Source organism: Falsiroseomonas sp. E2-1-a4, assembly GCF_051433165.1.
GTDB lineage: Bacteria > Pseudomonadota > Alphaproteobacteria > Acetobacterales > Acetobacteraceae > Falsiroseomonas.
Map to the genome: position 1 here is coordinate 168,669 of NZ_JBHMFS010000002.1, position 109,614 is coordinate 278,282.

The 109,614-nt window shown below is 69.0% G+C and carries 112 protein-coding genes, 3 tRNA genes and 1 riboswitch (2 of these 116 running past the window's edge); of the genes, 73 read left to right on the forward strand and 42 right to left on the reverse strand.

The annotated features are described in order from the left end of the window. From ACFHNC_RS03540 to ACFHNC_RS03655, 24 genes are all read left to right on the forward strand, one after another. Positions 1-247, forward strand: partial view of a xanthine dehydrogenase family protein molybdopterin-binding subunit gene (locus tag ACFHNC_RS03540; RefSeq protein ID WP_437167830.1) — the final stretch only. The gene continues 2,129 nt to the left of window position 1, outside the view; 247 of the gene's 2,376 nt are visible here — the last part of the coding sequence; the start codon falls outside the window, past its left edge; it ends in the stop codon at positions 245-247. A gap of 20 nt (positions 248-267) precedes the next feature. Continuing rightward, on the forward strand, positions 268-1,335 hold the full coding sequence (locus tag ACFHNC_RS03545) for a C4-dicarboxylate TRAP transporter substrate-binding protein (protein WP_437167831.1): 1,068 nt from the start codon (positions 268-270) through the stop codon (positions 1,333-1,335). Between the two features lie 66 nt (positions 1,336-1,401). Continuing rightward, on the forward strand, positions 1,402-1,956 hold the full coding sequence (locus ACFHNC_RS03550; protein WP_437167832.1) for a TRAP transporter small permease subunit: 555 nt from the start codon (positions 1,402-1,404) through the stop codon (positions 1,954-1,956). Next, positions 1,953-3,263: a TRAP transporter large permease gene (locus ACFHNC_RS03555; protein ID WP_437167833.1), complete on the forward strand. Its 1,311-nt coding sequence runs from the start codon at positions 1,953-1,955 to the stop codon at positions 3,261-3,263. The genes ACFHNC_RS03550 and ACFHNC_RS03555 overlap by 4 nt, the downstream gene beginning before the upstream one ends. A gap of 187 nt (positions 3,264-3,450) precedes the next feature. Further along, complete coding sequence (locus ACFHNC_RS03560; RefSeq protein ID WP_437167834.1) at positions 3,451-4,227, forward strand: ABC transporter ATP-binding protein; 777 nt, start codon at positions 3,451-3,453, stop codon at positions 4,225-4,227. Then, positions 4,220-4,924: an ABC transporter ATP-binding protein gene (locus tag ACFHNC_RS03565; RefSeq protein WP_437167835.1), complete on the forward strand. Its 705-nt coding sequence runs from the start codon at positions 4,220-4,222 to the stop codon at positions 4,922-4,924. The genes ACFHNC_RS03560 and ACFHNC_RS03565 overlap by 8 nt, the downstream gene beginning before the upstream one ends. A gap of 40 nt (positions 4,925-4,964) precedes the next feature. Next, on the forward strand, positions 4,965-6,209 hold the full coding sequence (locus ACFHNC_RS03570) for an ABC transporter substrate-binding protein (protein WP_437167836.1): 1,245 nt from the start codon (positions 4,965-4,967) through the stop codon (positions 6,207-6,209). Between the two features lie 87 nt (positions 6,210-6,296). Further along, the gene (locus ACFHNC_RS03575) at positions 6,297-7,184 is read left to right on the forward strand and encodes a branched-chain amino acid ABC transporter permease (protein ID WP_437167837.1); all 888 of its coding nucleotides are present in this window, start codon (positions 6,297-6,299) and stop codon (positions 7,182-7,184) included. A gap of 3 nt (positions 7,185-7,187) precedes the next feature. Continuing rightward, on the forward strand, positions 7,188-8,177 hold the full coding sequence (locus ACFHNC_RS03580) for a branched-chain amino acid ABC transporter permease (protein WP_437167838.1): 990 nt from the start codon (positions 7,188-7,190) through the stop codon (positions 8,175-8,177). A gap of 261 nt (positions 8,178-8,438) precedes the next feature. Further along, positions 8,439-9,134, forward strand: a complete 696-nt coding sequence (locus tag ACFHNC_RS03585) for a DUF1028 domain-containing protein (protein WP_437167839.1) — start codon at positions 8,439-8,441, stop codon at positions 9,132-9,134. Then, the gene (locus tag ACFHNC_RS03590) at positions 9,131-10,114 is read left to right on the forward strand and encodes an ABC transporter ATP-binding protein (RefSeq protein WP_437167840.1); all 984 of its coding nucleotides are present in this window, start codon (positions 9,131-9,133) and stop codon (positions 10,112-10,114) included. The genes ACFHNC_RS03585 and ACFHNC_RS03590 overlap by 4 nt, the downstream gene beginning before the upstream one ends. Further along, positions 10,114-11,169, forward strand: coding sequence for an ABC transporter ATP-binding protein (locus tag ACFHNC_RS03595; RefSeq protein WP_437167841.1), 1,056 nt, complete (start codon positions 10,114-10,116; stop codon positions 11,167-11,169). Before ACFHNC_RS03590 ends, ACFHNC_RS03595 begins: the two co-directional genes overlap by 1 nt. Beyond that, complete coding sequence (locus tag ACFHNC_RS03600; protein WP_437167842.1) at positions 11,166-12,683, forward strand: ABC transporter substrate-binding protein; 1,518 nt, start codon at positions 11,166-11,168, stop codon at positions 12,681-12,683. Before ACFHNC_RS03595 ends, ACFHNC_RS03600 begins: the two co-directional genes overlap by 4 nt. Before the next feature lie 132 nt (positions 12,684-12,815). Continuing rightward, entirely contained in the window at positions 12,816-13,763 is a 948-nt protein-coding gene (locus tag ACFHNC_RS03605; protein ID WP_437167843.1) for an ABC transporter permease, read from the forward strand. After that, the gene (locus ACFHNC_RS03610) at positions 13,760-14,641 is read left to right on the forward strand and encodes an ABC transporter permease (RefSeq protein ID WP_437167844.1); all 882 of its coding nucleotides are present in this window, start codon (positions 13,760-13,762) and stop codon (positions 14,639-14,641) included. The genes ACFHNC_RS03605 and ACFHNC_RS03610 overlap by 4 nt, the downstream gene beginning before the upstream one ends. Positions 14,642-14,852: 211 nt before the next feature. Further along, on the forward strand, positions 14,853-15,635 hold the full coding sequence (locus ACFHNC_RS03615) for a hypothetical protein (RefSeq protein ID WP_437167845.1): 783 nt from the start codon (positions 14,853-14,855) through the stop codon (positions 15,633-15,635). Next, entirely contained in the window at positions 15,632-16,819 is a 1,188-nt protein-coding gene (locus tag ACFHNC_RS03620) for a toxic anion resistance protein (RefSeq protein ID WP_437167846.1), read from the forward strand. The genes ACFHNC_RS03615 and ACFHNC_RS03620 overlap by 4 nt, the downstream gene beginning before the upstream one ends. A gap of 296 nt (positions 16,820-17,115) precedes the next feature. Then, positions 17,116-18,006 carry a hypothetical protein gene (locus ACFHNC_RS03625; RefSeq protein ID WP_437167847.1) on the forward strand — a complete coding sequence of 297 codons (891 nt, stop codon included), beginning with the start codon at positions 17,116-17,118 and terminating at the stop codon, positions 18,004-18,006. Between the two features lie 635 nt (positions 18,007-18,641). Beyond that, positions 18,642-19,613, forward strand: a complete 972-nt coding sequence (locus tag ACFHNC_RS03630; RefSeq protein WP_437167848.1) for a tripartite tricarboxylate transporter substrate-binding protein — start codon at positions 18,642-18,644, stop codon at positions 19,611-19,613. Between the two features lie 64 nt (positions 19,614-19,677). Then, positions 19,678-20,745, forward strand: a complete 1,068-nt coding sequence (locus tag ACFHNC_RS03635; protein WP_437167849.1) for an alcohol dehydrogenase — start codon at positions 19,678-19,680, stop codon at positions 20,743-20,745. A gap of 103 nt (positions 20,746-20,848) precedes the next feature. Further along, complete coding sequence (locus ACFHNC_RS03640) at positions 20,849-22,165, forward strand: cytochrome P450 (protein ID WP_437167850.1); 1,317 nt, start codon at positions 20,849-20,851, stop codon at positions 22,163-22,165. Continuing rightward, a complete protein-coding gene (locus tag ACFHNC_RS03645; RefSeq protein WP_437167851.1) occupies positions 22,162-23,127 on the forward strand; it encodes a lysophospholipid acyltransferase family protein in 966 nt (321 codons plus the stop codon). Before ACFHNC_RS03640 ends, ACFHNC_RS03645 begins: the two co-directional genes overlap by 4 nt. 75 nt (positions 23,128-23,202) lie before the next feature. Beyond that, positions 23,203-24,921 carry a dihydroxy-acid dehydratase gene (gene ilvD / locus ACFHNC_RS03650; protein ID WP_437167852.1) on the forward strand — a complete coding sequence of 573 codons (1,719 nt, stop codon included), beginning with the start codon at positions 23,203-23,205 and terminating at the stop codon, positions 24,919-24,921. Between the two features lie 212 nt (positions 24,922-25,133). Continuing rightward, entirely contained in the window at positions 25,134-25,478 is a 345-nt protein-coding gene (locus ACFHNC_RS03655) for a hypothetical protein (protein WP_437167853.1), read from the forward strand. A gap of 3 nt (positions 25,479-25,481) precedes the next feature. On the opposite strand, the gene xth is transcribed toward ACFHNC_RS03655, so the two are convergent. The 3 genes from xth to ACFHNC_RS03670 all read right to left on the reverse strand — a co-directional run bounded on the left by xth (position 25,482) and on the right by ACFHNC_RS03670 (position 28,595). After that, a complete protein-coding gene (gene xth, locus ACFHNC_RS03660; protein WP_437167972.1) occupies positions 25,482-26,255 on the reverse strand; it encodes an exodeoxyribonuclease III in 774 nt (257 codons plus the stop codon). A 22-nt stretch (positions 26,256-26,277) separates the two neighbouring features. After that, a complete protein-coding gene (locus ACFHNC_RS03665; protein ID WP_437167854.1) occupies positions 26,278-27,876 on the reverse strand; it encodes an ATP-binding protein in 1,599 nt (532 codons plus the stop codon). Between the two features lie 374 nt (positions 27,877-28,250). After that, a complete protein-coding gene (locus ACFHNC_RS03670; protein WP_437167855.1) occupies positions 28,251-28,595 on the reverse strand; it encodes a HesB/IscA family protein in 345 nt (114 codons plus the stop codon). A 91-nt stretch (positions 28,596-28,686) separates the two neighbouring features. Here ACFHNC_RS03670 and ACFHNC_RS03675 point away from each other — a divergent pair, with 91 nt between their 5' ends. The 11 genes from ACFHNC_RS03675 (at position 28,687) to serS (ending at position 39,439) form a co-directional block, all read left to right on the forward strand. Beyond that, positions 28,687-29,856, forward strand: coding sequence for a deoxyguanosinetriphosphate triphosphohydrolase (locus ACFHNC_RS03675; protein WP_437167856.1), 1,170 nt, complete (start codon positions 28,687-28,689; stop codon positions 29,854-29,856). 31 nt (positions 29,857-29,887) lie between these two features. Then, a complete protein-coding gene (gene argS, locus ACFHNC_RS03680; protein ID WP_437167857.1) occupies positions 29,888-31,663 on the forward strand; it encodes an arginine--tRNA ligase in 1,776 nt (591 codons plus the stop codon). Beyond that, complete coding sequence (locus ACFHNC_RS03685) at positions 31,660-32,397, forward strand: SPOR domain-containing protein (RefSeq protein ID WP_437167858.1); 738 nt, start codon at positions 31,660-31,662, stop codon at positions 32,395-32,397. Before argS ends, ACFHNC_RS03685 begins: the two co-directional genes overlap by 4 nt. 7 nt (positions 32,398-32,404) lie before the next feature. Further along, entirely contained in the window at positions 32,405-33,436 is a 1,032-nt protein-coding gene (gene nagZ / locus ACFHNC_RS03690; protein ID WP_437167859.1) for a beta-N-acetylhexosaminidase, read from the forward strand. Further along, positions 33,433-34,131: a site-2 protease family protein gene (locus ACFHNC_RS03695; RefSeq protein ID WP_437167860.1), complete on the forward strand. Its 699-nt coding sequence runs from the start codon at positions 33,433-33,435 to the stop codon at positions 34,129-34,131. The genes nagZ and ACFHNC_RS03695 overlap by 4 nt, the downstream gene beginning before the upstream one ends. Further along, positions 34,128-34,898: a segregation and condensation protein A gene (locus ACFHNC_RS03700; RefSeq protein ID WP_437167861.1), complete on the forward strand. Its 771-nt coding sequence runs from the start codon at positions 34,128-34,130 to the stop codon at positions 34,896-34,898. The genes ACFHNC_RS03695 and ACFHNC_RS03700 overlap by 4 nt, the downstream gene beginning before the upstream one ends. After that, positions 34,882-35,490 (forward strand): SMC-Scp complex subunit ScpB, encoded by a 609-nt coding sequence (scpB, locus tag ACFHNC_RS03705; RefSeq protein WP_437167862.1) that lies wholly within the window; start codon positions 34,882-34,884, stop codon positions 35,488-35,490. Before ACFHNC_RS03700 ends, scpB begins: the two co-directional genes overlap by 17 nt. Next, a complete protein-coding gene (locus tag ACFHNC_RS03710; protein WP_437167863.1) occupies positions 35,487-36,554 on the forward strand; it encodes an ABC transporter ATP-binding protein in 1,068 nt (355 codons plus the stop codon). The genes scpB and ACFHNC_RS03710 overlap by 4 nt, the downstream gene beginning before the upstream one ends. A 159-nt stretch (positions 36,555-36,713) precedes the next feature. Beyond that, the gene (tatB, locus tag ACFHNC_RS03715) at positions 36,714-37,262 is read left to right on the forward strand and encodes a Sec-independent protein translocase protein TatB (protein WP_437167864.1); all 549 of its coding nucleotides are present in this window, start codon (positions 36,714-36,716) and stop codon (positions 37,260-37,262) included. An 18-nt stretch (positions 37,263-37,280) separates the two neighbouring features. Next, positions 37,281-38,072, forward strand: coding sequence for a twin-arginine translocase subunit TatC (tatC, locus tag ACFHNC_RS03720; protein ID WP_437167865.1), 792 nt, complete (start codon positions 37,281-37,283; stop codon positions 38,070-38,072). Positions 38,073-38,149: 77 nt separating this feature from the next. Next, positions 38,150-39,439, forward strand: a complete 1,290-nt coding sequence (gene serS / locus ACFHNC_RS03725; protein ID WP_437167866.1) for a serine--tRNA ligase — start codon at positions 38,150-38,152, stop codon at positions 39,437-39,439. On the opposite strand, the gene ACFHNC_RS03730 is transcribed toward serS, so the two are convergent. Together ACFHNC_RS03730 and ACFHNC_RS03735 are read right to left on the reverse strand one after the other, a co-directional pair. Continuing rightward, positions 39,429-41,558: a hypothetical protein gene (locus ACFHNC_RS03730; RefSeq protein ID WP_437167867.1), complete on the reverse strand. Its 2,130-nt coding sequence runs from the start codon at positions 41,556-41,558 to the stop codon at positions 39,429-39,431. The genes serS and ACFHNC_RS03730 overlap by 11 nt on opposite strands. Before the next feature lie 285 nt (positions 41,559-41,843). Further along, entirely contained in the window at positions 41,844-42,710 is an 867-nt protein-coding gene (locus ACFHNC_RS03735; protein WP_437167868.1) for an ATP-binding protein, read from the reverse strand. 110 nt (positions 42,711-42,820) lie between these two features. Between ACFHNC_RS03735 and yajC the strand changes: the two genes are divergently transcribed. After that, the gene (gene yajC, locus ACFHNC_RS03740) at positions 42,821-43,159 is read left to right on the forward strand and encodes a preprotein translocase subunit YajC (RefSeq protein ID WP_437167869.1); all 339 of its coding nucleotides are present in this window, start codon (positions 42,821-42,823) and stop codon (positions 43,157-43,159) included. Positions 43,160-43,225: 66 nt separating this feature from the next. On the opposite strand, the gene ACFHNC_RS03745 is transcribed toward yajC, so the two are convergent. Further along, positions 43,226-43,864 (reverse strand): superoxide dismutase, encoded by a 639-nt coding sequence (locus ACFHNC_RS03745; protein ID WP_437167870.1) that lies wholly within the window; start codon positions 43,862-43,864, stop codon positions 43,226-43,228. 144 nt (positions 43,865-44,008) lie between these two features. On the opposite strand from ACFHNC_RS03745, the gene ACFHNC_RS03750 reads away from it, so the two are divergent. Beyond that, positions 44,009-44,830 carry a phytoene/squalene synthase family protein gene (locus ACFHNC_RS03750; protein ID WP_437167871.1) on the forward strand — a complete coding sequence of 274 codons (822 nt, stop codon included), beginning with the start codon at positions 44,009-44,011 and terminating at the stop codon, positions 44,828-44,830. A gap of 49 nt (positions 44,831-44,879) precedes the next feature. Beyond that, complete coding sequence (locus ACFHNC_RS03755; RefSeq protein ID WP_437167872.1) at positions 44,880-45,686, forward strand: hypothetical protein; 807 nt, start codon at positions 44,880-44,882, stop codon at positions 45,684-45,686. Here the strand turns inward: ACFHNC_RS03755 and uvrA are convergent, their stop codons facing one another. Then, positions 45,687-48,563 (reverse strand): excinuclease ABC subunit UvrA, encoded by a 2,877-nt coding sequence (gene uvrA / locus ACFHNC_RS03760; protein ID WP_437167873.1) that lies wholly within the window; start codon positions 48,561-48,563, stop codon positions 45,687-45,689. It abuts the gene before it with no gap. A gap of 197 nt (positions 48,564-48,760) precedes the next feature. Between uvrA and ssb the strand changes: the two genes are divergently transcribed. Both ssb and ACFHNC_RS03770 read left to right on the forward strand, forming a co-directional pair. Further along, positions 48,761-49,324 carry a single-stranded DNA-binding protein gene (ssb, locus tag ACFHNC_RS03765; RefSeq protein WP_437167874.1) on the forward strand — a complete coding sequence of 188 codons (564 nt, stop codon included), beginning with the start codon at positions 48,761-48,763 and terminating at the stop codon, positions 49,322-49,324. A gap of 73 nt (positions 49,325-49,397) precedes the next feature. Next, positions 49,398-50,291, forward strand: a complete 894-nt coding sequence (locus ACFHNC_RS03770) for a metal-dependent hydrolase (RefSeq protein ID WP_437167875.1) — start codon at positions 49,398-49,400, stop codon at positions 50,289-50,291. 9 nt (positions 50,292-50,300) lie between these two features. Here ACFHNC_RS03770 and ACFHNC_RS03775 read toward each other — a convergent pair whose 3' ends face one another. Then, on the reverse strand, positions 50,301-51,164 hold the full coding sequence (locus ACFHNC_RS03775) for a class I SAM-dependent methyltransferase (protein ID WP_437167876.1): 864 nt from the start codon (positions 51,162-51,164) through the stop codon (positions 50,301-50,303). Positions 51,165-51,464: 300 nt separating this feature from the next. Here ACFHNC_RS03775 and gyrA point away from each other — a divergent pair, with 300 nt between their 5' ends. The 6 genes from gyrA to ACFHNC_RS03805 all read left to right on the forward strand — a co-directional run bounded on the left by gyrA (position 51,465) and on the right by ACFHNC_RS03805 (position 56,958). Continuing rightward, the gene (gene gyrA / locus ACFHNC_RS03780; RefSeq protein WP_437167973.1) at positions 51,465-54,221 is read left to right on the forward strand and encodes a DNA gyrase subunit A; all 2,757 of its coding nucleotides are present in this window, start codon (positions 51,465-51,467) and stop codon (positions 54,219-54,221) included. Then, positions 54,211-54,735, forward strand: a complete 525-nt coding sequence (gene coaD / locus ACFHNC_RS03785; RefSeq protein ID WP_437167877.1) for a pantetheine-phosphate adenylyltransferase — start codon at positions 54,211-54,213, stop codon at positions 54,733-54,735. The genes gyrA and coaD overlap by 11 nt, the downstream gene beginning before the upstream one ends. Continuing rightward, positions 54,732-55,325: a peptidylprolyl isomerase gene (locus ACFHNC_RS03790; RefSeq protein WP_437167878.1), complete on the forward strand. Its 594-nt coding sequence runs from the start codon at positions 54,732-54,734 to the stop codon at positions 55,323-55,325. Before coaD ends, ACFHNC_RS03790 begins: the two co-directional genes overlap by 4 nt. 41 nt (positions 55,326-55,366) lie before the next feature. Then, entirely contained in the window at positions 55,367-55,909 is a 543-nt protein-coding gene (locus ACFHNC_RS03795; RefSeq protein WP_437167879.1) for a peptidylprolyl isomerase, read from the forward strand. Between the two features lie 41 nt (positions 55,910-55,950). Then, positions 55,951-56,026 (forward strand) — tRNA-Lys (locus tag ACFHNC_RS03800). 146 nt (positions 56,027-56,172) lie between these two features. After that, positions 56,173-56,958, forward strand: a complete 786-nt coding sequence (locus ACFHNC_RS03805) for an alpha/beta fold hydrolase (RefSeq protein ID WP_437167880.1) — start codon at positions 56,173-56,175, stop codon at positions 56,956-56,958. Here ACFHNC_RS03805 and ACFHNC_RS03810 read toward each other — a convergent pair. The 7 genes from ACFHNC_RS03810 to ACFHNC_RS03840 form a co-directional block, all read right to left on the reverse strand. Beyond that, entirely contained in the window at positions 56,903-57,652 is a 750-nt protein-coding gene (locus tag ACFHNC_RS03810; protein ID WP_437167881.1) for a phosphatase PAP2 family protein, read from the reverse strand. The genes ACFHNC_RS03805 and ACFHNC_RS03810 overlap by 56 nt on opposite strands. Positions 57,653-57,775: 123 nt before the next feature. Then, positions 57,776-57,949 (reverse strand): DUF1328 family protein, encoded by a 174-nt coding sequence (locus tag ACFHNC_RS03815; protein WP_437167882.1) that lies wholly within the window; start codon positions 57,947-57,949, stop codon positions 57,776-57,778. Positions 57,950-58,035: 86 nt separating this feature from the next. Beyond that, positions 58,036-58,590: a peptidoglycan-binding domain-containing protein gene (locus ACFHNC_RS03820; protein ID WP_437167883.1), complete on the reverse strand. Its 555-nt coding sequence runs from the start codon at positions 58,588-58,590 to the stop codon at positions 58,036-58,038. 70 nt (positions 58,591-58,660) lie between these two features. Further along, positions 58,661-59,173, reverse strand: coding sequence for a hypothetical protein (locus ACFHNC_RS03825; RefSeq protein ID WP_437167884.1), 513 nt, complete (start codon positions 59,171-59,173; stop codon positions 58,661-58,663). Between the two features lie 51 nt (positions 59,174-59,224). Then, positions 59,225-60,043 carry a MurR/RpiR family transcriptional regulator gene (locus ACFHNC_RS03830; RefSeq protein WP_437167885.1) on the reverse strand — a complete coding sequence of 273 codons (819 nt, stop codon included), beginning with the start codon at positions 60,041-60,043 and terminating at the stop codon, positions 59,225-59,227. An 81-nt stretch (positions 60,044-60,124) separates the two neighbouring features. After that, positions 60,125-60,418 carry a hypothetical protein gene (locus ACFHNC_RS03835; protein ID WP_437167886.1) on the reverse strand — a complete coding sequence of 98 codons (294 nt, stop codon included), beginning with the start codon at positions 60,416-60,418 and terminating at the stop codon, positions 60,125-60,127. 84 nt (positions 60,419-60,502) lie between these two features. Continuing rightward, positions 60,503-60,925 (reverse strand): DUF3429 domain-containing protein, encoded by a 423-nt coding sequence (locus tag ACFHNC_RS03840; protein WP_437167887.1) that lies wholly within the window; start codon positions 60,923-60,925, stop codon positions 60,503-60,505. A 138-nt stretch (positions 60,926-61,063) separates the two neighbouring features. On the opposite strand from ACFHNC_RS03840, the gene ACFHNC_RS03845 reads away from it, so the two are divergent. Next, positions 61,064-62,365: a hemolysin family protein gene (locus tag ACFHNC_RS03845; protein WP_437167888.1), complete on the forward strand. Its 1,302-nt coding sequence runs from the start codon at positions 61,064-61,066 to the stop codon at positions 62,363-62,365. 177 nt (positions 62,366-62,542) lie between these two features. On the opposite strand, the gene gpt is transcribed toward ACFHNC_RS03845, so the two are convergent. Together gpt and ACFHNC_RS03855 are read right to left on the reverse strand one after the other, a co-directional pair. Further along, positions 62,543-63,031 carry a xanthine phosphoribosyltransferase gene (gene gpt / locus ACFHNC_RS03850; protein ID WP_437167889.1) on the reverse strand — a complete coding sequence of 163 codons (489 nt, stop codon included), beginning with the start codon at positions 63,029-63,031 and terminating at the stop codon, positions 62,543-62,545. 69 nt (positions 63,032-63,100) lie between these two features. Then, positions 63,101-63,439 (reverse strand): tRNA-binding protein, encoded by a 339-nt coding sequence (locus ACFHNC_RS03855; RefSeq protein WP_437167890.1) that lies wholly within the window; start codon positions 63,437-63,439, stop codon positions 63,101-63,103. A 113-nt stretch (positions 63,440-63,552) separates the two neighbouring features. On the opposite strand from ACFHNC_RS03855, the gene ACFHNC_RS03860 reads away from it, so the two are divergent. The 3 genes from ACFHNC_RS03860 to ACFHNC_RS03870 all read left to right on the forward strand — a co-directional run bounded on the left by ACFHNC_RS03860 (position 63,553) and on the right by ACFHNC_RS03870 (position 67,632). Then, on the forward strand, positions 63,553-64,314 hold the full coding sequence (locus ACFHNC_RS03860; RefSeq protein ID WP_437167891.1) for an SDR family NAD(P)-dependent oxidoreductase: 762 nt from the start codon (positions 63,553-63,555) through the stop codon (positions 64,312-64,314). A gap of 87 nt (positions 64,315-64,401) precedes the next feature. Next, the gene (gene ggt, locus ACFHNC_RS03865; RefSeq protein ID WP_437167892.1) at positions 64,402-66,009 is read left to right on the forward strand and encodes a gamma-glutamyltransferase; all 1,608 of its coding nucleotides are present in this window, start codon (positions 64,402-64,404) and stop codon (positions 66,007-66,009) included. 126 nt (positions 66,010-66,135) lie between these two features. Next, positions 66,136-67,632: an amidase gene (locus ACFHNC_RS03870; RefSeq protein WP_437167893.1), complete on the forward strand. Its 1,497-nt coding sequence runs from the start codon at positions 66,136-66,138 to the stop codon at positions 67,630-67,632. Between the two features lie 4 nt (positions 67,633-67,636). Here the strand turns inward: ACFHNC_RS03870 and ACFHNC_RS03875 are convergent, their stop codons facing one another. Both ACFHNC_RS03875 and ACFHNC_RS03880 read right to left on the reverse strand, forming a co-directional pair. Next, positions 67,637-67,918: a hypothetical protein gene (locus tag ACFHNC_RS03875; RefSeq protein ID WP_437167894.1), complete on the reverse strand. Its 282-nt coding sequence runs from the start codon at positions 67,916-67,918 to the stop codon at positions 67,637-67,639. A gap of 150 nt (positions 67,919-68,068) precedes the next feature. Next, positions 68,069-68,419 (reverse strand): Lrp/AsnC ligand binding domain-containing protein, encoded by a 351-nt coding sequence (locus ACFHNC_RS03880; RefSeq protein WP_437167895.1) that lies wholly within the window; start codon positions 68,417-68,419, stop codon positions 68,069-68,071. A 185-nt stretch (positions 68,420-68,604) separates the two neighbouring features. On the opposite strand from ACFHNC_RS03880, the gene ACFHNC_RS03885 reads away from it, so the two are divergent. The 3 genes from ACFHNC_RS03885 (at position 68,605) to ACFHNC_RS03895 (ending at position 74,707) form a co-directional block, all read left to right on the forward strand. Continuing rightward, entirely contained in the window at positions 68,605-69,720 is a 1,116-nt protein-coding gene (locus ACFHNC_RS03885) for an efflux RND transporter periplasmic adaptor subunit (RefSeq protein WP_437167896.1), read from the forward strand. 40 nt (positions 69,721-69,760) lie between these two features. Beyond that, positions 69,761-72,922: an efflux RND transporter permease subunit gene (locus ACFHNC_RS03890; protein ID WP_437167897.1), complete on the forward strand. Its 3,162-nt coding sequence runs from the start codon at positions 69,761-69,763 to the stop codon at positions 72,920-72,922. An 87-nt stretch (positions 72,923-73,009) separates the two neighbouring features. Next, on the forward strand, positions 73,010-74,707 hold the full coding sequence (locus ACFHNC_RS03895; protein WP_437167898.1) for a thiamine pyrophosphate-dependent enzyme: 1,698 nt from the start codon (positions 73,010-73,012) through the stop codon (positions 74,705-74,707). A 21-nt stretch (positions 74,708-74,728) separates the two neighbouring features. Here ACFHNC_RS03895 and ACFHNC_RS03900 read toward each other — a convergent pair whose 3' ends face one another. The 3 genes from ACFHNC_RS03900 to ACFHNC_RS03910 form a co-directional block, all read right to left on the reverse strand. Further along, complete coding sequence (locus tag ACFHNC_RS03900) at positions 74,729-75,697, reverse strand: Bug family tripartite tricarboxylate transporter substrate binding protein (protein WP_437167899.1); 969 nt, start codon at positions 75,695-75,697, stop codon at positions 74,729-74,731. 117 nt (positions 75,698-75,814) lie between these two features. Then, positions 75,815-76,810, reverse strand: coding sequence for a hypothetical protein (locus ACFHNC_RS03905; protein ID WP_437167900.1), 996 nt, complete (start codon positions 76,808-76,810; stop codon positions 75,815-75,817). 59 nt (positions 76,811-76,869) lie between these two features. Next, positions 76,870-78,657 carry a gamma-glutamyltransferase family protein gene (locus ACFHNC_RS03910; RefSeq protein ID WP_437167901.1) on the reverse strand — a complete coding sequence of 596 codons (1,788 nt, stop codon included), beginning with the start codon at positions 78,655-78,657 and terminating at the stop codon, positions 76,870-76,872. A 133-nt stretch (positions 78,658-78,790) separates the two neighbouring features. Between ACFHNC_RS03910 and phnN the strand changes: the two genes are divergently transcribed. Further along, a complete protein-coding gene (gene phnN / locus ACFHNC_RS03915; RefSeq protein WP_437167902.1) occupies positions 78,791-79,321 on the forward strand; it encodes a phosphonate metabolism protein/1,5-bisphosphokinase (PRPP-forming) PhnN in 531 nt (176 codons plus the stop codon). On the opposite strand, the gene ACFHNC_RS03920 is transcribed toward phnN, so the two are convergent. The 8 genes from ACFHNC_RS03920 to phnG are packed head-to-tail and all read right to left on the reverse strand — an operon-like array spanning position 79,260 to position 85,499. After that, the gene (locus tag ACFHNC_RS03920; protein ID WP_437167903.1) at positions 79,260-79,931 is read right to left on the reverse strand and encodes a DUF1045 domain-containing protein; all 672 of its coding nucleotides are present in this window, start codon (positions 79,929-79,931) and stop codon (positions 79,260-79,262) included. The genes phnN and ACFHNC_RS03920 overlap by 62 nt on opposite strands. Continuing rightward, on the reverse strand, positions 79,931-81,070 hold the full coding sequence (locus ACFHNC_RS03925; protein WP_437167904.1) for an alpha-D-ribose 1-methylphosphonate 5-triphosphate diphosphatase: 1,140 nt from the start codon (positions 81,068-81,070) through the stop codon (positions 79,931-79,933). Before ACFHNC_RS03925 ends, ACFHNC_RS03920 begins: the two co-directional genes overlap by 1 nt. Further along, on the reverse strand, positions 81,067-81,765 hold the full coding sequence (gene phnL / locus ACFHNC_RS03930; RefSeq protein ID WP_437167905.1) for a phosphonate C-P lyase system protein PhnL: 699 nt from the start codon (positions 81,763-81,765) through the stop codon (positions 81,067-81,069). Before phnL ends, ACFHNC_RS03925 begins: the two co-directional genes overlap by 4 nt. Beyond that, positions 81,762-82,520, reverse strand: coding sequence for a phosphonate C-P lyase system protein PhnK (gene phnK, locus ACFHNC_RS03935; RefSeq protein WP_437167906.1), 759 nt, complete (start codon positions 82,518-82,520; stop codon positions 81,762-81,764). The genes phnL and phnK overlap by 4 nt, the downstream gene beginning before the upstream one ends. Next, on the reverse strand, positions 82,517-83,359 hold the full coding sequence (locus ACFHNC_RS03940; RefSeq protein ID WP_437167907.1) for an alpha-D-ribose 1-methylphosphonate 5-phosphate C-P-lyase PhnJ: 843 nt from the start codon (positions 83,357-83,359) through the stop codon (positions 82,517-82,519). The genes phnK and ACFHNC_RS03940 overlap by 4 nt, the downstream gene beginning before the upstream one ends. Then, complete coding sequence (locus tag ACFHNC_RS03945) at positions 83,356-84,441, reverse strand: carbon-phosphorus lyase complex subunit PhnI (RefSeq protein ID WP_437167908.1); 1,086 nt, start codon at positions 84,439-84,441, stop codon at positions 83,356-83,358. The genes ACFHNC_RS03940 and ACFHNC_RS03945 overlap by 4 nt, the downstream gene beginning before the upstream one ends. 3 nt (positions 84,442-84,444) lie before the next feature. Further along, on the reverse strand, positions 84,445-85,035 hold the full coding sequence (phnH, locus tag ACFHNC_RS03950) for a phosphonate C-P lyase system protein PhnH (protein WP_437167909.1): 591 nt from the start codon (positions 85,033-85,035) through the stop codon (positions 84,445-84,447). Then, positions 85,032-85,499, reverse strand: a complete 468-nt coding sequence (gene phnG, locus ACFHNC_RS03955) for a phosphonate C-P lyase system protein PhnG (RefSeq protein WP_437167910.1) — start codon at positions 85,497-85,499, stop codon at positions 85,032-85,034. The genes phnH and phnG overlap by 4 nt, the downstream gene beginning before the upstream one ends. Before the next feature lie 127 nt (positions 85,500-85,626). Here phnG and phnF point away from each other — a divergent pair, with 127 nt between their 5' ends. Together phnF and ACFHNC_RS03965 are read left to right on the forward strand one after the other, a co-directional pair. After that, entirely contained in the window at positions 85,627-86,406 is a 780-nt protein-coding gene (phnF, locus tag ACFHNC_RS03960) for a phosphonate metabolism transcriptional regulator PhnF (protein ID WP_437167911.1), read from the forward strand. A gap of 2 nt (positions 86,407-86,408) precedes the next feature. After that, a complete protein-coding gene (locus tag ACFHNC_RS03965; RefSeq protein WP_437167912.1) occupies positions 86,409-87,548 on the forward strand; it encodes an alpha-D-ribose 1-methylphosphonate 5-triphosphate diphosphatase in 1,140 nt (379 codons plus the stop codon). A 15-nt stretch (positions 87,549-87,563) separates the two neighbouring features. Here ACFHNC_RS03965 and ACFHNC_RS03970 read toward each other — a convergent pair whose 3' ends face one another. Then, positions 87,564-88,493, reverse strand: a complete 930-nt coding sequence (locus ACFHNC_RS03970) for an NAD(P)/FAD-dependent oxidoreductase (RefSeq protein ID WP_437167913.1) — start codon at positions 88,491-88,493, stop codon at positions 87,564-87,566. Between the two features lie 151 nt (positions 88,494-88,644). On the opposite strand from ACFHNC_RS03970, the gene ACFHNC_RS03975 reads away from it, so the two are divergent. Further along, positions 88,645-89,598, forward strand: a complete 954-nt coding sequence (locus ACFHNC_RS03975; protein WP_437167914.1) for an OmpA family protein — start codon at positions 88,645-88,647, stop codon at positions 89,596-89,598. Positions 89,599-89,608: 10 nt separating this feature from the next. Here ACFHNC_RS03975 and ACFHNC_RS03980 read toward each other — a convergent pair whose 3' ends face one another. Genes ACFHNC_RS03980 through ACFHNC_RS03995 form a run of 4 tightly spaced genes read right to left on the reverse strand, consistent with a single transcriptional unit; the run spans position 89,609 to position 92,506 of the window. Further along, the gene (locus tag ACFHNC_RS03980; protein WP_437167915.1) at positions 89,609-90,085 is read right to left on the reverse strand and encodes a YaiI/YqxD family protein; all 477 of its coding nucleotides are present in this window, start codon (positions 90,083-90,085) and stop codon (positions 89,609-89,611) included. Next, positions 90,082-91,044 (reverse strand): ABC transporter substrate-binding protein, encoded by a 963-nt coding sequence (locus ACFHNC_RS03985; protein ID WP_437167916.1) that lies wholly within the window; start codon positions 91,042-91,044, stop codon positions 90,082-90,084. Before ACFHNC_RS03985 ends, ACFHNC_RS03980 begins: the two co-directional genes overlap by 4 nt. Continuing rightward, a complete protein-coding gene (locus ACFHNC_RS03990; protein ID WP_437167917.1) occupies positions 91,041-91,799 on the reverse strand; it encodes an ABC transporter permease in 759 nt (252 codons plus the stop codon). Before ACFHNC_RS03990 ends, ACFHNC_RS03985 begins: the two co-directional genes overlap by 4 nt. Beyond that, complete coding sequence (locus tag ACFHNC_RS03995) at positions 91,796-92,506, reverse strand: ABC transporter ATP-binding protein (RefSeq protein WP_437167918.1); 711 nt, start codon at positions 92,504-92,506, stop codon at positions 91,796-91,798. Before ACFHNC_RS03995 ends, ACFHNC_RS03990 begins: the two co-directional genes overlap by 4 nt. Before the next feature lie 26 nt (positions 92,507-92,532). After that, positions 92,533-92,640: riboswitch (TPP riboswitch) on the reverse strand. Positions 92,641-92,827: 187 nt separating this feature from the next. Between ACFHNC_RS03995 and ACFHNC_RS04000 the strand changes: the two genes are divergently transcribed. The 7 genes from ACFHNC_RS04000 to ACFHNC_RS04030 all read left to right on the forward strand — a co-directional run bounded on the left by ACFHNC_RS04000 (position 92,828) and on the right by ACFHNC_RS04030 (position 98,548). Further along, positions 92,828-93,385: a manganese efflux pump MntP gene (locus tag ACFHNC_RS04000; protein WP_437167919.1), complete on the forward strand. Its 558-nt coding sequence runs from the start codon at positions 92,828-92,830 to the stop codon at positions 93,383-93,385. Positions 93,386-93,411: 26 nt separating this feature from the next. Further along, entirely contained in the window at positions 93,412-94,548 is a 1,137-nt protein-coding gene (locus ACFHNC_RS04005) for an acetoin utilization protein AcuC (protein WP_437167920.1), read from the forward strand. After that, positions 94,545-95,027, forward strand: coding sequence for a DUF192 domain-containing protein (locus tag ACFHNC_RS04010; RefSeq protein ID WP_437167921.1), 483 nt, complete (start codon positions 94,545-94,547; stop codon positions 95,025-95,027). The genes ACFHNC_RS04005 and ACFHNC_RS04010 overlap by 4 nt, the downstream gene beginning before the upstream one ends. Before the next feature lie 57 nt (positions 95,028-95,084). Further along, positions 95,085-95,158 (forward strand) — tRNA-Pro (locus ACFHNC_RS04015). Between the two features lie 77 nt (positions 95,159-95,235). Further along, positions 95,236-96,432, forward strand: coding sequence for an amidohydrolase (locus ACFHNC_RS04020; RefSeq protein WP_437167922.1), 1,197 nt, complete (start codon positions 95,236-95,238; stop codon positions 96,430-96,432). A gap of 108 nt (positions 96,433-96,540) precedes the next feature. Next, positions 96,541-97,533 (forward strand): D-2-hydroxyacid dehydrogenase, encoded by a 993-nt coding sequence (locus tag ACFHNC_RS04025; RefSeq protein ID WP_437167923.1) that lies wholly within the window; start codon positions 96,541-96,543, stop codon positions 97,531-97,533. A 34-nt stretch (positions 97,534-97,567) separates the two neighbouring features. Next, positions 97,568-98,548: a Bug family tripartite tricarboxylate transporter substrate binding protein gene (locus ACFHNC_RS04030; RefSeq protein WP_437167924.1), complete on the forward strand. Its 981-nt coding sequence runs from the start codon at positions 97,568-97,570 to the stop codon at positions 98,546-98,548. A gap of 10 nt (positions 98,549-98,558) precedes the next feature. Here the strand turns inward: ACFHNC_RS04030 and ACFHNC_RS04035 are convergent, their stop codons facing one another. The 3 genes from ACFHNC_RS04035 to ACFHNC_RS04045 are packed head-to-tail and all read right to left on the reverse strand — an operon-like array spanning position 98,559 to position 100,610. Next, positions 98,559-99,128 carry a peroxidase-related enzyme gene (locus tag ACFHNC_RS04035; RefSeq protein ID WP_437167925.1) on the reverse strand — a complete coding sequence of 190 codons (570 nt, stop codon included), beginning with the start codon at positions 99,126-99,128 and terminating at the stop codon, positions 98,559-98,561. Then, the gene (locus tag ACFHNC_RS04040) at positions 99,125-99,589 is read right to left on the reverse strand and encodes a CMD domain-containing protein (RefSeq protein ID WP_437167926.1); all 465 of its coding nucleotides are present in this window, start codon (positions 99,587-99,589) and stop codon (positions 99,125-99,127) included. Before ACFHNC_RS04040 ends, ACFHNC_RS04035 begins: the two co-directional genes overlap by 4 nt. Positions 99,590-99,605: 16 nt before the next feature. Then, a complete protein-coding gene (locus ACFHNC_RS04045; RefSeq protein ID WP_437167927.1) occupies positions 99,606-100,610 on the reverse strand; it encodes a Bug family tripartite tricarboxylate transporter substrate binding protein in 1,005 nt (334 codons plus the stop codon). Positions 100,611-100,727: 117 nt separating this feature from the next. Here ACFHNC_RS04045 and ACFHNC_RS04050 point away from each other — a divergent pair, with 117 nt between their 5' ends. Continuing rightward, positions 100,728-101,714 carry a nitrile hydratase subunit alpha gene (locus tag ACFHNC_RS04050; RefSeq protein WP_437167928.1) on the forward strand — a complete coding sequence of 329 codons (987 nt, stop codon included), beginning with the start codon at positions 100,728-100,730 and terminating at the stop codon, positions 101,712-101,714. Here ACFHNC_RS04050 and ACFHNC_RS04055 read toward each other — a convergent pair whose 3' ends face one another. The 3 genes from ACFHNC_RS04055 to ACFHNC_RS04065 form a co-directional block, all read right to left on the reverse strand. Then, positions 101,715-102,416: an isochorismatase family protein gene (locus tag ACFHNC_RS04055; RefSeq protein WP_437167929.1), complete on the reverse strand. Its 702-nt coding sequence runs from the start codon at positions 102,414-102,416 to the stop codon at positions 101,715-101,717. Positions 102,417-102,477: 61 nt separating this feature from the next. Beyond that, positions 102,478-102,792 carry a quaternary ammonium compound efflux SMR transporter SugE gene (gene sugE, locus ACFHNC_RS04060; RefSeq protein WP_437167930.1) on the reverse strand — a complete coding sequence of 105 codons (315 nt, stop codon included), beginning with the start codon at positions 102,790-102,792 and terminating at the stop codon, positions 102,478-102,480. A 27-nt stretch (positions 102,793-102,819) separates the two neighbouring features. Then, positions 102,820-103,713: a hypothetical protein gene (locus ACFHNC_RS04065; protein WP_437167931.1), complete on the reverse strand. Its 894-nt coding sequence runs from the start codon at positions 103,711-103,713 to the stop codon at positions 102,820-102,822. Positions 103,714-103,864: 151 nt separating this feature from the next. On the opposite strand from ACFHNC_RS04065, the gene ACFHNC_RS04070 reads away from it, so the two are divergent. Beyond that, entirely contained in the window at positions 103,865-104,191 is a 327-nt protein-coding gene (locus tag ACFHNC_RS04070; RefSeq protein WP_437167932.1) for an NADH dehydrogenase ubiquinone Fe-S protein 4, read from the forward strand. A gap of 10 nt (positions 104,192-104,201) precedes the next feature. Beyond that, positions 104,202-104,278: transfer RNA gene (locus tag ACFHNC_RS04075), tRNA-Arg, on the forward strand. Between the two features lie 18 nt (positions 104,279-104,296). On the opposite strand, the gene ACFHNC_RS04080 is transcribed toward ACFHNC_RS04075, so the two are convergent. Continuing rightward, positions 104,297-104,494, reverse strand: a complete 198-nt coding sequence (locus tag ACFHNC_RS04080; RefSeq protein WP_437167933.1) for a hypothetical protein — start codon at positions 104,492-104,494, stop codon at positions 104,297-104,299. A gap of 462 nt (positions 104,495-104,956) precedes the next feature. Between ACFHNC_RS04080 and ACFHNC_RS04085 the strand changes: the two genes are divergently transcribed. The 6 genes from ACFHNC_RS04085 to ACFHNC_RS04110 form a co-directional block, all read left to right on the forward strand. Next, positions 104,957-105,310, forward strand: a complete 354-nt coding sequence (locus tag ACFHNC_RS04085; RefSeq protein ID WP_437167934.1) for an H-NS histone family protein — start codon at positions 104,957-104,959, stop codon at positions 105,308-105,310. Positions 105,311-105,591: 281 nt separating this feature from the next. After that, on the forward strand, positions 105,592-106,224 hold the full coding sequence (locus ACFHNC_RS04090; RefSeq protein WP_437167935.1) for a peroxiredoxin: 633 nt from the start codon (positions 105,592-105,594) through the stop codon (positions 106,222-106,224). Positions 106,225-106,229: 5 nt separating this feature from the next. Further along, positions 106,230-107,231 carry a cysteine synthase A gene (locus ACFHNC_RS04095; RefSeq protein WP_437167936.1) on the forward strand — a complete coding sequence of 334 codons (1,002 nt, stop codon included), beginning with the start codon at positions 106,230-106,232 and terminating at the stop codon, positions 107,229-107,231. Between the two features lie 6 nt (positions 107,232-107,237). After that, the gene (cysE, locus tag ACFHNC_RS04100) at positions 107,238-107,924 is read left to right on the forward strand and encodes a serine O-acetyltransferase (protein ID WP_437167937.1); all 687 of its coding nucleotides are present in this window, start codon (positions 107,238-107,240) and stop codon (positions 107,922-107,924) included. A 68-nt stretch (positions 107,925-107,992) separates the two neighbouring features. After that, positions 107,993-108,790, forward strand: a complete 798-nt coding sequence (locus ACFHNC_RS04105) for an enoyl-CoA hydratase/isomerase family protein (RefSeq protein ID WP_437167938.1) — start codon at positions 107,993-107,995, stop codon at positions 108,788-108,790. A gap of 13 nt (positions 108,791-108,803) precedes the next feature. Next, positions 108,804-109,614, forward strand: the 5' portion of a protein-coding gene (locus tag ACFHNC_RS04110) for an acetyl-CoA acetyltransferase (RefSeq protein WP_437167939.1). It continues 368 nt past the right edge of the window; only the first 811 of its 1,179 coding nucleotides appear in the window; it begins with the start codon at positions 108,804-108,806; its stop codon lies off the right edge, out of view.

The window sequence follows — 109,614 nt, forward strand, 5'->3', positions numbered from 1 at the left end:
GACCGGCTCGCTCGCCGATTACCTGCTGCCGATGTCGGGCGAGATGCCGGATATCGCGGTGGCGCATGTCGAGACACCGACCAAGGAATCTGCCCTCGGCGCCAAGGGCGCGGGGGAGGCGGGGACCGCCGGCGCACCGGCCGCCGTGCAGAACGCCATCAACGATGCGCTGCGCCCCTTCGGCGCACGCGTCTTCGCCCAGCCTTTTACGCCGGCGCGAATCCTCACGGCGCTCGGCAAGATCTGAACGACAGGGAGAGAACGAACATGAAGAACTTCACGCGCCGGGCGCTGCTCGGCACCGCCGCCGCCGCCCCCTTGGCAGCGCCGAACGTGCTGGCGGCGCAGACACAAATCAACATCACCATCGCCGCCAGCCACCCCACCACCATCGCCTGGATCTGGGCGATGCAGCAGGCGCTGATGCCGGCGGTGAACCAGGCGCTGGACAGCACCCGCTTCCGCATCCGCTGGCGCGAGGCGTTCGGCGGCACGCTGTACCGCTTCACCGAAACCCGCAACGCGGTGAAGGACGGCATCACCGATATCGGCTTCGTCGGCACGCTATGGGAAGGCAGCGCCATGCCGCTGCAAAACGTGACCTACTTCACGCCCTTCGCCACGGATAACCTGCGCCTGCAGGTCGATGTGATGGAGAAGATGCACGCCGAAATGCCGGAGATGCTGAAAGCCTGGACCGACAACAACATGGTCTATCTCGGCACCTGCGGCACCGAGACCTATGATCTGTGGTCCACCTTCCCGGTCCGCACGGTGGACGACCTCCGCAACCGCAAGATCAGCGCGCCCGGCGTCTCCGCCACCTGGCTTGGCGGCACCGGTGCGGTGCCGGTGAATGGCGCGCTGACCACCTACTACACGGATATCCAGACCGGCGTCAGCGAGGGCGCGCTGTCCTTTCCCTCCGGCATCTTCCCGGTGCGGGTGCATGAGGTGGCGAAGTACATCACGCGGGTGAATGTGGGCTGCATGTATGTCGGCGGCATCGGCATGAACCGGCAGACTTTCGGGCGGCTGGACCCGGTGGTGCAGGCGGCCTTCCGCACCGGCGGCAAAGCCTACACGGCGGCGCTGACCAACCGTGTGCTGGAGACGAGCGACGCCAACCTGCGGCAGATGGCGGCGGCTGGGGCGGAGGTTTCGACCTTCCCCGCCGCGGAGCGGCAGCGGTGGGTCGACGGCTTGCCGGATATCGCGGGCGACTGGGCGCGCACGAACGAGGGTCGCGGCCAGCCGGCGAAGAAGGTGCTGGCCGCCTATATGGACGGGTTGCGCGCCGGGGGTGCCACGCCGGGGCGCGCCTGGACGGCCTGACCTCACCCCACTCACCCAACCCTCTCCCCCCGCTTGGGGGAGAGGGCCTTACACGGGACATGCCGCATGGCGGAACTGGATAGCGTCAGCGATGCGGCGCAGGAGGAAGCGGCGCGGCCGCCGAAGGATGCCTTCGGCCTGATGCTGTGGCTGCTGAACAGCCTCGGCACGCTGATGATCGCCGCGATGATGGTGCTGATCGTGACCGATGTGGTGGGCCGGTCCTTCTTCAACGCGCCGCTGAATGGCGTGGCGGAGATCTCCGCCAAGCTGATCGTCGCCATCGTCTTCCTGCAATTGCCGGCGGCAATCCATTGGCAGCGCATGACGCGGGCGGACATGTTCCTCAATCGCCTGGCCGTGCGCAGCCCGCGTGCGGCGCAGGTGGCGGAGGCGGTATTCGCCGGCATCGGTGTTTTCGTCTTCATCGTGATCTTCCGCGCGACGCTGCCGCAGTTCCTCGATAGCTGGGAGCAGGCCGAGTTCTTCGGCGTGCAGGGCGTCTGGACGCTGCCGACCTGGCCGATCCGCCTTTCCATCCTGGTGGGCTGCGCCGGCGCGGCGCTGGCTAGCCTGGTGCAGGTGGCGCGCGGCCTGTGGCGCGCGGGGCGCCCTGCATGATCGAGATCGAGATTGGCCTTGCGCTCATTGCCATCATGGCGGGCCTGGTGCTGGCCGGCGTGCCGATCGGCATCGGCCTGGTATTCCTGTCCTTCATTGGCATCGGCCTGATCCGGGAGAATTGGGACCTTGCCGGGCGGCTGCTGGCGCTGGCTTCCTATGCTGCGATCTCGGACTACCTGTTCGCGACGATTCCACTTTTCGTGTTGATGGGGCTGCTGGTTTCCGTCAGCGATGTGGGAAAGGACACTTTCGAGGTCGCGCAGCATTTGCTGCGGAAGCTGCGCGGGGGGTTGGGAATGGCCACCGTGCTGGCCAATGCGGTGTTCGGTGCCGTCACGGGAATCTCCATTGCCTCGGCGGCGGTGTTCACCAAGGTCGCGGTGCCGCAGATGATGCGCTTCGGCTACACGCCGCGCTTTGCGGTGGGCTGCGTCGCGGGCAGTTCGATCCTGGGCATGCTGATCCCGCCCTCCCTGCTGCTGATCATCTATGGCGTGCTGGCGGAGGTCTCGATCGGGCGGCTGTTCCTGGCGGGCATCATCCCAGGCCTGGTGATGGCGGCGGGCTTCATGCTGATGATCTGGCTGATGGCGACCTTCCGGCCGGATTGGGTGCAACCCGTCGCCGCCCAGGTGGCGCCGCCGCCGGAGGAAACCGCGGGCAGCCTGCTCGCGAAATCCCTGCCCATCACCACGCTGATCGCGCTGGTCCTGGGTGGGTTGTACAGCGGCTATTTCACGCCGACCGAGGCGGGCGCGGTGGGCGCTTTCGGCGCGCTGGTCATCGCGCTGGTACGGCGCCGGCTGAACCTGCAGAAATTCTGGCGCATCCTTGTGGAGACCGGCTTTGTCTCCGTCGGCATCCTGTTCCTGCTGATCGCAGCCAGCATGTATTCGCGCATGCTGACCATGGCCGGCATCCCGGCCTCCATCGCGGATCTGATCCAGGCGATGGGGCTCGGCGTCTACGGCTTCCTGTTCATCTACATCCTGTTCGTGCTGCTGCTCGGCATGATCGTGGACAGTTCTTCCATCCTGCTGATCGTCACCCCGATCGCAGCGCCCATCGCCATGGCCTTCAACCTGGACCTGATCCATTTCGGCATCATCACCGTCATCGCGGTGGAGGTGGGGCTGCTGACGCCGCCCTTTGGCATAGGTGCCTTCGCGGTGAAGGCGACGCTGAATGACAAGCGCATCGGGTTGGAGACGATCTTCGCCGGCTGCATCCCCTTCATCGGGGTGATGCTGGTGGTGCTGGCGCTGATCGTGGCCGTGCCGGGTCTGACGCTGATGTTCAACTAGCCCGCTGGCGTGCCAGCGGCATGCCGCTGAAAGGTTGAGCTTCCTATCAGGTGATGCCGTTCCATCACTTGCGTCTTGCCCGGACTGCCTGCACAAATGTCGGAGAAGCGCATCGGCCATGCGCTGGGGGCGGAACACCGCCCCGACCATGCCGATGCCATAACAAGACAATTGGGGGCGTCCACGAGTGGTCGATACGATCCTCGAGACCGAGGGGCTGACGAAGGAATTCCGTGGCTTTGCCGCGGTCAGCGATGTGCGCCTTCAGGTGGCGCGCGGCAGCATCCATGGCCTGATCGGCCCCAACGGGGCCGGCAAGACCACATGCTTCAACCTGCTGACGAAGTTCCTGCCACCAACCCGCGGCTCCATCCGCTACGACGGCCGCGACATCACCGGCATGAAGTCGGCGGAGGTCGCGCGGCTTGGCCTGGTGCGGTCCTTCCAGATCTCGGCTGTGTTCCCGAACCTGACGGTTCTTGAGAATGTGCGACTGGCGCTGCAGCGCCAGCGCGGCGGGTCCTTCGACTTCTGGCGCGGGGAAGGCCTGCTGCGCCAGTATGACGACCGGGCCATGGAATTGCTGGCGGATGTCGGGCTCACCGAATACGCCCGTTTCTCCGCCGGCCAGCTTCCCTATGGTCGCAAGCGCGCGCTGGAGATCGCAACGACCCTGGCGCTCGACCCCGTGATGATGCTGCTGGACGAACCAACCGCCGGCATGACGCATGAGGACGTAGACCGCATCGTCACCCTGGTGAAGCGCGTCGCCGTCGGGCGCACCGTGCTGCTGGTGGAGCATAACCTGAAGGTGGTGGAAGGGCTGTGCGACACCATCACGGTGCTGACCCGCGGTCGCGTGCTGGCGCAGGGGGATTACGCCACCGTCTCCCGCAACCCGGAAGTCCAGGCCGCCTATCTCGGCACCGATCCCGGCATTTCCGGAGGTAGCCAACATGCCTGAGCCAATGCTGCAAATCCGCGACCTCGAGGCCTGGTACGGCGAAAGCCATGTGCTGCACGGCGTCTCGCTGGATATCCATCCGGGGGAGGTGGTGACGCTGCTGGGCCGGAATGGAGCCGGCAAGACCTCCACCCTGCGCTCCATGATGGGGCTGGTCGGGCGCCGCTCCGGCAGCATCAAGTTCGAGGGGCAGGAGACCATCGCCCTGCGCTCCGACCTGATCGCCCGCGCCGGCATCGCCTATTGCCCCGAGGAGCGCGGCATTTTCGCGAGCCTCGACGTCACCGAAAATCTCATGCTGCCGCCCGTCATCGCGCCGGGCGGGCTGGGGCTGGATGAGATCTACACGCTGTTCCCGAACCTGAAGGAACGCGCCCGCAGCCCCGGGACGAAACTCTCGGGCGGCGAACAGCAGATGCTGGCGATTGCCCGCATCCTGCGCACCGGCGCGCGACTGCTGCTGCTGGACGAGCCTTCCGAAGGCCTGGCCCCCGTCATCGTGCAGCAGATCGGCGCCATGATCCGGGAGATCAAGCAGCGCGGCTTCACCGTGCTGCTGGTGGAGCAGAATTTCCGCTTCGCCCAGACGGTGGCGGACCGGCACTATGTGATGGAGCATGGCCGCGTCGTGGACATGGTGCCGAACGAACAACTCGCCTCCAGCCTCGATCGGCTGCACGAATACCTGGGCGTCTGAAAGCCCGGCCACGACCAAACATTCTTGGGAGAATTCGAACATGAGCCTCAATCGCCGCACGCTGCTCGCCGGTGCCGCCGCCCTTCCGGCCCTCGGTGGGCTGCCCTTCCGCAGCGCACGCGCCCAGGCCGCCAACACCATCCGCATCGGGGTGCTGAACGACCAGTCCGGCACCTATCGCGACCTCTCCGGCCCGGGTTCCACCCAGGCAGTGCAGCTTGCGGTGCAGGAATCCGGCATCACCCAGCGCGGCGTCACCGTGGAAGTGGTGCAGGCCGACCACCAGAACCGCCCGGATGTCGGCTCCACCGTGGTCCGCCAGTGGATCGACCGCGACGGCATCGATGTGGTGGTGGATGTCCCCACCTCATCCGTCGCGCTGGCCACCAACACGCTGGTGCGTGAGAAGAACAAGGTCTTCCTGAATTCCGGCGCCGCGACGTCCGACCTCACGGGCGCGCAGTGCTCGCCGAACACGGTGCATTGGACCTACGACACCTACATGCTGGCCAATTCCACCGGCGGCGCCATGGTGCGGGCCGGCGGCAAGTCCTGGTTCTTCATCACCGCGGACTACGCCTTCGGCCATGCGCTGGAGCGTGACACGGGCAATTTCGTCAAGGCGCAGGGTGGCGAGGTTCTGGGTTCTGTCCGCACGCCCTTCCCGGGCACCACGGATTTCTCCTCCTACCTCCAGCAGGCGCAGCGGTCCCGCGCGCAGGTCATCGGCCTGGCCAATGCGGGCGGCGACACCATCAACTCCATCAAGCAGGCGGCCGAATTCCGCATCACCCGCGGTGGCCGCGTGAAGCTGGCGGGGCTGCTGGTGTTCATCACGGACGTCAACTCGCTGGGCCTGGAAGTGGCGCAGGGCCTCGTGCTGTCCGAGACCTTCTATTGGGACCTGAACGACAAGACGCGCGCCTTCACCCAGCGGCTCGGCGCCATGCCGGGCGGCATCAAGCCCTCCATGGTCCAGGCCGGCTGCTATGGCTCCGTCCTGCATTACCTGAAGGCTGCGGGCGACATGGGCGTGGCAGCTGCCAAGGCCTCCGGCACCGAGGCCGTGGCGCGCATGAAGGCGATGCCGACCAGCGACGATGCCTTCGGTGAGGGCACGATCCGCGCTGATGGCCGAAAGATCCACCCCTGCTACCTGTTCGAGGTGAAGGCTCCGTCCGAGAGCAGCGGTGCCTGGGACTACTACAAGCTGCTCGGCACCACCCCCGGCGACCAGGCTTTCCGCCCGCTGGCCAACGGGGGCTGCGCACTGGTTCGCAGCTGAGCACCGCGGCATCCCGGCGGGTCACACCCGCCGGGATGCCGGCCTTTGATTCCACCCCCTGATACCCCCAGGCAAGGCCCGCGCCCGGTGATCGAAAACCTGCTGTTCGAACTCGAGATGGCCGCGCCCCAGGTGATCCTCGGGCTGGTCAATGGCGCCTTCTACGCGCTGCTCTCGCTCGGCCTTGCCATCATCTTCGGCATGCTGAACGTCATCAACTTCGCCCATGGCGCGCAGTTCATGATGGGCGCCTTCGTCGCCTGGATGCTGCTGGCCTGGGCCGGCATCCCGTATTGGGGGGCGCTGGTGCTGGCGCCGCTGATCGTGGGGGCCTTCGGCGTGGTCATCGAAAGAACGATGATCGCGCGATTGTACAAGCTGGACCATCTGTACGGCCTTCTGCTCACCTTCGGCCTGGCGCTGATCATCGAGGGTGTGTTCCGCAACGCCTTCGGTGCATCCGGCCTGCCCTATGCGCCGCCCGATGCCTTCAACGCGCTGAATATCGACATCGACATCATGTTCCTGCCCGGCTACCGGGTGTGGGTGGTCATCGCATCCCTCCTGGTGTGTCTCGCCACCTGGCTGGTGATCGAGAAGACCAAGATCGGCGCCTATCTGCGCGCCGCGACGGAACGGCCGGAACTGGTGCAGGCCTTCGGCATCAACGTGCCGCGGATGATGACGCTGACCTACGGCGCGGGCGTGGCACTCGCGGCGTTTGCCGGCGTGCTGGCGGCGCCGATCTATTCGGTGAACCCGGCGATGGGGGCCAACTTCATCATCACCGTCTTCGCCGTGGTGGTGATCGGCGGCATGGGCTCCATCATGGGCTCCGTCGTCACCGGCTTCGGGCTGGGGTTGATCGAGGGGCTGGCGCGGGTGGTCTACCCCGAAGCTTCCGCCACCGTGGTTTTCGTCATCATGGCGATCGTGCTGCTGACGCGGCCCGCCGGCCTGTTCGGAAGGGGCTGAGACATGGCCGATACCACCACCAGTCTCGGTACGCCCGAGGCGGTGCATGAGGAGGCGGGCTTCCTCGGCTTCACCCGCGCCCAGGCCCTGGCCTTCGGCTTGCTTGTCGCCTTCGTGGTGATCAGCCCGTTCTTCCTTTACCCGGTCTTCCTGATGAAGATCCTGTGCTTCGCGCTGTTCGCCTGCGCCTTCAACCTGCTGATCGGCTATGTCGGCCTGCTGTCCTTCGGCCATGCCGCCTTCTTCGGCATGGGGGGCTACATCACCGCCCATGCCCTGAAGGTCTGGGGGCTGACGCCGGAACTGGCGATCCTGGCCGGCGGGCTTGTCGGCAGCGTCCTGGGGCTGTTCATCGGCTGGCTGGCGATCCGGCGGTCCGGCATTTATTTCGCCATGATCACCCTGGCCATGGCGCAGATGGTGTATTTCTTCAGCCTCCAGGCGCCGTTTACCGGCGGCGAGGACGGCATCCAGCAGGTGCCGCGCGGCAATCTGTTCGGCGTGGTGTCGCTGGATTCCGACTTCACCCTGTATTGGGTGGTGGCCTTCGTCTTCCTGGCCGGCTTCCTGCTGTTCCACCGCGTGGTGCATTCGCCCTTCGGCCAGGTGATGAAGGCGGTGCGGGAGAATGAGCCGCGCGCCACCTCCCTCGGCTACCGCACCGATGACTACAAGCTGATGGCCTTCGTCCTGTCCGCGGCGCTGTCCGGCGTGGCCGGCGGTACCAAGGCGCTTATCTTCGGTATCGCCACGCTGGTCGATGTGAACTGGACCATGTCGGGCGAGGTCGTGCTCATGACGCTGGTCGGCGGGCTTGGCACCGTCTTCGGGCCGGTAGTCGGGGCGGCCGTCATCGTCACCATGCAGAACTACCTGGCGGAGTTCGGCGCCTGGGTCACGGTGATCCAGGGCGTGATCTTCGTGGCCTGCGTGCTGGCCTTCCGGCGCGGCGTGGTGGGTGAGATTGGCAACTGGCTGAAGGTGAAGCTGTAGCGGTCGCTTTCGCCCGATCCTCGGCAAGATTGCGGAGCTGCCGTGGCGCTGGGCGGAGCTGACCTGGCGGGTGGTCTGCGGCCTCACCGACCTTCGTCAGGCCCTGCTCGCCAGGGTGCCGCGGCTTCGGGCAGCCTGAACGGCCGAACTGCCACAGACGGCGGCAGGATGGTCAGGTCCGGGGCAGCGTTGCGTCGCAAACTAGACAAACGGTCCAAAAGTCAGGCTTGCGCCGCCGGATCAGCCTGTCATGAAGCGATGATGACGTGGTCCATTCTTCTGCGCGATCCAACGACCGGTGAATTCGGCGTCGCGGTGGCCAGCCGCTTCCTGGCGGCGGGCGCACTGTGCCCGCGCGTGGAAGGCGGCGTCGGTGCCGCCAGCACCCAGGCGCTGGTGAACCCCTTCCTGGCGCCCGACGCGCTGGCCCGGCTGCGCGCGGGGCAGGGCCCCCGGCAGGCGCTGGCCGAGCTGGTCGCCGCCGATGCCGGCGAGGCGACGCGCCAGGCCCATGTGCTCGCCGCCGATGGCACCAGCGCCCAGCACACGGGCAGTGGCTGCGTCGGCTGGTGCGGACATCTCTCGGCGCCGGATGTGTCAACAGCCGGCAATATGCTGGCGGGTCCCGAAGTGCTGCGCGCGACGCTGGATGCCGCGATGGCCGCCACCGGCCTGCCGATCGCCGAACGCCTGCTGCTGGCGATGGAGGCCGGCGAGGCGACGGGGGGCGACAAGCGCGGCCGCCAATCCGCGGCGATGCAGGTGGCATCGAGCGATCCCTATCCGGATCTCGACCTGCGGGTGGATGACCACCCGGACCCGCTGGCGGAACTGCGCCGGCTGCATGGCGTCTGGCGTGGCTATCTGCGGCATTTCCGGCGGTTCCTGCCGGGGCGGGACCATCCGGGCGTGTTCGACCGCGCGGTGATCCAGGCGGCGATTGCGGAGGCAGAATGAGCACGCCAGTTCTCGACCTCGCCCGCGTCACCGTCGAATTCCCCACCGACCGCGGCAGGCTGCGCCCGGTGGATGGGGTGTCCTTCAGCGTCGAGGCCGGCAGGACGCTGGCCGTGGTAGGCGAAAGTGGCTGCGGCAAATCCGTCACGGCGCTCGCCATCATGGGGCTGCTGCCGCAGGGCGGCGAGGTCGGTGGTGGCATCCGCCTGGGCGGCGAGGAATTGCTGGCGCTGACCCCGGACCAGCGCCGTGCGCGCCGAGGCGGGGAGATGGCCATGGTGTTCCAGGAACCCATGACCAGCCTCAACCCCGCCTTCACCGCCGGCGAGCAGGTGGCGGAGGCGCTGCGCCTGCACCAGGGCTTGGCGCCCGAGGCGGCGTTCGCCAAGGCCATTGAGATGTTCGCCCGCGTCCGCATCCCGGAACCGGAGCGCCGCGCCCGCAGCTACCCGCACCAGCTTTCGGGCGGCATGCGCCAGCGGGTGATGATCGCCATGGCGCTGGCCTGCCGCCCGCGCCTGCTGATCGCGGATGAACCGACCACGGCGCTGGATGTGACGGTGCAGGCGCAGATCTTGGCGCTGATCGACGAGATGAAGCGGGAGACGGGGACGGCGGTGGTGCTGATCACCCACGACCTCGGCGTGGTGCGGGACCATGCGGATGATGTGGTGGTGATGTATGCGGGCCGAATCGCGGAACGCGCCAGGGCGGCGGACCTGTTCGCCAACCCGCAGCACCCCTACACCATCGGGTTGTTGGGCGCCGTGCCGCGGCTGGAAGGCGGCGCCGCGCGGCTCGCCAGCATCGAGGGCACCGTGCCCGACCTGCTGAACCCGCCGCCCGGCTGCCGTTTCGCCCCGCGCTGCCCCTTCGCCATCGCCAAATGCGCGGAACAGCCGCCGCTGGCGGAGGTGACACCCGGCCACGAGGCGGCCTGCTGGCGCGCGCCGCTCGATACGCTGCTGGAGGCCGCGTGATGGAGCCGCTGCTGGAGTTGCGCGACCTCGCCAAAGGCTTTCCCGTGCGCGACGCGCTGGGCCGCCGGCGCGGCGCGGTGCGGGCGGTGGATGGCGTTTCGCTCACCGTGCCGAAGGGCAGCGTGCTGGCCATCGTCGGCGAAAGCGGCTGCGGCAAATCCACGCTCGGCCGCCTGGCGCTCAGGCTCATCGAGGCAGATGCGGGACAGATCCTGTTCGAGGGCGAGGATTTGCGCGGCCTGTCCGCCCGCGCGCTGCGGGCGCGGCGGCGGGACATGCAGCTTATCTTCCAGGACCCTTTTGCCAGCCTCGACCCGCGCATGACGGTCGAACAGGCGGTGGCGGAACCGCTGCGCCTGCATGGGATCGTGCCCCGCGCGCAGGAGCCGCAGCGTGTGGCGGAACTGCTGTCCCGCGTCGGGCTGCGGCCGGAACTCGCGCGGCGCTGGCCGCATGAATTCTCCGGCGGCCAGCGCCAGCGCATCGCCATCGCGCGCGCATTGGCCAGCCAACCGAAGCTGATCATCGGCGATGAGCCGGTCTCGGCGCTGGATGTCTCGGTGCAGGCGCAGGTGGTGAACCTGCTGCAGGACCTGATCCGGGAACTTGGCCTGACCTTCGTGCTGATCAGCCACGACCTCGGCGTGGTGCGTCACATCGCGGACCGCGTGGCGGTGATGTATCTCGGCCGCATCGTCGAGGAAGGCCCCACCGCGCAGGTCTTCGGCGCCCCGCGCCACCCCTATACCCGCGCGCTGCTGGCCGCCGTGCCGGGGCAGGGGCATGCGAATGCGCCGCTGCTGGAGGGCGATATCCCCAGCCCGATCAACCCACCCTCGGGCTGCCGCTTCCGCACCCGCTGCCCTTACGCCCAGGCGCTGTGCGCGGAGCAACTGCCGCCGCTAGAGGGATTGGGCCACGTCGCGGCCTGCCACTTCCAGGACAGCCTGCCGCCCGCGCTCGTGGGCCAGGATGTCGATACCGGCGGCGAAAGACTGCGCCGCCTGCAGGCCTATTTCACAGACCAGACACAAAAAACGGGAGAACTGGCATGATCCGAAAGACCCTCGCCCTCGGGATGGTGGCGCTCGCCGCCACGCTTGGCGCGGCACCGCCCGCCGAGGCGCAGAACCTTCGCATCGCGCTGCGCGAGGACCCGGACATTCTCGACCCGACCCTGTCGCGCACCTATGTCGGCCGCATCGTCTATATGGGTTTCTGCGACAAGCTGTTCGACATCAACGCGCAGCTCCAGCCCGTGCCGCAGCTCGCCACCAGCTTCACCTGGGACGACCCGACCACACTGACCATCAAGCTGCGTGAGGGCGTGCGCTTCCACGACGGCGAGATGATGGATGCGGAGGCGGTGCGCTATTCGCTGAACCGCCACCTGACGCTGCAGGGCAGCTTCCGCCGCTCCGAGATGGGCAATGTCACGGCGATCGAGGTGGTGGACCCGCTGACCGTCCGCATCAAGCTCGGCGCACCCAACGCCGCCTTCCTGGCGACGCTGACGGACCGGGCCGGCATGATTCTGTCGCCCAAGGCCGCCGAGGCAGCCGGTCGCAATTTCGGCAACCGCCCCGTCTGCGCCGGCCCGATGCGCTTCGTGGAGCGGGTGGCGCAGGAGCGCATCGTGCTGGAGCGTTTCCCGGAATACTGGGACGCCGCCAACATCCACTTCAACCGCGTGACCTACCTGCCGATCCCGGACAACACCGTCCGCCTGGCCAATTTGCAATCCGGCGCGGTGGAATTCGGTGAGCGGATGGAGCCGGACGATCTGCGTTCGATCCAGCGCAACCGCAACCTGCGCGGCGTGCCGGTGGAGGAACTGGGCTACCAGGGCATCACCATCAATATCGGCAATGGCGCCCGCGCGAACACGCCCATGGGGCGTGATGCCCGCGTGCGCCAGGCCTTCGAGCTCTCGCTGGACCGCAACGCCATCAACCAGGTGGTCTACGAGGGCATGTACACGCCGACGCGCCAGCCGGTGCCGCCGGCCAGCAGCTTCCATGTCCGCAGCTTCCAGCCGGAAAACCGCGACGTAAACCGCGCCCGCGCCCTGCTGCGCGAAGCCGGCCACACCGCCCCGGTGCCGGTGGAACTGACCGTGCCGAACAACCCGGACCTCCGCCAGGCCGGTGAGGTCATCCAGGCGATGGCGCGTGAGGCGGGCTTCGAGGTGACGTTGCGCGCCTCCGAATTCGCCTCGGCGCTGGCGGGTGCCGTGCGCGGCGAGTTCGAGACCTTCCTGCTGGGCTGGTCCGGCCGCACCGATCCGGACGGCAACATCTACGCCTTCATGCATAGCCGCGGCGGCCAGAATGACGGGCGGTATTCCAACCCGGCGGTGGATGCGCTGCTGGAAGCGGCGCGGACGGAGCAGGACGTGGCCAAGCGCCAGGATATGTACCGCCAGGTGATGGAAACTGCGCTCGGCCAAGACCGCATGCGGATCTATCTGTGGCACCGCAAGAACGTGATGATCCACTCGGCGCGGCTGACCGGCTACCAGCCGATCGCGGATGGGATGGTGCGGCTGCAGGGCATGCGGCTGAACTGAGAGCGGGCAGGGGTGGGGGTGGTGCTTGCCCCCACCCCGACCCTCCCCCGTGAACGGGAGAGGGAGAAGAAGCCCTCCCCCACGCTTGTGGGGGAGGGTTGGGTGGGGGTTCGACCCAGGAGCTGACCGAACATGTGGAATTGGCTTCTGAAACGCCTCGGCCAGGTCATACCGACGCTGGTGATCCTGTCCTTCCTGATATTCGGGTTGCAACAGCTCATGCCCGGCGACCCGGCCATGATCCTGGCCGGCGAGGAACGCGGCGACCCGCAGGTGCTGGCGCAGATCCGCGCTGAACTGCGCCTCGATCAGCCGATCTGGTCGCAATACCTGTATTGGGTCGGCAATGTGCTGCAGGGGGATTTCGGCTTCTCCTGGCGCATCCGCATGCCGGTCTCCGACCTGATCCTGGAGAAGCTGCCGGTCACGGCGCAGTTGGCCTCCATGGCCTTCATCATCGCGGTGCTGATCGGCGTGCCGCTTGGCATCCTGTCCGCGGTGAAGAAGGACACGGGCTGGGATTGGGCGGCGAATGGCATTGCGCTGTTCGGCATTTCGACGCCGAATTTCTGGCTCGGCATCATGATGATCCTGTTCTTCAGCGTGCAGCTCGGCTGGCTGCCGCCCTCAGGCTACGTGCCGCTGTGGGAAGACCCGGTGCAGTCGCTGGCCACCACCATCATGCCGGCCTTCGTGCTCGGCACCGGAGTCGCCTCCGTGCTGATGCGCCATACCCGGGCTGCCATGCTGACGGCGCTGAGCCAGGACTATGTCCGCACGGCGCGCGCCAAGGGGCTGACGGAGCGGGTGGTGGTGTGGAAGCACGCGCTGCGCAACGCGCTGATCCCCGTGGTCACGCTCGGCACCATCGAATTCGGGCGGCTGCTGGCCGGTGCGGTGCTGACCGAGCAGATCTTCACCATCCCCGGCTTCGGCAAGCTGGTAGTGGATGCGGTGTTCAACCGTGACTACCCGGTGGTGCAGGGCGTGGTGCTGGCCACCGCACTGATCTTCGTGGCGCTCAGCCTGCTGGCGGATATCCTGTACATGGCGATCAACCCGCGACTGAGGCAGGCATGAGCGCCTCCACCGCCCCCGTCATCGCGGACCGCGGCGAAAGCCCATGGCGCCGGGCGCTGCGCCGCTTCATCCGCCACCGCCTGGCGCTGGCCGGCTTCATCGTGGTGCTGGCCTTCGTGTTGGTGGCGATTTTTGCCCCCTGGATCGCGCCCTACGACCCGATCGAGACGAGCTGGACCCGCATCCGCCGTCCGCCGTCGGAGCTGTACTGGTTCGGCACCGATGAAAACGGTCGTGATGTCCTGTCCCGCGTCATCTGGGGGGCTCGGGCCTCCCTGATGGCGGGCGTGGTGTCCGTGATCGGCGCGGTGCTGATCGGCGTGCCGCTTGGGCTGCTGGCGGGGCTGGCGGGCGGTTGGGTGGATGCGCTGATCTCCCGCATCGCCGATGCCATGCTGTCCATTCCCTTCCTGATCCTGGCCATCGCGCTCGCCGCCTTCCTCGGCCCGGCGCTGGAGAATGCGATGCTGGCCATCGCCATCACCGCCAGCCCGGTCTTCGTGCGGCTGGCGCGCGGCATGGCGCTGGATGCGAAAAGCACAGATTGGGTGGAGGCCTCGCGGTCGCTCGGCAACCCGCCCTGGCGCACCGCCTTCGTCCATGTCCTGCCCAACATCATCCCGCCGCTGCTGGTGCAGTCCACCCTTTCGATCGCCGAGGCGATCATCGCGGAGGCCTCTTTGAGCTTCCTCGGCCTCGGCCAGCAGCCGCCGCAGCCGAGCTGGGGGTCCATGCTGAACAGCGCCCAGCGGTTCCTGGAGACGGCACCCTGGCTGGCCATCGCGCCGGGTGCGGCCATCTTCCTCGTGGTGCTGGCCTTCAACCTGATGGGTGATGGGCTGCGGGATGCTTTGGATCCCCGCGCCGATAGGCGCTGAAGCTGAAGGCGCCGATAGACGCTGATGGTTACGTGACGTGATGGGCGGCGGCCCTTGATCGCGGGGAGGCACGCGGCGATCTATACTGCGCCATGGCACGCACCCCGAAGATCCTCCTGCCGACCCTGCCGGCGCCCGCGCGGCGCGTTGCCGGCTTCTGGCTGCTGACGCTCAGCCTCTGGCTGGCCAGCGCGCTGGCGCTGTTCCGCTGATGCAGCCGCCCGACCAGAGCCGCCCCTGGCAGAACGACCCCTGGCGCGGCGCCCGCGCCAAGGCGGAAGGCGCCTTCAGCAGCTTTCGCAACGGCACCCGCGGCCTGCTGCTGCCGCTGTTCACCTGGCCACTGCTGATCGACGTGGTGGTGGAGGTGGTGCGCGGCAATACGCGCGGGCTGGTCGCGGCCGGCCTCGGCATCCTGCTGCCGATCCTGGCGGTGCGGGTGCTGCGGCGCGGCCGGCGCGGCGATACCCGGCGCGCGGCGGTGCTGGTGGCGGTCGCCACCGGGCTGGTCGCGCAGATGGGCGCGCAGACCGGCATGCCGATCGCCCTGCTGCTGGCGGCCGGCGCCTGGCTCGGCACCCGCCTGATGTATGACGGCGCGCAGGTCGAGGTGGACCCGCCCGCGCCCCCCGTACCGCCGCCGCCGCCCGGCCCGCTGGATGAGGCGCGGGTTCGCCTGGCGCGGATCAGCGCAGAACCGCGCATGGTCGGCATCGCCCAGGCGATGGATGCGGTGCTGGACGATCTGGACGCGCGGCCGGACCGCCTGCCGCTCGCCCGCCGCTTCCTGACCGTGCATCTGGATGGGCTGGACCGCATCGCCCAGCGCCTGTCCGCCGGCGCCGAGCCGCCGGTCGGCCTGCCGCAACTGCTGACGGATATGGAATCCGCCGCCGATGACCTCCGCACCAAGCTGCGGGCGGAGGAGAGCGTGGCGCTGGATATCCAGGTGAAGGTGCTGGCCGACAGGCTGCGCCAGGAGGGTTACGCATGAGCACGACAAAACCGAACAGCCCGAAGCCCCATGGCGCCGCGAAGCCGGAGGTATTCCTGGAGCCCGCGGCCCCAAACCCCATGGCGACCGCCCAGGCCTCCGCCGAGCGCGACCTGGCGGAGGCCGCGCCCGACCGCGCGGCCGTGCCGGATGCGATGATCGGCGAATTGGCGCAGCAGATCGACCTGTCCGATCCGGGCTCCATCCTGCGCTTTGGCCAGCAGACCCAGACCCAGGCCCAGGCCGCCGCGGATGCCATGCTGGAAGGCGCGCGGAACCAGGAGACGGGGGAGGCGGGGCGGACGCTGGCCTCCCTGTTGCAGACCCTGCGCGGCTTCGACGTGACCAAGCTGGACGAGCGCCCCGGCTTCCTCGCCCGGATGTTCACCAAGGCCGGCGCCGAGGTGAGCGAGATCATCGGCCGCTATGAGACGGTGAAGGGCCAGATCGAAGGCATCGGCGACAAGCTCGATACCCACCGCACCCGGCTGCTCGAAGACGTGGAGCGGCTGGAGCGGCTGTATCAGGCGACGCTGGAGTGGTTCCACGCGCTCGGCACCCATGTGCAGGCCGGCGAGGTGGTGCTGCGGAAGACCGATGGCGAGGCGATCCCCGCCATGGAAGCCGCCGTCGCCAATTCCGCCGACGACCTCGCACCCCAGAAGCTGCGCGACCTGCGCGGCGCGCGGGATGAGCTGGATCGGCGCGTGCACGACCTTCGCCTGACGCGTCAGGTGGCGATGCAGGCACTGCCCTCGATCCGGCTGATCCAGGAAAACGACAAGGCGCTGGCCAGCAAGATCCATTCGGTGCTGGCCAATACCGTGCCGCTGTGGCGCCAGCAGTTGGCCCAGGCACTGGCGATCCACCGGATGCGGGAGGCCGGCCAAGCGGTGAAATCCGCCACCGACCTGACCAACCAGTTGCTGACCGCCAATGCCGAGACGCTGCGCCGCGGCAATCTGGAAGCCCGCACCGAGCTGGAACGCGGCGTGTTCGACCTTGCCGCCGTACAGAAGGCGAATGCCGCGCTGGTCTCGACCATCGAGGACAGCCTGCGCATCGCCGACGAGGCCCGCGGCCAGCGCCTGCGTGCGGCTGAGGAGCTGGAGAAGCTGGAAGGCGATATCCGCCGGGCGCTGAAGGCGGCGAAGCCGCCGCCGCCGGCGCCCCGGCCGGTATGATCCGGCTGCCAGCCGTGGTCAATCGCCGTGCCCTTATGGGTGGCTGGGGGCGCTCCGTCATCTCCCATGTGGCCACACCTAGACGATGGTCGAGCTGCCAGGGCCGGCAAGGAGCGCGGTTTATACCGCGCCCTGGATCCGGGTGCTCGGAGGGCCGGGTGATCATCGTGCTGCGCGGGTGGCAGCGTGCAAGCCGTTTCTGCTGAGCCGAAAGCTGGCCAGCACATTATCCCGTCCACATCGGAAAGCACCTTATCTCGCTCCGGCGTGCGACGATTGGCGTGAGCAGGCCGATCATGATCGGCGGGCAGCGGCGGGGGCAAGGAAATACAGCCTGCCTAAGCCCGGTGCGGTCGCACCGCGACACGCATGAAGTTCACGGCTATCATCCACTCATGTGGAACATTCGCTCGCTACTCGGAAAAGTTGCAGACATTGAGGGTGTTTTGGCGTTTTGGGAGCGGGTGAACGGCTACGCATCTGCAGCCTATCTCGCGCTGGTCGCGCTCGTAGGAGGCTGGTCTTTAGTTGATGTCAGCATATCGGCCGCCGTTACAAATGTGATTGTTTTGCTTGTTGCTGGCGCACTACTTTATTTCCGAATTATAGAAATAAAAGAAAAGAGAAAAAATGGCGGCCTGGGTGTTTCGATAGAAGGTGTTTCTGCCGACGAGCTGCATTCTGCCAACGATGTTGCTGAACGTGTTGTTTTGCTCGAAAACTTTCTAACTAACCAGACAAAAATGTTGGGGGCGATTTTACATATCATCGTTGATGCGACTGAAAAAATTCGCCTAATAGAGATTATAGGCGACGCGCTTCAACGATTGCCATCGAATACACCCCTTAATCCAGATGCATCCCTAGAGAAATTAAATCAAATCTGCGATATCGCCGACATTTTTATGAGCAGTACTAAGGAAGAATTTCGATTAATTCCTTCCCTTGAGGCATTTCAATGGGTCGATGAAAGCGCTGGACACGAGAGCTTTCTTCGCGTTCTTGACATGGTGTCTGTGCCGCTTGAGCACCAGCTACCATTCCGGAATGCCTCAGTCGCGCAAGAAAAAATTCGGATGGCGCAGCAGTTCCTTTTAAAGCAGCGGAAAGCAGCCGATAGCGCGCTGGTGCAGACCCACGGGCGCCTCACAGAAGCTGTGGCCCGCCTGCCGCATCATTCCCGATGACAGCGACCGACTTGGCTTCGGAAGGGCCGGCCGAAGGGCTGATATGCCCAGTGATTACGGCGCGCTAGAGGCTGTGTCGGGCGTCGCCTGAGCTTGGCTCCACGACGCGCCGAGGCCAAAAATGCGGCAGGCAGAAATCGTTCTCGGGATGAAAATCGACTCTTTGCGTTCGCGCCCAATGACGAATTGCTTAGTTGCAGATGATTGGGGGTGCGCAAAATCATGTCATCAATAGCTGATCTGTGCGATATAGCTACGCGCTTTCGGAACGCCATCGAGCAGGCAGACCGCTCTCGCCGGCACATCTGCTTTCACACCTTTCCTCTGGGGGCATGCGGCGCTACCGCTGATCTTCTCGGGGTCTACCTTCGTAGTCTTGGCCACACTGGCTTTTTGGTCACGAACGGCAGGCGGGCGGCGACGAGTGGCAAGGGCAATTCGTCTCACGCGTGGCTTCAGCGCGACAAGTTGGTTGTGGACATTACCGCTGAGCTGTACCAAGCCTACGCGGAGATAGTTCGCCCTTACGGCGCTTCCCCGTCAGACGAAGTGCCTCTAGCTGTGTTCAGCCGCGCTTGCACCGCCGCCGGCGCCCGGGCCTAATGCCCGGCAAGAACCAACAGGGAGGAACCATCATGCCCCAGATCACGCGCCGCGTGCTGCTCACGGCTGCCGCGGCACTCGCCGCGCCGGCCATCCAGGCGCAGCCCGCCTGGCCCTCCGGCACCATCCGCATCGTCCCGCCCTTTCCGGCCGGTGGCAGCACGGATGCGCTTTCGCGGATTCTCCAGCCGCATCTGACGCGGATTCTCGGCGTGAACGTGATCGTGGAGAACCGGCCCGGCGCCTCCGGCTCCCTGGGCACCGGCGCCGTGGCGCGCAGCGCGCCGGATGGCAACACCTGGGTGCTGGTCTTCGACACCCATGCGGTGAACCCGGCGCTGATCCCCAACATGGGCTTCGACACAGAAAAGGACATGACGCCGCTGCTGCTGTTCGGCACCGCGCCGATGGTGCTGACCGCGCATCGTACCCGTCCCTTCAAGACCTTCGCGGAGATGGCGGCGGCGGCGAAGGCGCGGCCGGATACGCTGACCTATGGCAGCATCGGCAATGGGTCACTGGCCCACCTCACCATGGCGCTGGTCGGCAAGGCGGCCGGGCTGCAACTGGTGCATGTGCCCTATCGCGGCGGCGGCCCGCTGGCGCTCGCGGCCCTGGCCGGGGAGGTCGACATGCCCATCGCCACCCGCCCGGCCATCGGTGTACACGTGGACAGCGGCGCGCTGGTGCCGCTGGCCCAGACGGGTGCCACGCGCTCACCTTCCATGCCGGATGTCCCGACCCTGGCGGAAGTCGGCGTGCCGGGCATCGATGCGCGCGCCTTCTGGGGCTTCCTCGGCCCGGCTGGCATCCCGGCCCCGATCAAGCAGCGCATGGAAGCCGCGATCCGGGAGGCGCTGGCGGTGCCGGAAGTGCGCGCGCGCGTCATCGCCCTCGGCATCGACCTGGACCCGAAGGGGGAGGCCGAGTTCGGCCCCTTCCTCTCCGCGCAGATCGCCACCTGGGGCCGGGTGGTGCGGGAGAACAACATTCGCCCCGATTGACGCCCCCGATTGACCGCGACCGCGCCGCCTGTTGCCATGGGGTCCAGCAACCGGGGGAACGGCGATGAAGGCATGGGCAATCGTGGAGGTGGCGCAGCCGTTGCAGGAGATCGACCTGCCGACGCCGGAGCCCGCCGGCCAGCAGGTGCTGCTGGAGGTCACCCATGCCGGCGTCTGCCATTCCGACATCCATGTCTGGGAAGGCGAGTGGGACCTCGGCAGCCGCGGCAAGATGCGGCTGCTGGATCGCGGGGTGAAGCTGCCGCTGGCCATGGGGCATGAGACGGTGGGCCGCGTGGTGAAATGGGGGCCGGAGGCCGAAGGGCAGGGGCTCGAAGTGGGGCAAACCCGCATCGTCTATCCCTGGGTCGGCTGCGGCACCTGCGCCAAGTGCCGGGCGGAGGAGGACAACATGTGCCTCCAGGGCAAGGCGCTCGGCATCTTCCAGAATGGCGGCTACGCCACCCACATCCTGGTGCCGGAACCGCGCCACCTGGTCGACCCCGGCGATATCGACCCGGCGCTGGCCGCCACCTATGCCTGTTCTGGCATCACCGTCTTCTCCGCCATCAACAAGCTGATGCCGATGGCACCGGATGAGCCGATCGTGCTGGTCGGCGCCGGCGGGCTGGGGCTTCAGGCGATCGCGGTGCTGAAGGCGATGGGCCACAAGCGCATCGTCTCCGTCGATCTCAGCGCGGAGAAGCTGGCGGCGGCGCGGGAGGCCGGGGCGAGCGACACGCTGGAAGCGGGCGGGGAGGATACGGTGCAGCGTCTGGTGGCGCTGTGCGGCGGGCCGGTCGAGGCGATCATCGACCTGGTAAATGGCAGCCAGACCGCGCGGATGTGCTTCGATGCGCTGACCAAGGGCGGCAAGCTGATCCAGGTGGGGCTGTTCGGCGGCGAGCTGACCGTACCGCTGCCGCTGATGGCGATGCGGGCGCTGACGGTGCGCGGCAGCTATGTCGGCAGCCCGAAGGAGCTGCGGGAGCTGGTGAAGATCGCCCAGGGCGGCCGCCTGCCGGGCATCCCCATCACGCGGGAGCCGCTGCGTAACGCCGACAGCGCCCTGCAACGCCTGCGTGCCGGCAAGGTGACGGGCCGCATCGTGCTGACGGCGGAGGCTGCATAGGGCGCAAGGGGCATGTAAGCTGCTGGGCATGCTGATCGAACCGGCTGCCCCGCCGCGCCTTTCCCCCTATGTGCCGCCTTATCCGCCGCGCCCGGATAAGGGCTTGCCGCTGCTCCAGATGCTCAAGGTGGCGCGGGAGAACTGGTTGGCGATCTGGGCTAAATCCTCCTTCGAGCGGGATGTCTATGGCAGCCGCCTGTTCCTGCGCGATGTGGTGGTCTGCAACAGCCCGGATTCGGTGCATTACGTCTTCGTCGAGCGGCACGAGAACTTCCAGCGCAAAAGCCCGCAGCACCGCCACGCGCTGATCCCGCTGCTCGGCGATGGGCTGTTCGTCAGCGATGGGCCGCTGTGGCGCGAAAGGCGACGCGTGGTGGCGCCCGTCACCCATGTCTCCCGCCTGCCGGAGCTGGCACCCGCGATCACGGAGGCCGCGGCCGAGCGCCGCGAGCAATGGCACAACCTGCCCCCTGGCCCGGTGGATGTGCTGGCGGAGATGGGCCATCTGACGGCGGAGATCATCTGCCGCACCATCTTCGGTCGCGCCTTGGGCCGCGATGCGGCGGGGGAGGTGGTTGCGGCCTTCGCCGAGTACCAGGCGCAGATCGGCCAGACCGACATCCTGTCCCTGTTCAACCTGCCGGACTGGTTCCCCCGCTTTCGCGGACGCCGCGTGCATGACGCGGCGCGCCGCATCCACAAGGTGGTGGATGGGCTCATCGCCGGCATCCTGGACGGAGAGCAGCAGGGCGAGGCCTCCCTCATCCGCGCCATGTCGGAGGCCAAGGTGCCGGGCACGGACCGCCCGATGGACCGCACCGCCTTCCGCAACGAGGCGATCGTGCTGTTCATGGCCGGGCATGAGACCACCGCCAACACCCTCGCCTGGGCGCTGTTCATGCTGTCCCAGGACCCGGCCAGCGCCGAACGCCTGGCCGAGGAAGTGCAGGGCGCGCTGGGCGACCGCGTGGCCACCCTGGCCGACATGCCCAACCTGCCCTTCACCCGCGCCGTGGTGGAAGAAACGCTGCGCCTCTATCCCCCCGTGCCCCTGCTGTCGCGGGAGGCGCTGGGGCCGGACCGGATCGGCGACCGCCCGGTGCGGAAGGGCACCATCATCCTGGTCTGCCCCTGGCTGCTGCATCGCAAGCCGGGGCTGTGGGACCAACCGGACTCCTTCATCCCGGACCGTTTCCTGCCCGGCGCGCCAAAGCCACCCCGGCACGCCTATATTCCGTTCAGCACCGGCCCGCGCATCTGCACCGGCCAGCATCTGGGCCTGGCCGAGGCCACCATCTGCCTCGCCGCGCTGGCGGGCAGCTTTCGCCTGACGCTGGAGCCGGGGGTTCAGGTGATGCCGGTGGCGCGCCTGACCCTGCGCCCGGGCGAGACCCTGCCGATGCGCCTGACCCCTCGGTGACGGACCACCTCTACCCGTCGCCCCCCTGGCGCTGGTCCGCGCGCCGGGACCTGCTGCGCCACTGGCTGCGCGACCCGGTGCAGGGCCTGGCCGATTGGCTGCCGCACCAGGCGCTGCGCCTGCTGCCGACCGACACTGCCTCCGCCTTCGGCGCCCGCATGGGGCTGCGTGCGGGGCGCAAGCGGCAGGTTGGCTCCGACCGCGTCCGCGCCTTGCTGCGCCAACTGCGGCCGGAGGCGACGCCGGCGGAGGTGGAGGCGCTCCTGGCCGCGCATTGGGCGCATATCGGCCGCTGCTTCAGCGAATTCGCCGCGCTGTCGCGCTTCCGCGCCGAGGGCCGCATCGAGATCGTGGGCGGCGACCAACTTCTCGCGCTGCGCGATTCCGGGCGCCCGCTGATCATTGCCGGCCTGCATGTGGGCTACTGGGAGGTGGTGCATGCGGGCCTCGCCCAGCTCGGCATTCCCTTCCACGCCATCTACCAGCGCCTGCCCAACCGTTTTCGCATGCGGATCGCGGACAAGGCCCGCGGCCGCAGCCGCAGCGTGGCCGGCCCACATGCCGCGGTGGCGGTGGCGCCAACCCTCGGCGCAGTGTTCGAGGCGCATCGCGTGCTGGAAAGCCGCGAGGCCGCGCTGCTGTACTACGTGGACGAGTATTGGGAGGGGCGGGTCCACGCCCCCGCCCTCGGCCGGCCCTTGAAGATGGATGGCAACATCATGCGCGCGGTCCGCCTGGCCTCGGCCACCGGCGCGGCCATCGTCCCCGCCTATGCGCTGCGGCTGGGGGAGGCGGCGCGGTTCCGGCTGCATGTCCTGCCCGAAGTGCCGGTCGGCCCGCCGGGGCGCGGCCGCAAGGCGGTGCTGGAGGATATCGCGGCGCTGGATGCGGTGGTGGAGCAGGTGGTGCGCGCCCATCCCGAGCAGTGGTTCATGGCGCACGTCTTCCAGCCGGATCGGTAGGGCCGCCCAACACGCCCCTGGCCGCCGGCCGCATCCTGTGGCACCCCATTACAAACCGTTAGGGAACGACGCACCATGACCAAATGGGACAAGTCCAAGCTGCCGAGCCGCCACACCACGGTGGGGCCGGAGCGTGCGCCGCATCGCAGCTACTACTACGCCATGGGCCTGACGCAGGAGGAGATCAACCAGCCCTTCGTCGGCGTCGCCACCTGCTGGAACGAGGCCGCGCCCTGCAACATCGCGCTGTCCCGCCAGGCGCAGTCCGTGAAGATCGGCGTGAAGGAATCCGGCGCGACGCCGCGGGAGTTCACCACCATCACGGTGACGGACGGCATCGCCATGGGCCACCAGTCCATGAAGTCCTCGCTGGCATCGCGCGACGTCATCGCCGATTCCATCGAGCTGACCATGCGCGGCCATTGCTATGATGCGCTCGTGGGTGTTGCCGGGTGTGATAAATCCCTGCCGGGCGTGATGATGGCGATGGTGCGGCTCAATGTGCCATCGGTGTTCATGTATGGCGGCTCGATCCGCCCGGGCCGCTTCCAGGGCCGCGACGTGACGGTGGTGGATGTGTTCGAGGCGGTGGGCCAGCACGCCGCCGGCAACATGTCCGACGCCGATCTGCTCGATCTGGAACAGCATGCCTGCCCGGGCGCGGGTGCCTGTGGCGGCCAGTTCACCGCCAACACCATGGCCTGCATCAGCGAGGTCATCGGCCTGGCCATTCCGGGTTCCGCCGGTGCGCCCGCGCCCGACGAATCGCGCGATTTCTACGCCGTGCAATCGGGCCGTGCCGTGGTGGACCTGCTGCGAAAGAATCTGCGGCCGCGGGACATCGTGACGCGGGATGCGCTGTTCAACGCGGCCGCCATCGTCGGCGCCACCGGCGGGTCCACCAATGCCGTGCTGCATCTGCCGGCGATCGCGCATGAATGCGGCATCAAGTTCGACCTGCATGACGTGGCGGAGATCATGCGCGCCACGCCCCATATCGCGGACCTCAAGCCCGGCGGGCGCTATGTGGCGCAGGATGTGTTTCACATCGGCGGCGTGCCGGTGATCATCAAGGCGCTGCTCGATGGCGGTTATCTGCGCGGCGACGCCATCACCGTCACCGGCAAGTCCCTGGCGGAGAACCACCGGGAGGTGATCTTCCCGAAGGACCAGGATGTGGTGCGCCCGACCTCCGACCCGATCAGCCCGATCGGCGGCGTCGTCTCCCTCAAGGGCACACTGGCCCCGGAAGGCGCCATCGTGAAGATCGCCGGCATGACCAAGCTGCGCTTCGAAGGCACGGCGCTGTGCTTCGATTGCGAGGAGGATGCCTTCAAGGCGGTGGAGATGCGTGCCTACAAGGCGGGCGACGTCATCATCATCCGCTACGAAGGTCCGAAGGGTGGCCCGGGGATGCGGGAGATGCTGTCCACCACCAGCGCCATCTACGGCCAGGGCATGGGCGACAAGGTGGCCCTCATCACCGATGGCCGCTTCTCCGGCGCCACGCGCGGGTTCTGCATCGGCCATGTCGGGCCGGAAGCGGCCGTCGGCGGGCCGATCGCCCTGCTGAAGAATGGCGACCCCATCGTCATCGATGCCGAGGCCGGCACCATCGACATCATGCTGCCCGAGGCCGAACTGGCGGCCCGCCGTGCCGCCTGGAGCCCGCGCAAGACGCTCTATACCTCGGGCGCGCTGTGGAAATACGCCCAGACGGTGGGCCCCGCAGCGCAGGGCGCGGTAACGCATCCCGGCGCGGCCGAGGAAAGCCACGTCTACGCCGACCAGTAGCGACCCCAAAAGCCTTCTCCCTCCGACAGGGGAGAGGGCCACACCGCCGCGTCCTTTAAGGCGGCTCCGCCGCGTTCTTTAAGGCGGCTCCGCCGCAAACAGCCTCACCTCCGCCGCGATCGCGCCCGAACCGCGACATGGCGCCGGGGTTAACTCCCTATCAAGCGGCGGTCCAATTTTCGAAACCGGGCCGCTGCAGGGGAGCCCCCGCCATGCGCCGCCTCCGTGCCCTGTTCCTGCTGCTGCCGGTGCTGCTGTTCGCGCCCGGCTGCGTCGTTGCCGCCGATGTCACGCCGGTGGGCGGCTACGGCTATGGTTATGGCTACGCCCAGCCGTACTACGCCCCACCGCCGCCGCGCTACTACGCGCCGCGCCAGGTCTACCGGCCCTATTACGCCCCGGCGCCCCGCTACTACGCCCCGCCGCCGCACCATCGTGGTGGCTGGGACCGCGGCTGGGATCGCGGACGCCAGCATGGATACAATCGCGGTCCTGACTGGGGCCGTCATCGGGGCAACGACTGGGGTCACGACCGGGGCCACCGCAACTGGCGCTGAGACTCAGTCCGCCAGGTCCACCACCAGCGGCGTATGGTCCGAGGGCTGTTCTTCCGCCCTCGGCGCGGCATCCACCGAGCAGGCCTCCAGGCGTTCGGCCAATTCGGCACTCAGCAGTGCATGGTCGATCCGCAGCCCGGCATTGCGCTCGAAGGCGGAACCGTAGTCCCAATAGGTATAGATCCGCTCAGGCCCCGGATGCAGCGCGCGCAGCGCGTCGGTCAGGCCGAGATGCTCCAGCGCCCGCCATTCCGCGCGGGTTTCCGGCCGCACAAGTGCATCGGTCGGGGGCAGGGTGCCCTTGGTCAGGTCGTGCTCGGTCGGGCAGACATTGAAGTCGCCCAGGATGGCGAAGGGGATGAAGGCATTGAGCCGCGCCTGCGCCAGGCGCCGCAGCCGTTCCATCCAGGTCAGCTTGTACAGATAGCCCGCATCGCCACCGGAATTGCCATTGGGCAGATAGATGCCGGCCACCTGCATGCCGGCGGCCGCCACCTCGATGTAGCGGGCCTGGATGTCCTCGGCCCCGCCCGGCAGATGCTCCGCCACCACCTTGAAGGGGATGCGGGAGATCACCGCCACGCCATTGCGCCCGCCCGTCTGCCCCAGCGCATGGACCTGGTAGCCGGAGGTGGCGAATTCAGCGGCCGGGAATTCCTCCGTCTTGCATTTCAGCTCCTGGAGGAACAGCAGGTCGGGCTGCTGCCGCGCCAGGAAGCGCAGGATATGCGGCGCCCGCTTGCGGACGGAGTTCACGTTGAAGCTGGCCAGGCGAATCATGCGGCGGACACTGCCCGCTCTAGGCCGGGAACGAAAGGGTGACGCGGGTGCCCTGGCCCGGTGCACTGTCGATCGTCATGCCGCCGCCCAGATTCTCGGCGAATTGCCGTGCCATGGACAGGCCAAGCCCGGTGCCGCGGCCCGGCCCCTTTGTGGTGAAGAAGGGCTCGCCGGCATGGAGCAGAACCTCCGGCGTCATGCCGGTGCCGGTATCCACCACCGTCACACGCAGCCGCGCCGCGCCATCGGCCGCACGGTCGCGCCCCGCGAGCACCCGCACCTCGCCGCCATCGGGCATGGCATCGCGGGCATTGACGATCAGGTTGACCAGCACCGTCTCGAACTCCGCGCGGTCCGCCCGCAGCGGCGGCAGGCCCGGCTCCGCGGCGCAGGTCAGCCGGATGCCGGAGCCGAGCAGGCCGCCTACCATCTCCTCCAGCCGGCCGAAGCTGGCGGCCAGTTCGAAGTGTTCCTCCGCCCGGCCGTCCGGTGCCGAACCCTGGCGGCTGAAATCCAGCATGCGGGCGGCGATTCGTGCGCCGCGCGCCGCCGTGTCTTGCATCAGGGCGGCCAGGTTTCGGACCTTCGCCGGATCCTCCGCCCGCCGGTTAAGCAGGTGGGTCGCGGCGATGACGCTCTGGATCAGGTTGTTCATGTCATGCGCGACGCCGGCGGCGATCTGCCCGAGGGCGGAGGTGCGCGCGGCCTGGGCCAGTTGGATCTCCGCCTCCAGCCGCCGCGCCGCCTCCGCCTGCGCGCGGCTGAGGGCGGCGTATTCGCGCTTCAGGCCGGTTCGCGCCAGTTGGATCAGCGCCAGCAGCAGCGCCGCCACGACCAGGGCGGCGCCGGCGAATCCCAGAGCGCGGCCGGCCCAGATGCCGCGTATCTGGTCCATTTGCAACCCGTAGACGACGGCAATGCCATAGCGTTCCAGCCACCGCGCTGCGACCAGCCACTCGGCGCCGCGCCACGCGGTGGGCTGCGCTTGCTGCGTGGTGCCGATATAAGCCATGGCGACGCGCCCGGTCTGAATCGCCGTGCCGATGACGGTCATCTTGCCCTCATAGGTGGCGGCGCCCTCCACCTCTGCTTCCGGCAGCGCCGGATGCTGCACCAGGATGCGGCCGTCCTGGCGGATGAGCTGCACGGTGTCGGAGGGTGAGTTGACGATGGAGGCGTAGAACCGGGCGAAGGCATCGATGTCCGAGGTTGCCCAGATGACCCCACCATCGGGCATCCCCTCCCGACCACGGCGGGCGTGGCTGATCGGGAACACCAGGCGGCCGCGCACAAGGCCGACGATCGTCTCTCCGACGAACGGCCGCACCGCATCCACCCCGCGGCCCTGATGGGCCAGGAAATAATCGCGGAACGACAGGTCGATGGGTGTGAACGGGAAGGTGCGGCTCGATGCGTGCACCAGATTCCCGGCTGGTGAAACGATGCCGATGGCGCTGGTGCGGGGTGCGCTGTCGCGCAGCCTGGCAATGAAATCGGCGACGTCCGGGCTGCTGGCAATCGCATCCCAGTCGCTGTCCACGATGAAGCGGTTGACGGCGGTCAGATAGGCTTCCTGGCTCTCCAGCGCGCGCAGCGTGTTCTCATGCAGCAGGTCCACGGTATGCGTCAGCTGACTTCTGATCCTGGCTTCCAGGTCCTGCCAACTCAACCAGGCCATGCCCGCGGCAACCAGCAGTGGCAGGACCACCACGGCAACACAGATCGGCCTGAAGGTACCAGGGGTGGTAAGGGCGGGTGGTTTTGGGGCCGGGAGCGGCTGTTCGCGCGCCCGTCCGTTGGCCATAATGCTCGCGCCGTTCGGCTTGCGGGCGGAATCGGACGACACATCAGCAACTGAACCGAAACGAACTCCGGCGGTCATCGTTTGACCTTCGAACCCGTCTGAACGTTAACCCTTCGCAGTTACAGCGTCCAGAGTTCTTGCCGGTGCGACGCTGGGTTGCACATGCAAGGGTGGCAGGCGCCGGCCGGTCAGCCGACGCTGAAGCTCGTGCCACAGCCGCAGGCGCTGACCGCCTGGGGGTTCTTCACCGCGAAATGCGCGCCGATCAGCGCCTCGGTCCAATCCAGCTCGGCGCCGGCCAGTAATTCCATGCTCACCGGGTCGACGAAGACACGGCCGGGGCCATCGGCCACCACCAGATCATCCTCGGCCGGCGCATCCTCCAGGTCGAAGCGGTACTGGAAGCCGGAGCAACCCCCGGCATCCACCGCCAATCGCAGACCGGCGCCGGGCTTGCCCTGGCGGGACGCGATCTCCGCCACCTGGGCGCTGGCGCGGGGGGTGACGCGGAACGGGGCGGTCATGATGTCCATGGTGGGAAGATAGGATGGAAACGCCCGAGGTTCCAGGCTCCTCTGGCCGCAACCCTTCCAGCACGGGCGGGCGGGTGCTAGGCCCGGCGGGATGGATCCGAAGCGCCTGCCAGATGGGCTGGCCCCCTGGGCAGTCCGCACCGAAACCTCCCGCGGGCGGCTGCATGCCGAACCGGGTGGCGGCGCGCGTTCACCCTTCCAGCGCGACCGCGACCGCATCATCCACGCCACCGCCTTCCGGCGCCTGCAGTACAAGACCCAGGTCTTCGTCTATCATGAGGGCGACCATTTCCGGACGCGGCTGACCCACAGCCTGGAAGTGGCGCAGATCGCGCGCTCCATCGCCCGCGAATTGGCGCTGGAGGAAGATCTGGCGGAGGCGCTGGCGCTGGCGCATGACCTGGGCCACCCGCCCTTCGGCCATGGGGGGGAGGATGCGCTGGATGTGATGATGAAGCCCTATGGCGGCTTCGATCACAACGCGCAGTCGCTGAAGGCGGTGACACGGCTGGAAACCCGCTACGCCGGCTTCGACGGGCTGAACCTGACCTGGGAAACGCTGGAGGGCCTGGCCAAGCACAACGGCCCGCTGCGCCGCCCCAGCCCCTACATCATCGAATATGACCGGCTGCACCCGCTGGAGCTCCAAACCCATTCCAGCGCGGAAGCGCAGGTGGCGGCTCTGGCCGATGACATCGCCTACAACAATCACGATCTGGATGACGGCATCCGCGCCCGGCTGTTCACGCTGGAGGAAGCCGCGACCCTGCCCCTGGTGCGCGAAGCCCATGCCGAGGCGCTGAAGGCCAATCCCGACCTGCCAGCAGATCGTGCGGTGTTCGAGGTGGTGCGCCGGGTCATCAATGCCATGGTCAACGACACGGTAACCGAGACCCGCCACCGTATCGCGGCGCTGGGTCCGGGCAGCGCCGCCGATATCCGCGCGCATGACCGGCCGGTGGTGGCGTTCTCGGATGCGATGATGGAGGCGAACAACGAGCTCCGCGCCTTTCTGTTCCAGCGCATGTACCGCCACTGGCGCGTCAACCGCACCACCCAGAAATGCAAGCGGGCGCTGCAATTGCTGTTCACCCTGCTGCATGGCGAGCCGCGCCAGTTGCCGCCCTGGTGGCAGGCCAAGGCCGGTGAGCCCGGCAGCCCCGCCGCCGCCCAGGCGGTCTGCGACTACCTGGCCGGCATGACCGACCGTTTCGCGCTGGAGGAGCATCGGCGCCTGACCGATCCCTCCGTTCCGGGCTAGAAGCCCTCATCGTTTCCGGATTCGCCTTCCCATGACCCCGACCGCCGATTTGTTTGCCACCATGCGCGCCCATGTGGTGGAGGCGCTGACGCAGATCCTGCCGGACCTGCCGCCCGAGGCCTTTGCCCGCGTGCTGGTGGAGCCGCCGAAGGACGTGGCGCATGGCGACATGTCGACCAACGGCGCCATGGTGGTGGCGAAGCTGGCGAAGATGCCGCCGCCGAAGCTGGCGGCCGCGCTGTGCGAGAAGTTGCGGGAGTTGCCCGTGGTGGTGGAGGCGACGCCCGCCGGGCCGGGCTTCGTCAACCTGCGGCTGGATGAGGGGTTCGTGCGCGCCGTGGTGCCGGCGGTGCTGGCGGCCGGGCCTGCCTATGGCGATGGGCCGGCGCGGGAAGGCGGGCCGGTCAATGTGGAATATGTCTCGGCCAACCCGACCGGGCCGATGCATGTCGGCCATTGCCGTGGCGCCGTGGTGGGCGATGCGCTGGCGCTGCTGCTGCGCAAGGCGGGCTATGACGTCACGCGCGAGTATTACGTAAACGACGCGGGCGCCCAGGTGCTGGCGCTCGCCTATGCCACCTACTGGCGCTACCTCCAGGCGCTCGGCACCAGCATGACGGAGGAGGAATACGCCCAGTCGGTGCCGGGTGGGCTGCAATACAAGGGCGAATACCTGGTGCCCGTCGGCGTCGCCCTACGCCAGATCTTCAAGGAAACCCTGGCCGAGACGGGCGCCATGCCGGCCGGCGCCACGCATTGGCTCGATACGGTGCGGGACTTCACGGTGGAAGCCATGATGTCCTCGATCCGCGAGGACCTCGCGGCACTCGGCGTGCAGCACGACGTCTTTATCAGCGAACGCGCCATCGTGGCCGAGGGCTGGCTGGAGAAGGCGGAGGCCACGCTTTCGGCCAAGGACCTGATCTACACCGGCGTGCTGGAGCCGCCGAAGGGCAAGACGCCGGAGGACTGGGAGCCCCGCCCGCAGGTGCTGTTCCGCGCCACCCAGTTCGGCGACGATGTGGACCGCCCGCTGCGGAAGTCCGATGGCTCCGGCACCTATTTTGCGAACGACGTGGCGAATCATCTCGCCAAGATCGATCGCGGTTTCCCGCAGCTGGTGCAGGTGTGGGGCGCCGACCATGGCGGCTATGTGAAGCGCATGCAGGCCGCCGTCGCCGCGCTGTCGGATCGCAAGGTCAGTCTGGACGTGGTGCTGACCCAGATCGTGCATGTGGTGAAGGATGGCGAGCCAGTCCGCATGTCGAAGCGCGCCGGCACCTATGTGACGCTGCGCGACCTGATCGACGAGGTGGGCAAGGACGCCGTCCGCTTCACCATGCTGACGCGCAAGGCCGATGCGCAGATGGAATTCGACCTGAACAAGGTCATCGAGCAGACGCGGGAGAACCCGGTCTTCTACGTGCAATACGCCCATGCCCGCTGCCGCTCCGTCCTGCGCTCCGCCGGCGACCCCGCCCAGGCGGATCTGGCGCAGGTGCCACTCGACCAACTGACGGACCCCGCCGAACTCGCGCTGATCCGCCGCATGGCCGGCTGGCCGCGCACGGTGGAGGCCGCTGCTGCGGCGCGGGAGCCGCACCGAATCGCGTTCTTTCTCCAAGACTTGGCCAGCGACTTTCATGTACTGTGGAACAGGGGGCGTGACGATTCGACGTTGCGCTTCATCCGGGTGGAGGAGCCGGAGGCGACCCAGGCGCGTCTCGCGCTGGTGGCCGCTACTTCGGTGGTCCTGCGCTCAGGCCTCGCGGTGATGGGGGTCGAACCCGTCGAGGAGATGCGATGAGCGACATGATGGTGCCATCCTATCGCGTGCAGCGGGACCCCTCGGGGGTGCCTTGGCGCATGATGGCGGTGGCGGGCGGCATGCTGGCGGTGGTCGCGGTGGGGGCAGGGGGTTACTGGGCCTTCCAGCGCTCCGGCGGTGGCGGTGTGCCGGTTGTGGAAGCCGATCCGCGCCCCTTCAAGGTGCGCCCGGATGATCCGGGCGGGCTGCGCGTGCCCAACCAGAACGCGCTGGTGCTGGAACGGCCGGGCAACCGCCAGTCCGCAGCGCAGACCGGCCGGCCCGCGGGGCTGGTGCCGGAGACGGAAGCCCCGAACCTGGATCTGCTCCGCGCCGCCGTCGCGCCGCCACCGGTGGTGGCGCCTCGGCCCGTGCCGCGTGAGCTGGAGATGCCGGATCCGGCAGCCATCAGCGAAGCCGCGCCCCAGTCGGAAGCGGTGCCACAGACGGCACCAGCGGTCGCACCGGTCCCGCGCGCGGTCGCCACTGGTCGGGTGATGGTGCAGTTGGCCGCGGTGACCAGCGAGGAGGGCGCCCGTTCGGAATTCGACCGCATCGCCCGCCGTGCGCCCGAATTGTTCGAGGGCCGCAGCCCGGTGGTGCAGCGGCTGGAGCGGGACGGGCAATCGCCGCTGTTCCGCCTGCGCACCTCCGGCTTCGCGGACCAGGACAGCGCCCGCCAATTCTGCGAGGCGCTGCGCGCGCGCAACTTCGCCTGCATCCCGGTTCGCTGAGCACAGAATGACCCCCAAGGCCGCCATCATCGGCATCGCCGGCACCACCCTGTCGGCGGAGGAAGCGGCGCTGTTTCGCCGCCACCGCCCCGCAGGCGCCATTCTGTTCCGCCGCAATGTGGAAACCCCGAAACAGGTGGCGGCGCTGACCGCGGCCTTGCGGCAGGAGTTGGGCGCGGAGGCGCCGATCCTGGTCGACCAGGAAGGCGGCCGTGTCGCCCGGCTGCGCCCGCCGCATTGGCCGGAATACCCGGCGGCCGCGCTGTTCGAGGATGCGCCCTCCATGGCGGCGGAGGCGAATGCCACGCTGCTCGGCCTGGAATGCGCCGCGATCGGGCTGGATGTGGTTTGCGCCCCGGTGCTCGACCTGCGCCTTCCCGGCGCGCATGGCATCATCGGCGACCGCGCCTTTTCCGCCCGCCCGGCAGAGGTGGCCCGCCTCGGCGCCGCCTGGGTGCGCGGCCTGCAACAGGCCGGCTGCATCCCGGTGATCAAGCACATCCCCGGCCATGGGCGCGCGGAGGTGGACAGCCACGAATCTCTGCCGCGCGTCACCGCGGACCGCGCCACGCTGGCGGCGGACCTCGAACCCTTCCGGGCGCTGGCCGCGCCGGATGGCGGGGCCGGGCTTTGGGCGATGACGGCGCATATCCTGTATGAAGCGCTGGATGCGGCACGGCCGGCGACCCTTTCGCCCAGCCTGATCCGCGATGTCATCCGCGGCGAGATCGGCTTCGATGGCGTGCTGGTGTCCGATGATCTGGCGATGGGGGCGATGGCGGGACTTTCAGACGACCTGGCCGGCGCCACCATGGCCGCAGGCTGCGACTTGGCATTGCACTGCACCGGCGTGCTGGCGGAAAGCGCCGCGCTGCTGGCGACCTGCCCGGCCCTCTCCGATGACGGCGCACGACGCATGCAGCGCGCCCGCCGCGAGATGCTGGCGGCCCGCCGGGTGGTGGACCCCGACCTGCTGGCGCTGATCCGAGACCGGCTGCTCGCCACCCGATCTTTTATCACCGGGCCCGCCTTCGCGTGATCGCGGACATCACGGCGATCGCGCTCGCCGCCATCTTCGCCATCACCCTGCACGAAGCGGCCCATGGCTATGCGGCCCGCGCCCTGGGCGATGACACCGCCTATCTGCTCGGCCGCGTCAGCCTGAACCCGCTGCGGCATGTGGACCCGGTGGGCACCATCCTGCTGCCCGGAGTCCTACTGGTAACGCAGCTTCTGACCATCGGGCGGGTGGAGGCGATGTTCGGCTGGGCCAAGCCGGTGCCGGTGGATATCTGGCGGCTGTACAGCCCTCGCTGGGGCATGGTGCTGGTGGCGGCCGCCGGGCCGGCCATTAATTTCGTCCTCGCCATCGGCTTCGGCCTCGCGGCGCATCTGGTCACCGTCGCGGGCGGCGTGGTGCCGGATGCGGCGATGGACTGGGTGCTGCACTTCTTCGCGCTGTCGATGCTCTACAACGTGATTCTCGCCTGCTTCAACCTGCTGCCGATCCCGCCGCTGGATGGCGGGCGCATCCTGGTCGGCATCCTGCCGGCGCCGCTGGCCCGTCTGGTCGCCAGTACGGAGCGGTTCGGGCTTCTCATCGTCATCGGGCTGATTTTCCTGGTACCCTACCTGGTGCCTGGATTCGACCCGCTGCGGACGCTTCTGCAGTCGGTGGCGCTGCCGGTGCTCCAGGGCATCTTTGCACTGACCGGCCATGGAGGGGCGCTGTGACCGACCCGGTGCTGCATCTGCGTCTCGATGGCTATGAAGGCCCGCTGGACCTGCTGCTGGATCTGGCGCGGGCGCAGAAACTGGACCTCGCCGGCATCTCCATCGTGGCCCTGGTGGATCAGTACCTGGCCGTGATCGAGCAGGCGCGCGGCATGCGGCTGGAACTGCAGGCCGAATGGCTGGTCATGGCCGCCTGGCTCGCTTGGCTGAAATCCCGCCTGCTGCTGCCGAAGGAGGAAGCGGGGCCGGAGGAAGACCCCGAAGCCCTGGCGCTGCGCCTGACCGATCGGCTGGCGGAGCTGGAGGCAATGCGCGCCGGCGCTGCCTGGCTCGGCCAGCAACCGCAGCTTGGCCGGGACGTGTTCGGCCGTGGCGCGCCGGAAAACCTGAGGGTCGAGGACCGCTCCGGCCTGCGCGCCGACCTCGCCGCGCTGTGCCAGGCCTATGTCGCCGGCCGCCGCCGCGCCATCGCACTGCGCCCCTACCGCCCGAAGCCGCGGCGGTTGTGGAGCGTGCAGGACGCGCTGGCCCGGCTGATCCGGGTGCTGGGCGATTTGCCGAGCTGGGCGGTGCTGCAACGCTTCCTGCCCGAAGCGGGCGACCTGGACACGGTGGAACGCCGCGCCGCGCTGGCCAGCACGCTGATCGCCAGCCTGGAAATGGCGCGCGGCGGCAACCTGGACCTGCGCCAGGACCGCGCCTTCGGACCCATCCTGCTGCGCAAGGCCGAGCGCGCCGAGAAGGCGGATGATGTCCGCGCCGCCTGAGAACGACCTGCCCAAGGCCAGCCCGGAGCCCGCCGTCAGCGCCGCCGCGCTGCGACTGGCGGAGGCGCTGCTGTTTGCCTCCGACCGTCCCGTCGCACCCGCCCGGTTGCAGCCGCTGTTGGCGGAAGGGGAGGATGCGGCCGCGGTCCTGCGCGAACTGGGCCATGCGCTGGAGGGTCGCGGCGTGGTGCTGCTGGAGACCGGCGGCGGCTTCGTGCTGCGCACGGCGCCGGACCTCGCCGCCGCGCTGACCCGGGTGGTGGAGGTGCCGCGCCGCCTGCCGCGCGCGGCGATGGAGGCGCTGTCGGTGATTGCCTGGCACCAGCCTTGCACACGCGCCGAGATCGAGGAAATCCGCGGCGCCAGCCTGGCCCAGGCGACGCTGGAGGCGCTGCTGGACCACGGGCTGGTGGCACCGCGCGGCCATAAGGAAGTGCCGGGCCGCCCGACTCTGTGGGGCACCACGCCGCGCTTCCTGGAACAATTCGGCCTGAAATCCCTGCGCGACCTGCCGCGGCGGGAGGAACTGGTCAGCGGTGAGGCCGTGGCCCCGCTGCAGGCCCCGCAAGCCGGGGATGGGCCGGCCGGGTGAGCATCCGCTTCGAAGGCGTGTCCCACCACTACCCGGAACGCGGGATGGTGCTGCGGGATCTGGATCTGGAGGTCGGGCCGGGGGAGATTCTGTGCCTGCTCGGTCCCTCTGGCTGCGGCAAGACCACGCTGTTGCGCCTCGCCTCGGGGCTGGAGCCGTTGCAGAAGGGGCGGATCACGCTGGACGGGCAACTCATCGCGGAGCCGGGGCGGGAAACCCCGCCGGAGGCGCGCGGAGTCGGCTTCGTCTTCCAGGACTACGCGCTGTTCCCGCATCTGACGGTCGAGGAGAATGTCGCCTTCGGCCTGCGCCAGGTGCCGCGCGGGCAGCGCAAATGGCGGATCATGGATGCGCTGGCGCGTGTCGGGCTGGAAGCCTTCGCCAGCTCCTGGCCGCATATGCTCTCGGGCGGGCAGCAGCAGCGCGTGGCGCTGGCCCGGGCCCTGGCGCCGCGCCCGGCCGTGCTGTTGCTGGATGAGGCCTTCGCCAGCCTGGATGCCCGGCTGCGCGAACAGGTGCGGGACGACACGCTGCATGTGCTGCAGGAAGCCGGCATCGCCACCCTGATCGTGACCCATGATGCGGAGGAGGCGATGTTCATGGCCGACCGCATCGCGCTGATGAATGCCGGGCGAATCGAACAGCTCGGCCCGCCCTCCGCCCTGTATCTCTCACCAATGTCACAATTCGTCGCCACGTTTCTGGGCGAGGTCAACCGCCTGCCGGGCATCATCCGGGACGGGCTGGCGGAGACGCCGATCGGCCCGGTCAAGCCGCGGGAGCCGGCGCCGGCGGCGGAGGGCGGCGCGGTGGAGGTGCTGCTGCGGCCCGAGGGCCTGCGCCTGCTGCCGGCCGATTCGAATCTGGGCACCAGCGCGGAGGTCGAGGCTTGCCGCCTGCTGGGCGCCACCACCCTGGTGCATCTGGCGGTGGCGGACGGGCAGGGCGGGCTGCTGCACCTGCATGCCAGGCTGCCGCCAGGAGTGTGGTTGAGCCGTGGCGACCGCGTGACGGTTGCGGTGGACCCGGAACGGGCCTTCGTATTTCCGCCCGAGGCTCCCTAGATAGAACAGCGGGCGGTCGCGCGCCGGATTGGCTCGGGGTTTTCCGCGCGCCGGATTGGCTAGGGGTTTTCCGCGCGCCGGATTGGCGCGACGCGGCGATCCTGCTAACGGGACTGGCCCGCAGGCCGGCATGCCGCATGGCGTCGGGGATGAGGATTCATGCTGGGTCTCGATTGGACCGAACTCGCGTTGATCGCCGTGGTCGCTGTGGTCATCATTGGCCCCAAGGACCTGCCGGATGCCGTGCGCGGCATCGCCAAGGGCATCCAGAAGCTGCGTCGCATGGCCGGGGAGTTCCAGGGCCAGGTGGATGAGGTGGTGCGCGAGGCGAAGCTGGAAGACGTCCGCAACCAGATCAACGAAATCCGCAGCTTCAACGTGCGGGACATGGTCGAGAAGGAAATCGACAAGGACGGCTCGATCCGCAAAACCTTCACGGAGGACCCGATCGGCAACCCGCTGCGCGACGCATTCTCGCCCTCGGCCGACATGCCGCCGCCGGTGCATGGCGCCGAGGTGACACCGCCGCCCGTTGAGGCGGAGCCCGCAGCCGGCCCGCCGGCACCCGCCTTCGTGCCCCCCGCCTTCGTGCCCCCCGCCTTCATCCCGCCCGGCGCCATCCCACCGCCCGCACCCGTGGCGGCCAGCCAGCCGACGCCGGCCCCCGTTCCTGCATTCGTGCCGCCTTCCGGCACCTCCGCCTCCTGACATACGGATCCCCCCACCGTGCCGCGTGATCCGACCGACGAAATCAACGACAAGCCGATGCCCCTGGTCGAGCACCTCATGGAGCTGCGAACGCGGCTCATGTGGTCGGTCGGCGCCTTCATCATCGCCTTTGCCGTCTGTTACTATTTCTCTCGCCAGATCTACGGTTTTCTCGCCGCCCCGCTGGCGGACATCCTGCAGCAGCAGGGCATGGGCGAGCGCCGAATGATCTTCACGGCGCTGTATGAGGCCTTCTTCACCTACCTGAAGGTCGCCTTCTTCGGTGCCACCTTCTTCAGCTTCCCGATGTGGGCGACGCAGCTTTGGCTGTTCATCGCGCCCGGTCTCTACAGAAGCGAGAAAAGCGCCGTCACCCCCTTCCTGGTGGTGTCGCCCTTCCTGTTCGTGATGGGCGCGGCGCTGGCCTACTACTTCATCTTCCCGATGGCCTGGAGCTTCTTCATCAGCTTCGAAACGCCAGCCGATGCGGGCACGGTGGCCATCCAGCTTGAGGCGAAGGTCAGCGAATACCTCTCGCTGGTCATGCACATGATTCTGGCCTTCGGCATTGCCTTCCAGCTGCCGGTGCTGCTGACGCTGCTGGTCCGCGTCGGCATCCTTTCGGTGGAGGGCCTGCGGAAGGGGCGGCGCTACGCCATCGTCGGCATGTTCGTCGTCGCCGCCATCATCACCCCGCCCGACGTCATCAGCCAGATCGGCCTCGCCGTGCCGATGATCCTGCTCTACGAGATTTCGATCCTGGCCGCTGTCTGGATGGGGCGGAAGAAGAAGGACGCGACGGAGACCTGAGCGCGCCGGGTTCATTGACGGGCCAGTCACTCTGCCTTAGCCGCTGAGCGCCACACCACGCGCTCAGGTCCAGTTCCATGCATGACATCAAGGCGGTTCGCGCCAACCCCGAGGCCTTCGACGCGGCACTCGCCAGGCGGTCCCTGCCGCCGGCGGCGGCGGAAGCGCTGCGCCTGGATGATCTGCGGGTGGAGGCGGTACGGCTGGTGCAGTCCGCGCAGACCACCCGCAACGAACTCTCCCGCCAGATCGGCGCCGCCATGAAGGCCGGCGACACGGCGCTGGCCGAGCGGCTGAAGGCCGAGGTGAAGGCCGCCATGGACGCCGCCGCCGCGGCAACACCGGAGGCACATGAGGCGGCGCGGGACGAGCTTCTGGCCGCCCTGCCGAACCTGCTGGCCGCGGATGTGCCGGAGGGCGCGGATGAATCCGCCAATGTCGTGCTGCACACCCAGGGCAGCCCGCGCGACTACCCCTTCACCCCGCGCCAGCATTTCGAGCTCGGCGAGGCCTTCGGCATGGACTTCGCCACCGCCGCCAAGCTCGCCGGCGCCCGTTTCACCACGCTGCGCGGCCCGCTGGCGCGGCTGGAACGCGCACTGGGCCAGTGGATGCTGAACCTGCATGTGGATGAGCATGGCTACACGGAAGCCAGCGTGCCGCTGCTGGTGAACGACGCCACCATGTACGGCACCGGCCAGTTGCCGAAATTCAAGGAGGATCTTTTCGCCACCACGGATGGCCGCTGGCTGATCCCGACGGCGGAGGTGCCGCTGACCAATTTCGTGCGCGGCGACATCCTGGCCGAAGCGGCGCTGCCGATGCGCCTCGCCGCGCTGTCCCCCTGTTTCCGGTCGGAGGCCGGTTCCGCCGGGCGGGACACGCGCGGCATGCTGCGCCAGCACCAATTCCCGAAGGTGGAGCTGGTCTCCATCACGCTGCCCGGCGAGTCCGAGGCGGAGCATGAACGCATGACGGCCTGCGCCGAGCGGGTGCTGACGGCGCTCGGACTGGTCTGGCGGCGCATCGTGCTGGCCGCGGGCGATACCGGCTTCAGCGCCGCCAAGACCTACGACCTGGAGGTCTGGCTGCCCGGCCAGCAGGCCTGGCGGGAGATTTCCTCCTGCTCGAACTGCCGGGATTTCCAGGCGCGGCGCATGGAGGCGCGGTTCCGGCCCGCGGGCGGCCCGGCGAGCGGCAGGGGCACCGAATTCCTGCACACGCTGAACGGGTCCGGCGTGGCGGTGGGCCGCGCCCTGATCGCGGTGCTGGAGACGCACCAGGGGGAGGATGGCAGCATCACCATCCCCGAGGTGCTGCGCCCCTACATGGGTGGCCAGACGGTGTTGCGCCCCGCTACTGCCTGACAGTCCCGCCCTCCGGCCCCGCCCCCTCGCGCGGCCCGGGCGCCAGCTCGGCGCCGGTGCGGGAAGGCTGCATCTCAAGCGCCTGGCGCTCCCGCGTCAGGCTCACCGCCAGCTGTGCGAGTTCCTGGCGCTGCTGCGTCAGGCGGGCTTCCATGGTTGCGACCTCCGCGCCGAGGTCCTGGCGCCGCCGTTCCATGGCCGCGACCTGGCCCCGCAGAGTCTCCGCCTGGTCGCGCAGCCTCGCCTGTTCCTGGCGCGCACCCTCGGTGCCCTGGGTGATGTCCCGCAGGCGGGTGCCGGCGGCCTCATTGGCGCGGTTCGCCTCGGCGAGCCGGGCCTCGGCCTGGGCCAGCTCTGCCCGGCGGGATTGCAGGTCCTGGCCAGCGGCCTGCGCCTCGGCGCGAGCGGTCTGTAGCCGCTGCTCCTCCGCCGCCGTGCCGGTCCGCAGTTCGGCGAGGCGCCGTTCGGCGGCGCCGACCTCGTTGCGCAATTCGGCGCTGCGGGCTTCCAGGCTGCGAAGCGCCGCGGTCGCCTGCTCCCGCGCCGTGCCCAGCCGGTCGAGCTCGGCCTGCGCCTGCTCCACCTGGCCCCTGCGCTCCGCCAGGGCGGCATCGGCCGCGGCCAGCGAGTCGCGAAGCCCCGCGAGGCGGCGATCCCGCTCGGTGACCGTGGTGTCCAGTTCGGCGGCGCGGGTTTCCAGGGTGCGAACCCGTGCCGTGGTGTCCCGCTCCGCCTGGCTCACCTGGCCCAGCCGCTGCTCGGCCTCCGCCAGGGCAGCGCGGCGCTCGGTCAGGCTGCGCTCCGCCTCCTCCAGCGTGGTGCGCAGGCCGGCCAGGCGGCGATCGGTTTCGCCGGTGACCTGCTGGCGCTCCGTCAGGGCCTGCTGCGCATTGGCGATGCCGGCACGCAGCGCTTCCAGCCGCTGCGCCTCCGCCTGCGCCTGTTCGCGCAGCCCGCCGAGGCGGTCCTGCGTGCGGCTTGCATCCTCGCGCAGCCCCGCGAGGCGCTGGTCCTCCGTCTGGCCTTGCTCGCGCAGCCCGGCCAACCGGCGCTCCGTCTCGCTCCTCTGCTCGCGCAGCCCGGCGAGGCGCTGGTCCTCGGACTGCGCCTGTTCGCGCAGCCCGGCCAGCCGGCGCTCCGCCTCTGCCACCTGCTCACGGAGCCCGGCCAGGCGCTGATCCGTGGAAGCTCCCAGGGTCCGCAGGCCACCAAGGCGCTGCTCCGCCTCCGCCAGCTGGGTCCGCAGGCCGCCCAGTCGCTGGTCTTCCGATTGTGCCTGCTGCGTCAGCCCGGCCAGGCGACGCTCCGTCTCGGCCACCTGGTTACGCAGGCCGGCCAGGCGCTGATCCTCGGTCTGCGCCTGGCCGCGCAGCGTGCCGAGGCGACCCTCGGTCTCCGCCACCTGGCCGCGCAGGCCGGTGAGGCGCTGGTCGGCGGCCTGGCCGCCCTGGCGCAGCTCCGCCACGCGGCGCTCCTCATTCGTAGACTGGCCGCGCAGTTCGGCGAGGCGGCGTTCGGACTGCGCCGCCTGGTCCCGCAATGTAGCGAGCTGGCGCTCCTCGGCGCCGCGGCGCTCACCCAGCGAGGCGAGGCGGCCGTCCTGGGCGGTGGCCTGCTCGCGCAGCTCCGCCAGGCGGCGCTCCGCGGCCTGGGCGTCGCGACGCAAGCTGGCGAGACGCGCTTCGGCGTCGGTCAATGAGGCCTGGGTCTGGGTGGTGGTCTGCTGCAATTCGCCGGAACGGCCCTGGAGGCTGGCAAATTGGCTCTCCTCCTGCGCCAGTTGGGCGCGCAGGCGGCGGGTTTCCTGCTCGGCGGCGGCGCGGCGGCGCTGGGCGTTGCCCAGGGCGCCACCGGCCTCGCGCAGCCGATGCTCCAGGCTGGCCAGGTCGCCGGCGGCGGCACGCTCCTGCGCCAATGTCGCCTCGAGCGCCGAGACACGCTGACGCAGTGTGCCACCCGTCGCCTGGGCGCTGGCCAGCGCTCGCTGGTTCGCGGCAACCTCGGCGCTGCTCTGCACGGAGTAGCCGCAGCCGGCCAGCGGCGCGAGGATCAGCGGCGCGAAGACGTAGGTGGCCGGCTTGCGCCACTTCGAGATCGGCCCGCACGTATTGGACGACATGAGGCACCCCCGCTGCCATGATCGGCCGCCATTCCGCGGCACGCGCCCCCCTGGCGCGGGGGAATGGCAACGCGTCCCGGGCCTCCGGTCAACCTTTTGCATGGGCTAGGACTGTCATTGCCAGGTCACGTTACAGACCGGCCCGAATCGCCCTGCGCCAGGGTTGTTTCACACCGCGTTGGGCGCAAGATTTCCACGCAGGGGTTTCGTCGCCGGCGAACCGATCCGGGGGGCGCCCGCGTGTGAGATCGGGCGGGCAACGAGTCGAATGCAGGCGTTCTGGCCTCAGACCCCCGTCTTCACGCCCAGCCGGCCGGCCATATCCTGCACGAATTGCCAGGCGACGCGGCCGGAGCGCGCGCCGCGTGTCACGCTCCATTCCACGGCCGCCTTCCGCAGATCCTCCGGCGAGACGGGCAGGCCGAAGCTTCCGGCATAGCCCTCGACCATGGCGAAGAAGGTGTCCTGGTCGCAATTGTGGAAGCCGATCCACAGGCCGAAGCGATCGGACAGCGAGACCTTCTCCTCCGTCGCCTCGGAGGGGTTGATGGCGGTGCTGCGCTCATTCTCGATCATGTCGCGCGGCATCAGGTGGCGGCGGTTGCTGGTGGCGTAGAACAGGACATTGGCCGGCCGGCCCTCGATGCCGCCATCGAGTACGGATTTCAGCGCCTTGTAGTCGGCATCCTCCCGTTCGAAGGACAGATCGTCGCAGAACACCAAGCAGCGGCGGTCTCCCCCACGGAGCACGTTCAGCAGATCCGGCAGGGTGCGGACATCCTCGCGCTGGATTTCCACCAAGGCGAGCGAGCCGGGCAGTTCGGCATTGGCGGCCGCATGGGCGGCCTTCACCAGGCTGGACTTGCCCATGCCGCGGGCGCCCCAGAGCATGGCGTTGTTGGCCGGCAGGCCGCGGGCGAAGCGCAGCGTATTCTCCAGGATCAGCGCCTTCTGCCGCGCCACGCCCTGCAGCAGCGTGATCTCCACGGCGGCCACCTTCGACACCGGGTCCAGTCGCGAGGGCGGGCCGGGGTGCCAGACGAAGGCATCGGCCGCCCCGAGATCGGGCCGCGCGGCGGCTGGCGGGGCCAGGCGCTCCAGCGCCTCGGCGATCCGGGTGAGGGTGGGCAGCAGGGCGTTGGGCTCGGACAAGGTGGCGGCATCCGGATCATGTATTGACGGAAAGGGGGCGGAAGCTAGGTTGCGGGCCGATGCCCCGCAAGCCCGGGGCCGACCCCACCAGGAAAGCCGGACCCCAACACATGTTCATTTCGCCCGCCTATGCTCAGGATGCCGGTGGCGGCACCGGCGCTGTCGTCATGCAGCTTCTGCCGCTGATCCTGATCTTCGCCGTCTTCTACTTCCTGCTGATCCGGCCGCAGCAGAAGAAGATGAAGGAACACCGCGCCATGCTCGGCGGTCTGAAGCGCAACGACAAGATCATCACCGGCGGCGGCCTGGTCGGCACCGTGACCAAGGTGCGCGACGACAGCGACGAGGTGGAGGTGGAACTGGCGCCGAATGTCCGCGTCACGGTGCTGCGCGGCACGATCGGCAGCGTGGTGAAGCCGCCGGCGCCGGCGAATGACGTGAAGGCCTGACAAGCCCATGAAAAAGGCGCCGGGGGTTGCCCCCTCGGCGCCTTCTTCATGTCCGGTGGGACGGGTTCAGGCCGTCTGGCCGGTGGTCAGGCCGCCCTTGTCCATCAGGCCGGCGACGACTTCCCAATCGACCAGCTTGTTCAGGAAGTTCTCCAGGTAGTTCGGGCGGACGTTGCGGAAATCCAGGTAGTAGGCGTGTTCCCACACGTCGCAGCCGAGGATCGGCGTGCCTTCGCCGGTCGAGACCGGGTTGGCGCCGTTCGGGGTCTTCGTCACCTTCAGCTTGCCGTCGCTGCCGATGATCAGCCAGGCCCAGCCGCTGCCGAACTGCGTCACGCCGGCCTGCTTGAAGGCGTCCTTGAAGGCCTGGAGGCCGCCGAGGTCGCTGTCGATCTTCGCCGCCAGCTTGCCCGGCAGCTTGTCGCCACCGCCATTCGGCGACATCACCTGCCAGAACAGCGCGTGGTTCCAGTGCTGGCCGGCCTGGTTCAGCACCGGCAGGCCATCGGCGCCGGCCTTGCCGGCGTCCGCCACGATCGTCTCCAGCGTCTTGCCGGCCAGGCCCTTGGACTCGATCAGGCCGTTCAGCGCGGTGACATAGGCGTTGTGGTGCTTGCCGTGGTGAAGCTCCAGCGTCTCCTGGCACATGCCCTGGGCGGCGAGCGCGGAGGTGGAATAGGGCAGTGGCGGCAGGGTGAAGGGCATGGGGTCTCTCCCGTTTGGGGGCTTTGGCCAGCTTGCGGGGTAGTCCCCGCGAATGGGGCCCCGCGACCGGAGAATGACCTAGGCGTGGCCTCGGGAAGCGTCAACCGCACTTGCGGCCCGCGCCGCAGACCGTCATCTGGCGGCATGGCCGAACCCCCGCTTTCGCCGCTCGGCGGCTTCGTGCGCCAGCATGACCCGGACCGCTATCTGGCCGCGATCTTCGCGCCCGCGGCGAAGCGGGAGGCGTTGTTCGCGCTGCTCGCCTTCAACCACGAACTGGCCCGGGCGCGGGAGGTGGCGACCAGCCAGATCGCCACGCTGATCCGCCTGCAATGGTGGCGCGATGCAGTGGCGGAGGCCGCTTCGGGCCGCCCGGCCCGGCGGCATGAAGTGGCCGGGCCGCTGCACCAAGCCATTACAGCCGGCGCGCTGGATGCCGCCGCGCTGGCCGCGCTGGTCGATGCGCGGGAGGCGGAGGCGGACCCCGAGGGCATTCCGACGCGGGAGGCCTTCGGCGCGTATCTCCGCGCCGGCGCGGGCGGGCTGGCGGTGGCGGTGGCGCGGCTGCTGGGCGCGCCGGACGCGGCGCTGCCCGCGGTGCAGCGGCTCGGCGCGCTGCATGGCCTGGCCGGCGTGCTCCGCAGCATTCCCGCCCATGCCGCGCAGGGCCGCTGCCTGCTGCCGCAGGATGCGCTGGCCGAGGCCGGGCTGACGGCGGAGGCGGTGATCGCCGAACCTGCACGGGCCGAACCGCTTCGTCGGGCGCTGGCGGAGGAAGGCGGGGTGGCCCTGGCCAAGGCGGAGGCGGTGCCCCGGGTGGCGTTGCCTGCCGTGCTGCCGGCGGTGCTGGCCAGGCGGGATCTGGCGCGGCTGGCTGCCGGGCGCCCCGTGCCGCATCCGCGCGGCCTGGGCGACCGCGCCGCGCTGGTCTGGGCCGGGCTGCGCGGCCGGATCCGGAACGGGTAGGCGGGCCGCCTGCTGCGTGGCAGGCTGCGGCGCCCTATCGGACCGCCCAATGCCCAGCCTACCAGAGATCATCCTGTTCCAGACCGCGGACCAGGACCGCTACTTCCCCATGCTGATGGCCACCCTGCCGGCCAATCGCGCCTTCTGCCTGCGGCATGGCATCCGCATGGAGGTGTTCATCGGTGTGCGGCGCGGTTTCCATCCCTGGCAGGCCGCCTATAACCGGCTCGGCTTCCTCGGCGACCGGCTGGCGGATGGGTATCGCGGCTGGGTGATGCATCTGGACGCCGATGCCTTCATCGCCGACCCGCGCTTCGACCTTGCGGGCTACCTGGCGGGCCATGCCGACCATGCGCTGATCCATCCGCCCGGCGCGCGGCAGGCGCCCTGGGACGTGAATTCCGGCGTGTTCCTGTGGAATTTCGGGCATGAGGCGGCGCGGGAGGCCGCGCGGCGCTGGATCGCGGCCTATGCGGCCATCCCGGATACGGCGTTGCGGGACGCCACGGAATGGAACCAGATCGAGAACGACCAGAGCATGCTGCAACGCCTGCTGCGGGAGGACCCGGCCCTGCTGGCCGCGCTGCACATCGAAACGGATGCTCTGATCGGCTACCAGCAATCCCGCTTCATCAAGCAATACGTCACCAACGACCAGCACAGCCTGGCGCAACGGACCGAGCGCATTGCCCAGGCCGTGGCACGGCTCGCACCCCGCCCGGCCAGCGGCCCGGAGGATCTGCGCCAGGCCGCCGCCCTGCTGCGCGGCGCGGCGCCGGATGCGCTGCAACAGGCGCTGCCGAAGCCGGAGGCCGCGCAGCTTGCCGTGGCGATGGCGGAGCTGCTGCGCGGCTGACTACGCCCGCTTGCGCTTCTTCGCCACGATCGGCGTCTGCACCTCGCCTTCGCGCGCCAGGATCGGGCCGAGGAAGCGGCCGGTGTGGCTCTCCGGTTCGGCGGCCACCTGTTCGGGCGTGCCGAACGCCACGATCCGCCCGCCGCCCTCGCCACCCTCCGGCCCGAGGTCCAGCACCCAGTCGGCGGTCTTGATGACTTCCAGGTTGTGCTCGATCACCACCACGGTGTTGCCCTGCGCCACCAGCGTGTGCAGCACCTCCAGCAGCTTGCGAACGTCCTCGAAATGCAGGCCGGTGGTTGGTTCGTCCAGGATGTAGAGCGTGCGGCCGGTGGCGCGGCGCGACAGCTCCTTGGACAGCTTGATGCGCTGCGCCTCGCCACCCGAAAGCGTGGTGGCCTGCTGGCCGAGATGGATGTAGCCGAGGCCGACATCGCGCAGCACCACCAGCTTGTCGCGGATGGCGGGTACGGCGGAGAAGAATTCCGCACCCTCATCGACCGTCATGTCCAGCACGTCCGCGATCGATTTTCCCCTGAATTTCACTTCAAGGGTTTCGCGGTTGTAGCGCTTGCCCTTGCAGGTGTCGCAGGTGACGTAGACGTCCGGCAGGAAGTGCATCTCGATCTTCAGCACGCCATCGCCCTGACAGGCCTCGCAGCGGCCGCCCTTGACGTTAAAGCTGAAGCGGCCGGGCGCGTAGCCGCGGGCGCGGCTGTCCGGAAGCTCCGAGAACCAGTCGCGGATCGGCGCGAACAGGCCGGTATAGGTGGCGGGGTTGGATCGCGGGGTGCGGCCGATCGGCGACTGGTCGATGTCGATGATCTTATCGAGGTGTTCCAGCCCTTCGATGCGTTCATGCGGGGCAGGGACCTCGCCGCTGCCCATCAGGCGGCGTGAGGCCGCCTTGAACAGTGTCTCGATGATCAGCGTGGATTTGCCACCGCCGGAGACGCCGGCGATGCAGCAGAAGGTGCCGAGCGGGATTTCCGCGGTCACGTCCTTCAGATTATTGCCGCGCGCGCCCACCACGCGGATGACGCGCTTCGGGTCGATTACGCGCCGTGTCGCCGGCATCGGGATGCGGCGCGCGCCGGACAAATACTGGCCGGTGATGCTGTTGGGGTTCGCCTCCACCTCCGCCGGCGTGCCCTGGGCGATGATGCGGCCGCCGCCCTTGCCGGCCGCGGGGCCGATATCGATCAGGTGGTCGGCGCTGCGGATCGCGTCCTCGTCATGTTCCACCACCAGCACCGTATTGCCGATGTCACGCAGGCGGCGCAGCGTCTTCAGCAGGCGCTCATTGTCCCGCTGATGCAGGCCGATGCTGGGTTCGTCCAGCACATACAGCACGCCGGTCAGCCCGCTGCCGATCTGCGAGGCCAGGCGGATGCGCTGCGATTCACCGCCCGAAAGCGTGGCGGAGGAACGGCCGAGACTGAGATAGTCCAGCCCCACATCAACCAGGAACTGCAATCTTTCTTCAATTTCGCGCAGGATGCGGCGGGCGATCTCCTGGCGCTGGGGCGTCAGGGTCGGCATCACCCCGGCGAACCATTTGCGCGATTTGATGATCGATAGATCGTTCACCATGCCGATGTGCTCGCCGGCGATCTTGACCGAGAGCGATTCGGGCTTCAGCCGGTGCCCGCTGCAGGTCGGGCAGGCACGGGAGGCCTGATACCGGGAAAGATCCTCCCGCACCCAGGGGTTGTCCGTCTCGCGGTAGCGGCGTTCGAGGTTGGGGATGACGCCCTCGAACGCCTTCTTCACGTCATAGGCGCGCAGCCCGTCCTTGTATTTCAGCGTGATCACCTCGCTGCCGGTGCCGTGCATCACTGCCAGCCGGAACGCCTTGGTCAGGTCGCCCCATTGCGTGGTCATCGAGACCTTGAAGTGCCGCGCCAGGCTTTCCAGCGTCTGGTCGTAATAGGGCGACTGCGCCCCCGCCCAGGGCTGCACCGCGCCATCCTTCAAGGATTTGGTGTCGTCCGGCACCACAAGCTGCGGGTCGAAGAAGTTCTGGGTCCCGAGGCCGTCGCAGGCGGGGCAGGCGCCCTGGGGGGAGTTAAAGGAGAACAGCCGCGGCTCGATCTCCTCGATGGTGAAGCCGGAGACCGGGCAGGCGAATTTCTGGCTGAACACCGTGCGGTCGCCGCCATCGGCACCTTCCGCATAAGCCACGCCATCAGCCAGGCCGAGCGCCGTCTCCAGGCTGTCCGCCAGCCGCGCCTCGATGCCCTCCCGCACCACGATGCGGTCCACCACCACCTCGATGTCGTATTTCAGCTTCTTGTTCAGCGCCGGCACTTCACCGACCTGGTGCAGCACGCCGTTGACCTTCACGCGCTCAAACCCGCGGCGCTGGAACTCAAGAAAATCCTTCTTGAACTCGCCCTTCTTGCCCTTGGCCACGGGGGCCAGCAGCAGCAGGCGCGTGCCCTCCGGCATCGCCATGATGCGGTCCACCATCTGTGAGACGGTCTGCGCCTCGATCGGCAGGCCGGTGGCGGGGGAATAGGGCACGCCGACCCGCGCCCAGAGCAGCCGCATGTAGTCGTGGATTTCCGTCACCGTGCCGACGGTGGAGCGCGGATTGTGGCTGGTGGTCTTCTGCTCGATGGAGATGGCCGGGGACAGCCCCTCGATGCTGTCCACATCCGGCTTCTGCATCAATTGCAGGAACTGCCGCGCATAGGCCGAGAGCGATTCGACATAGCGCCGCTGGCCCTCGGCATAGATCGTGTCGAAGGCCAGCGAGGATTTGCCGGACCCCGAAAGGCCGGTCACCACCGTCAGCTTGTCCCGCGGAATATCGATGTCGATGTTTTTGAGGTTGTGCTCCCGCGCGCCGCGGACGCGGATCTGGCCGCTCATGGATGGTCCACCGATTTCGAGGGGACGCCGCGCCCGGGTTGCGGGGCGACGTTCACGTTGTGTTCTAGAAGTTTTGCCACCATATAGGTGGGCCGGGAAGAGGTTTTGCGAGGTGCAGCCCGCGCAGCCCTGCTGCGACTGGCAGGATGGTCCCCTTCGGGCTAACTTCCGCGGTCGAGATCGAGGGATGCGCGGCGATGGCCGGTGTGAACAAGGTTATTCTCGTGGGCCGGCTGGGCAAGGACCCGGAGGTACGGAACTTCCAGAATGGCGGCCGGGTGGTGAATCTGCGCCTCGCCACCTCGGAACGCTTCAAGGACCGCGAAGGCAATCAGCAGGAGCGCACCGAGTGGCACTCGGTTGCGATCTTCAATGAAAAGCTGGGCGAGATTGCCGAGAAGTACCTGAAGAAGGGCTCCGAGGTGTATGTCGAGGGCCAGCTCGAAACCCGCAAATGGCAGGACCAGGCGGGCGCCGATCGCTACTCGACCGAGGTGGTGCTGCGGCAGTTCCGCGGTGAGATCGCCCTGCTCGGTGGCCGCGCCGGCGGTGGCGCCGATCCGGGGGAGGCTGATCCGGGCAGCAGCTATGGTGGCGGCGGTGGCGGCGGTGGCGGCGGTGGCGGCGGCAGGTCTTCTGCCCCGGCGCGGTCGGGTGGCGGCGGCTGGGACAATAGCGGCGGCGGCGCACGGTCTGGCGGCGGCGGGCGCAGTGCCCCGGCCAAGGGTGGCAGCGACCTGGATGACGACATTCCGTTCTGACGGGAGCCGCGCCGGGACTTACCCGGCGTAATTTTACCTTGATGCAATAACACCTCACGCCTAAGTCACCGGCGTGAGCGAAGCACCGGCAGATCCCCGCGCGACCCCGATCGAGATCATCCGTCGGCGTGTGCGCCTGGCCTACAACGCGGCGGCTGCGCGGGCCTGGACCCGTCTGCCGAGGGTTTCGGAGGATGGGCTGAACGCCATCTCCTTCCTGTTCCCGGTAGGCGAGGCGTTCTTCTGCCGCTCTGTCGCGCATTACCGGGGGCGGATCACCGACCCGGCGCTGCGCGAGGCGGCGGACCAGTTCATTCACCAGGAGGCCAATCACTCCCGCGAACACGCCCGGTCCAACGCGGCGCTGCGGGAGGCGAATGTGCTGGGAGCGGAGCTGGAATCCGTAGCCCGCATCCTGCTCGGCATCGCCAAGACCATCTGGCCCCGCGCAACCCAGCTTTCCATCACCTGCGCGCTGGAACACTTCACCGCCATCCTGGCGTCGCGCCTGCTGAGCAAGCGGCTGCTCTACAAGGACGGCACCGACCCGGCCTTCGCCAATCTCTGGCTGTGGCACGCGGCGGAGGAGATCGAGCACAAGGCGGTGTGCTTCGATGTGTACGAACACATCTTCGGCCGCGGCTTCTGGGCCTGGATGCACCGGATCTTCGGCATGGTCCTCGTGACCCTCACGGGCGCGATCGGGCTGCTGATCGCATTCTCGGTCGTGCGGGTGAAGCTGTTCTTCCGGCCGCGCCGTGCGGCGAAGGCGACCGGGGCGGGCGCGGCACCCTCCGGCCCCAGCCTCCGCAACCTGTTCGGCAGCCTGCCGATCAGCACCTATACCGCCTATTTCCGCCGCGATTTTCATCCCTGGGACGAGGATGACCGGGCTCTGCTGGAAGCCTGGAAGCGGGAACATCCCGGCTTCGGGCTGCCGGACCACCACCACACGGCGGCGGCCTAGAACGCTGCCTCAGACACGGTCGAAGCGTAGCAGGCTGTAGCGCAGCAAGCCGCGCCGCCCCACCCAATCCAGCATCCCCAACCCGCTGCGCGCCAGGTTTTGGCCGAAGCCGCGCTTGGTGCCGCGGGCCAGCATCCGGCCGAGGAAGGCGTAGGTCGGCAAGGTGTGGCGCGTGATGTCGCGCAGCGTGGTCACCGGCAGGCCCGCCTGCGCCGCCATGCGGCGATAGCCGGCGGCCGAGCAGGTGACATCGCAGGCACCGAACAGGTTCAGCCGCTCCAGCACCGGCCAGCGGGCCATGCGCGCCATCGGCACCCAGGCGCTGGCAGGCACGAAATCCGAGATCACCAGCGCCCCACCGGGCCGCAGCACCCGCCGCACCTCGGCGAGGAAGGCGGCGCGGGAGGGGAAGTGGAAGATGCACTCCACCGCCAGAACGCGGTCGAAGCTGGCATCGGCGAAAGGCAGGGTGCAGGCATCGCCGGCGACGAAGCGCAGGCTACTGCCGGGGCGTGGCTCGGACAATTGCCGGGCGCGCTGCAACTGCCGTGGGTCGATGTTCAACCCGGTCAGGTCCAGCAGCTCCACCCTGTCCTGAAGGCAGGCCAGGGTGCCGCCGAAGCCGCAACCGGCATCCAGCACCCGCATCCCGGGCGTGATGTCGGCCAGGTCCAGCAATTCCAGGCTCAGGCGTTCGGCGGCCTGGGCGTAATCCTCCGGCCGGTCGGGCTGGGCGCTGGCGGGGTCGGGCCAGTAGCCCCAGTGGATGTGGCGGCCGAAGCTCTGCTCCAGCGCCGTATTGCCGCGGGCGAGCTGGGCCAGGAGCTGGTCGATATAGGGCAGGCTCACTGACGCCCGGACCCGATCTGCCACATGCGAATGCTGCCTCCCTGCCTGGCCATCTGTGCGATACTACGCAAACCCACGCCGGGTGCGAAACCAGCGGGCGCTTGCGGCCACTGAATCGGCCTTGCAAGCCCCGGCACCCTTCCGCAAAGGCCCGGAATTGCCTAATCCACAACCTGCGGGGCCTCGCTACGCCCGGCCCTGAATGAGGATTCCGCGTTGAGCGACACGTCACCCCCGCCCGGCGACCCGAACGGGACGCAAGGCCCGCCCGAAGGGCCAAACGGGCCGCACAGCGCCGCAGGCGGCCCCAGTGAATACGCACCGATCGGACTCGAGGAGGAGATGCGCCGCTCCTACCTCGATTATGCCATGTCGGTCATCGTCTCCCGCGCCCTGCCGGATGCGCGGGACGGGCTAAAGCCCGTGCATCGCCGCATTCTGTTCAGCATGAACGAGAACGGCTTCGCGCCGGACAAGCCGCACCGGAAGTCCGCCCGCGTGGTCGGTGACGTGATGGGTAAGTACCACCCGCATGGCGACAGTTCGATCTATGACGCGCTGGTGCGGATGGCGCAGCCCTTCGCGATGCGGGTGCCGCTGATCGACGGCCAGGGCAATTTCGGCTCGATGGACGGCGATCCGGCGGCGGCCATGCGCTACACGGAAGCCCGCCTGGCCCGTTCCGCGACGGCGCTGCTGGAGGGCATCGACGAGGACACCGTCGATTTCCAGGCCAATTACGACGAATCGGCCAGCGAGCCGCGGGTGCTGCCGGCCGCCTTCCCGAACCTGCTGGTGAACGGCGCCGGCGGCATCGCCGTCGGCATGGCGACCAACATTCCGCCGCATAATCCGGGGGAGGTGATCGACGCCACCCTGGCGATGATCGCCGACCCCGCCATCAGCCTGGAAGAGCTGATGAAGATCATGCCCGGCCCGGATTTTCCGACCGGCGGCTTGATCCTCGGCCGCTCCGGCAATCGCAGCGCCTTCGAGACGGGCCGGGGCTCCATCCCGCTGCGCGCCCGCGCGACGATCGAGGATATGCGCGGCGGCCGGTCCATGATCGTGGTCACGGAGATTCCGTACCAGGTCAACAAATCCACGCTGATCGAGAAGATCGCGGAGCTGGTGCGCGCCAAGGCGATCGAGGGCATCTCCGACCTGCGCGACGAATCGGATCGCGACGGGCTGCGGATCGTCGTCGAGCTGAAGAAGGATGCGACGCCGGAGGTGGTGCTGAACCACCTGTACCGCTTCACCCAGTTGCAGACCTCCTTCCCCGTCAATTTCGTGGCGCTGGATGAGGGCCGGCCGCGGCAGATGGCGCTGCGCGATGCGCTGATGGCCTTCATCAAGTTCCGCGAGGAGGTGATCCTCCGCCGGTCGCGCTTCCGCCTGGCCAAGGCGCGGGAACGCGGCCACCAGTTGATCGGCCTGGCCATCGCGGTGGCGAATATCGACGCCGTCATCGCGCTGATCCGCGCCGCGCCGGATGCGGCGACGGCGCGCGCGCAGTTGATGGCGCGGGACTGGCCGGCGGCCGATGTGGCGCCGCTGCTCGCCCTGGTCGATGACGAGCGCAACACGCTGGCCGATGACGGCACGGTGCGGCTGACCGAGGACCAGGCCCGCGGCATCCTGGAGCTGCGCCTGCAGCGCCTGACCGGGCTGGAGCGGGAGAAGATCAACGCCGAGCTGAACGACGTGGCCGGCACCATCACCTACCTGCTCGACATCCTGTCCTCCCGCCCCCGGCGGCTGGAGCTGATGGGGCAGGAGCTGGTGGCGGTGCGTGCGCTGATCGCCGTGCCGCGGATGACCGAGATCCTCGATGGCGTCGCAGACCAGGACGATGAGAGCCTGATCGAGCCGGGCACCATGGTGGTGACGCTGACGCGCGATGGCTACGTCAAGCGCACCGGCCTCGACGTGTTCCGCAGCCAGCATCGCGGCGGCCGTGGCCGCAGCGGGGCGGCGACGCGGGAGGATGACATCGTCCTCCGCAGCTTCGTCGCGCACACCCATCAATGGGTGCTGTTCTTCACCTCCCGCGGCATCGCCTTCCGGGAGAAGATCTGGCAGTTGCCGGAAGGCGGCGCGACCGGTCGCGGCCGCAGCCTGCGCCAGGTGCTGCAATTGCAGGATGGCGAGCAGGTGACTGCGGTGCTGCCGCTGCCGCAGGATGAATCGCTGTGGGAGAACCTGCACCTGGTCTTCGCCACCGCGCAGGGCAATGTCCGCCGCAACAAGCTGTCCGACTTCAAGAATGTCCGTGCCGTTGGCCTGATCGCGATGAAGCTGGATGAGGGCGACAGCCTGATCGGCGTTGCCACCTGCCGCGAGGGTGACGACGTGATGCTGGCGACCCGCAATGGCCGCTGCATCCGCTTCCAAGCGGAGACGGATACGCTGCGCGTCTTTGCAGGCCGCGATTCCAGCGGCGTGCGCGGCATCCGCCTGCTGAATGGCGATACGGTGATCTCGCTTGCGGTACTGCGCCATGTGGAGGGCACGCCGGCCGAGTTCCGGGCCTATCTGCGCGCGGCCGCCCAGCGGCGCCGCCAGAATGGCGAGGCGGATGCGGAAGCGGAGAACGAGTCCGTCGCGGCGGATGAGGCCGAGGAGGGCGTCGAGGTCGTCACCCTGACGCCGGAGCGTGAGGCAGAGCTCGCCGAGGCCGAGCAGTTCATCCTGGCGGTCACGGAAAAGGGCTTCGGCAAGCGCAGCTCGGCCTTTGAATACCGCCTCGCCGGTCGTGGCGGGCAGGGCATCCGCGCCATCGGCTTCGATCCCAAGTGGCGCACGGGGCGGGAGGTGGTGGCCACCTTCACCGTGCAGACGGGCGATGACCTGCTGCTGGTGACGGATGGCGGCAAGCTGATCCGCACCCCGGCCGACCAGGTCCGCATCACCGGCCGCAGCGCCATGGGCGTGCGAATCGCGCGGCCGGATGCGGAGGAGCGGGTGACGTCCTGCTTCCCCGTGGTGGATGACGAGGCGCCGGCACAGGCCGGCGTGGATGGAGCCGCCGCCGAGACCGGCGCGGTCGGCATGACGGAGCCCGGCAGTGACGTCTGAGAAACGCATCGGCGTCTATCCCGGCACCTTCGACCCGGTGACCAACGGCCATCTGGACGTCATCGCCCGCGCCGCGCGGTTGGTGGATCGGCTGGTGGTCGGCGTCGCCATCAATTCCGGCAAGGGCCCGCTGTTTTCGCTCGATGAGCGGGTCGAACTGGTGAAGGCGGAGACCGACACCATCTCCGCGCAGGCGGGGTCGGAGATCATCGTGGTGCCCTTCACCGGGCTGCTGGTGGAATTCGCCCGCCAGTCCCAGGCGCGGATGATCATCCGCGGCCTGCGGGCCGTGTCCGACTTCGACTATGAGTTCCAGATGGCCGGCATGAATCACCGCCTGGCACCGGATGTGGAAACCGTGTTCCTGATGGCGAGCGAAACGAACCAGTTCATCTCCTCGCGCTTTGTGAAGGAGGTCGCGACCCTGGGTGGCGACGTCACCTCCTTCGTCCCGAAGCTGACGCTGGAGCGCACGCTGGTGCGCGTGCGAAACCGCAAGGAAGCCGCTGAATGACCGTTCCAACCCTGCTCCGTCGCAGCCTGCTGGGTGCTGGCCTGGCCGCGCCGATTCTGGCCGTGCGCCCGGTTTTTGCCCAGACTCAGACCGCGCCCCAGACGGACCCCGAGAACACGCTATTCCTGGAACTGAAGGATGGCCGCGTCACCATCCAGCTTCTGCCGGAGCTCGCGCCGCGCCATGTCGAGCGGATCAAGCTGCTGACCCGCCGCGGATTCTACGACAACACGCCCTTCCATCGCGTGATCGAGGGTTTCATGGCGCAGGGTGGCGACCCCACCGGCACCGGCACCGGCGGGTCCGACCTGCCGAACCTGCCGGCGGAATTCACGCCGCCCGGCCGTGCCCGCTTCCTGCGCGGCACCTGTGGCATGGCGCGTACCAGCGCGCCGAACACCGCCAACAGCCAGTTCTTCATCATGTTCGCGCCGGCGCCCAACCTGGACGGCCAATACACCATCTGGGGCCGCGTCGTGGCGGGGATGGAGGCGGTGGACAAGATCAAGCGCGGGCAGGGGCCCTCCGGCATGGTGCCGCAGCCGCCTGACCGCATCCGCGCCATGCGCGTCGCCGCCGACGCGCGCTGACGGGCCGGATCAAGAATGACCTCTCGGAAGGACCAAGACAGATGAGCGCCTCCCTCGCGCCGGAAAACACGCTGCTGCTGGAGTTGGACAGCGGCGTGGTGACCATCGAATTGCTGCCCGAACTGGCGCCGCAGCATGTGGAGCGCATCAAGGCGCTCACCACCGCCGGCTTCTATGACGGCACGCCGTTCCACCGCGTGATCGACGGCTTCATGGCCCAGGGCGGCGACCCGACCGGCACCGGCACCGGTGGCTCCGAGCACCCGGACCTGCCGGCCGAGTTCAGCCCGCCGGCCAAGGCGAAGTTCGCCCGCGGTGTCTGTGGCATGGCGCGCACCAACAACCCGAACAGTGCCAACAGCCAGTTCTTCATCATGTTCGCGCCAGCACCGAGCCTCGATGGCCAGTACACCATCTGGGGCCGCGTCGTGGACGGCATGGATCTGGTGGACAAGATCAAGCGCGGCCAGGGCCCGAACGGCATTTCGCGGGAACCGGATCGCGTGAAGTCCATGCGCGTCGGCACCGCTGCCGCCGCCAGCCCGGCCGAGGGGGTTGACAGCACCCCCGCTGCCGACGCCTAACACGCACCTTGCGCGCCCCCGTTTCGGGGCGCGCACCCCCCGAGCCCGTAGCTCAGCCGGTAGAGCACGTGACTTTTAATCATGGGGTCGTGGGTTCGAGTCCCACCGGGCTCACCAGACATGCCGCCGCTTCCAGGAACCCAGCTTGGCGCTGGCGGCCCTCCTGGCGCCAGGCGGCGATCGCCGCGGGCATCGCCCTGCTGGCCAGTCAGTCTCTCCGACGCAGCGCGCCAGCAACCGTCCGGCTTATCAGTCACTGGTGCATGGTCGACGGCATCGCGATGCATGCGCTGGTTTCTGCGGAACCTGATGCTGGGCGCATGCCGGTGGTGCTGGTTCATGGCCTCGGCATGTCGAGCCGCTACATGGCTCCGCTGGCGGCATGCCTCGCCCGCGACGTTCCGGTCTTTGCGCCCGATCTGCCGGGCTTCGGCCGCAGCAGCGACCCTCCGCGGGCACTGACGGTCCCCGGCATGGCGGCAGCGCTGGCGGGCTGGATGGATGCCATGCGGATCGGACGGGCCACGCTGGTCGGCAATTCGCTCGGCTGCGAGGTACTGGTCGAACTCGGCCTGCAGCGCCCGGATCTCGTGGAAAGGCTGGTCCTGCAAGGGCCGACACCGGATCCGGAACACGCCTCGCCGCTGCGGCAGATCTCCCTGTTCCTGCTGACATCGTTGTTCGAGCGGCCATCGATCGCCCGGGTGGCCCTGGTAGACTACCTGCGCGCCGGGGTGTGGCGCTATGCCCGGACCTTTCGCCACATGACCCGCTATCGCATGGCGGCGGGCCTGCCGCAGATTGCGGTGCCGGCGCTGGTCGTGGTCGGCGCGCGGGACTACCTGGTGCCGCGCGCCTGGGCGGAGCGGATGACGCGGCTGCTGCCACAGGCGCGCCTCGTCACGGTGCCACGTGCGGCGCATGGCATGAACTATTCGCACCCGCGGGAGATGCGGGACGCCATCCTGCCATTCCTGCGGGCGCCGCCGGGGGCTACCCGCCCGTATCGGTCTCGATCCGCCCCTGGCGCTGCAGCGCGCGGGCCGTAAGCCAGACCAGCAGCGCCCAGCCAGCGCCAACCGTCCAGCCGGCCAGCACATCCGTTGGCCAGTGTACGCCCAGATAGACACGGCTGATCCCGACCAGCATCGTCAACAGCACGGCGGCACTGAGCACGAAGATCTTCACCCGCAGGTCCGGCTCCACACGTGCCAGCAGCGCGCCGAGGGTCAGGTAGACCACGGCTGCCATCATGGAGTGCCCGCTCGGGAAACTGGCCGTCGCGACGTAGGAGCCATGCGGCACCAGGTCAGGGCGCGGGCGCTCGAACACCGCCTTCAACACGGTGCTGACCAGGATGCCGCTGCCCACCGCGGCCAGAAGCAACGCGGCAGCGTGCCACAGCCGCCGCAGCGCCATGAACACGGTCACGGCGAGGATCAGCAGCACCAGCACGGCCACGCCGCCAAGCGCGGTGACGTCCCGGCCCATCTCCTCGAGCCATCCCGGCCCGAGCGGGTCCGCCGGATCGGCAGAGGACCGCAATGCCAGGAGCAGGGCGCGGTCGGTTTCCACCGTCTTGCCGTCAAAGACGGCATCGCTCAGCTCGATGAAGCCCCAGGTGGCGCTGGCCAGAAGCAGCAGCAGCGTGACGGTGCCAAGTTCCAGTCGCTCACCGACCGAGGACAACGAAGCGCTGAATCGGTGCCACAGATGCAGGTGGAGCGGAGCTCTGGCTGTCATGCGTCCCACCAAGCGCAACACGACGCCGGCGGCGAAGGCTGCGGGCCGCCGGCTGGCGCAGAAGATAGCTGGCCGCGACCCGGGTGGTTGTGCCCAAGTCACGGCCAGCGAAGACAAGTTCCGCTAAGTGACCTTCTTGTAAACCGTGAGTCCCAGGACAAACAGGATCACGGCGATGATGATCGCCAGCCAGAACAGAATCTTGGCGATTTCGATGAACGCGCCGCCGAGGCCGCCGAAGCCCAGCACCGCCAGCACGAGTCCCACGACGGCAAGTATGATGGCCCATTTGATCATCGGAGTTTCCTTCACGTGACAGGAAGCAACAGAACGACTGATGCGCGCTGAAGTTCAGCCACAATCGTTCAGCCAATTCCGGAAATTCAACGGGGTGCCCCCGCCAGGTTGTTCGGGTCCAGCCCCATGGCGGAGGCGGTTACTGGCGTAAGCTGCCCCGTGACCTGCAGCGACCGGCTCTGCTGGAAGCGCTCGATCGCCGTCTGCGTTGCGGGGCCCCAGATGCCGTCGACGCCGCCCTCGTAGAAGCCCAGCGATCGCAGCCGGGTCTGCACGTTCCGCACAACCTGCTCGCTCAGCACCTCGGTCGTGGCGGGAGGTGCTGAATGGGCTGGGAGCAGTTCCGCCGGGTTCACACCCAGTGTGGCGGCGGTGGCGGGGTTCATCTCACCTGTCGCCTGCAGGCCGCGCCCCTGCTGGAAGGTCTCGAGCGCGGTGCGGCTGGCCGGACCCCAGATGCCGTCCGCCGCGCCAGTATAGGCGCCGGCACGCCGCAGCGCCTCCTGCACCTTGACGACCGCGTCGCGTTCCAGCGGTTGGGCGTAGGTGAGGGGCTGGGCGGGCTGCGCGAGGCTATGGGCCGGCGTCAGCGCAAGCTGCGTGCCGAGCGCCAGGCTGAATGCAAGTCCGGAGAGCTTCATGGCGGTCGCCCCAATTGTTCCGCGGCATGAACACCGCGGAACGCCAGGGGTTCACCGCCAGGGGCGGGGATCAGGCGACCGGCTGCACTTCCGTGTAGGGCAGGCGCTTGACCCGATCCATGTTCACACCCTCGATCCGCAGCAGCCGGGTGGGGCCGTCGCGGCGCGGTGCGTGCAGCACGCCCGGCTCATACAGATGCGCGTCACCCGGGCGCAGCGTGTAGTCGCGGGTGCGGACCGCCTTGCCGGATTTCAGGCCATCCGGCCGCGCCAAGCAGTCGAAGTCGCTCATCACCGTCTCACCGGCCGCCTGGCCGTAGATCGCCCAGGACGGGCCGTGGTCATGCGGGCCGCTGGATTTGGCGTCGGTGTAGGCATGTGCGAGGACGGTGAAGCCGAGCTCCGGGTCCTCATACAGCACGTGACGCTCCGGCGTTCCCTCCGGGATGTTGGCGGCGACGAAGCCGGAATCCTTCAGCGCCTCTCGCACCAGAGCGCAGACCTTTTCCCGCCCCGCCGGGCCAGGATGATCCGCCAGCGCGGATTTGCATTGCGCGGTGAAGTCGTTGAGCGTCAGAGCCATGTCGCGGCCTCCCTGTTGACGAGGAGAATCTTCTCCCGCCCCGCATCGCTGTCAATCGCCGCGTGCCGATTGCATGCGTGCCAGCCGGTCCTGCGCCGCCGGTGGGGACAGCAGTGAAACACTGACCGCCAGCGCGTCGCCCAGCAGCAGCGGCGCGAGGCGGGACAGCCGGGCCGCAAGTGGCTCCGCCACATCCGGCGCCGGGCAGGGCAGCAGCAGCGTCGCGGCGGCGGCGAGGGGCGTATCGGGCGGGGCGAGGGCAATGACCGTGGCACCCGATCCGGCCGCCAGCCTCGCCAGTGCCACCAGCGCCGCCGCACGTCCGGTGCCGCACAGGCAGATCGCCACCGCATCACCATCCATCGTCGCCGCGGCCATGGCCTGCATCTGCGGATCGTGCCGCGCCACCACGCCGCGACACAGGCCGAACAGGCTGAAGGCAATGTCCTGCGCCAGGGCGGCCGAGGCGCCACAGCCCCAGATCTCGACCCGCGCCGCGCGCAGCAGGGCCAGCGCGGCGCGTTCGATTGCCGTGCGGTCCAGGCCGACCCGCAGCGCCGCCAGCACCGCCTCGGCTCCATCCAGCACGCCATCCGCCACGAGCGGCATCGGCATGTCGGGTGTGATCGCATGGCGGACCGGACCGGCCGCGCCCTCTCCGCGCGCCAGCGCCAGGCGGAGATCCGCGAAGCCTTTCAGGCCGAGGCTGCGGCAGAATCGGATGACGGTGGGCTCGGAGACGCCGGCACTGCGGGCCAGGCCGGCCAGATTCGCGCCCATGGCGCCATCTGGGTCCGCGGCGACCCGCTCCGCCACCTTGCGCTCGGCCGGGCTGAGCCGGTCGAGGATCTGGGCGATTCGGTCGCGCATTGGTCCTCCGCCAAAGGCTGCGCTGCTACAGCCTGGGGGCGGGGGGCGGCAAGGCTTTGGGGCCGACCCTTTGGGTCTGGTTCAGCCGGCGCGGGTCATCGCCTCCGCCGTCTGCTGCAGGCGCAGCGCGGCGTCGCGGGCGAGCGCGGTGTCCTCGGCCGCCTCGTGCAGCCGCTCCTTCAGCGCCTGGGCGCTGTCGCCAAGACCGTTCACGGCGCTGCCCAGCGCGGCCAGCTCGGCCCGGAACAGGCCGATCGCGTCCCGCTGCTCGGCCAGGGCGGCATCGAGGTTCCGCAGCGCCACGCGCAGGCGGCGCTCGTTGGAGTTGGGGAAGGTCACGATGTCGCCGGAGGCGAGGGTGTCGGTTTCAAGCATGGAGTGCCTCCGGTCCGCGAAAGTGTTGACGGGAGCTTAACAAGTCCATTTCTTGAGACAAGAGAAATAATTCGTTAACGAATTTCACCTGGCCGCGAGGGCAGCCACCGCCAGGCATCCCGCCGCGCCCACCGAAAGCACCCACCGCAACCGCAGGTAGCCCACCGGCACCAGGCCGGCCCGTGCCGCCAGCGACTCCGCGGCCGCCGTCACCAGCATGGCGGCCGCCAGCAGTGCCAGGCCCGGCCGCAGCGGCAGAAGCAGCGCCACCCAGCCGACGAGCTGCGGCACCACGCCCAGCAGGAAACGGCCGGGGCCGGGCGCCGGTGCGGCGAGCGCCAGGCCCCAATGCACCGCGCCGAGGAAGGCCAGGATGGTGGCGCCATAGGCGGCCAGCGCCCACCCACCCCAGGGCAGCCCGGCCAGGCCGGCGCCCGCCAGGCCGAGAAAGGGCAACAGCCCGGCCAGGCCGAGCCAGAAGGCGGGAATGGGAAGCCCGGGAATCATCTGCTGCATCCTCCGCATCTCGGCGCGTTTGGCCCCAGGGGAAGCCCCAGGGGACGTCCCAGGGGAAGCCCCGCAGGTTTCATCCCGGCGCACCGGGCGCTAAAGCCCAGGCCGAACCGCCTTGAGGCACCGCGCAACATGGCCACCAGTCTCGAAATCCTGCTGATCCTGCTGCTGGTGGTGGTGAATGGCGTCTTCGCGATGAGCGAGCTTGCCATCGTCTCCTCGCGCCGCACCCGCCTCGCCGCCCTGCTGCGCCGTGGCCATCCGGGGGCTGTCGCGGCGCAGGCGCTGGCCGATAACCCGCAGCAATTCCTGCCCACCGTTCAGGTGGGCATCACCATGGTGGGCATCCTGGCCGGCGCCTTCGGTGGCGCGCGGCTGTCTCAGACCCTGGGCGAGTGGCTTTCCGGGGTGCCGGCGATCGGCGCGTTGGGGCCGCAGATCGCCTTCGCCCTGGTGGTGGTGGCCATCACCTATCTTAGCCTGATCCTGGGCGAACTGGTGCCGAAGCAGATCGCGCTGCGCAACCCGGAGCGGGTGGCGGTTGTGGTCTCCCGCCCCCTGGCCTGGCTGGCGCGGGCGACGGCGCCGGTCATCTGGCTGCTCTCCACCTCCTCCGCCTTCGTACTGCGGCTGTTCGGCAAGCATGACGTCAGCGCCAACCAGGTGACGGAGGAGGAGGTGAAGGCCGTGGTGGCCGAGGGTGCCACCTCCGGCGCCATCGAGCGTGAGGAACGCCAGATGATCGAGCGGGTGCTACGCTTGGCGGACAAGCCGGTGCGGGCGCTGATGACGCCACGCAACGAGCTGGAATGGCTGGACCGCACCGCCCCGGCCGAGGATGTGGTGGCCCGCCTGCGCGCCTCCTCCGTCACCCGCTTCGTAGTGGCGGATGGGCGGGTGGACAATGTGGTGGGGGTGGTCGCGGCGAAGGACCTGCTGGACCAGATACTGGAGGGCGCGCCGATGTCGGTGGCCCGCGCCATGCGCCAGGCCCGCGTGCTGCCGGACACGCTCTCGGCGCTGGATGCGCTGGAACGGCTGCGCGGCGACCCGATCGGCATGGCGCTGGTGATGGATGAGTATGGCAGCTTCGAGGGGGTGGTCACCGCCTCCGACCTGCTGGAGGCGATCGTGGGTGAACTCGGCACCCCGCATCATGATTCCAGCCACCCGGCTGTGGTGCGCCACGATGGCAGCCTGCTGCTGGAGGGGATGATGCCGTCGGACGAGTTGAAAGCCCGCCTGGAATTGCCGGATCTGCCCCAGGAAGGCACCTATCACACGGTGGCCGGCCTGATGCTGGCGCTGCTGCAGCGCGTGCCGAAGGAGGGGGACCGCATTTCCTGGGCCGGCTGGCGCTTCGAGGTGGTGGATATGGATGGCCGCCGCGTCGACAAGGTGCTGGCGGCGAAGGAGGAATTGCCGTCGTTTTGAGCCATCAAGTGCCGGGCGCGGCCTCCGGCCGCTTGGCTCGCCGCATTGGCGGCGGCGCCCTTTCGGGCGCTCGCCCGCCTTTGGCGGGCGCAGGGTGCGCGTTACCTTTGCGGGGGGTCTAGCTGCCGCTCAAGCGCCGCCCGCTCGCCCGCCTATTGGCGGGCGCAGGTCGCGCCGCTACTTCCCGTTGGCATGCGCCTTGGCGATCGGCGCGATGAATTGCGGCTCCGTGTCCCAGGGGAACAGGATCCAGGTGTCCTGGGACACTTCGGTGATGAAGGTATCCACGGTCGGGTTGCCGGCGGGCTTGGCATAGACGGTGGCGAAATGCGCCTTGGGCAGCATGGCGCGTACCAGCCGGGCCGTAGTGCCGGTATCCACCAGATCGTCGATCAGCAGCCAGCCGTCGCCGCCCGACTCCAGCGCCGCGGCGGGGGGCTTCACCACCTGCGGTTCACCACGGTGTTCCTCGTCATAGGTGACGACGGATACGGTCTCGATCAGCCGGCAGTCGAGTTCGCGGGCAATGATCGCGGCCGGGATCAACCCGCCGCGGGTGATGGCGACCATGCCTTTCCACGGGCCACGTTCCACTAGCCGCCAGGCCAGGGCCTTGGCGTCGCGGTGCAACTGGTCCCAGGTCACCGTGTAGTAGCGCGGCGCCATCGTCGTCTTTCCTGTGGGCAGAGTTTCGTCAGAACAGCTTGCCGCCATTGAGGACCTTGTGGTCCGGCGTCAGAACAGCTTGCCGCCGTCCGGGACCTTCAGGTCCGGCTTCAGCAGCACCACGGCCCCGTTCTCATCCGGTACGCCGAGCACCAGAACCTCGCTGTCGAAGTCTGCGATGCGGCGGGGCGGGAAATTGACCACCGCCATCACCTGGCGGCCGATCAGCCGGTCCGTCGTGTAGTGGACGGTGAGCTGGGCGGAGGATTTCTTCACCCCCAGCGCGCCACCGAAATCCACCCAGAGCTGGATGGAGGGCTTGCGGGCTTCCGGGAAGGGCTGCGCGTCGATGATCGTGCCGACGCGGATATCGACCTTCTCGAAATCGTCGAAGGAGATGGGGTCCATGGCTATCCCTAGCCTGTGTGGTGGAAGGGGGGAAGGGCGCAGGCGCCACCCTTGCACGATCCGGGCGTCCGGCGCATGGGCTTGAAGCGTCCCTGTCCAAGGAGGTCCCAAGAATGTTGCCCAACACCCCCAGCTTCCGCCTGGATGGGCTGCGCGCCCTGGTCACCGGCGCCAGCAAGGGCATCGGCCGCGCCGGCGCCGTGGCGCTGGCGGCCGCAGGGGCGGAGGTGGTGCTGGCCGCCCGCAGCCTGGATGAGCTGGAGGAGACGGCGACCGCACTGAGTGAGGCCGGCCACGCCGCCCGCGCCGCGCAGCTCGATGTGACGGACCGGGTGGCGGTCCGCGCGCTGGTGGAAGCTTCCGGGCCCTTCGACATCCTGCTGAACAATGCCGGGACCAATATCCGCGAGCCGTTCCTGGAGGTGCCCGACGAATCGGTGGACCGGCTGCTGGACCTGAACATCCGCGCCATGTTCACCGTGGCGCAGGCGGTGGCGAAGGGCATGGCAGAGCAGGGCAGGGGTGGTGCCATCATCAACCTGTCCTCGGTCAACGGCCATGTCGCCGGCGCCAACCGCACCGTCTACACGGCGACCAAGCACGCCATCGAGGGTCTGACCAAGGCGATGGCCTTCGAGCTCGGCCCGAAGGGCATCCGCGTGAACGCGGTGGCGCCGGGCTTCGTCGAGACGCCGCTGACCCGGGCCTTCCTGGCGGATGAGAAGGTCCGCACCAGCCAGACCCGTCGCATGCCGCTGGGGCGGATCATGACGGTGGAGGACATCATGGGCGCCATCGTCTTCCTGGCCAGCCCCGCCAGCGCCATGGTCACCGGCACCAGCCTGGTGATCGATGGCGGATTCCTCACGCAGTAGCCGACAAGTCGCAGCGCGGTCGGCTTGCCGGTCGGGCAGGGCGGCGTCACAACCCGTGTCGACAGTTTGCCAGAAGGTAGTTCCAGCATGAAGCGCGACTTCCACGCCCCCGGCCGCAGCGCCGTCTATGCCGCCAACGGCATGGCCGCCACCTCCATGCCGCAGGCGACGCTTGCGGCGCTGGATATCCTCCGGGCGGGCGGCAATGCGCTGGATGCGGCGATCGCGGCGGTTGCCGTGCTGGGCGTGGTGGAGCCGCAATCCACCGGCATCGGCGGTGACTGTTTTTGTCTGTACGCCCCGGCGGGCAAGGGCCAGGTGATCGCGCTCAACGGCTCCGGCCGTGCACCCATGGGTGCGACGCCGGAGGCACTGCGTGCCGCAGGCCTGACCGCGATGATGCCGACCTCCGCCCATTCGGTGACCGTGCCAGGCGCGATTTCGGCCTGGGCGCTGTTGAACAAGACGCATGGCCGCAAGGGGCTGGATGAGCTGCTGGCGCCGGCGATCCGCTATGCGGAGGAGGGCTTCTTCGTCTCCGGCCGCGTGGCCTCGGACTGGGAAAGCTCCGCCGGCAAGCTGGCGAAGCACGCCGGCGCGGCGAAGTATTTCCTGAAGGATGGCGCCGCGCCGAAGCTCGGCGACAAGTTCAGCAACCCGGCGCTGGGCGCCACCATGCGCGCCATCGGCAAGCATGGCGCCAAGGCCTTCTATGAGGGCGATATCGCCGCCGACATGGTGGCAACCCTGCGCGCCGCCGGCGGCACCCATACCGAAGCCGATTTCGCCCGCGGCGCCAGCGTCGCCGAATTCGTGGACCCGATCAGCCGCGCCTGGCGCGGGATGGAGGTGTTCCAGTGCCCGCCGAACGGCAGCGGCCTGCTGGTGCTGATGATCCTCGGCATGATCGAAAAGCTCGGCACGGTGGAACAAGGCCCGTTCAGCCCCGAGCGCCTGCACCGCCACATCGAGGCTGCGCGCCTGGCCTACCGGGACCGCGACGCCTTCCTGGCCGACCCGTCCCAGGTCGAGGTGCCTTTGGCGAAGCTGCTGTCCGAGGGCTACATCACCGACCTGGCCAAGCTGATCACCGACGGCAAGGCGATGGCCGAGCTGCCGGAGGCCGGTCAGGCCGATTGGCAGAAGCACAAGGATACGGTGTACCTCACCGTGGTGGACAAGGACGGCAACGCCTGTTCCTTCATCAACTCGCTGTTCGAGGGCTTCGGCTCCGGCATCTTCGCGGAAAAGTCGGGCGTCATGCTGCAGAATCGCGGCTACGGCTTCCGCCTGCAGGAAGGCCACCCGAATTGCATCGCTCCCGACAAGCGGCCGATGCACACCATCATCCCCGGCATGGTGATGAAGAATGGTGAGGCGATCATGCCCTATGGCGTGATGGGCGGGCATTACCAGCCGATGGGCCAGACCCTGTTCCTGGCCAACCACTTCGAATACGGCCTGGACGTGCAGGAAGCGCTCGATGCGCCGCGGCTGTTCCCCTACCAGGGCAAGGTGCAGGTGGAGCGTGGCATTCCGCCCGGCGTGATCGACCGGCTGAACCGCCTCGGCCATGACTGCACGCTGGTCGACAAGCCGCATGGCGGCGGCCAGGCGATCCTGATCGACCGGGAGCGCGGCTGTCTGGTCGGCGGCTCCGACCCGCGCAAGGATGGCTGCGCCCTTGGCTACTGAGCGCGATGACTTGAGGCGGATCGCCGAAAAGTCTGAATCGCGCGATCCAGCATAGGCTGGTTCGAGATGCGTGCGCGGAAGCGAACGCATCACGGCCCAGACCGGCCCACAGAAGGACTTCGCCGCATGACCGAACCCTGCGATCTCACCGCCGTCGAGGCGCGCCGCCTGATCGGCACGAAGAAGCTGTCCCCGGTGGAACTGCTGGAAAGCTGCCTCGGCCGCATCGCCGCGGTGAACCATGCGGTGAACGCCGTGGTGGCGCTGGATGAGGATCGCGCGCGCAAGGCGGCGAAGCAGGCGGAGGCCGATGTGATGGCCGGCGCGAAGCTGGGCCCGCTGCACGGCCTGCCGATCGGCATCAAGGATCTGGAGGAGGTGGAGGGGCTGCTCACCACCTGGGGCAGCCCGATCTTCGCCAACCATATCCCGACGCGGGACGAAGCGATGGTGACGAACATCCGCCGCGCGGGTGCCATCGTCACGGCCAAGACCAACACGCCGGAATTTGGCGCCGGCGCCAATACGCGCAACATTGTCCATGGCGCCACGGGCAACGCCTTCGACCCGACGCGCTCCGCCGCCGGGTCCTCCGGCGGGTCCGCGGTGGCGCTGGCCTGCGGCATGTTCCCGATCTGCTCGGGCAGCGATACCGGCGGGTCCTTGCGCAATCCGGCCGCGTTCAACGGCATCGTCGGCTACCGGCCCTCGCCGGGCCTGGTGCCGGCGGAACGGCGCGGGCATGGCTGGTCGGCACTGCCGGTGCTCGGTCCGATGGCACGCACCGCGACGGATGCGGCGCTGCTGCTGTCCGCCATGGCGGATGACGATGCGCTGGACCCGCTGGCCTACACCCTTCCGGGCCGCCGGGTGCGCGGCGGCGACCGGGATCTGTTCCCGCCGATGGCGGTGGACCTCGGCAGCCTGCGCGTGGCGGCGACGCCCGATTTCGGCATTTCGCCGACCGAGCAACACATCCGCCGTGTCTTTGCCAGCCGCGTCGCCGCGCTGACCCCGCTATTCGGCCGGGTCGAGGAAGCCACCCCCGATTGCCGCGGCACGGATGAGGCCTTCGAGGTGCTGCGCGCGGCCAGCTTCCTCTCGGCCCATGCTGAGAAGGTGCGGACGCGGCCGCAGGATTGCGGGCCCAACATCATCGCCAATGTCGAGGAAGGGCTGCGCTATTCGCTGGCGGATTATTCCCGCGCGGCCAGCGACCAGACCCGTATCTATCGCGGCTGGCAGAGCTTCTTCCAGAACCACGACATCATCATCAGCCCGGCCATCACCATCAGCCCGCGCCCCTGGACGGAGCTGTACCCGGCCCAGATCGACAACCAGCCGACCCGCACCTACTTTCACTGGCTGTCGCTGGCCTATGCGGTGACGCTTGTGGGCCACCCGGCGATCAGCCTGCCGCTCGGCGTGGATGAGGCCGGCATGCCCTTCGGCCTGCAGATTGTGGGGCCGCGCGGTGGCGATGCGCTGGTCATGGCCGTCGCGGCCGCGATCGAAGCGGCGGTGGCGGGCGATGCCAGCCTGGCCCGCCCGGTGCCGAATATCGCGGCGCTGAAGGCGGCACCGCCGATTTCCGGCATGCCGCAGTTCAAGACCTGGGCTTGAGCCGCTACCAGCTGCGATAGCCCCGGTCGTATCCGCGGCTGTAGCCCCGATCGTAACCGCGGTTGTAGCCCCGGCCGTAATACGGCCGGGAATGCCCATAGGAAGGCTGGCGATAATGGCTGCGCTGGCGATGGCTGTTGTCATTCGCCGAGGCGATGGCCGCCACGCCCAGCGCCGCACCGGCGCCGAGCGCCAGGGACGCCGGCACGTTCACCGTGCCGTCAGGGTTCTGGCAGGCGCCCAGCAGCAGGGTGGCGACAAGGGCAAGGGCAGGGACGACGCGCATGATGTGTTCCTCCGACGCCTTGAAAGATGGGGGGAGCCTACGGCACCCCAAGGGCGGGTTTGTGTCCGCGCCGCGGCGGTTGTTGCAGTATGTTTCAGCCCCAGCCGCCGGAGGCGGGCGTTAGGCTTCAATCGCCGGAAGCTGCGTTGATCAGCCCTTGCCGCCCGAAAAGGCGTTGAAGGTCTGCAGCGTGTAGGTGTCCTTCACCCCCGGCACGCTCTGCACCCGTTCCACCACGAACAGCCCGATATCCTGGTCTGTCTCCAGATAGAACTTGCCCAGCAGGTCGTACTGCCCGCTGGTGGAGTGCATCTCGGAAAGCTCCGGGATGCCGTCCGCCATCTCTCGCGCCACGCGATAGGCTTGGCCCATCTCGCATTTCACCATGACGAAGATGGCTCGCATATCCGCTACTCCTGCCTCGAAGGCGCGCAGATTGGCGCGGCGGCGGCGCGGCGGGAAGGGGCTGGCGCATCGGGCGGTGCCCTGTCTGCGGGGCATGAAGCTTGCATGGCGATTGCTGTGGCGCTGGCGTGACCCACCTTGCATAATTCCGGGTCCAAGGTCATCTGCTCGCCCCGCGAGACTTGCCCGATGTCTTGGCCTGCAACTGGTGACGAACAGTAACGGTGCCTTCCCCGGCGCGTGCCGCCGGGCCAGAACAACGCTGTCAGAACTGGTGTCGAATGCGAACATCCACCCAGCTTGCCGTCATGGCCCTCATCATCGGGGTTGGCGCGGCCTGGCACGTCTTCGGTGAACAGGTAGGCCTGCCCCGCCCACTGGCGCTGGTCGGGCTGGAGGCGGCCGCGCCCACGGCCCAGCAGCGCGGCGGGCCGGGTGGGCCTGTCGGCGTCGCCGTCGCGCCGGTCCGCACCGGGCCGGTGGTGGACCGCACCGAATCGGTTGGCACCGTCCGCGCCCGCAACGCCGTGGCGATCACCGCCAAGGTGTCCGGCATCGTCACCAATATCCGCTTCGTGGAAGGCCAGATGGTCGCCGCCGGCGACCAGCTGGTGGACATGGAAGCCGCCGCCCTGCGTGCCGAACTCGACCAGGCCCGCGCCCAGCATGACGATGCCCGCAGCCAGGCGCAGCGCGCCCGGCAGCTGCAGGCCGGCCAGTCCATCGCCGCGCAGCGGCTGGAAACCCTCGAAGCCCAGGCCCGCCAGGCGGAAGGCCGCGTCCGCGCCACCGCGGCGCGGCTGGAGGAGTTGCGCATCGCCGCGCCTTTTCCCGGCCGCGTCGGCCTGCGCCAGGTCAGTGTCGGCGCGCTGGTGCAGCCGGGCACGGTGGTGACCACGCTGGACGACATCGCCCGCGTGCGGGTGGAATTCTCGGTGCCGGAGGTCTTCCTGGCCCGCGTCCAGCCAGGCAGCCAGGTCACCGCCCGCAGCGCCGCCTTCGGCGACCGCCGCTTCACCGGCACCGTCGCCGTCGTCGACACGCGCATCGACACCAACACCCGCACGGTCCGCGTCATCAGCGAATTCGACAATGCGGATGAGGCGCTGAAGCCCGGCCTGTTCATGACGGTGGAGCTGGTGCTCGCCACCCGCGCCAACGCGCTGCTGATCCCGGAGGAAGCGATCGACCCATTGGGCGACCGCAGTTTCGTCTACGCCATCCGCGACAACCGGGCGAAGCGCCTCGAAATTCGCCTGGGCCAGCGGCTGCGTGGGGAGGTGGAGGTGCTCTCGGGCCTGGACGCGGGCGATGTCGTGGTGGTGCGCGGCATCCAGCGGCTGCGCAACGACGCGCCGGTGCGCGTGACCGAGACGATGACCCGCCCGACTTCCTGACGCCGGCGGCAATGAAGATTTAGCCCAGGGAAGCCGCGCGATGGTGCTCTCGGACGTCTCGATCAAGCGACCTGTCTTCGCGATGGTCATCAGCCTGATGCTCATCGTGCTGGGCATTGCCGCGCTGATGAAGCTGCCGATCCGGGAATACCCCGCGATCGACCCGCCGGTGGTCTCCATCACCACCACCTATCTCGGCGCCTCCGCCGGCGTGGTCGATACCCAGATCACCGAGATCATCGAGGCTGCGGTGGCCGGGATCGAGGGCATCAAGGTGATGACCTCCAATTCCCGCGATGAGCGCAGCCAGGTCACCATCGAGTTCCAGCTTTCCCGGAACGTGGACGCCGCCTCCAACGATGTGCGCGACCGCGTGGCCCGCGCGCTGGCCCGCCTGCCGGACCAGGCGGATACGCCGGTGGTACAGAAGGTGGATGGCGATGCGCGGCCCATCCTGTGGGTGGCGCTCGTCTCCGACCAGCTTTCGGGCATGGAGCTGACCGAGATCGCCCGCCGCCGCTTCGCCGACCAGCTCGCCATTGTCGAAGGCGTGGCGCAGGTGCTGGTGCTGGGGGAGCGCAAGCCCTCCATGCGCGTCTGGCTCGACCGCCAGGCCCTCGCCGCCCGTGGCCTGACGGTGCAGGACGTGGAGGACGCGATCCGCCGCGAGAATATCGAGCTGCCGGGCGGCCGCATCGAGGGCACGGCGCGGGAGCTGACGGTCCGCACCGACACCCGGATCAGCGAGCCGGCGCAGTTCCGCCAAGTGGTTCTGGCGCGGTCCGCCGGCGGTCAGGTGCTGCTGGGCGATGTGGCGCGGATCGAGGTGGCGCCGGAGGACACGCGCGGCGGCTACCGCATCAACGGCAAGCCCGGCATCGGCCTTGGCATCCTGCGGCAATCCACCGCCAACACGCTCTCGGTCGCGGATGGCGTGAAGGCGGAGGTGGAGCGCATCCGCGCCACCGTGCCGGATGGGGTGGATGTTGTCATCGGCTACGACGAAAGCACCTTCATCGCCCAGTCGATCTATGAGGTGCAGCATGCGCTGATGATCGCGCTGATCTTCGTGGTCGTCGTGATCTTCTTCTTCCTGCGGTCCTGGCGCGCCACCATCATCCCGGCAGTGGCGATCCCGGTCTCCATCATCGCCTCCTTCATCGCCCTGTCGGCGCTGGGCTTCTCGCTCAACGTGCTGACGCTGCTGGGGCTGGTGCTGGCGATCGGCCTCGTGGTGGACGACGCCATCGTGGTGCTGGAGAACATCCACCGCCGGATCGAGGACGGTGAGGCGCCGCTGCTCGCCTCGCTCCGCGGCGCGCGGGAGATCGCCTTCGCGGTGATCGCGACCACGCTGGTGCTGATCGCGGTCTTCGTGCCGCTGTCCTTCATGGGCGGCAATACCGGCCGGCTGTTCACCGAATTCGGCTTCGCGCTGGCGGCCTCCGTGCTGTTCTCCGGCCTCATCGCGCTGACACTGACGCCGATGATGTGCTCCAAGCTGCTGCGCGCGCATGAGGGTGAAAGCCGCCTGGTGCGCTGGACCGAGCCTTTCTTCCTCGGCATGAACTGGGTGCTGCGCACCACGCTGCGCCGGGCGCTGGCCGCGCCGATCCTGACCATGGGCGGCGTCGCGGCGCTGAGCGGGCTGGCGGTGGTGCTGTTCTTGGTCCTGCCCAAGGAATTCGCGCCGACCGAGGATCGCGGCGTCATCATCATCCCGACCACCGGGCCGGAGGGTGCCTCCTTCGCCTACACCACCGAACATGTGCAGCGGGTGGAGCGGGTGCTGCAACCCTTCGTGGAAAGCGGCGAGATCGCATCCCTGTTCGCGACCGTCGGCGGTTTCCAGCGACCGGCGCAGGCGAATGTGGCGAATATCTTCATGCGCCTGGCGCCCTGGAGCCAGCGGGACCGCAAGCAGCAGGCGCTTGCGGCGGAGATCATGCCGGGGCTGCTGGCGATTCCGGGTGTACGCGCCTTCGCGCTGAACCCGCCCTCGCTCGGCCAGCGCGGCTTCCAGCCGCCCGTGCAGTTCGTCATCGGTGGCAACAGCTACGATACGCTGGTGCAGTGGCGCGACGCCTTCCTGGCGCGGGCGCGGGAGAATCCGCGGCTGCTGAACCTGGACAGCAATTTCCGCGAGACCAAGCCCGAGATCCGCGTCGAGATCGACCGCCGCAAGGCCGCCGAGCTCGGCGTCTCGATCCAGGCCATGGGCCGCACCATCGAGACGATGCTCGGCTCCCGCCAGGTCGGCACCTATGTCCAGGGCGGGCAGGAATACGTGATCCTGCTGCAGGCGCGGGAGGAAGACCGGGCCAGCCCCTACGACCTGCAGAACATCTTCGTCCGCACCAGCAATGGCGGGCAGCTCGGCCTGATCGGCGGCGCCGGTTCCGCCCAGGGCGGGCTGGTGCCGCTCTCCAACGTCGTCACGCTGTCCGAACGCGCGCGACCGCAATCCCTGGCGCGCGAGGACCGGGTGCGCGCCATCACCATCAGCGCCTCGCTCGCCCCCGGCTACACGCTGGGCGAGGCGCTGGGCTTCATGGAACAGGTGGCGCGGGAAGTGCTGCCGCCGGAAGCGCGAATCAGCTATCGCGGCCAGAGCCTGGAATTCAAGGAAAGCTCCGGCGCGCTGTATGTGACCTTCGCGTTGGCCCTGCTGGTGGTGTTCCTGGTTCTGGCGGCGCAGTTCGAGAGCTTCATCCACCCCCTGATCATCCTGATGTCGACGCCTTTGGCCGTCACGGGTGGCCTGCTGGCGCTGCATTTCACGGGGCTGTCGCTCAACATCTTCAGCCAGATCGGGTTGGTGCTGCTGATCGGGCTGATGGCGAAGAACGGCATCCTGGTGGTGGAATTCGCCAACCAGCTCCGCGACCGTGGCCTTTCCGTGCATGACGCGGTGCTGGAGGCCTCCGTCACCCGGCTGCGGCCGATCCTGATGACCTCCATTGCCACGGCCTTCGGCGCGTTGCCGCTGGCGATGGCGACGGGGGCGGGGGCTGAGAGCCGCCAGGCGCTGGGCGTGGTGATCGTCGGCGGGGTGACCTTCTCCACCTTCCTCACGCTCTATGCCGTGCCGGCGCTGTATCTGCTGCTGGCGCCCTTCACCAAGCCGATCGGCGCCATTGCCCAGAAGCTGTCGGAGCTGGAGAACCAGCGGCCGGTGCATCACCCCGCTCCCGCGGAGTGACCGGCCCGACCCCGCTTTGGGCCGGCGGAGTAGGCGCGGGCGGCATCCCGCGCTAAATCCCCGGCAGCAATCACGGGAGAGTCCGGCATGGCGCATGCGGCAGCACAGAAATCCACGGGCATCGAGGCCCGCACCGGCGGGCAGCTTCTGGCCGATGCGCTGGTTGCCAATGGCGCGACGCATGTCTTCGCCGTGCCGGGCGAAAGCTACCTCGATCTGCTGGATGGCCTGTACAACCAGCGCAACCGCATCGAGCTGGTGACCTGCCGCTTCGAGGCCGGCGCCGTGCATATGGCCGAAGCCCATGGCAAGCTGACCGGCAAGGCCGGCGTCGCCATCGTCACCCGCGGCCCCGGCGCCTGCCATGCCGCCATCGGCGTCCATGTCGCCTTCCAGGACAGCACCCCGCTGGTGCTGCTGGTCGGCCAGATTCCCATGAACGAGACGGATCGCGAGACCTTCCAGGAAGTGGATTACCGCCGCTTCTTCGGCCCCATCGCCAAATGGGTTACGCAGATCGACGAGGCGGCGCGCATCCCCGAGCTGATGGCGCACGCCTTCGACGTCGCGACCAGCGGCCGCCCCGGCCCCGTGGTGGTGGCATTGTCCGAAGAAATGCAGAAGCACCTGGCCAGCGTGCCGGATATCGGCCCGGGCGCCGTGATGCCGGCCCATCCGGCCCCCGCGGCGCTCGACCGGATGATGGATATGCTGGGCCGCGCGGAGCGCCCGCTGGCGATCCTCGGCGGCAGCGGTTGGACCGCCGAGGGCCGCGCCGCCATCCGCGACTTCCTGGTCGGCAACGACATTCCCGTGGCGGTGTCCTTCCGCCGCATGGGCCTGTTCGATGGCACCTCTGCCCATTATGCGGGCGATCTCGGCGTCGGCGCCGATGCCGGGCTGGTGGCGAAGGCACGCGAATCCGACCTGATTCTGGCCTTCGGCACCCGCCTGGGTGAGCCGGTGAGCCAGGGCTACACGCTGTTCGACTTCGCCGGGCGCCAGCCGATCATCCAGGTGCACCAGGACCAGGCCGAGATCGGCCGGGTGCATCGCGTGGCGCTGGGCATCACCGCCGATGTCAACGCCTTTGCCGCCGCCGCCGCCGCCCTGCCGCGCATCGCCCAGCCGCGCTGGGGCGCCTGGCGCAAGGATGTGCGCGCGGCGCGGGAGGCTCAGGCCAAGCCGCCGAGCTATGACGGCCCGCTGAACCTGGCCGTCGCCCTGCAGGAACTGGAGAAGGTGCTGCCGGCGGATATCATCTACACCTCGGACGCCGGCAATTTCGCCACCTGGCCGAACCGCTTCATGCATGTGCGGGAGGGCCAGGATTTCCTCGGCCCGACCAATGGCGCGATGGGCTACGGCATTCCCGCCGCCATCGGTGCGGCCATCACGCATCCGGACCGAACGGTGGTCTGCTTCGTCGGCGATGGCGGTGCGCTGATGACGGGGCAGGAGATGGCGACCTGCTTCCACCATGGCGTGGCGCCGATCATCCTGGTGTTCAACAACGGCATGTACGGCACCATCCGCATGTACCAGGAGCGCACCTATCCGGGCCGCGTCTCCGGCACCAAGCTGACCAACCCGGACTTCTCCCGCTTCATCGAGGCCTTCGGCGGCCATGGCGAGGTGGTGGAGACGACCGATGAGCTCGTGCCCGCCTTCCAGCGCGCCAAGGCGAGCGGCAAGGCGGCGATCATCGAGATCCGCACGAACCCGGAACAGGTGACCAACCGCGCCACCATCGCGCAGCTTCGGGCGCAGGCCACCAAGGCCTGACGCCCGAAACCGGTCTGCCGCCTATTCCGGCTGCAGCCCGGTTGAGCGCACCAGTTCCTGCCACAGGCTGCGCTGCGCCCGCATCAGCGCCGCGAATTCCGCCGGCGTGCTGGGGTAGGGCGCGTTGCCGTTGGCGGCCAGGCGCTCGATCATCGCCGGCTTCTTCAGGCCTTCGTTGATGGCGGCGTTCATGCGCGCCACGATCGGCTCCGGAATGCCCTTCGGACCCATCACGGCGGAGAAGCTGGGCAGGTCGTAATTCGGCACGCCCTGTTCCTGCACGGTCGGGTATTCGGGGGCCAACGGCCAGCGCGTCGCGTTGGTCACCGCCAGCGCCCGCACCTGGCCGGCGCGGACGGTGCCGATGACGCCGGAATAGCTGTCGAACACCAGCTGGATGTTGCCGGCGATGAGGTCCGCCAGGGCCGGCGCCGCGCCGCGATAGGGCACATGCGTCAGCTCCGTCCCCGTGCGCTGCATGAACAGCACGCCGAGCATGTGGTTGGCGCCACCGGCACCGGCGGAGCCGTAGTTCAGCTTGCCCGGATTGGCCTTCGCATAGGCCACCAGTTCCTGGATGTTCCGCACCGGCAGGCCCGGATGCACGCAGACCATGGCCGTGCCGGTGGCGAAGCTGGCGATGGAGGTGAAATCATCCACCCCCTCATAGCCCGGCGTCTTGAACAGCAGCGGCGCGCCGAGGTGGGAAGACGGGCTGGCCATCATCACCGTGTAGCCATCCGGCGCCGATTGCGCGACATGCGCCGTGCCGATGGTGCCGCCGGCGCCGGAGCGGTTTTCCACCACCACCTGCACGCCGAGCCCTTCGGTCAGCGCCTGCGCCTGCAGGCGCCCGGAGATGTCGCTGGCGCCGCCAGGCGGGTAGGGAACCACCAATCGGATCTGGCGCGAGGGCCAAGGTGCCTGGGCGAGTGCAGGCGTGGCGAGCAACCCTGCCGCGATGGCGGGCAGGTGACGACGGCGGATCATCGGGCGGACTCCGGAACGGCATGGAACTGGTCAATTCAATGCAAGAACGAGGCCGACCGCAAGCGTTAACGCCCGCCGTCATGGCCCGACCGCGTCGCCCTGCATGTCGCCCGAAGCTCACCCAGTGCCGCGTTGCAACCCGGCCACCGTGCGGCGCAGCTCCTCCACCTCCTGCTGCAGGGTGAAGACCATGCGCAACAGCATGGCCTGCATCTCCGCCTCCGAGGGCAATGGCGCCTCGCGCAGCGGCTGGGTGAGATCGAAGGGCTGCTGGCCCTGGGCTTCCAGCATGGTGTTCAGCGCCGCGGTGTCGGCGGCGTAGGTCTCGCGGATCGCCGCGAGGTCGGCGGCGCTGGGCATCACATCTTCAAGCCGCGGCACCAGGGGCGGGGCTTGCAGCAGGCCGGTGTGGCGCCACGCCTCGGTGAAGCGGGAAGCGCGCACCGGCTCGGTGAAGCCCGAGTTGAAGGCCAGCCAGGCGGCCAGCAGGCTGGCGTAGGGTCGGTCATTGTCCCGCACGCGTTGCAGCCCGGCCTCGACTGCGAATTCCTGCAGGAAATCCGTCACCACATCCGGGATGGCGTCGAAATTTCGCAGCAACAGGCGAGGGCCGAAGGCCTCGGCCCAGATCTCCGCATCTTCCCGCAGGGCGAAGCTGCGGTGGCGCGCCCACTGCCCGAAGGGCTGCACCGGGCCCCGGTTCGACTTCTCCTTGATGCCCCACTGGACATAGGCGCTGCGCATCCAGCCATCGATGCGGCGCAGGTAGCAGACGATGCGGATGTCATAGCCTTCCGCCCGCAGCCTCCGCAGCGCCGGCAGGACGAAGGCGGAACGCTTGAAGATCCATTCATTCGACCAGATCGCCTGGACGATGCCTGCCTCGCTGAGGGCGTCCAGCGCCTCCACCAGCAGACCGTACAGCGCCTCGCTCTGCGCCGCCGGGTCGGAGGCGGTGAAGAAGGCGTCGGAGCCGGTGGGGGACTGCCAGGCGCAGCGCTGCGGCCCGGCATATTCCAGCATCAGTCCGAGATAGGCGACGCCGCGTTCCCACAGCGCCGCCCGCCCGGCTTTCAGCGTCTCCTGGATCGAGGAGGAGCCGGTCTTGCCCATCCCCACATGAACGAAAAGGCGTACTGTCCTGCCACGGCCGGAGGCTGGTGGCGGTGTGGTCATCGCCCGACGGCGTAGCCCTGCATGCCGCGCGGATTGGCGCCTGCGAACAACTGCCCATCCGCCTCCTGCCGCGCGCCGGTCAGCCTTCCCTCGGACCAATCGCCGCCGACATCCACCAGATGGCCGCGCGCGGTCAGCAGGCGGGCGACTTCCGGCGCATAGCGGCCTTCCAGCACCACCTTGCCGGGGCGGGCAACGCGCGGCCAGAAGCTGCTCGGCCAGTGTTCGGTGTGGAAGGCGGGCGCGTCGATCGCCTGCTGGATGCCCATGGCGTGGTCCACCATGCGGGTGAACATGATGGGCTGCCACTGGTCCTGCTGCTCGCCGCCCGGCGTGCCGAAGCTCAGCCAGGGGCGGCCATCCTTCAGCGCCATGGCCGGCGACAGGGTGGTGCGCGGCCGCTTGCCCGGCTTCAGCCCGTTCGGCAGGTTCTCGTCCAGCCAGAACATCTGCCCGCGGGTGCCGAGGCAGAAGCCCAGGCCTGGCACCGCCGGGGAAGACTGGAACCAGCCGCCGGAGGGTGTGGCGGAGACCATGTTGCCCTGGCTGTCGATGACGTCGATGTGGCAGGTATCCGCGCCCGAGACGCCGAGGCGGGCCACGGTGGGCTCGCCGGCACCGGGCGCGCGGGTCAGCAATTCCATCCGGCTGACCGCGTCATGATCAACCCAGGGGGTTGCCATGCCGGGCAGGGTGCCAGGGCGGAGGTCGAGGCTTGCGGCCTCGCCCACCAGCTTGCGGCGTTCCGCGGCGTAGTCGTCGGACAGCAGATGGTGGATCGGCACATCGACGAAATCCGGGTCGCCGTAGAAGGCCTCGCGGTCCGCGAAGGCCAGCTTCATGCATTCGATGACGGTGTGGGCATATTGCTCGCCCAGCGGGTCCATCCCCGCCAGGTCGAAGCCTTCCAGCAGCGCCAGCGTCTGCAGCATCGCCGGCCCCTGGCTCCAGACGCCGCATTTCAGCACAGTGTGGCCGCGATAGTCGCGCCGCAGCGGGGCTTCCTGGCTGGCGCGCCAATGGGACATGTCATGCGCCGTCAGCACGCCCTTGTGCCGCTCACCGGAGGCATCGAGCAGCGCCTCCTTGGCGAAGAATTCCCCGATCGCCTCGGCGACGAAGCCGCCATACCAGGCGTTGCGCGCCGCATCGATCTGCGCGACGCGGTCATGGCCAGCCGCCTCCGCCTCCCGCAGCACACGCTCCCACGTTTTCCCCAATGTCGGGTTGGCGTAAAGGCCGCCGGCAACCGGGCCGCCGTTCCGCAGCCAGATTTCCGCGCTGGTCGGCCATTCGGTTTCGAACAGCGGCTTCACCGTGTTCAGCGTGGCGACCACGCGCGGCACGTAGTGGATGCCGCGATGCGCGTAGCCGATGGCGTAGGACAGCACATCGCGCAGTGACCAAGTGCCGTAGTCGCGCAGCATCAGCGCCCAGGCATCGAAGGCGCCAGGCACCATGGCGGGCAGGAAGCCGGTGCCGGGGATGAGGTCCAGCCCCAGCTCGCCCTTCACATACGCCACGCTCAGCCCGGCCGGCGCCACGCCCTGGCCGCAGATCACGCGCTGGGCGCCGGCCTTGGCGTCGTGGATGATGATCGGGCAGTCGCCGCCCGGGCCGTTCAGGTGGGGTTCCGCCACCTGCAAGGTGAAGCCCGCGGCCACTGCCGCATCAAAGGCATTGCCGCCGCGCTCCAGAACCGCCATGCCGACCTGCGAGGCGATCCAGTGGGTGGAGGCGACGACACCGAAAGTGCCGGCGATTTCGGGGCGCGTCGTGAACATCTGCGGGTTTTTCCGTCTGGCGGCTTGAGGCTGGCGATAGGCGCAGGCAGAAGCGTCACGGTCAATATTGCGGTGCGGGACAAGAATGCTGGTACCGGTGGTCGGGCCCTCCGGGGCGGGCAAGGATACGTTGATGGAAGCCGCCCGGCTGCTGCTGGCGCGCGATACCCGTTTCATCTTCGCCCGCCGCCATATCACCCGTCCCGCCGAGGCGGGCGGAGAAAACCACTTCCCGATCAGCGTCGCGGAATTCCGCCGGATGGAGCAGGAAGGCGGCTTCGCCCTGTGGTGGGAGGCGCATGGCCTGCTCTACGGCATCCCTTCCGCCATGGAGGTGGCGATGGCGGAAGGTCGCGTCGTGGTGGCCAACCTGTCCCGCACCGTGCTGGCGGAGGCCGCGGCGCGCTACCCGATCCGCATCCTGAACATCACCGCGCCGCCATCCGTGCTGGCGGCGCGGCTGGCCGCCCGCGGCCGCGAATCGGCCGCCGATATCGAGGCCCGCCTGGCGCGGGAGGCCGGACTGCCCGCCGACCTGCAGGTGGAGACCGTGCAGAATGACGGCAGCGTGGAACAGGGCGTGGCGCGCGTGCTGGCCGCCCTCAACCGAGCAGCGGCAGACGCTCGGCCAGCAGGAAGGGCGCAGCTGGCCCCGCCTGGGTGAACAGGCAGATCTCCGTCACCCGGCGCGGCAGGGCCGGCACATCGCCCAGATGCGCGGCCAGCGCCGGGCGAACCACGGCCAACTCCGCCGCGTTCAGCCGGCGGCTGAGGGTGACGTGGAACCACCACTCCTCGAAGACATAGTGATAGCCCCAGCGGTGCAGGTTTTCCCGCTGCCGTTCCGTCATGCGTTCGGGCTTGCGGCGGGCGATCTCGTCTTCCGTCGGCGGCACGCGATGCGCATCGAGCCCGGCGACGCAGGCATTGCACAGCGCCTGGAACTCCGCCGAAGGTTCCGTTTCCAGCAGCGCCAGGAAGCCTTGATGTTCGCCCAGATGCAGCGGCGGCAGGGCGAAGGGCCGGGTTCGCAGCGCCAGCGCCATCGCGTCCTGGCGCAGCGCGGCATAGCTGGTGGCGATGCGGAAGGGCGGCTTCATCGTGCCATGCAGGCCGTAGATGCGCGCGGTCGCCGTGATCTCCGCGATATCCAGGCCGGGCAGGGCGGGCTGCGCCAGGGTGGCGCCGGTCTCGGTATCCCGGCCCAGCCACTGCGAGCCGAGCTTGTGCAGCGGGTCTTCGAGGCGCGGCGCCCAGTAGATTCCGGCGCGCATCAGGCGATCCGCTCCCCAGCGCGCCACACCTTCCGCACCACGGCATGGCCCTCATGCGGGCGGATCTGCACCAGATCGGCGCGCAGCCCGGCCTCCAGGCGCCCACGATCGTGGAACCCCGCCATCCGCGCGGCGGTGTCCGTGATCATCGCGATGGCGGCCGGCAGCGTCGTGTGGCCCTGGCCGGCGGCGAGCCAGGCGGCCTCCACCATCGCGGGCGGCACATAGTCGCTGGCCAGCACATCCACCGCCTGGTCGTGCATCAGGTCGGAGACGGCGACATTGCCCGAATGGCTGCCGCCGCGGACGATGTTGGGCGCGCCGGCAATCACCTGCACACCCAGCTTCTTCGCGGCCTGGGCGGCCTCCAGCGTCACCGGGAATTCGCTGATCATGATGCCATCGGCTGCATTGCGCGCGATGCCTTCGGGGCTGTCATCGTCGTGGCTGGCCAGTGGAAGGTTGCGGTAGGCCACGCGGTCCAGCAGCCAGCGGCGGTTCGGCTCCAGCAGCCTGGCGCGCTGCTCCAGCAATTCGGTGATGCGCTGTTCCACCTGCTCCGGCGTCTTGCCGCCGCGGATGCGCATCTGCCGGTAGCGCTCCATGTCCCGGTACTGGCCGATGCCGGGGGAGTGGTCCATCAGGCTGACCATGCGGACCAGCGGATGGTCAGCGGCCATCTCCACCAGTTCCTGCATGTCGGAAGCGGGGATTTCGCAGCGCAGATGCAGGAAGTGGTCGGATTTCAGCAGGCCGGTGCCGGTCAGCGCGTCCAGATCCTTCATGCCCTCCACGAAGGTCTGGGTGCGGCCGACATCGAAGCCGAGATCGCCGAGGCACAGCGCATCCAGCACCGTGGTCACGCCGGCGGCCGCCGTCTGGCTGTCATGCGCCAGCATGGCCGACCGCGAGGGCCAGCGCGCCGTGGCGCGCGGCTGTACCTGGCGTTCCAGATTGTCCGTATGCACATCGACGATGCCGGGGATCAGATGGTCGCCATCGAGGTCGATGGCGCCGGGGGCGTGGCTTCGGCCGGGCTGGATCTCTGCGATGCGGTCGCCACGGATCACCAGCGTGCCGGGCAGAACCTCGCCCGGCAGAACCAGCAGGGCGTTGGTCAGAATCATCTCGGAGGTCATGCGGCGTCCTGGATTGGCAAAACTTCGAACAGGCGATCGGCCACCTGCTCGCGGATTTCGGTGTCGTGGAAGATGCCGATCAGCGCCGCGCCACGGGCCTTGGCCTCGGCGATCAACTTGACGACCACCTGGCGGTTCACCGGGTCGAGGCTGGCGGTCGGCTCATCGAGCAGCAGCACGGGATAGTCCGCGGCGAAGCCGCGCGCCAGGTTGATACGCTGCTGCTCCCCGCCGGAGAAGGTGGCGGGCGGCAGGCCGTGCAGGCGGGGCGGCAGGTTGAGACGGGTCAGCAGTTCCGTGGCGCGCGCCAGCGCCTGTTCGGCCGGCACGCCACGGGCGCGCAGCGGCTCCGCCACAATGTCGCGGGCGCCGATGCGGGGAATGACGCGCAAGAACTGGGAGACATAGCCCAGCGTCTCCCGCCGTATCTCCCGCACCAGCATCGGATCGGCAGCGGCGAGATCGACCAGCTCGCCGCGGTGGCGGATAAGGATGCGCCCCGAACCGGCGCCGTAATTGCCATAGAGGCAGCGCATCAGCGTGGATTTGCCGGCGCCCGAAGGCCCCGTCAGCGCCACGCATTCGCCGGGGCGCACCTCGAAATCCACATCGGCGAGGACGGGGATGCGGACATCGCCTTGCAGGTGGAGGCGAAAGGCCTTGGACAGGCCCTCGGTGGCTAAGGAAACACTCATGCCGCCAGCACCGAACTGACCAGAAGCTGCGTGTAGGGGTGCTGCGGGTCGTCCAGCACGCGATCCGTCAGCCCGCTTTCCACCACCACGCCGTGCCGCATCACCAGCATCCGATGCGCCAGCAGGCGCGCTGCGGCGATGTCATGCGTCACGATCAGCACGGCAAGGCCGAGATCGGCAACCAGGGCACGGATGAGGTCCAGCAGCCTTGCCTGGACCGAGACATCGAGGCCGCCGGTTGGCTCATCCATGAAGACCAGTTTTGGGAGTGTCACCAGCGTTCTTGCGATCTGCAGGCGCTGCTGCATGCCGCCCGAGAATTTGGCTGGCACCTCATCCATCCGCGCCGGGTCGATCTCCACGCGGGTCAGCCAATGGGCGGCCTGGTCGCGGATGTTGCCGTAGTGGCGGGCGCCGGTCGCCATCAGCCGCTCGCCGATATTGCCACCGGCGGAGACCGCCATGCGCAGCCCGTCGCGCGGGTTCTGATGCACGAAACCCCATTCGGTCCGCATCAGGCGGCGGCGCGCGGCCTCCGACATGCCGAGCACGTCCTGGCCGAGATAGGACACCTCGCCCGCATCCGGGCGCATCAGGCCGGAGAGCACGCGCAGCAAGGTGGTCTTGCCGCTGCCGGATTCGCCGACGATGGCGACCACCTCGCCGGGATGGATCTCGAGGTCCACGCCATCTAGCGCGGCGATGCGGCCGAAGCGGAGGGTCAGGTCCCGCGCGGTGAGAAGGGGGGTGCTCATTCCGCCGCCGCCTTCACAGCCTGCCGCTCGGCACAGAAATCCGTGTCCGAGCAGACGAAGATTCGCCCACCCACATCATCCGTCAGCACCTCATCCAGATAGGTGTCGCGCGACCCGCACAGCTCGCATGAATGCGGCGCGCGGATGGGCCGGAACGGGTGGTCGTCGAAATCCAGGCTCTTCACGGATGTATAAGGCGGCACCGCATAGATGCGCTTTTCCCGCCCCGCACCGAACAATTGCAGCGCCGGCATCTGGTCCATCTTCGGATTGTCGAAGGCCGGGATCGGGGAAGGCGACATCAAGTAGCGGCCATTGACCATCACCGGATAGCTGTAGCTGGTGGCGATGTGGCCGTGGCGGGCGATGTCCTCGTAGAGCTTCACATGCATCAGCCCGTAATCGGCCATGGCGTGCATCCGCCGCGTTTCCGCGATGCGCGGCTCCAGCCGGCCGAGCGGCTCCGGGATCGGCACCTGGTAGACCAGGATCTGATCTTCCCGCAGCTTGCGTTCGGGGATGCGGTGGCGGGTCTGGATGATGGTGGCGGCTTCGGTGCTTTCCGTGGTGGCAACGCCCGCGGTACGGCGAAAGAAGGCGCGGATGGAGACGGCATTGGTGGTGTCGTCGCTGCCCTGGTCAATCACCTTCAGCACATCGGTGGGGCCGAGCACCGCCGCCGTCACCTGGATGCCGCCCGTGCCCCAGCCATAGGGCAGCGGCATCTCGCGCGAGCCGAAGGGCACCTGGTGACCGGGGATGGCGACGGCCTTCAGGATGGCACGGCGGATCATCCGCTTTGTGCTCTCATCCAGATAGGCGAAGTTGTAGCCGCTCACTTGGGCACCTCCACGGATGCCCGCCCAACGCTTTCGCGCATCGTCCGGACGTTCTCGAGCTCCGACTGGAAATCGACGTAGTGCGGCAGCTTCAGATGTTCGACGAAGCCGGTGGCTTCGACATTGTCGCAATGCGACAGCACGAATTCCTGCTGCTGCGCCGGGGCCTCCGCCGCCTCGCCCAGTTCCGCCGCGCGCAGGGACCGATCGACCAGCGCCATGGACATCGCCTTGCGCTCGCCATGACCGAAGACCAGGCCGTAGCCGCGGGTGAATTGAGGCGGCTCCGTCCGGCTGCCCTTGAACTGGTTCACCATCTGGCATTCGGTGACGGTGATGTCGCCGAGGTCGATCTCGAAGCCGAGCTCCGGCGGCGTGAAACCAACCGCCACCTCGCCCATGCGGATTTCGCCGACGAAGGGGTGGTTATTGCCGTAGCCGCGCTGGGTCGAATAACCGAGCGACAGCAGAAATCCCTCATCGCCCCGCGCCAGCGCCTGCAAGCGCAGGGACCGGTCGGCGGGGAAGGCGAGGGGCTCCCGGGTCAAATCGCCCGGCTCCGCGTCGCTGCTTGTCTCGCGCTGCATGAGCCCTTCGCGCGCCAGCATCTCGGTGACGCGCGGCGTGGGTTCGTTGCTGGCCGCCGCCTCGGGCGTCCCGCTTTGCACATGGCCCGCGGCAGCCAGGGAAAAATCCAGCAGGCGGTGGGTGTAGTCGAAGGTCGGGCCGAGCACCTGGCCGCCGGGCAGATCCTTGTAGGTGGCGCTGATGCGGCGCTGGATGGCCATGGCGTCGGTGTCGAGCGGCGCACTGGCGCCGAAGCGGGGCAGGGTGGTGCGATAGGCGCGCAGCAGGAAGGCGGCCTCGATGAGATCGCCGCGGGACTGCTTCACCGCCAGCGCGGCCAGGCCCCGATCGTGGCAGGACCCCTCCGCCATCACCCGGTCTACCGCCAGGCCAAGCTGCGCCTCCACCTGCGCCGCCGTCAGTTCCGGCAGCGCAGGGTCGCCACGGCGGGTCTCGTCCAGCCACGCATGGGCGGCGCCGATCGCCCGCTCACCGCCCTTGGTCGCGACATACATGGCTCAGCCTTCCTCGATCGCGACGCTGCGCGGCAGGGCGGCGATGGCATTGCCCGCGCAAAGGATCACATCCACCCCGCAGGGTGTCCGGGCGCGGTTCGCGGCCCAGTCGGCCACGAAGTTTTCGGGCGCGCCGGTGACCTTCAGGCGGTGTTCGTCCCGGATGCCCGGCCCTCTCAGTCGCCAGCCGCGGCCTTCTTCCAGCGTGGTGACGTCCAGGATCAGCGTTGTACCGCGCTCCGGCTCCTCCTCATTGCCCGGATCGAGCGCCAGCAGCCCGGCCGCGGGGTCCAGCACGAACTGCGCGGCACCGGCTGCCACCAGCGGCGCGCCGCAATGAAAGCGCGCCCAGGCCTCGGCTTCGGGGCCGGCATGAAGGCAAAGCCGTGTCTCGGCATCCACCAGGGTCAGCAGCACGGCGGCGGCGGCGGGGGACAGGCCCGGCGGCAATTCGGGCAGGTTCGGCACGCGCTGCACCTGGCCGGGGCGGCTCATCGCCTGGAGCACGGCGCGGAAGCTGGCCTGGGCGTCCAGCACAGGGTCGGCGAAGCCGGGGAAGGTGGTGCCGGAGGCGCCCAGGGCGTTCATGCTCATCGCATCTGGGTCATGGTGAAGAACTCCACACGCGTTGCCGCGGCCTTCCGGGCCTGGCCAGCGCGACGCTCGGCCTGGGCACGTTCCAGCGGCGCGATCACCGCCGCCTCCAGCACGGGGGCGCGCGCCGGGTCCTGCATCAGCGCATCCAGCAGCGCGGCCAGTTCGGCCTGGCGCGTATCACGACCGGCGACATAGCCATGCCCCACCGTGCCATCGGCCAGCCGCACCGCGCAGCGCGTGACGGTCATCTCACCCAGGTTGAAGGGCGCGCCATCCCCGCCGGCGCGGCCGCGCACCATCACCAGCCCGGTCTCCGGCCCCCGCAGGCGGCTGTGCTGCGGCAGGCCGGGCAGGGGTTCCAGCCGCGCGGCGATGTCCTCGGCCTGGGCGCGGGCCAGGATGGACATCCAGCGCCGGCGTTCGGGAAGATCGGGAAGGGGGCTTGGGGGTTTTTCGGTCATGGGATGCTCGATTTGTATAGACAACTAGTCATCCGCCCCGATAAGGTCAAGCAAAACTCGCACAAGGCGACCGGGAGGGGTTTGAATTTTAGATGACGAACCAGCCAGCAAGGGGCCATCCCCATTCATGACGGACGACCCGAATGCGCCCGAAGCCCTGCCCGCCAGCGGTCTGCTCCCCGGGGGTCTTCTAGCCCGGGGCCAGGGTGTCGCGCTGTGGCGGCAGATCGCCCAGCGGCTGGAGCGCGACATCGCGGGCGGCACCTACGCCCCCGGCGGCCGCCTGCCGACGGAGGCTGACCTCGCCGGCCAGTACAACGTCAACCGCCACACCGTGCGCCGCGCGATGGAGGAGCTGGAGGGCCGCGGCCTGGTCCGCATCGAGCAGGGCCGCGGCAGCTTCGTGGCCGAGGATGTGGTGGATTACAGCCTCGGCCCGCGCACCCGCTTTTCCGAGATCATCCGCCGGCAGAATCGCGAACCGGGCGGGCGAATCCTGCGGGTGGCGGAGATGGCAGCGGAGACCGGGCTGGCCGAACAGCTCGGCATCCGGCGCGGCCGACCCGTGATCGTGGTGGAGCGCCTGTCGCTTTCCGATGGCCGGCCGCTGGTGCTCGGCACCCACCATTTCCCGGCGACGCGCTTCGGCCGGCTGCCGGAGCTGCTGCGCGCGGACCCCTCCATCACCAATGCGCTGTCCGCCTGCGGCGTGCCGGATTACCGCCGCCGCATCACCCGCATCACCGCCCGCCTGCCGACGCCGGAGGAGGCGGAACTGCTGCAGCAATCCCGCAACCGCCCGGTGCTGGTGACGGAGGGCATCAACACCGACCCGGCGGGGGAGGTGGTGGACCTGACCATCGGCCGTTACGCCGCGGGCCGGGCGCAGCTTGTCGTGGAGTCGTGAACTTGGCTTGGCTGATCGAGGGCGGCGATGCCCTGCTGGATGGCGCGCTGCGCCCGGAACCGGTAGCGCTGGCGGAGGGCATGGTGGCCGCCACGGCGCCGTCAGCCGCGCGACACTTCGATGCCAGCGGGCTGCATGTGCTGCCCGGCCTGGTGGACATCCATGGCGACGCGCATGAGCGGCAGATGCAGCCGCGACCCGGCATCGGCTTCCCGCCCGCGCTGGCGATGCGCGATTCCGCGACGCAGCTTCTGGCCGCCGGCATCACCACCGCCTGCCTCGGCGTGACCCTGTCCTGGGAGCCAGGGCTGCGCGGCATCGCCGCCTGGCGCGCCACCTTGGCGGCGGTGGAGGCGCTGCGTGGGCAGGGCGGCTGCGACATCCGCATCCATTGCCGGTTCGAGGCCGACAACCTCGACGTGGTGGAGGAAGTCATTGGCGACATGGCCGCCGGCCGCGTCGCGCTGCTGGCCTTCAACGACCACACGCCGAACATCGTGAAACGCCTGTCGGACCCGGCCAAGGCGGCCGCCTATGCCCAGCGCGCCGGCGTCTCGGTGGCGGAGTTCGGCGCGCTGGCCGGGCGCGCCACGGCGCGGCGGGCGGAGGTTCCGGCGGCCCAGGCCCGACTGGCGGAGGCCGCCCGCGCCGCCGGCATCCCGATGCTCAGCCATGACGATTCAACCCCCGAAATCCGCGCCGGCTTCCGCGCCCTCGGCGCGCGCATCTGCGAATTCCCGGTGGCCGAGGCGGTGGCCCGGGCGGCGCGTGAGGCCGGGGAGCCTGTCGTGATGGGCGCCCCGAATGTCGTGCGGGGCGGTAGCCATCTCGGTTGGGGATCGGCCGCGCCGATGGCGGAACAGGGCCTCGTGACCATCCTGGCGTCTGACTACTACTGGCCGGCGATGCTGGAAGCCGCCTTCGTCATGGCCGGCCGCGGCGTGCTGGACCTGCCCGGCGCCTGGGCGCTGGTGTCCGCCAACCCGGCGGAGGCGGCGGGCCTGACCGACCGCGGGCGCATCGCGCCGGGCCTGCGCGGCGATGTGGTGGTGGTGGATCTGGCGCGACGCGCGCCGCTGGCCACCTTCTGCCAGGGCGAACTCGCGTGGCTGGCGGCGGAGGCGGCGGGGCGGGTCGGCTGACCGGCGTGAGGCTGCCTAGCCTCCGTCTGCATCCTCGGTGGGCAATTCACAACGATTGTGGATATGCGTTGCCGCCACCGCCGCCTGGCCCATGGCGGTGACGATCTGGTCCAGGCCGCGCACCACATCTCCGGCGGCGGAGAGGCCCTTCACGCTGGTCTGGTTGTGCGCATCCACGACCAGCGCGCCCTTCTCGTCATGCTCGGCGCCAAGGGCGCGGCCGAGGCCGGAGCGGTAGGTCAGGCCGAGCGCGGAATACAGCACCTCGAAGCGATGCTCCTGCCCGCCGGCCTGCAGCGAAACGACGCGGCCCTCGGCAATGTCGAGGCCGGTGACGGGCTCTGCCACAACGCGGATGCCGTGATGCGCCGCGAGGTCACGCTCGGACTCGTCCAGCGGGGTGCCGAGGGTGAGCAGGGTGACGCGGTCCGAATAGGTGCGGGCGATGAAGGCAGCCTCACCCAGGCCGCGCGCGCCATGGCCGATGACGGCGATGCTGCGGCCCCGCGCCTCGTAGCCGTCGCAGATCGGGCAATAGCGCACCAGGCCCCGGCGCACGGCATCCGGCACATCCGGCAGGTCGGGCTCCACATCCACCGCGCCGGTCGCCAGTAGCACGCGACGGGTGAGGGCCTCGGAGGGTCCATCGTCCGTGTCGATGCGGGCGGTGAAGCCGGACTCCGTGCGCTGCAGGGCGGTGACCTCGCCCTGGCGGATGACGATGCCATAGCGGGCCAGGTGGTCGCGCTGGAGGGTCAGCAGCTCCGGCCCGCCAATGCCCTCGGCGAAGAAGGGGATGTTGTGGCTGGTGGGGATCCAGGCGGCGCGTGGTGCGCCGGAATCCACCACCAGCACGCGCCGCCGGAAGCGGGCGAGATAGAGCGCTGCGGTCATCCCGGCGGGGCCGGCGCCGACGATCAGGCAATCATGGAGGTCTTCGGACATGCCCCTGCAACGCAGGCCGGCCGCATCCGTGCTGGTTGCGGAGGCGGATCATGCGGGCGGGGTTGGCGGTGCCAGCTTTGCCTGGGACGCACGATCTTGAGATTGGAGAACCCACACGCGGATCGGCTACTCCCGGGCAAGGAGAAAACGGATGATTTTCCAAATTGTGCCGGCCATGCTGATGGTTGTGCTGCTGCCCCTGGCCGAGGCCCGCGCCCAGGCCGACCATCCCCTTGTCGGCCGCTACGAAGGTGCCACCCTGCGCGACCGGGCGGAGGAGGCCTTCACCGCCTATCCACGGATCATCGGCTTCGAAAGCGGCACGCCGCTGATCGAACTGCGGGAGGGAAGGTTGACCCGCCTGGCCTATGACAACCCCCCGGGCCGCTCGACGCTCGAGGTCCTGCGCAACTACCTGGCGGCGCTTCAGGCCCGGCCGGGCTTCCGGCTCGACTGGGAATGCGCCGGCCGCGCCGACTGCGGCAGCACCGCGCCGACGCCGCAGGGGCGGGGCTGGAACGGGGTGAATGGCATGAATGTCGGCGCCGGCGGCGATGTCCGCTACGCCACGGGCCAGATCTCAACCGGGACGACGGAGGCCTACATCGCCATCGGCGTCACGCCCCGCCGCACGCTTGTGCATGTGCTGGAGGTGGCGCCGATGCGGACGCAGATGGCGTTCCCCCGCGCCGCGACGCCCGCCCCTGCGATACCCGATGCCGCGCTGCCCGATGCCGCAATCCTGGCGGCGGAGCTGGCGCGCCTTGGCCGCGTCACGCTGCCCGGCGTGTTCTTCGACCTCGATGAGCATACGCTGCGCCCGGGAACCGATGCGGCCCTGACACAGGTCGCCGGCCTGCTGCGTAGCCAGCCTGGGCTGCGGCTGCGCGTGGAGGGGCACACGGATTCCCAGGGTGATGACGCCTACAATCTGGCCCTGTCGCAGCGCCGGGCGGCGGAGGTGCGCCAGGCCCTGATCGAGGGCTACGGCATCGATCCCGCGCGGCTGGCAGCGCGAGGCCTGGGCGAGGAACAGCCGGTGGCCGACAACGCCACACCGGAAGGCCGCGCGCGCAACCGGCGGGTGGAGCTGGTGCGGTACTGACGGGGCGGCCTCAGCCGGGCGAGTCGCGCGCCCGCCGGATGGCCGCCTGCGCCATCGCATCCAGCGCATTCAGGAAGCGCGACTTGTCGGCGCCCGCCATCGGCGCCGGGCCGCCGCCCATGCCCATCTCGCGCAGATGCTGGGACATGGCGCGGCCGGCCAAGGCGCTGCCGATGTTGTTCTCGGTCCAGGGATGGCCCTTGAAGTTCAAGGCGAAGGCGCCCTTGGCCAGGCAGCGTGCGGCGAGGGGGATATCGGCTGTCAGGCAGATATCCGTGGGCGTCGCCGCATCGGCGATCCAGTCATCCGCCTTGTCCGCGCCATCGGTGACGATGACGATCCGCGTGCGCCCGCCCGGCGGCCGGATGGGGCGGGAGCCGTTGGAGATGAAGATCGTCTCGAAGCCGAGCCGCCCGGCGACGCGCAGGATTTCGTCCCGCACGGGACAGGCATCGGCATCGACCAGGAAGCGCGGTTCGTTGTTCACCTAGAAGCAGTAGCGGGCGGCAGTTCCATCGCATAGGTCTCAAGCGCCGGCACGCTGCGGATCATGCGGCGATCGGCCAGGAAGCGGGCGAAGCGTTCATAGCGGTTGCGGTCCAGCGCGCCGGGGCTCAGCGAGAAGCGGTTGGCCGTGCTGGCGAAGGCGCGGCGGTTCAGTTCGTTGTCCAGCTCGCGCCGCGGGCCGGCGATGAACATGCGCCAGGATTCCTCCGGGTTGTTCACCAGGAAGTGGGTCGCGGCCTCCGTCGCATCAATGAAGCGGCGCAGCGCCGGGTCCTGCACGCGGTCCCGATGGGCGATGTAGATCAGCTCGTCATAGGCCGGCGTGCCGTATTGCTCGGGGAAGAAGGCGCGGCCGGGGCGGTTCTCGATGTCGAGCTGATGCAGCTCGAAATTGCGGAAGCCGCCGAGAATGGCATCCACCTGACCCGACATCAGCGCCGAGGACAGGCCGAAATTCACGTTGATCAGCCGGATGTCGGAGAGCGAGAGGCCCACCGTCTCCAGCATCGCGCCCATCGTCACTTCCTCGAACCCGGCGACGGAGTAACCCACGCGCTTGCCGCGTAGATCCGCCAGGCTGCGCACCGGGCCATCCCGCAGCACGGTCAGGGTAGAGAGCGGCGTGGCGACCAGCGTGCCGACGCGCATTAGAGGCAGGCCTTGGTCGATCGCGAGGTGCAGGTTCTTCTGGTAGTACACGCCGATATCGGCGCGCCGCGCACCCACCAGCCGCGGCGGGTCGTTCGGATCGGCCGGTGCGATGATCCGCACATCAAGGTTCGCGCGGGCGAAGTCGCCGCGTTCCTGGGCGATGATGATGGGCAGGTGGTCCGGGTTGATGAACCAGTCCAGCAGCACCGTCAGCGGCGTCGGCGCCGGCTGCGCGAGTGCGGGAAGTGGCGCCAGCAGCAAAGCCAGCCCAAGAAGAAGGCGCTTCATGTCGTGACCTTTTCGGTGAGGAGGGAATCGGGCTGCCACGGGATCGCCCGGCGCAGCAGCCAATCGGTGGTGAACCAGAGCGCCAGTGCCATCAGCATCAGCACGAACAGCGCGGCGAACATCACATCGGTCTGGCTGCGGCCATTGGCGTGCAGCATCAGGTAGCCAAGCCCCGCCGAGGCGCCGACCCATTCGCCGACCACCGCGCCGATTGGCGCGACGGCCGCCGCGACGCGCAGGCCGGAGGCGAGCGCCGGCAGCGCCGCCGGCACCCGCACCCGCCACAGCGTGGCCAGCCGCCCGGCGCCCATCGTGGCGGCGAGGTCGAGCATCCCCGGCTCCGTCCGCCGCAGCCCGTCATAGAAGGCGGTGGCGACGGGGAAGAAGATGATGAGGGTGGCCATCGCCACCTTGCTCGCGATGCCAAAGCCCAGCCACAGCGTCAGCAGCGGCGCGATGGCAAACACCGGGATGGCCTGGCTGATCAGCAGCAGCGGCAGCAGCCAGCGCCGCCCCTCCCGCCACGCGACCAGCACCAGCGCCGTGGTGATGCCGAGCAGGGAGCCCAGCGCCAGGCCGAGCAGGATCTCGGTGCCGGTGATCAGCGCGTGGTGGAGAATGCTGTCCCAGCGATCGACCAAGGCGAGTGCCACACGGCTCGGCGCCGGCAGTAGGAAGTGGGGCACATCGGTCAGCCAGACGAAGCCCTGCCACAGCAGCACCAGGCCGAAGGCTGCGAGAAATCCGCGGATCATGCCACCGCCTCCGCCAGCCGTTCCAGCAGCGCAGCCTGGGCGGCGAGCAGGGCCGGGTCGCCGGCGGGGCGCGGCGGCACACCCGCGGGAACGGGCACCGCCACCGGCACGGCCGGGGTGCCCGTCAGCACAAAAATCTGGTCGGCCAGGCGCAGCGCCTCCAGCGGATCATGCGTCACCAGCAGCACGGTGCGGCCGGCCAGAAGCCGGGCGGAGAGGGATTGCATGCGGTGGCGCGTCGGCGCGTCCACGGCGCTGAACGGCTCATCCATCAGCACCAGGGGCCGGTCTTCCATCAGCGTGCGGGCGAGGGCCACGCGCTGGCGCATGCCGCCGGAAAGCTGCGCCGGGCGCTTTGCCGAATCCGCGGGCGCCAGGCCAACCTCGGCCAGCATGGCCCGCGCCCGCGGCAGGTCGGGCGCCTGGCCGCGGAGATGCGCGCCGAGGGTGATGTTGCCCAGCACGTCCCGCCAGGGCGCCAGAAGGTCCTGCTGCGCCATATAGGCGACCCGCCCGGCCAGCGCCGCGCCATCCTCGGCCTGCACGGTGCCATCCGCCGGCACCGGCAGCAGCCCCGCCACCAGCCGCAGCAGTGTGGATTTGCCGGACCCCGAAGGCCCGAGCAGCGCGGTGGTCCGCCCGCCCGGCACGAGCAGGTCGAGCGCGCCCAGCACGGGTTGCCCCCCAAGCGAGAGGCCACGCGGCAAGGCAATACGGAATCCGGGTGAATCAAGGCCGAGCACGACACCGTTCCCTTCGCCGGCATGACCCGGATCAGGTTCGTGGGGTCGCGGGGACTGCCCCGCCTCTCAGCCCCCAATGGGCTCCCCCCGATGACGGTCAGATGTATGCGGTGCCCAACGACGCGTGGCAAGACCCGTGCAGCCGCCCGGATTCGTCCCCCTCTCCCGCTTGTGTAGCCTGCGGAACATATGCGGGTTCAGACTACAAGTATCTGTTTTTAAATGAAAATTTGACGGATGCAGGTTGCGGGCGTAGGCACGGCTGACGCTTACGGACCCGCCGCCATGTCCCCCGTCGCCATCACCATTCTCGCACTCGGCATGTCCGTGGATGCCTTCGCCGCCGCCCTCAGCCGGGGTGCAACCGGCCAGCGCGTTCACGTGGGCGATGCGTTGCGGACCGGGGCGGTGTTCGGGGCGGTGGAGACGCTGACGCCGGTGCTGGGCTGGTCGCTTGGCATCCTGGCCGCGGGGCAGGTCGCGGCGATCGATCATTGGGTGGCCTTCACCCTGCTCGGCCTGGTGGGGCTGCATTGCCTGTATGCGGCGCTGCGCCGCGCACCGGATGCGCCGCCGCGCCCTCGCTCACCTTGGATGCTGGTGGCGGTCGCCGTCGGCACCAGCATCGATGCGATGGCGGTCGGCGTGTCGCTGGCGGTGCTGGAGGTGGATATCTGGATCGTCGCGCCGGCCATCGGGCTGGCCACCTTCATCATGGCGACCGGCGGCATGATGGCCGGCCGGATGCTCGGCAGCCGGTTCGGGCGGGGGGCGGAGGCGCTGGCGGGGCTGGCGCTGATCGCGCTCGGCACTTCCATCCTGCTGGAACATCTGGTCGGCTGACGGGGCCGGCCCCATCTTGACCGACGATGCGCCCCATCCTGATCGGCTCCGAAATTTACCGCGGCTCCACCTATGGGCCGAAGCACCCGCTGGCGATTCCGCGCGTCTCCACCATGCTCGACCTGGTGCGCGCCATGGGCTGGGTGGCGCCGGGCCAGTATGTGGACAGCCCGCGCGCGACGCCGGATCAGCTCACCCGCTTCCACACCCCGGACTATGTCGCGGCGCTGATGCAGGCGGAGGCCTCGCAGGCGGTGGACCCGGCGCATCGGGAGCGCCACCGCATCGGCGCGGATGGCAACCCGGTGTACCGGGAGGTCTTCTCCCGCCCCGCCACCGGCGCCGGCGGAGTGATGCTGGCGGCGCGGCTGACGGCGGAGGGCGGGGTGGTGCATGCGCCCGGCGGCGGTACCCATCACGGCCAGCCGGACCGCGCCAGCGGCTTCTGCTACCTGAATGACGCGGTGCTGGGGCTGATGGCCTGGCTCGACCTCGGGTTGGACAACATCCTGTATCTCGATATCGACGCGCATCACGGCGATGGGGTGGAGGCGGCCTTCGCCGACGACCCCCGGGTGTTCACCGTTTCCGTGCATGAGGAAGGGCGCTGGCCCAATACCGGGCCGGCGGAGAACCGGGCAGGGGGCCATGCCCGCAACCTGCCGGTGCCGGAGGGTTTCAACGACTCCGAAATGGACGTGCTGCTGCGACACGCCATCCTGCCCATCCTGCGCCAACGGCGGCCGCAGGCAGTGATGCTGCAGTGTGGCGCGGATGCGATTGCGGAGGACCCACTATCCCGACTTGCCCTGTCCAACGCCGCGCATCGCGCCGTGGTGCAGGCGCTGATGGGCGCCGCACCGCGGCTGATCGTGCTGGGCGGCGGCGGCTACAATCCCTGGTCCGTGGCGCGCTGCTGGGCCGGGGTCTGGGCCACGCTGAACCGCCTGCCAATCCCACCGCGCATTCCGGCCGCGGCGGAGGCCGTTCTGCGCGGCCTGGCCTGGACTCGCGCCGCCGGCCGCAACCCGCCCGAGGACTGGTTCACCTCCATCGCCGATGCGCCGCGCCCCGGCCCGGTGCGGCCCGAAATCCGGGCGTTGGCCGCGCGCACGCTGGAAGACCTGCCCGAGCCGATCAACGCTGCTAAGGTGCCCGCATGATCACACGCCGCCCCCTGCTTGCCTCCTTCGGCCTGTTCGCCGCCAGCCACGCCATGGCCCAGCCCGGCATCGATCGCCCGCAGCCGAAGCTGCCGACGGAGCCGCTGGTCATCATCGGCCGCGACGGCACCCGCCACACCTTCCAGGTCGAGATGGCTGTCAGCCCGGAGCACCAGATGATCGGCCTGATGTTTCGCCCGACCGTCGGCGCGGGTGAAGGCATGTTGTTCGACTGGGGCCAGCCGCGCGAGAGCAGCATGTGGATGCGCAACACCATCGCCGCGCTGGACATGGTCTTCATCGCGGCGGATGGCCGCATCCACCGCATCGCGGAACGCACCGTGCCCTACAGCCTGACCCCGGTGGACAGCCGCGGCCCTGTGCGCGCCACGCTGGAGCTTCAGGCCGGCATCACGGAGAAGCTGGACATCCGCGTCGGCGACCGGGTGCTGCACCGTATTTTCGGCACCGCGCCCTGACGCTTGCATCCTCTGATGCTTGCCCTGGGGCGGCCGGGACCGTAGGTATCCGCCATTCGGGGTGTGGCGCAGCCTGGTAGCGCGCCTGTTTTGGGTACAGGAGGTCCTCGGTTCGATTCCGGGCACCCCGATTCCAGGCTTTCCCCATGGGGCTTCCCCAACCCGCCCGCGCCGTCTTTCATGGCTGCTCGCCCTGGGGGACCGCGCCATGACCGACCTGCTGCTAACGAACCTTCGCCTCGCGGATGGCAGCACGCCGCGCATCGCCATCGCCGGCGGCCGCATCACGGCCATCCTGCCGAAAGCCGCGCCGGACCCGGCGGCGGCGGAGACGCTGGACCTCGGCGGGGCGCTGCTGCTGCCAGGCCTGGTGGATGGCCACATGCATCTGGACAAGACCCTGTTCGGCCTGCCCTGGCAGCCGCACGCCGCCGAGCCTTTCCGCCAGAGCCGCATCGACACGGACCAGCGCCTGCTGCCCAACCTGCCGCGCCCCACCGAAGACCGGGCCGGCGAACTCATCCGCCGCTGCGTCGCCAACGGCACGGCGCATATCCGCACCCATGCCGACATCACCCCCGCCTTCGGGCTCGCCGCGCTGCAGGGCGTGCTGGCGGCGAAATCGGCCCATGCCCATGCGGTGACGGTGCAGGTGGTGGCCTTCCCGCAGGCCGGCGTGATGCGCCAGGGCGGCACGCCGATGCTCGATCTGCTGGATGCGGCGGTGCGCGAAGGCGCGGACCTCGTCGGTGGCATCGACCCCTGCGAGGTGGACCGCAACCCCTCCGGCCAGCTCGATGGCATCTTCGCGGTCGCGGCGCGACGCGGCGTCGGCATCGACATTCACCTGCACGAACCGGCTGAACTCGGCCTGTACAGCCTGCAGGAAATCTGCGCCCGCACCCGGGCGGAGGGCATGCAGGGGCGGGTCACCATCAGCCACGGCTTCTGCCTCGGTGGCATCGGCGAATCGAAGCAGAAGGCGGCGGCGGCGCTGATGGCGGAATCGGGCGTCTCCCTCGTCACCCATGGCGGCGGCAGCGCAACCATGCCGCCGCTGATGCTGCTGCGGCGCGCCGGCGTGCGCGTGTTCTGCGGCAACGACGATGTGCGCGACACCTGGAGCCCCTATGGCAACGCCGACATGCTCGAACGCGCCGCGGTGATCGGCTGGCGCGAGGATCTGCGGACCGATCCGCTGCTGGAGGAATTGTTCGCCATGGTCTCCTCCGAGGGCGCCGCGGCCCTCGGCATCGCCCAGCACGGCATCGCGGAGGGTCATCCGGCGAATCTGTTCAGCATCAAGGTGGAAAACGTGCCGGAGGCCATCGGCGGCCATCCGCCGCGCGGCCTGGTCTTCCACGCCGGGCGCCTAGTTGCGCGCGACGGCGCCTGGATTGCCTGATGCGCAGCCGCGCAGGGGTTGCCTAATGCGCAGCCACGCAGGGGTTGCCTGATGCGCAGCCGCGCAGGGATGGCTTGACGCGCCGCGCCGGGCTGCGAGGCTCCGGCCATGCGCATCCATATCCAGAACCCGCCCGGCGAGACGCTGTTCCCCGTCACCCCCGCCCAGGTCGAAGCCGCCCAGTCCCGCCACCAGGAGATCGGCACGCCCGACATCTCATTCGCCGATGACGATGCGGGCTTCGCCGCCGCCATCGGGCAGGCGGAGGTGCTGCTGACCTGGACCAAGGTGGTGCATGCGCGCTTCCCCGTGGGCGCGCTGCCGGGCATCGCGCCGAAGCTGCGGGTGATCGCCTGCACCTCCGCCGGGCTGGATCGGCTGGCGCCCTTCGCCTGGCTGCCGCCGGAGATCACGCTGCTGAACAACCGCGGCACCCATGCGGCCAAGGCCGGCGAGTTCGCCCTGATGTCGCTGCTGATGCTGGCCAGCCACATCCCGCATTTCGGCACCCAGCAGCGGGCGGAGACCTGGCAGGCGCGTTTCGGCTCGTTGCTGGCAGGCCGCACCGTGTGCATCGTGGGTCTCGGCAGCATTGGTGGGTCTGCCGCAAAGCATGCGCGCGCCTTCGGCATGAAGGTGATCGGCGTTCGGAACAGCGCCACGCCGCATCCGGATTGCGATGAGGTGGTGACCACGGAAGCGCTGGACCAGGTGCTGCCGCGCGCCGAGTTTCTGCTGCTGGCCTGCCCACTGACGCCCGAAACCCGCGGCCTGATCGACCGCCGTCGCATTGGCCTGCTGCCACCCGGCGCCAAGCTGGTGAACATGGCGCGCGGCGCGGTGTGGGACCAGGACGCGGTCTGCGATGCGCTGGAGGCGGGGGCGCTGGCCGGTGTCGTCACCGATGTGGCGGTGCCGGAGCCGCTGCCGCCCGGCCATCGTCTGTGGCGCACGCCGGGGATGCTGGTGGTGCCGCACGTCTCCTCGGACGACCCCGCCACCTATAACGACCACACGCTGGACATCCTGTTCCGAAACCTGCTTGCCATGCGGGCCGGGCAGCCGGCGCCGAACCGGGTGGACCCAGCCCGGGGCTATTGAGGTGCGTCACACCCTGCATGATGGAGCCGCCGCCATGAGCCTCACCCGCCGCACGCTTCTCGCCGCCACGGCGATCGGCGCCGCCACGCCCGCCTGGGCCCAGGCGCCCGCCTGGCCGTCGCGCCCGATCCGCATCATCCTGCCTGCGCCAGGGGGTGGCGGAACCGCCGATACGCTCGCCCGGATCTTCGCGCAGGAGCTGGAAAAGCGCATTCCGCAGCCCGTCATCATCGAGAATCGCGGCGGCGCGGCCGGCAACATCGGCGCCACCGCGGCGGCGCGGGCGGAGCCGGATGGGCACACCATCCTGTGGACCTGGGCCGGCACGCTGGCCACCAACCCGGCAATGTACCGGGACATGCCCTTCGACCCGGTGCGCGATTTCACGCCGGTGATCCTGCTGGGCAGCGTGCCCAACATCCTGACGGTGACCAATGACCTGCCGGTGCGCGACCTGGCCGCCTTCACCGAATACGCCAAGGCGAACCCCGGCGCGATCAATCACGGCACCACCGGCAACGGGTCCTCGATGCATCTGGCGGCGGAGCTTTTCGCCTCCCGCACCGGGACGCAGTTGACCCATGTGCCCTATGCGGCGCCGGCGGCCGCGACCACGGACCTGATCGCTGGCCGCATCCAGGCGATGTTCAACCTGGTGACGGGCGCGAAGCCGCTGGTCGAGGCCGGGCGGGTGCGCGCCATCGCCGTGCTGTCGGAAACCCGTGTGCCGCAATTGCCCGACGTGCCGACTGCGACGGAGCTCGGCATGCCTGGCCTTTCCTTCGGCACCTGGTTCTGCCTGATGCTGCCGCGCGGCGCCGACCCGGCCCTGGTCGCCCGGCTGAACACCCTGGCGAATGAGGTGCTGGCCGACCCGGTGGCGCGGCAGCGGCTGGAAGCCGCCGGCATGGCCTTCGATGGCGGCGGCACGCCGGAGCGGCTGGCAACCTATCTGCAGGAGGAAATTGTCCGCCATGCCGAGCTGGTCCGCATCTCCGGCGCGCGGATCAACTAGAGCGGATCAACTAGCTTCGCGGCAGCAGCGGGTCGCCCAGCGTCAGCATCAGCCGGTTGGCATTGGCGAACATCGCCACGGAATGGATGAGATCGAGAATTTCGAGGTCATCCAGCCCCACCGCCCGCAGCGGCGCCAGATGCTGCGCGGTGGTGGCGCCGGGGTCGCGGGTCAGCGCCTCGGTGAAGTCGGCCACGGCCTTGCGGCGCGGGTCCGGCTCCGCGGCCCAGCCCTCGTCCAGGATGCGCTGCATGGCGGGCTCATCGCCCGTCAGCTCGGTGAAGCGCTTGGCGTGGACTGAGGTGCAATACACGCAGCCATTCACCATGGAGACGACGGCGGTGGACAATTCCCGGTCCGCGCGGTCCAGCCCACCTTCGGCATACATGACGATATTGAACAGCGCGCCGCGTTCGCCGAGCGAGCCCGGGTCATGCGCCAGCGTCAGGAAATAGGTGGAACGGCGCACCGCCGGCGGGCAGGCATCCAGCGCCGCAAGCTGCTCGGGTGTCGCCGTCTCCGCCTTCACGGGGGCGAGGCGGGGGCGCCAGCCGACGGGCTTCAGGGTGAACCGGCTCATGCCGCCTTCTCCTGCATCAGGGCGCGCAGCCCGGCCAACAGCCGGGTCTGGTAGGGCACGAAGGCGATCAACTGCGTGGCTGCGACGATATCCCGCGAGGTCAGGCCGAGCGCCGCCAGCCCATCGATATCCGCCTTGGCCGTGGCCTCCGGCTGCATCGCCACCTTCTCCGCATAGGCCAGCAGCGCATCGCGCCGGGGGGAGGGGTCGGGCGTGGGGGCGAGGCCGGCGAAATGCGCGGCCAGCGCCGCATCGCCCTCGCGTTCCGCCACGTGCCGGGCGAGTGCCGCGCGTTCCGCCAGGCTCAGACCGCCCGGGTCGGGCGGCAGCAGCAGTTCGCGATAGGCGCCCTCGGCATGGCGCAGGGCTTCCGGGCGCTGCCGGCGCAGCGCGCCGATGGCGCTGTCCGGCGCCAGGCCGAGGAGGTCTTCTATAAGGTCAGGCGAGGGGAAGTCAGGCAAGGCGGCGTCCTGGTGGCTATTGCACCAGGATGTTGCCCTGTCGGACCACCTCGCGCCAGCGGGCCAGCTCGGCCGTCACCAGCGCGGCATATTCCGCCGCCGGCACGGGGCGGGGCTGGGTGCCACGCTCCGCCAGCTGGGCCTGCATCGCCGGTTCGGACAGGGCGGCGCGGATCGCATCGCCCATGCGCTGCACCACCTCATCCGAGGCGCTGCGATGCGTATGCAGGCCGAACCAGGCCTCCGCCGCGAAGCCTTGCAGGTTGAATTCCGCGCCCAGCTCCGCCAGCGCCGGCACATCCGGCAGCACCGCCAGCTGCGTGGCGGAGGTGACGGCGAGCGGAATGACGGTGCCGGCACGGATCTGCGGCAGGGCGGTGGGCAGATTGTCGATGAAGGTATCAACCTCGCCGCCCATCACCGCGACCATGCCGGGCCCGGCGCCGCGATAGGGCACATGCTGGAAGCGCGCGCCGGTCTGCTGGTTGATCAACTCGCCAGTCAGATGGGTGGAGGTGCCGTTGCCGGCGGAGGCGAAGGTGCGGATGCCGGGCCGCGCCTTGGCATCGCGCAGCAGCGCGCGCACATCACCGCCGGGCACGTTGCGCGGATTGGCGACCCAGACATTCGGCACCGTCACCATCAGTGTCAGCGCCTTGAAATCATCCTCGGGATTATAGGTGAGGTTGCGGTACAGCGCCGGCGCGATGCCGTGGGATGCGATCTGCGAGACGAACATCGCATGGTCATCGCCTTCGCGTGCGAAGCGGCCGGCGGAGGTGGTGCTGCCGGCGCCGGGCTGGTTTTCCACCACCACGGCGCGGCCCAGCTTGTCCCGCATCGCCATCGCCACCAGGCGCGCCACCACATCCGTCGTGCCACCGGGCGGGAAGGGCACGATCATCCGCAGGTCCCGGCTGGGCCAGGATTGTGCCAGCGCCGGTGCGGCCAGGGCGGCGGTGCCAGCGGCGCCGGCGGCGAGCAGGATGCGGCGCCCGAACAGGGCATTGCGGTTTGTCATGTTCCCAGTCTCTCCCATGTTGATTGTCATGACCTTCGCCCGGACGCGCCGCGCTGTCGAGGCTTCCGGCTGCGGCGCAGGGCCGGTAGCCTGCGCGCCAATGCCGGGAGACGCACCATGAACGACCTGCCCCATACCCACCCGCCGCACGATGCCGGCGGCCGCTTCGAGGGACCCGTGCCGCGCGCGGAACATGAGGCGGCGCATTGGGAGAAGGAGGCGGATGCGATCCGCATGCTGCTGTCGGATGCGAAGCGGCGCCTGTTTACCACGGATGAAAGCCGCCGCGTACAGGAACAGCTCGACTCCGCCACCTATTGGGCGATGCCGTATTACGAACGCTGGATTCTCGCCTTCTCAAGCCTGCTGATCGAGAAGGGCATCGTGACGGAATCCGAGGTGCTGGCAGAAGAACAGCGTCTGCGTGATGCGGGGCAGGATGTGGTGGAGGCGCACCACAACCACCATGACGACCACGGCCATGATCACGACCATGACCACGAGCATCACCCCTACCAGGAAGACCACGACGCGGCGGAGGAACGGCTTTCCCCGCTGCGCCTTCGCGGCGTCGCGATGCGGAACCTGCTGCTGGCGAAGGGCGTGCTGACGGCGGCGGAGATCCGCGAGGAGATCGCGCGGATGGATGCGCGCAGCCCGAACAACGGCGCCGCCATCGTCGTGCGTGCCTGGACCGATGCGGCCTACGCGCAGCGCCTGGCGGAAGATGCGGTGGCCGCGGCGGCGGAGCTTGGCCTCGATGCGGCGGGCACCAAGCTTTCCGCGCTGTTCAACACGGAAAGCCGGCACCACCTCGTCGTCTGCACGCTGTGTTCCTGCTACCCGCGCAGCATCCTCGGCCGCCCGCCGGCCTGGTACAAAAGCCGCGCCTATCGCGCCCGCGCGGTGCGCGACCCGCGCGGTATTCTCGCCGAATTCGGCACGACGCTGCCGCCGGGCGTGGAACTCCGCGTGCACGACAGCAATGCGGAGCTGCGCTACCTGGTGGTGCCGAAGCGCCCCGCCGGCACGGAAGGCTGGGACGCAGAGCGGCTGGCGGCGCTGGTGACGCGCGACGGCATGATCGGCGTCACCACGGTTTGATCATTCGGCCGCGCGCGGCACGCCGAAGCGTGATTCCAATTCGCGCTCGACATAGTCCAGGCTTTCGACATCGGCGAACTTCATGTCCAGGTCGAACAGGTTCGCCCGATGCGCGCTCGGGCTGCGGTCGCCGCAGGCCTGTTCCACCAGCACGGTGCGGAAATTATGGCTGAAGGCGTCCATCGCGCCGGCCCGCACGCAGCCGCTGGTGGAGACACCGCAGATGATCACGGTGTCCACCTCATCATAGCGCAGGAAGGCCTCCAGCGGCGTCGCGAAGAAGCAAGAGGGCTTGTTTTTCATCACCACCCGGTCCTGCTCCCGCGGCGCATAGGCTTCCGGCCATTCATCGGCACGCTTGTCGCGGCTGTACTGGTAGTCATTCGCCGTGCCGAGCTTCAGGTTCCAGATGCCGCGATAACTGGGATGCGTGCGGTCGTCGCGGCGGCTGTAGTAGATCGGCAGGTCGAGGCGCCGGAACAGCGCGGTCAGCCGCGTCAGCGCCGCGATCAGTGCCGGGTCTTCGCGCCCGCATTGCGAATAGGCGGGGTCGACGAACATGTAGGTGGTGTCGATGTTCAGCAGCGCCGGGCGGCGGCCGATGCCGATGCGCCGCGCGAAGCCACCCTTGCGGTAGGTCTCCAGCTCCTCATCCGGTACGAAGCCGCGCCACTTCGCCAGCTTTTCCAGTTCCTCGGCCATCATCGTATCCTCCGTTGCCGAGGGACCGTCGCGAAGGGGCGCGCGCGCGTCAAGCGCTGGACTAACCGGCCAGCTTCAGCGTCACGATGCCGGACAGGATCAGGGCGATGCCGGCCAGGCGGCCGATATTCGCTGGCTCCCCCAGCAGCCAGATGCCGAGGATGGCGGTACCGACCGCGCCGATCCCGGTCCAGATCGCGTAGGCGGTGCCGATCGGCAGCACCTTCAACGCCAGCGCCAGCAGCCAGAAGCTCGCCGCCATGGCGCCGACCGTCAGCACGGAGGGCCAAAGCCGGGTGAAGCCCTGTGTCTGCTTCAGCCCCATCGCCCAGCCGATCTCGAGCAGCCCGGCACCGAAAAGATACACCCACGCCATGACAACCCTCCGCAAGTCGGAGGGGGTTTAGGGCCTCATGGGGGCGGGGTCATCCGCCGCCAGACGGGGCGCACCCGCTGGCACCCGGGGCGGCTCGGCCAGCAGCCCGCGCCGCGCCGTGGCGGCCACCTCCGCGCGATGCGCCAGGTTGAGGAGCTTGCTCTCATAGGGTGCGGCAGAGACCGCGATCTGCCCGCGAAAGGGCCGGTCCATCAGGAAGACGAAGGCCACCAGCGCGGCCACGCCGGCGGCCTGGATGGCCAGCATCAACAGCACGTGGGGCTTCGGCGCATACAGCGCGCCGGTGGCCAGCAGCAGCAGCATCAACAGGCGGATCAGCGTCCAGAAGGCGCCCGGCAGCGCATCCTCCGCATGGCGCAGGCGTTCCTCCCGCGCCTCGCCCAGCGCATCCAGGTCTTGCAGCAGGTCGTGGGCCAGTACGTCGGACAGGCCGGCCGCGGTGGCATAGCCGGCATGTTCCAGCGCTTCCGCCAGGCGCTGGGTTTCCGCATGGCGGCCGCTGATGGCCATGGTGGGGAATTCGGCCGCGATAATGCTGCGGAGGTAGGCGAGCACCCCGGCCTGCAGCGACGCCCCCTCCGCGCCGATCCGCACCGCTTGCCGCCCCATGCCGCCGATCGCGGCCACCTCCGCCACCACCACCCGCTGCGCCTCGGCCTGCTGGCCACGCGCCTGGATTGCGCAGAAGGCGAGGGTGAGGGTCAGGGCGGAGACCACGGCGGCGGTGGTTCGCATCGCCATGTCGAGATGGGTCTTGTCGTCCGGCAGCTTCAGCAGCGGCGCGGCGACGCGACAGACCAGCGCCGCCAGGCTGGCTGCGCCCAGCATGAAGGCTGCGTAGACCGCAAGCTCCGGCACATCATACAGCAGCAAGGGTGGGGCGATCAGGGGGGTGGACAAGGCAGCCTCCGGGCGGGGCCACAGTGTCGGCGCGAGAGACTTGCGGCTTGGTTAGCAGGATGGCGCGCGCAGCCACCCCGGCGACAACGGCCACCATTCCGTGTATGGAGGTGGCGCAAGCCCGTAGACTTCGCAGGAAAACCGCAGCCGCATGTCGCGCGACAGCCAGATTGCCCGCATCCACCGCCAGCCGAAATCCGCCATGCAGTCCGGCCGCGCCGGTGCCGGGCAGTGGCTGCTTGAATTCGCGCCGGGGGAGCCGAAGCGGCTGGACCCAATGACGGGCTGGCCTGGCTCGGGAGATACCAACGGCCAGGTGAAACTGCGCTTCGCCACAGCCGAGGCCGCCATCGCCTATGCCGAACAGCAGGGCTGGCATTATGAGGTGGCAAAGCCGCCCGTGGTGCGTGCGGATATCAGACCGAAGGCCTATGCCGACAATTTCAAGTTCGGCCGCGGCGAAAACTGGTCGCACTGACCCCGGTTCCGCACCCGTAGCTCAGCTGGATAGAGCATCGGATTTCTACTCCGTAGGTCGGGGGTTCGAATCCCTCCGGGTGCGCCAATATCCCCGCCGTTCCGGTCAGGGTGCCCAGAGCGCTGGTGTGTTCCAGGCCGCCGGTGGGTGCAGCTTGCCGGACAACTCGGCCGCATAGGGATCGAACGATACCGACTGCCAGGCCTCGGACCACGCAGTGGGCAGCGTATGCGGTGGCAGAATGCCGCGCTCAGGCCGAAAATCGAAACGCGCATAAATGGCCGGATCACCCAGCACCAGCATTTGGTGAAAAACATTCCGGGGCAGCCCCAACCCTGCCTTTGCCGGGAAGGCGGATGGCGGTCGGCCCAAGGCGACGCGCCTGTCCGCCCCCATCACATCGCACGGTGGGTACCTCCTGGTGCAGGCGCCGCAACAGCGGCATCAGGTCTTCGGTCGGAAATGCTGCCTGATAAGCCGAGCCAGCGATGCCACATCCTGCGCCGTGAGATTCATTATCTCCAGCTTCAGCCATCATCGCAGGTCGAATTCCATTCCAGCCACCCCTTATGCCGGTTGTGCCGATTGTATTCCGATACATACAGAATGGTGCGTCTGGCTCACCCTTCGGCACGTCGCGTCTGCAAACGGCGCCGCAGGGTTAACGCCAAGCCAACAGCCCGTGATAAACAAAATAAGCCTCTTGCCGAATCGGCTCCGGCATAATAATTGGCGATCAGAAACGCACGACTGGGACGCACCAACATGGCGACGAAATCCTCTTTCGACCTCGATCCGATGAGCGTAACGGAACTGACCGCCCTGATCAGTGCGGCGGAGGAAAAGCGCAGAAATAAGTTGGAAGATGCGAAGACCGCCCTGATGGAGGAATTTTCCCGCAAGGCGGCCGAACTCGGCGTCACGGTGAATGAACTGTATGGCCGCGCCGCGGAACCGGCCGCGCCGCGCACCCGCAAGCCCCGCAAAGATGCCGGCCAGCCGGCGGGGGTGAAGTATCGCGGGCCGCTCGGTGAGACCTGGTCCGGCCGCGGGCGCCGGCCCGGCTGGCTGAATGAGGCTCTCGCCCAGGGCAAGGGCGTGGCCGACTTCCTGGCCTGAGCAGACTGCGCGCCGACCGGGTCCGGAACGGCGCATCAAGGCTCCGCCGGAAATAACGCAGAGCATCGCGTTTTTTTCTGGCGGTGCTCCAGGGCATATCCTTTCCCGTTCCCCTGTTTCCGGAACACACAAGCGCCGCGGCCATGTGCGGCGCGCATGCACGATCCCGTGGCGGGCGGAAAGATGGCCGCCGCATGGCTGGAATCGATCTTCGGAATAGCCTTATCGTCTTGTCGAGGGCGCCCCGCGGGGTGGCCCGCGACAATCAGGAAGGTGACGCCATGACAATCCAGCTTGGCCAGACGGCCCCGGATTTCGAGGCCGAGACAACCCAGGGCAAGCTTCGTTTCCACGAATGGCTCGGCGATTCCTGGGGCGTATTGTTCAGCCATCCGAAGGATTTCACGCCGGTCTGCACCACCGAATTGGGCGAGACCGCGCGCCTCAAGCCGGAATTCGACAAGCGCGGCGTCAAGGTCATCGGCCTGTCCGTGGATAATCTGGAACGCCATGCGGGGTGGGAGGCAGACATCGCCGAGACCCAGGGGCATGCGGTGAATTTCCCGATGATCGCCGATCCGGAAAAGAAGGTCGCCGCGCTGTATGGCATGGTGCATCCGGAGGCCGATCCCGCCATCACCGTGCGGACCGTCTTCGTCATCGACCCGGCGAAGAAGGTGCGGCTTTTCATGGTCTATCCGCCCAGCACCGGCCGCAATTTCGATGAGATCATCCGGGTCATCGACAGTCTGCAGATGACGGACAGCAAGAAGGTCGCCACGCCGGTCAACTGGCAGCCGGGCGATCGCGCCATCATTCCGCCCTCAATTTCCGACGAACAGGCGAAGACGCTGTTCCCACAGGGCTGGGAGGCGGAGCGGCCCTATCTCCGCTGGGTCGAGGTGAAGGCCTGACCGCGGTGGCACGCATCGCGGATGGCTTCTGGGGCGCGGTCGGCGACACGCCACTGATCCGCCTGCGGCGCGCCTCGGAGGCGACGGGCTGCGAGATCCTCGGCAAGGCGGAGTTCATGAACCCCGGCGGCAGCGTGAAGGACCGCGCCGCGCTCGGCATCCTGCGCGCCGCCATGGCGGAAGGCCGCCTGGTGCCAGGCCAGCCCGGCACCATCGTCGAAGGCACCGCCGGCAATACCGGCATCGGCATCGCACTCGCGGCCAATGCGATGGGTTGGCGCAGCGTGATCGTGGTGCCGGAAACCCAGAGCCGGGAAAAGCTGGACTACCTGCGGATGATCGGTGCCGATCTCCGGCTGGTTCAGGCCAAGCCCTTCAGCGACCCGGGCAATTACGTGCACGTCTCGAAGCGGCTGGCGGAAGAGTTGGGCGCCGTCTGGGCCAACCAGTTCGACAATCTGGCCAATGCCCAGGCGCATGAGGACACCACCGGCCCGGAAATCTGGAATCAGACCGGCGGCCAGGTGGATGCCTTCACCTGCGCCTGCGGCACCGGCGGCACGCTGGCCGGCATCGCCCGCGCGCTGAAGGCAAGGAAACCCGGCGTGCGGATCGTGCTGGCCGATCCCGGCGGCTCCGGCCTGCTGGATTGGGTGAAGACCGGCACGCCCAAGGCCGAGGGCGGCTCCATCACGGAAGGCATCGGCCAGGCCGCCCGCGCCCCCGGCAATCTGGCCCAGGCGCGCGCGCTGATCGACGATGCGATCCGCATCGAGGACCCTGAGATGCTGGAGCAGGTCTTCGACCTGCAGATGCATGAGGGCATTTCGGTCGGCGGCAGTGCCGGGCTGAACTTGGCGGCCGCCATCCGCGTGGCGCGCGACCTCGGCCCGGGGCATACCGTGGTGACCATCCTGTGCGATGGCGCCGCGCGCTACCAATCCAAACTGTTCAATCCCGGCTTCCTGCGCGAGCGTGGCCTGCCCACGCCACCCTGGCTGGAGTGACCGCCGATGGCGATCGAGATCATGGAACTCGCCCGCACCATCCGTGCGCGCGACCCGGCCCGGCCGAGCTGGGTGGAGGCCTTGCTGTGCTATGCCGGGCTGCATGCGGTGCTGTGGCACCGGTTGTCGCATGGGCTGTGGCGGCTCGGCCTGCCGGCGGCGGCGCGGTTTTCCTCGCATCTGGCGCGCTGGCTGACGGGCATCGAGATCCATCCCGGCGCCCGGATCGGCCGGCGGCTGTTCATCGACCACGGCATGGGTGTGGTGATCGGGGAGACGGCGGAGATCGGCGATGATGTGCTGATCTATCACGGCGTGACCCTCGGCGGGCTGTCCGGCCAGCCCGGCAAGCGCCACCCGACGCTGGAGAACCAGGTGACGATCGGCGCCGGCGCGCAGGTGCTCGGCCCGATCCGGATCGGCCGCGGCGCGCGGGTTGGCGCCAATGCGGTCGTGGTGGCGCCGGTGGCGCCGGGCTGCACCGTGGTGGGTATTCCGGCCCGCCCACCGCGCGGACAACCCTGCCAGGACCCCTGCATTGGCTATGGCCTTGGCGCCGCGGTGGATGAGGACCCGGTGGGGGAACAGCTCGCCGCATTGCGGGCGGAACTGGTCGCGCTGCGCGCCGAGATGGCCGCGCTGCGGACCCAGCAGCGGGAAGCGGCCCGGGAAGGAGAATGCGAGGGGGTCTGACCCTGGCTTGACGATGCCCGGCGGTGGGCGGAGGTTCCCGTTCCTCAAGGGACAAGGAAACGCCGCGCATGACCGAGGAAAACCCCGTTCTGGTCACCAGGGACGGACCGGTGGTGCGTGCCGTGCTGAACCGCCCGCATCGCCGCAACGCCATGAGCCAGGCGCTGGTGGAGGCGCTGGACGTGCTGCTGGCGGAGCTGAAGACCGATACCACCGCCCGCGTGCTGGTGCTGTCCGGCGCCGGTGGCCATTTCTGCGCCGGGCTGGATCTGACCGAGGTCGGCGCCGTCGAAGCACCGGAGGACAAGCTGGTCCGCCAGCAGGCACGCAACCAGAAGACCGGCGCCCGCTTCGCCGCCATTGCCGAATTGCCGCAGGTGGTAATCGCCGCCGTCCAGGGCGCGGCCTATGCCGGGGGGCTGGGCTTCGTCACCTCCGCCGATATCTGCCTGGCTTCCGCCGATGCGCGCTTCTCCGCGCCCGAGGTGCGGCGCGGCCTGGTGCCGGCGCAGATCCTGCCCTGGCTGGTGCGCCGGATGGGGCGGAGCGAGGCCGCCCGGCTGTGCCTGCAGGGCCATGTGATGGAGGCCGAGGAAGCCGCGCGCACCGGGCTGATCCACCAGGTTCTGCCCGATGCGGCGGGGCTTGAGGCGGCCGTGCAAGCCACCATCGCGGATATCCTGCAAGGCGCCCCCGGGGCGCTGGCGGAGACCAAGGCGCTTCTCGCCGCGCTCGGCCCGGTCTCGCCACCGGCCTATGCCGAAGCCGGCGCCCAGAGCTTCGCCCGCCGCGCCGCGAGCCCGGAGGCGGAGGAGGGCATCGCCAGCTTCAAGCAGCGCCGCAAGCCAAGCTGGATGCTCACCTGACCGGAGGAAAGCCATGACCGCCTGCATCGTCGGCTGGGCGCATACGCCCTTCGGCAAGCTCGAAGCCCCGGATATCGAGAGCCTGTTCGGCCGCGTCGCCCGCGCCGCGATTGAGGATGCGGGGATCGGCGCGGCGGAGGTCGATGGCGCCTTCGTCGGCGTCTTCAATGGCGGCTTCTCGAAGCAGGACTTTTTCGCCTCGCTGCTGCTGCAAAGCGTGCCGGAACTGAGGTTCAAGCCGACCACGCGGTATGAGAATGCTTGCGCCACCGGCTCCGCGGCCATTCATGGCGCGCTGGATTTCCTGGCCGCCGGTCGCGGCCGTTTTGCCCTGGTGGTGGGGGCGGAGAAGATGACGGCAACGCCGGGGCCGCAGATCGGCGAGATCCTGCTGGGCGCCAGCTACCGCCGCGATGAGGGCGAAATCCCGGCGGGCTTCGCCGGCGTCTTCGGCCGCATCGCCGAGAGCTACTTCCAGCGCCATGGCGACCAGTCCGACGCGCTGGCCGCGATTGCCGCGAAGAACCACAAGAACGGGGTGGCCAACCCCTACGCCCAGATGCGGAAGGACCTCGGCTTCGCCTTCTGCCGCGCCGAATCCGAGAAAAATCCCTTCGTCGCACCGCCGCTGAAGCGCACCGATTGCTCCCTGGTGTCGGACGGCGCCGCGGCGCTGATCCTGACGGATGAGGAAACCGCCAGGGGGATGGCGCAAAGGGGGGGCAAGGCCGTGCGCTTCCGCGCCGCGGTGCAGGCGACGGACCTGATGCCGATCGCGCAGCGGGACGTGATCCGCTTCGAGGGCGCGCGCGCCGCCTGGGGCC

What these genes read in the sequence shown, in the direction of transcription:
- serS (WP_437167866.1), top strand. Translation starts at nt 38,150, where the DNA reads ATGCATGACATCAAGGCGGTTCGCGCCAACCCCGAGGCCTTCGACGCG.
- ACFHNC_RS03925 (WP_437167904.1), bottom strand. Translation starts at nt 81,070, where the DNA reads ATGACCTCCGAGATGATTCTGACCAACGCCCTGCTGGTTCTGCCGGGC.
- phnL (WP_437167905.1), bottom strand. Translation starts at nt 81,765, where the DNA reads ATGAGTGTTTCCTTAGCCACCGAGGGCCTGTCCAAGGCCTTTCGCCTC.
- ACFHNC_RS03885 (WP_437167896.1), top strand. Translation starts at nt 68,605, where the DNA reads ATGCGAACATCCACCCAGCTTGCCGTCATGGCCCTCATCATCGGGGTT.
- ACFHNC_RS03600 (WP_437167842.1), top strand. Translation starts at nt 11,166, where the DNA reads ATGATCCGAAAGACCCTCGCCCTCGGGATGGTGGCGCTCGCCGCCACG.
- ACFHNC_RS03975 (WP_437167914.1), top strand. Translation starts at nt 88,645, where the DNA reads ATGATTTTCCAAATTGTGCCGGCCATGCTGATGGTTGTGCTGCTGCCC.
- ACFHNC_RS03730 (WP_437167867.1), bottom strand. Translation starts at nt 41,558, where the DNA reads ATGTCGTCCAATACGTGCGGGCCGATCTCGAAGTGGCGCAAGCCGGCC.
- ACFHNC_RS04045 (WP_437167927.1), bottom strand. Translation starts at nt 100,610, where the DNA reads ATGACAAACCGCAATGCCCTGTTCGGGCGCCGCATCCTGCTCGCCGCC.
- ACFHNC_RS03870 (WP_437167893.1), top strand. Translation starts at nt 66,136, where the DNA reads ATGACCGAACCCTGCGATCTCACCGCCGTCGAGGCGCGCCGCCTGATC.
- argS (WP_437167857.1), top strand. Translation starts at nt 29,888, where the DNA reads ATGACCCCGACCGCCGATTTGTTTGCCACCATGCGCGCCCATGTGGTG.
- yajC (WP_437167869.1), top strand. Translation starts at nt 42,821, where the DNA reads ATGTTCATTTCGCCCGCCTATGCTCAGGATGCCGGTGGCGGCACCGGC.
- ilvD (WP_437167852.1), top strand. Translation starts at nt 23,203, where the DNA reads ATGACCAAATGGGACAAGTCCAAGCTGCCGAGCCGCCACACCACGGTG.
- ACFHNC_RS04055 (WP_437167929.1), bottom strand. Translation starts at nt 102,416, where the DNA reads ATGGCCGAGGAACTGGAAAAGCTGGCGAAGTGGCGCGGCTTCGTACCG.
- ACFHNC_RS04080 (WP_437167933.1), bottom strand. Translation starts at nt 104,494, where the DNA reads ATGCTGGTGCTGGGTGATCCGGCCATTTATGCGCGTTTCGATTTTCGG.
- ACFHNC_RS04000 (WP_437167919.1), top strand. Translation starts at nt 92,828, where the DNA reads ATGTCCCCCGTCGCCATCACCATTCTCGCACTCGGCATGTCCGTGGAT.
- ACFHNC_RS03825 (WP_437167884.1), bottom strand. Translation starts at nt 59,173, where the DNA reads ATGGCTCTGACGCTCAACGACTTCACCGCGCAATGCAAATCCGCGCTG.
- ACFHNC_RS03945 (WP_437167908.1), bottom strand. Translation starts at nt 84,441, where the DNA reads ATGTATGTCGCGACCAAGGGCGGTGAGCGGGCGATCGGCGCCGCCCAT.
- ACFHNC_RS03610 (WP_437167844.1), top strand. Translation starts at nt 13,760, where the DNA reads ATGAGCGCCTCCACCGCCCCCGTCATCGCGGACCGCGGCGAAAGCCCA.
- nagZ (WP_437167859.1), top strand. Translation starts at nt 32,405, where the DNA reads ATGACCCCCAAGGCCGCCATCATCGGCATCGCCGGCACCACCCTGTCG.
- ACFHNC_RS03555 (WP_437167833.1), top strand. Translation starts at nt 1,953, where the DNA reads ATGATCGAGATCGAGATTGGCCTTGCGCTCATTGCCATCATGGCGGGC.
- ACFHNC_RS03900 (WP_437167899.1), bottom strand. Translation starts at nt 75,697, where the DNA reads ATGATCCGCCGTCGTCACCTGCCCGCCATCGCGGCAGGGTTGCTCGCC.
- ACFHNC_RS03685 (WP_437167858.1), top strand. Translation starts at nt 31,660, where the DNA reads ATGAGCGACATGATGGTGCCATCCTATCGCGTGCAGCGGGACCCCTCG.
- ACFHNC_RS03890 (WP_437167897.1), top strand. Translation starts at nt 69,761, where the DNA reads ATGGTGCTCTCGGACGTCTCGATCAAGCGACCTGTCTTCGCGATGGTC.
- ACFHNC_RS03635 (WP_437167849.1), top strand. Translation starts at nt 19,678, where the DNA reads ATGAAGGCATGGGCAATCGTGGAGGTGGCGCAGCCGTTGCAGGAGATC.
- ACFHNC_RS04105 (WP_437167938.1), top strand. Translation starts at nt 107,993, where the DNA reads ATGACCGAGGAAAACCCCGTTCTGGTCACCAGGGACGGACCGGTGGTG.
- ACFHNC_RS04085 (WP_437167934.1), top strand. Translation starts at nt 104,957, where the DNA reads ATGGCGACGAAATCCTCTTTCGACCTCGATCCGATGAGCGTAACGGAA.
- cysE (WP_437167937.1), top strand. Translation starts at nt 107,238, where the DNA reads ATGGCGATCGAGATCATGGAACTCGCCCGCACCATCCGTGCGCGCGAC.
- ACFHNC_RS04035 (WP_437167925.1), bottom strand. Translation starts at nt 99,128, where the DNA reads ATGAGCCGGTTCACCCTGAAGCCCGTCGGCTGGCGCCCCCGCCTCGCC.
- ACFHNC_RS03880 (WP_437167895.1), bottom strand. Translation starts at nt 68,419, where the DNA reads ATGCCCCGCAGACAGGGCACCGCCCGATGCGCCAGCCCCTTCCCGCCG.
- ACFHNC_RS04030 (WP_437167924.1), top strand. Translation starts at nt 97,568, where the DNA reads ATGAGCCTCACCCGCCGCACGCTTCTCGCCGCCACGGCGATCGGCGCC.
- phnH (WP_437167909.1), bottom strand. Translation starts at nt 85,035, where the DNA reads ATGAGCATGAACGCCCTGGGCGCCTCCGGCACCACCTTCCCCGGCTTC.
- sugE (WP_437167930.1), bottom strand. Translation starts at nt 102,792, where the DNA reads ATGGCGTGGGTGTATCTTTTCGGTGCCGGGCTGCTCGAGATCGGCTGG.
- ACFHNC_RS03565 (WP_437167835.1), top strand. Translation starts at nt 4,220, where the DNA reads ATGCCTGAGCCAATGCTGCAAATCCGCGACCTCGAGGCCTGGTACGGC.
- ACFHNC_RS03545 (WP_437167831.1), top strand. Translation starts at nt 268, where the DNA reads ATGAAGAACTTCACGCGCCGGGCGCTGCTCGGCACCGCCGCCGCCGCC.
- ACFHNC_RS03810 (WP_437167881.1), bottom strand. Translation starts at nt 57,652, where the DNA reads ATGACAGCCAGAGCTCCGCTCCACCTGCATCTGTGGCACCGATTCAGC.
- ACFHNC_RS03815 (WP_437167882.1), bottom strand. Translation starts at nt 57,949, where the DNA reads ATGATCAAATGGGCCATCATACTTGCCGTCGTGGGACTCGTGCTGGCG.
- ACFHNC_RS03675 (WP_437167856.1), top strand. Translation starts at nt 28,687, where the DNA reads ATGGATCCGAAGCGCCTGCCAGATGGGCTGGCCCCCTGGGCAGTCCGC.
- ACFHNC_RS03895 (WP_437167898.1), top strand. Translation starts at nt 73,010, where the DNA reads ATGGCGCATGCGGCAGCACAGAAATCCACGGGCATCGAGGCCCGCACC.
- uvrA (WP_437167873.1), bottom strand. Translation starts at nt 48,563, where the DNA reads ATGAGCGGCCAGATCCGCGTCCGCGGCGCGCGGGAGCACAACCTCAAA.
- ACFHNC_RS03745 (WP_437167870.1), bottom strand. Translation starts at nt 43,864, where the DNA reads ATGCCCTTCACCCTGCCGCCACTGCCCTATTCCACCTCCGCGCTCGCC.
- tatB (WP_437167864.1), top strand. Translation starts at nt 36,714, where the DNA reads ATGCTGGGTCTCGATTGGACCGAACTCGCGTTGATCGCCGTGGTCGCT.
- ACFHNC_RS03840 (WP_437167887.1), bottom strand. Translation starts at nt 60,925, where the DNA reads ATGATTCCCGGGCTTCCCATTCCCGCCTTCTGGCTCGGCCTGGCCGGG.
- phnN (WP_437167902.1), top strand. Translation starts at nt 78,791, where the DNA reads ATGGAAGCCGCCCGGCTGCTGCTGGCGCGCGATACCCGTTTCATCTTC.
- scpB (WP_437167862.1), top strand. Translation starts at nt 34,882, where the DNA reads ATGTCCGCGCCGCCTGAGAACGACCTGCCCAAGGCCAGCCCGGAGCCC.
- ACFHNC_RS03985 (WP_437167916.1), bottom strand. Translation starts at nt 91,044, where the DNA reads ATGAAGCGCCTTCTTCTTGGGCTGGCTTTGCTGCTGGCGCCACTTCCC.
- ACFHNC_RS03755 (WP_437167872.1), top strand. Translation starts at nt 44,880, where the DNA reads ATGCCCAGCCTACCAGAGATCATCCTGTTCCAGACCGCGGACCAGGAC.
- ACFHNC_RS03550 (WP_437167832.1), top strand. Translation starts at nt 1,402, where the DNA reads ATGGCGGAACTGGATAGCGTCAGCGATGCGGCGCAGGAGGAAGCGGCG.
- ACFHNC_RS04020 (WP_437167922.1), top strand. Translation starts at nt 95,236, where the DNA reads ATGACCGACCTGCTGCTAACGAACCTTCGCCTCGCGGATGGCAGCACG.
- ACFHNC_RS03920 (WP_437167903.1), bottom strand. Translation starts at nt 79,931, where the DNA reads ATGCGCGCCGGAATCTACTGGGCGCCGCGCCTCGAAGACCCGCTGCAC.
- ACFHNC_RS03860 (WP_437167891.1), top strand. Translation starts at nt 63,553, where the DNA reads ATGTTGCCCAACACCCCCAGCTTCCGCCTGGATGGGCTGCGCGCCCTG.
- ACFHNC_RS03605 (WP_437167843.1), top strand. Translation starts at nt 12,816, where the DNA reads ATGTGGAATTGGCTTCTGAAACGCCTCGGCCAGGTCATACCGACGCTG.
- phnK (WP_437167906.1), bottom strand. Translation starts at nt 82,520, where the DNA reads ATGAGCACCCCCCTTCTCACCGCGCGGGACCTGACCCTCCGCTTCGGC.
- phnG (WP_437167910.1), bottom strand. Translation starts at nt 85,499, where the DNA reads ATGACCGAAAAACCCCCAAGCCCCCTTCCCGATCTTCCCGAACGCCGG.
- ACFHNC_RS03990 (WP_437167917.1), bottom strand. Translation starts at nt 91,799, where the DNA reads ATGATCCGCGGATTTCTCGCAGCCTTCGGCCTGGTGCTGCTGTGGCAG.
- ACFHNC_RS03855 (WP_437167890.1), bottom strand. Translation starts at nt 63,439, where the DNA reads ATGGACCCCATCTCCTTCGACGATTTCGAGAAGGTCGATATCCGCGTC.
- ACFHNC_RS03630 (WP_437167848.1), top strand. Translation starts at nt 18,642, where the DNA reads ATGCCCCAGATCACGCGCCGCGTGCTGCTCACGGCTGCCGCGGCACTC.
- gpt (WP_437167889.1), bottom strand. Translation starts at nt 63,031, where the DNA reads ATGGCGCCGCGCTACTACACGGTGACCTGGGACCAGTTGCACCGCGAC.
- ACFHNC_RS03750 (WP_437167871.1), top strand. Translation starts at nt 44,009, where the DNA reads ATGGCCGAACCCCCGCTTTCGCCGCTCGGCGGCTTCGTGCGCCAGCAT.
- ACFHNC_RS04005 (WP_437167920.1), top strand. Translation starts at nt 93,412, where the DNA reads ATGCGCCCCATCCTGATCGGCTCCGAAATTTACCGCGGCTCCACCTAT.
- ACFHNC_RS03835 (WP_437167886.1), bottom strand. Translation starts at nt 60,418, where the DNA reads ATGCTTGAAACCGACACCCTCGCCTCCGGCGACATCGTGACCTTCCCC.
- ACFHNC_RS03875 (WP_437167894.1), bottom strand. Translation starts at nt 67,918, where the DNA reads ATGCGCGTCGTCCCTGCCCTTGCCCTTGTCGCCACCCTGCTGCTGGGC.
- ACFHNC_RS04010 (WP_437167921.1), top strand. Translation starts at nt 94,545, where the DNA reads ATGATCACACGCCGCCCCCTGCTTGCCTCCTTCGGCCTGTTCGCCGCC.
- ACFHNC_RS03795 (WP_437167879.1), top strand. Translation starts at nt 55,367, where the DNA reads ATGAGCGCCTCCCTCGCGCCGGAAAACACGCTGCTGCTGGAGTTGGAC.
- ACFHNC_RS03615 (WP_437167845.1), top strand. Translation starts at nt 14,853, where the DNA reads ATGCAGCCGCCCGACCAGAGCCGCCCCTGGCAGAACGACCCCTGGCGC.
- ggt (WP_437167892.1), top strand. Translation starts at nt 64,402, where the DNA reads ATGAAGCGCGACTTCCACGCCCCCGGCCGCAGCGCCGTCTATGCCGCC.
- ACFHNC_RS03655 (WP_437167853.1), top strand. Translation starts at nt 25,134, where the DNA reads ATGCGCCGCCTCCGTGCCCTGTTCCTGCTGCTGCCGGTGCTGCTGTTC.
- ACFHNC_RS03805 (WP_437167880.1), top strand. Translation starts at nt 56,173, where the DNA reads ATGGTCGACGGCATCGCGATGCATGCGCTGGTTTCTGCGGAACCTGAT.
- ACFHNC_RS03910 (WP_437167901.1), bottom strand. Translation starts at nt 78,657, where the DNA reads ATGTTCACGACGCGCCCCGAAATCGCCGGCACTTTCGGTGTCGTCGCC.
- ACFHNC_RS04050 (WP_437167928.1), top strand. Translation starts at nt 100,728, where the DNA reads ATGAACGACCTGCCCCATACCCACCCGCCGCACGATGCCGGCGGCCGC.
- ACFHNC_RS03570 (WP_437167836.1), top strand. Translation starts at nt 4,965, where the DNA reads ATGAGCCTCAATCGCCGCACGCTGCTCGCCGGTGCCGCCGCCCTTCCG.
- ACFHNC_RS03905 (WP_437167900.1), bottom strand. Translation starts at nt 76,810, where the DNA reads ATGGGCAAGACCGGCTCCTCCTCGATCCAGGAGACGCTGAAAGCCGGG.
- ACFHNC_RS03620 (WP_437167846.1), top strand. Translation starts at nt 15,632, where the DNA reads ATGAGCACGACAAAACCGAACAGCCCGAAGCCCCATGGCGCCGCGAAG.
- ACFHNC_RS03595 (WP_437167841.1), top strand. Translation starts at nt 10,114, where the DNA reads ATGGAGCCGCTGCTGGAGTTGCGCGACCTCGCCAAAGGCTTTCCCGTG.
- ACFHNC_RS03830 (WP_437167885.1), bottom strand. Translation starts at nt 60,043, where the DNA reads ATGCGCGACCGAATCGCCCAGATCCTCGACCGGCTCAGCCCGGCCGAG.
- ACFHNC_RS04025 (WP_437167923.1), top strand. Translation starts at nt 96,541, where the DNA reads ATGCGCATCCATATCCAGAACCCGCCCGGCGAGACGCTGTTCCCCGTC.
- ACFHNC_RS03585 (WP_437167839.1), top strand. Translation starts at nt 8,439, where the DNA reads ATGACGTGGTCCATTCTTCTGCGCGATCCAACGACCGGTGAATTCGGC.
- ACFHNC_RS03845 (WP_437167888.1), top strand. Translation starts at nt 61,064, where the DNA reads ATGGCCACCAGTCTCGAAATCCTGCTGATCCTGCTGCTGGTGGTGGTG.
- ACFHNC_RS03970 (WP_437167913.1), bottom strand. Translation starts at nt 88,493, where the DNA reads ATGTCCGAAGACCTCCATGATTGCCTGATCGTCGGCGCCGGCCCCGCC.
- ACFHNC_RS04090 (WP_437167935.1), top strand. Translation starts at nt 105,592, where the DNA reads ATGACAATCCAGCTTGGCCAGACGGCCCCGGATTTCGAGGCCGAGACA.
- ssb (WP_437167874.1), top strand. Translation starts at nt 48,761, where the DNA reads ATGGCCGGTGTGAACAAGGTTATTCTCGTGGGCCGGCTGGGCAAGGAC.
- ACFHNC_RS03625 (WP_437167847.1), top strand. Translation starts at nt 17,116, where the DNA reads ATGATCGGCGGGCAGCGGCGGGGGCAAGGAAATACAGCCTGCCTAAGC.
- ACFHNC_RS04070 (WP_437167932.1), top strand. Translation starts at nt 103,865, where the DNA reads ATGTCGCGCGACAGCCAGATTGCCCGCATCCACCGCCAGCCGAAATCC.
- ACFHNC_RS03670 (WP_437167855.1), bottom strand. Translation starts at nt 28,595, where the DNA reads ATGGACATCATGACCGCCCCGTTCCGCGTCACCCCCCGCGCCAGCGCC.
- ACFHNC_RS03790 (WP_437167878.1), top strand. Translation starts at nt 54,732, where the DNA reads ATGACCGTTCCAACCCTGCTCCGTCGCAGCCTGCTGGGTGCTGGCCTG.
- ACFHNC_RS03820 (WP_437167883.1), bottom strand. Translation starts at nt 58,590, where the DNA reads ATGAAGCTCTCCGGACTTGCATTCAGCCTGGCGCTCGGCACGCAGCTT.
- phnF (WP_437167911.1), top strand. Translation starts at nt 85,627, where the DNA reads ATGACGGACGACCCGAATGCGCCCGAAGCCCTGCCCGCCAGCGGTCTG.
- ACFHNC_RS03590 (WP_437167840.1), top strand. Translation starts at nt 9,131, where the DNA reads ATGAGCACGCCAGTTCTCGACCTCGCCCGCGTCACCGTCGAATTCCCC.
- ACFHNC_RS03580 (WP_437167838.1), top strand. Translation starts at nt 7,188, where the DNA reads ATGGCCGATACCACCACCAGTCTCGGTACGCCCGAGGCGGTGCATGAG.